This is a genomic window from Agrobacterium sp. 22-214-1, assembly GCF_053522465.1.
On the sequence record NZ_JBNWCK010000001.1, the window covers coordinates 331,327 to 425,956 of the forward strand.

At 60.3% G+C, this 94,630-nt stretch carries 84 protein-coding genes, 2 tRNA genes and 1 riboswitch (1 of these 87 cut by a window edge); of the genes, 50 read left to right on the forward strand and 36 right to left on the reverse strand.

Translation table 11 applies throughout. The features are described from left to right. The 3 genes from queA to ACQZ5G_RS01745 all read left to right on the forward strand — a co-directional run. Positions 1–1,082: the 3' portion of a tRNA preQ1(34) S-adenosylmethionine ribosyltransferase-isomerase QueA gene (gene queA, locus ACQZ5G_RS01735; protein WP_448736796.1), read on the forward strand. It extends 1 nt beyond the left edge of the window; 1,082 of the gene's 1,083 nt are visible here — the last part of the coding sequence; the start codon is cut by the window's left edge — 2 of its three bases fall inside, at positions 1–2; its stop codon occupies positions 1,080–1,082. Then, entirely contained in the window at positions 1,082–2,212 is a 1,131-nt protein-coding gene (gene tgt, locus ACQZ5G_RS01740; RefSeq protein ID WP_003525145.1) for a tRNA guanosine(34) transglycosylase Tgt, read from the forward strand. Before queA ends, tgt begins: the two co-directional genes overlap by 1 nt. A gap of 171 nt (positions 2,213–2,383) precedes the next feature. After that, entirely contained in the window at positions 2,384–3,541 is a 1,158-nt protein-coding gene (locus ACQZ5G_RS01745; protein ID WP_448736797.1) for an aminodeoxychorismate synthase component I, read from the forward strand. On the opposite strand, the gene ACQZ5G_RS01750 is transcribed toward ACQZ5G_RS01745, so the two are convergent. The 5 genes from ACQZ5G_RS01750 to ACQZ5G_RS01770 all read right to left on the reverse strand — a co-directional run bounded on the left by ACQZ5G_RS01750 (position 3,542) and on the right by ACQZ5G_RS01770 (position 8,856). Continuing rightward, positions 3,542–4,819, reverse strand: a complete 1,278-nt coding sequence (locus ACQZ5G_RS01750; RefSeq protein WP_448735039.1) for a type III PLP-dependent enzyme — start codon at positions 4,817–4,819, stop codon at positions 3,542–3,544. Next, positions 4,803–6,335 (reverse strand): AMP-binding protein, encoded by a 1,533-nt coding sequence (locus ACQZ5G_RS01755; RefSeq protein WP_448736798.1) that lies wholly within the window; start codon positions 6,333–6,335, stop codon positions 4,803–4,805. Before ACQZ5G_RS01755 ends, ACQZ5G_RS01750 begins: the two co-directional genes overlap by 17 nt. Further along, positions 6,332–6,595: an acyl carrier protein gene (locus ACQZ5G_RS01760; protein WP_448736799.1), complete on the reverse strand. Its 264-nt coding sequence runs from the start codon at positions 6,593–6,595 to the stop codon at positions 6,332–6,334. The genes ACQZ5G_RS01755 and ACQZ5G_RS01760 overlap by 4 nt, the downstream gene beginning before the upstream one ends. A gap of 105 nt (positions 6,596–6,700) precedes the next feature. Next, a complete protein-coding gene (locus tag ACQZ5G_RS01765; RefSeq protein ID WP_448736800.1) occupies positions 6,701–7,441 on the reverse strand; it encodes a hypothetical protein in 741 nt (246 codons plus the stop codon). Between the two features lie 287 nt (positions 7,442–7,728). Further along, positions 7,729–8,856: an S-(hydroxymethyl)glutathione dehydrogenase/class III alcohol dehydrogenase gene (locus ACQZ5G_RS01770; RefSeq protein WP_003525152.1), complete on the reverse strand. Its 1,128-nt coding sequence runs from the start codon at positions 8,854–8,856 to the stop codon at positions 7,729–7,731. A 271-nt stretch (positions 8,857–9,127) separates the two neighbouring features. On the opposite strand from ACQZ5G_RS01770, the gene ACQZ5G_RS01775 reads away from it, so the two are divergent. The 4 genes from ACQZ5G_RS01775 to ACQZ5G_RS01790 are packed head-to-tail and all read left to right on the forward strand — an operon-like array spanning position 9,128 to position 11,681. Next, positions 9,128–9,346, forward strand: a complete 219-nt coding sequence (locus ACQZ5G_RS01775; RefSeq protein ID WP_448736801.1) for a hypothetical protein — start codon at positions 9,128–9,130, stop codon at positions 9,344–9,346. Then, complete coding sequence (locus ACQZ5G_RS01780; RefSeq protein WP_448736802.1) at positions 9,300–10,499, forward strand: TadE/TadG family type IV pilus assembly protein; 1,200 nt, start codon at positions 9,300–9,302, stop codon at positions 10,497–10,499. The genes ACQZ5G_RS01775 and ACQZ5G_RS01780 overlap by 47 nt, the downstream gene beginning before the upstream one ends. Before the next feature lies 1 nt (position 10,500). Further along, a complete protein-coding gene (locus ACQZ5G_RS01785; protein ID WP_448737068.1) occupies positions 10,501–11,067 on the forward strand; it encodes a TadE/TadG family type IV pilus assembly protein in 567 nt (188 codons plus the stop codon). After that, entirely contained in the window at positions 11,064–11,681 is a 618-nt protein-coding gene (locus tag ACQZ5G_RS01790) for a TadE/TadG family type IV pilus assembly protein (protein WP_448736803.1), read from the forward strand. The genes ACQZ5G_RS01785 and ACQZ5G_RS01790 overlap by 4 nt, the downstream gene beginning before the upstream one ends. 6 nt (positions 11,682–11,687) lie before the next feature. On the opposite strand, the gene trmFO is transcribed toward ACQZ5G_RS01790, so the two are convergent. The 3 genes from trmFO to ACQZ5G_RS01805 all read right to left on the reverse strand — a co-directional run bounded on the left by trmFO (position 11,688) and on the right by ACQZ5G_RS01805 (position 14,339). Further along, on the reverse strand, positions 11,688–13,130 hold the full coding sequence (trmFO, locus tag ACQZ5G_RS01795; protein WP_448736804.1) for a methylenetetrahydrofolate--tRNA-(uracil(54)-C(5))-methyltransferase (FADH(2)-oxidizing) TrmFO: 1,443 nt from the start codon (positions 13,128–13,130) through the stop codon (positions 11,688–11,690). Positions 13,131–13,579: 449 nt separating this feature from the next. Continuing rightward, positions 13,580–13,723: a DUF1127 domain-containing protein gene (locus tag ACQZ5G_RS01800; protein WP_003495735.1), complete on the reverse strand. Its 144-nt coding sequence runs from the start codon at positions 13,721–13,723 to the stop codon at positions 13,580–13,582. 469 nt (positions 13,724–14,192) lie between these two features. Then, complete coding sequence (locus ACQZ5G_RS01805) at positions 14,193–14,339, reverse strand: DUF1127 domain-containing protein (protein WP_004433052.1); 147 nt, start codon at positions 14,337–14,339, stop codon at positions 14,193–14,195. Between the two features lie 664 nt (positions 14,340–15,003). On the opposite strand from ACQZ5G_RS01805, the gene ACQZ5G_RS01810 reads away from it, so the two are divergent. Next, positions 15,004–15,086, forward strand: a tRNA-Leu gene (locus tag ACQZ5G_RS01810). Between the two features lie 239 nt (positions 15,087–15,325). Continuing rightward, entirely contained in the window at positions 15,326–16,804 is a 1,479-nt protein-coding gene (gene tig / locus ACQZ5G_RS01815) for a trigger factor (protein WP_448736805.1), read from the forward strand. Positions 16,805–16,936: 132 nt separating this feature from the next. Here tig and ACQZ5G_RS01820 read toward each other — a convergent pair whose 3' ends face one another. After that, positions 16,937–17,926, reverse strand: coding sequence for a carbon-nitrogen hydrolase family protein (locus ACQZ5G_RS01820; protein ID WP_448736806.1), 990 nt, complete (start codon positions 17,924–17,926; stop codon positions 16,937–16,939). A gap of 438 nt (positions 17,927–18,364) precedes the next feature. Here ACQZ5G_RS01820 and ACQZ5G_RS01825 point away from each other — a divergent pair, with 438 nt between their 5' ends. Next, complete coding sequence (locus tag ACQZ5G_RS01825) at positions 18,365–19,015, forward strand: hypothetical protein (RefSeq protein WP_142779286.1); 651 nt, start codon at positions 18,365–18,367, stop codon at positions 19,013–19,015. A 199-nt stretch (positions 19,016–19,214) separates the two neighbouring features. On the opposite strand, the gene sthA is transcribed toward ACQZ5G_RS01825, so the two are convergent. The 3 genes from sthA to ACQZ5G_RS01840 all read right to left on the reverse strand — a co-directional run bounded on the left by sthA (position 19,215) and on the right by ACQZ5G_RS01840 (position 23,966). Further along, on the reverse strand, positions 19,215–20,618 hold the full coding sequence (gene sthA / locus ACQZ5G_RS01830; protein WP_448736807.1) for a Si-specific NAD(P)(+) transhydrogenase: 1,404 nt from the start codon (positions 20,616–20,618) through the stop codon (positions 19,215–19,217). A 756-nt stretch (positions 20,619–21,374) separates the two neighbouring features. Next, positions 21,375–21,908: a DUF1003 domain-containing protein gene (locus ACQZ5G_RS01835; protein WP_448736808.1), complete on the reverse strand. Its 534-nt coding sequence runs from the start codon at positions 21,906–21,908 to the stop codon at positions 21,375–21,377. 117 nt (positions 21,909–22,025) lie between these two features. Beyond that, positions 22,026–23,966 (reverse strand): LTA synthase family protein, encoded by a 1,941-nt coding sequence (locus ACQZ5G_RS01840; protein ID WP_448736809.1) that lies wholly within the window; start codon positions 23,964–23,966, stop codon positions 22,026–22,028. A gap of 222 nt (positions 23,967–24,188) precedes the next feature. Here ACQZ5G_RS01840 and ACQZ5G_RS01845 point away from each other — a divergent pair, with 222 nt between their 5' ends. After that, positions 24,189–25,868, forward strand: coding sequence for an NAD+ synthase (locus ACQZ5G_RS01845; protein WP_448736810.1), 1,680 nt, complete (start codon positions 24,189–24,191; stop codon positions 25,866–25,868). 156 nt (positions 25,869–26,024) lie between these two features. Here ACQZ5G_RS01845 and ACQZ5G_RS01850 read toward each other — a convergent pair whose 3' ends face one another. Beyond that, positions 26,025–26,402: a glyoxalase superfamily protein gene (locus ACQZ5G_RS01850; protein WP_448736811.1), complete on the reverse strand. Its 378-nt coding sequence runs from the start codon at positions 26,400–26,402 to the stop codon at positions 26,025–26,027. Positions 26,403–26,593: 191 nt separating this feature from the next. Here ACQZ5G_RS01850 and ACQZ5G_RS01855 point away from each other — a divergent pair, with 191 nt between their 5' ends. Continuing rightward, entirely contained in the window at positions 26,594–27,424 is an 831-nt protein-coding gene (locus ACQZ5G_RS01855) for a TolB family protein (RefSeq protein ID WP_448736812.1), read from the forward strand. A gap of 64 nt (positions 27,425–27,488) precedes the next feature. Then, positions 27,489–27,671: riboswitch (cobalamin riboswitch) on the forward strand. A gap of 77 nt (positions 27,672–27,748) precedes the next feature. Further along, positions 27,749–28,465 (forward strand): 5,6-dimethylbenzimidazole synthase, encoded by a 717-nt coding sequence (bluB, locus tag ACQZ5G_RS01860; protein ID WP_448736813.1) that lies wholly within the window; start codon positions 27,749–27,751, stop codon positions 28,463–28,465. Between the two features lie 181 nt (positions 28,466–28,646). On the opposite strand, the gene ACQZ5G_RS01865 is transcribed toward bluB, so the two are convergent. Further along, positions 28,647–29,765 (reverse strand): DUF2865 domain-containing protein, encoded by a 1,119-nt coding sequence (locus ACQZ5G_RS01865; RefSeq protein ID WP_448736814.1) that lies wholly within the window; start codon positions 29,763–29,765, stop codon positions 28,647–28,649. 136 nt (positions 29,766–29,901) lie between these two features. Further along, positions 29,902–32,217 (reverse strand): NADP-dependent malic enzyme, encoded by a 2,316-nt coding sequence (locus ACQZ5G_RS01870; protein WP_065656135.1) that lies wholly within the window; start codon positions 32,215–32,217, stop codon positions 29,902–29,904. A 228-nt stretch (positions 32,218–32,445) separates the two neighbouring features. Here ACQZ5G_RS01870 and ACQZ5G_RS01875 point away from each other — a divergent pair, with 228 nt between their 5' ends. After that, entirely contained in the window at positions 32,446–33,285 is an 840-nt protein-coding gene (locus ACQZ5G_RS01875) for a UDP-2,3-diacylglucosamine diphosphatase (RefSeq protein WP_059760137.1), read from the forward strand. A 370-nt stretch (positions 33,286–33,655) separates the two neighbouring features. On the opposite strand, the gene dgcA is transcribed toward ACQZ5G_RS01875, so the two are convergent. Further along, a complete protein-coding gene (gene dgcA, locus ACQZ5G_RS01880; RefSeq protein WP_448736815.1) occupies positions 33,656–34,639 on the reverse strand; it encodes an N-acetyl-D-Glu racemase DgcA in 984 nt (327 codons plus the stop codon). 143 nt (positions 34,640–34,782) lie between these two features. Between dgcA and ACQZ5G_RS01885 the strand changes: the two genes are divergently transcribed. The 5 genes from ACQZ5G_RS01885 to ACQZ5G_RS01905 all read left to right on the forward strand — a co-directional run bounded on the left by ACQZ5G_RS01885 (position 34,783) and on the right by ACQZ5G_RS01905 (position 39,858). Beyond that, entirely contained in the window at positions 34,783–35,943 is a 1,161-nt protein-coding gene (locus ACQZ5G_RS01885) for an MlaE family lipid ABC transporter permease subunit (protein ID WP_448736816.1), read from the forward strand. A gap of 10 nt (positions 35,944–35,953) precedes the next feature. Continuing rightward, a complete protein-coding gene (locus ACQZ5G_RS01890) occupies positions 35,954–36,790 on the forward strand; it encodes an ABC transporter ATP-binding protein (protein ID WP_448736817.1) in 837 nt (278 codons plus the stop codon). An 8-nt stretch (positions 36,791–36,798) separates the two neighbouring features. Next, entirely contained in the window at positions 36,799–38,169 is a 1,371-nt protein-coding gene (locus ACQZ5G_RS01895) for an MlaD family protein (RefSeq protein WP_020810470.1), read from the forward strand. A gap of 15 nt (positions 38,170–38,184) precedes the next feature. Beyond that, complete coding sequence (locus ACQZ5G_RS01900) at positions 38,185–38,790, forward strand: ABC-type transport auxiliary lipoprotein family protein (protein ID WP_448736818.1); 606 nt, start codon at positions 38,185–38,187, stop codon at positions 38,788–38,790. A 102-nt stretch (positions 38,791–38,892) separates the two neighbouring features. Next, positions 38,893–39,858 carry an alpha/beta hydrolase family protein gene (locus ACQZ5G_RS01905; protein WP_448736819.1) on the forward strand — a complete coding sequence of 322 codons (966 nt, stop codon included), beginning with the start codon at positions 38,893–38,895 and terminating at the stop codon, positions 39,856–39,858. Positions 39,859–39,879: 21 nt separating this feature from the next. Here ACQZ5G_RS01905 and ACQZ5G_RS01910 read toward each other — a convergent pair whose 3' ends face one another. Then, a complete protein-coding gene (locus tag ACQZ5G_RS01910; protein ID WP_448736820.1) occupies positions 39,880–40,317 on the reverse strand; it encodes a PACE efflux transporter in 438 nt (145 codons plus the stop codon). A 685-nt stretch (positions 40,318–41,002) separates the two neighbouring features. On the opposite strand from ACQZ5G_RS01910, the gene ACQZ5G_RS01915 reads away from it, so the two are divergent. Further along, positions 41,003–41,251 (forward strand): hypothetical protein, encoded by a 249-nt coding sequence (locus ACQZ5G_RS01915; RefSeq protein ID WP_003524756.1) that lies wholly within the window; start codon positions 41,003–41,005, stop codon positions 41,249–41,251. 237 nt (positions 41,252–41,488) lie between these two features. Here ACQZ5G_RS01915 and ACQZ5G_RS01920 read toward each other — a convergent pair whose 3' ends face one another. From ACQZ5G_RS01920 to ACQZ5G_RS01940, 5 genes are all read right to left on the reverse strand, one after another. Further along, complete coding sequence (locus tag ACQZ5G_RS01920; protein ID WP_003524758.1) at positions 41,489–41,677, reverse strand: hypothetical protein; 189 nt, start codon at positions 41,675–41,677, stop codon at positions 41,489–41,491. A gap of 284 nt (positions 41,678–41,961) precedes the next feature. Beyond that, positions 41,962–42,192, reverse strand: a complete 231-nt coding sequence (locus tag ACQZ5G_RS01925; protein ID WP_003524760.1) for a hypothetical protein — start codon at positions 42,190–42,192, stop codon at positions 41,962–41,964. A 201-nt stretch (positions 42,193–42,393) separates the two neighbouring features. Continuing rightward, positions 42,394–42,645, reverse strand: a complete 252-nt coding sequence (locus tag ACQZ5G_RS01930; protein WP_020810465.1) for a hypothetical protein — start codon at positions 42,643–42,645, stop codon at positions 42,394–42,396. A 178-nt stretch (positions 42,646–42,823) separates the two neighbouring features. Further along, a tRNA-Lys gene (locus ACQZ5G_RS01935) sits at positions 42,824–42,899 on the reverse strand. 155 nt (positions 42,900–43,054) lie between these two features. Then, complete coding sequence (locus ACQZ5G_RS01940) at positions 43,055–43,309, reverse strand: GlsB/YeaQ/YmgE family stress response membrane protein (protein WP_003524764.1); 255 nt, start codon at positions 43,307–43,309, stop codon at positions 43,055–43,057. Between the two features lie 122 nt (positions 43,310–43,431). Here ACQZ5G_RS01940 and ACQZ5G_RS01945 point away from each other — a divergent pair, with 122 nt between their 5' ends. The 3 genes from ACQZ5G_RS01945 to ACQZ5G_RS01955 all read left to right on the forward strand — a co-directional run bounded on the left by ACQZ5G_RS01945 (position 43,432) and on the right by ACQZ5G_RS01955 (position 49,877). After that, complete coding sequence (locus tag ACQZ5G_RS01945; protein ID WP_448742655.1) at positions 43,432–46,068, forward strand: mechanosensitive ion channel domain-containing protein; 2,637 nt, start codon at positions 43,432–43,434, stop codon at positions 46,066–46,068. Positions 46,069–46,367: 299 nt separating this feature from the next. Beyond that, positions 46,368–48,881, forward strand: coding sequence for a GcvT family protein (locus tag ACQZ5G_RS01950; protein ID WP_448736822.1), 2,514 nt, complete (start codon positions 46,368–46,370; stop codon positions 48,879–48,881). A gap of 162 nt (positions 48,882–49,043) precedes the next feature. Then, a complete protein-coding gene (locus ACQZ5G_RS01955; RefSeq protein ID WP_448736823.1) occupies positions 49,044–49,877 on the forward strand; it encodes a response regulator in 834 nt (277 codons plus the stop codon). 15 nt (positions 49,878–49,892) lie between these two features. Here the strand turns inward: ACQZ5G_RS01955 and ACQZ5G_RS01960 are convergent, their stop codons facing one another. Further along, positions 49,893–51,449: a phospholipase D family protein gene (locus tag ACQZ5G_RS01960; RefSeq protein ID WP_448736824.1), complete on the reverse strand. Its 1,557-nt coding sequence runs from the start codon at positions 51,447–51,449 to the stop codon at positions 49,893–49,895. Between the two features lie 159 nt (positions 51,450–51,608). On the opposite strand from ACQZ5G_RS01960, the gene ACQZ5G_RS01965 reads away from it, so the two are divergent. The 3 genes from ACQZ5G_RS01965 to ACQZ5G_RS01975 are packed head-to-tail and all read left to right on the forward strand — an operon-like array spanning position 51,609 to position 52,926. Then, positions 51,609–51,923 (forward strand): ArsR/SmtB family transcription factor, encoded by a 315-nt coding sequence (locus ACQZ5G_RS01965; protein WP_003524773.1) that lies wholly within the window; start codon positions 51,609–51,611, stop codon positions 51,921–51,923. Then, complete coding sequence (locus ACQZ5G_RS01970; protein ID WP_003524775.1) at positions 51,920–52,276, forward strand: SRPBCC family protein; 357 nt, start codon at positions 51,920–51,922, stop codon at positions 52,274–52,276. The genes ACQZ5G_RS01965 and ACQZ5G_RS01970 overlap by 4 nt, the downstream gene beginning before the upstream one ends. 41 nt (positions 52,277–52,317) lie before the next feature. Beyond that, the gene (locus tag ACQZ5G_RS01975; RefSeq protein WP_059760116.1) at positions 52,318–52,926 is read left to right on the forward strand and encodes an ATP-dependent Clp protease proteolytic subunit; all 609 of its coding nucleotides are present in this window, start codon (positions 52,318–52,320) and stop codon (positions 52,924–52,926) included. Between the two features lie 10 nt (positions 52,927–52,936). Here ACQZ5G_RS01975 and ACQZ5G_RS01980 read toward each other — a convergent pair whose 3' ends face one another. Together ACQZ5G_RS01980 and parE are read right to left on the reverse strand one after the other, a co-directional pair. Then, positions 52,937–53,827: an NAD-dependent epimerase/dehydratase family protein gene (locus ACQZ5G_RS01980; protein WP_448736825.1), complete on the reverse strand. Its 891-nt coding sequence runs from the start codon at positions 53,825–53,827 to the stop codon at positions 52,937–52,939. Positions 53,828–54,060: 233 nt separating this feature from the next. Further along, positions 54,061–56,175, reverse strand: coding sequence for a DNA topoisomerase IV subunit B (parE, locus tag ACQZ5G_RS01985; RefSeq protein ID WP_448736826.1), 2,115 nt, complete (start codon positions 56,173–56,175; stop codon positions 54,061–54,063). 225 nt (positions 56,176–56,400) lie between these two features. Between parE and ACQZ5G_RS01990 the strand changes: the two genes are divergently transcribed. The 4 genes from ACQZ5G_RS01990 to ACQZ5G_RS02005 all read left to right on the forward strand — a co-directional run bounded on the left by ACQZ5G_RS01990 (position 56,401) and on the right by ACQZ5G_RS02005 (position 60,625). Beyond that, positions 56,401–57,282, forward strand: a complete 882-nt coding sequence (locus ACQZ5G_RS01990) for an alpha/beta fold hydrolase (RefSeq protein WP_448736827.1) — start codon at positions 56,401–56,403, stop codon at positions 57,280–57,282. A gap of 212 nt (positions 57,283–57,494) precedes the next feature. Beyond that, the gene (tpiA, locus tag ACQZ5G_RS01995) at positions 57,495–58,265 is read left to right on the forward strand and encodes a triose-phosphate isomerase (protein WP_003524801.1); all 771 of its coding nucleotides are present in this window, start codon (positions 57,495–57,497) and stop codon (positions 58,263–58,265) included. 116 nt (positions 58,266–58,381) lie between these two features. Then, positions 58,382–58,837, forward strand: a complete 456-nt coding sequence (gene secG / locus ACQZ5G_RS02000) for a preprotein translocase subunit SecG (RefSeq protein WP_003524802.1) — start codon at positions 58,382–58,384, stop codon at positions 58,835–58,837. Positions 58,838–58,996: 159 nt separating this feature from the next. After that, a complete protein-coding gene (locus tag ACQZ5G_RS02005; protein WP_003524803.1) occupies positions 58,997–60,625 on the forward strand; it encodes a CTP synthase in 1,629 nt (542 codons plus the stop codon). Positions 60,626–60,743: 118 nt separating this feature from the next. On the opposite strand, the gene ACQZ5G_RS02010 is transcribed toward ACQZ5G_RS02005, so the two are convergent. Next, positions 60,744–61,076, reverse strand: coding sequence for a hypothetical protein (locus tag ACQZ5G_RS02010; protein ID WP_155246281.1), 333 nt, complete (start codon positions 61,074–61,076; stop codon positions 60,744–60,746). 118 nt (positions 61,077–61,194) lie between these two features. Continuing rightward, the gene (gene fumC / locus ACQZ5G_RS02015) at positions 61,195–62,586 is read right to left on the reverse strand and encodes a class II fumarate hydratase (RefSeq protein ID WP_448736828.1); all 1,392 of its coding nucleotides are present in this window, start codon (positions 62,584–62,586) and stop codon (positions 61,195–61,197) included. Between the two features lie 412 nt (positions 62,587–62,998). On the opposite strand from fumC, the gene ACQZ5G_RS02020 reads away from it, so the two are divergent. Then, positions 62,999–64,948, forward strand: a complete 1,950-nt coding sequence (locus ACQZ5G_RS02020; RefSeq protein ID WP_458575390.1) for a L,D-transpeptidase family protein — start codon at positions 62,999–63,001, stop codon at positions 64,946–64,948. A gap of 67 nt (positions 64,949–65,015) precedes the next feature. Here ACQZ5G_RS02020 and ACQZ5G_RS02025 read toward each other — a convergent pair whose 3' ends face one another. Continuing rightward, positions 65,016–65,717, reverse strand: a complete 702-nt coding sequence (locus tag ACQZ5G_RS02025; protein ID WP_448736829.1) for a phosphoglycolate phosphatase — start codon at positions 65,715–65,717, stop codon at positions 65,016–65,018. Positions 65,718–65,907: 190 nt separating this feature from the next. On the opposite strand from ACQZ5G_RS02025, the gene rpiA reads away from it, so the two are divergent. The 4 genes from rpiA (at position 65,908) to ACQZ5G_RS02045 (ending at position 70,350) form a co-directional block, all read left to right on the forward strand. Next, positions 65,908–66,603, forward strand: coding sequence for a ribose-5-phosphate isomerase RpiA (rpiA, locus tag ACQZ5G_RS02030; RefSeq protein ID WP_448736830.1), 696 nt, complete (start codon positions 65,908–65,910; stop codon positions 66,601–66,603). A gap of 16 nt (positions 66,604–66,619) precedes the next feature. Then, positions 66,620–67,189 (forward strand): DUF2059 domain-containing protein, encoded by a 570-nt coding sequence (locus tag ACQZ5G_RS02035; RefSeq protein WP_003524811.1) that lies wholly within the window; start codon positions 66,620–66,622, stop codon positions 67,187–67,189. A 147-nt stretch (positions 67,190–67,336) separates the two neighbouring features. Next, positions 67,337–68,725, forward strand: a complete 1,389-nt coding sequence (gor, locus tag ACQZ5G_RS02040) for a glutathione-disulfide reductase (RefSeq protein WP_448736831.1) — start codon at positions 67,337–67,339, stop codon at positions 68,723–68,725. 248 nt (positions 68,726–68,973) lie between these two features. Next, positions 68,974–70,350, forward strand: a complete 1,377-nt coding sequence (locus ACQZ5G_RS02045) for a class II 3-deoxy-7-phosphoheptulonate synthase (RefSeq protein WP_448736832.1) — start codon at positions 68,974–68,976, stop codon at positions 70,348–70,350. 66 nt (positions 70,351–70,416) lie between these two features. Here the strand turns inward: ACQZ5G_RS02045 and ACQZ5G_RS02050 are convergent, their stop codons facing one another. From ACQZ5G_RS02050 to ACQZ5G_RS02075, 6 genes are all read right to left on the reverse strand, one after another. After that, the gene (locus ACQZ5G_RS02050; protein WP_448736833.1) at positions 70,417–72,156 is read right to left on the reverse strand and encodes a TadG family pilus assembly protein; all 1,740 of its coding nucleotides are present in this window, start codon (positions 72,154–72,156) and stop codon (positions 70,417–70,419) included. 1 nt (position 72,157) lies between these two features. Beyond that, complete coding sequence (locus ACQZ5G_RS02055) at positions 72,158–72,580, reverse strand: TadE/TadG family type IV pilus assembly protein (protein ID WP_003524819.1); 423 nt, start codon at positions 72,578–72,580, stop codon at positions 72,158–72,160. Between the two features lie 137 nt (positions 72,581–72,717). Beyond that, the gene (gene radC, locus ACQZ5G_RS02060) at positions 72,718–73,551 is read right to left on the reverse strand and encodes a RadC family protein (protein ID WP_448736834.1); all 834 of its coding nucleotides are present in this window, start codon (positions 73,549–73,551) and stop codon (positions 72,718–72,720) included. Positions 73,552–73,565: 14 nt separating this feature from the next. Next, positions 73,566–74,405, reverse strand: a complete 840-nt coding sequence (gene map / locus ACQZ5G_RS02065) for a type I methionyl aminopeptidase (protein ID WP_065115772.1) — start codon at positions 74,403–74,405, stop codon at positions 73,566–73,568. A 31-nt stretch (positions 74,406–74,436) separates the two neighbouring features. After that, positions 74,437–75,156 (reverse strand): DNA/RNA nuclease SfsA, encoded by a 720-nt coding sequence (gene sfsA, locus ACQZ5G_RS02070; RefSeq protein ID WP_448736835.1) that lies wholly within the window; start codon positions 75,154–75,156, stop codon positions 74,437–74,439. Between the two features lie 32 nt (positions 75,157–75,188). Further along, positions 75,189–77,048, reverse strand: a complete 1,860-nt coding sequence (locus tag ACQZ5G_RS02075) for a PHA/PHB synthase family protein (protein ID WP_448736836.1) — start codon at positions 77,046–77,048, stop codon at positions 75,189–75,191. Between the two features lie 25 nt (positions 77,049–77,073). On the opposite strand from ACQZ5G_RS02075, the gene ACQZ5G_RS02080 reads away from it, so the two are divergent. Both ACQZ5G_RS02080 and ACQZ5G_RS02085 read left to right on the forward strand, forming a co-directional pair. After that, positions 77,074–77,613, forward strand: coding sequence for a hypothetical protein (locus ACQZ5G_RS02080; RefSeq protein ID WP_003524833.1), 540 nt, complete (start codon positions 77,074–77,076; stop codon positions 77,611–77,613). 33 nt (positions 77,614–77,646) lie between these two features. Next, a complete protein-coding gene (locus ACQZ5G_RS02085) occupies positions 77,647–77,955 on the forward strand; it encodes a hypothetical protein (RefSeq protein WP_448736837.1) in 309 nt (102 codons plus the stop codon). Positions 77,956–78,249: 294 nt separating this feature from the next. Here the strand turns inward: ACQZ5G_RS02085 and fnrN are convergent, their stop codons facing one another. Beyond that, positions 78,250–78,975 (reverse strand): transcriptional regulator FnrN, encoded by a 726-nt coding sequence (gene fnrN / locus ACQZ5G_RS02090; protein WP_338810378.1) that lies wholly within the window; start codon positions 78,973–78,975, stop codon positions 78,250–78,252. 213 nt (positions 78,976–79,188) lie between these two features. Between fnrN and hemN the strand changes: the two genes are divergently transcribed. From hemN to ACQZ5G_RS02130, 8 genes are all read left to right on the forward strand, one after another. Continuing rightward, positions 79,189–80,538, forward strand: a complete 1,350-nt coding sequence (gene hemN, locus ACQZ5G_RS02095) for an oxygen-independent coproporphyrinogen III oxidase (protein ID WP_448736838.1) — start codon at positions 79,189–79,191, stop codon at positions 80,536–80,538. A gap of 114 nt (positions 80,539–80,652) precedes the next feature. Further along, positions 80,653–80,937: an acyl carrier protein gene (locus ACQZ5G_RS02100; protein WP_003495848.1), complete on the forward strand. Its 285-nt coding sequence runs from the start codon at positions 80,653–80,655 to the stop codon at positions 80,935–80,937. An 88-nt stretch (positions 80,938–81,025) separates the two neighbouring features. Next, positions 81,026–81,505 carry a beta-hydroxyacyl-ACP dehydratase gene (locus ACQZ5G_RS02105; RefSeq protein ID WP_448736839.1) on the forward strand — a complete coding sequence of 160 codons (480 nt, stop codon included), beginning with the start codon at positions 81,026–81,028 and terminating at the stop codon, positions 81,503–81,505. Positions 81,506–81,714: 209 nt separating this feature from the next. After that, the gene (locus ACQZ5G_RS02110) at positions 81,715–82,911 is read left to right on the forward strand and encodes a beta-ketoacyl-ACP synthase (protein ID WP_003524843.1); all 1,197 of its coding nucleotides are present in this window, start codon (positions 81,715–81,717) and stop codon (positions 82,909–82,911) included. An 11-nt stretch (positions 82,912–82,922) separates the two neighbouring features. Further along, entirely contained in the window at positions 82,923–84,206 is a 1,284-nt protein-coding gene (locus ACQZ5G_RS02115) for a beta-ketoacyl-ACP synthase (RefSeq protein WP_003524844.1), read from the forward strand. 143 nt (positions 84,207–84,349) lie between these two features. Then, positions 84,350–85,378 (forward strand): zinc-binding dehydrogenase, encoded by a 1,029-nt coding sequence (locus ACQZ5G_RS02120; RefSeq protein ID WP_003524845.1) that lies wholly within the window; start codon positions 84,350–84,352, stop codon positions 85,376–85,378. A 5-nt stretch (positions 85,379–85,383) separates the two neighbouring features. Beyond that, the gene (locus ACQZ5G_RS02125) at positions 85,384–86,313 is read left to right on the forward strand and encodes a lipid A biosynthesis lauroyl acyltransferase (RefSeq protein ID WP_448736840.1); all 930 of its coding nucleotides are present in this window, start codon (positions 85,384–85,386) and stop codon (positions 86,311–86,313) included. 279 nt (positions 86,314–86,592) lie between these two features. Continuing rightward, a complete protein-coding gene (locus ACQZ5G_RS02130; RefSeq protein ID WP_035240634.1) occupies positions 86,593–87,288 on the forward strand; it encodes a hypothetical protein in 696 nt (231 codons plus the stop codon). Positions 87,289–87,320: 32 nt separating this feature from the next. On the opposite strand, the gene ACQZ5G_RS02135 is transcribed toward ACQZ5G_RS02130, so the two are convergent. Continuing rightward, the gene (locus ACQZ5G_RS02135) at positions 87,321–88,124 is read right to left on the reverse strand and encodes a TSUP family transporter (protein WP_448736841.1); all 804 of its coding nucleotides are present in this window, start codon (positions 88,122–88,124) and stop codon (positions 87,321–87,323) included. 181 nt (positions 88,125–88,305) lie between these two features. On the opposite strand from ACQZ5G_RS02135, the gene ACQZ5G_RS02140 reads away from it, so the two are divergent. The 5 genes from ACQZ5G_RS02140 to recJ all read left to right on the forward strand — a co-directional run bounded on the left by ACQZ5G_RS02140 (position 88,306) and on the right by recJ (position 94,475). After that, a complete protein-coding gene (locus ACQZ5G_RS02140; protein WP_003524850.1) occupies positions 88,306–89,265 on the forward strand; it encodes a nucleoside hydrolase in 960 nt (319 codons plus the stop codon). 301 nt (positions 89,266–89,566) lie between these two features. Beyond that, on the forward strand, positions 89,567–90,787 hold the full coding sequence (locus ACQZ5G_RS02145; protein ID WP_003524851.1) for an LL-diaminopimelate aminotransferase: 1,221 nt from the start codon (positions 89,567–89,569) through the stop codon (positions 90,785–90,787). Between the two features lie 61 nt (positions 90,788–90,848). Beyond that, the gene (locus ACQZ5G_RS02150; RefSeq protein ID WP_003524852.1) at positions 90,849–92,159 is read left to right on the forward strand and encodes a homoserine dehydrogenase; all 1,311 of its coding nucleotides are present in this window, start codon (positions 90,849–90,851) and stop codon (positions 92,157–92,159) included. Positions 92,160–92,347: 188 nt separating this feature from the next. Continuing rightward, entirely contained in the window at positions 92,348–92,572 is a 225-nt protein-coding gene (locus tag ACQZ5G_RS02155) for a hypothetical protein (RefSeq protein WP_003524853.1), read from the forward strand. A gap of 94 nt (positions 92,573–92,666) precedes the next feature. After that, on the forward strand, positions 92,667–94,475 hold the full coding sequence (recJ, locus tag ACQZ5G_RS02160; protein ID WP_448737070.1) for a single-stranded-DNA-specific exonuclease RecJ: 1,809 nt from the start codon (positions 92,667–92,669) through the stop codon (positions 94,473–94,475). Positions 94,476–94,630: the final 155 nt, after the last annotated feature.

Genomic DNA, 94,630 nt, shown 5'->3' on the forward strand with positions numbered 1-94,630 from the left:
TGCGTGTAGACCTGTTCGATTTCGATCTGCCCGAGGAGAATATCGCCCTGCGCCCGGCGAACCCGCGCGACAGCGCGCGCCTGCTGGTGGTCGATCCGAATGAGAACCGCATGGAAGACCATCGCGTCTTCGACCTGCCGTCCTTCCTGAGGCCTGGCGATGCGCTGGTGTTCAACGACACCCGCGTCATTCCCGCCCAGCTTGAAGGTGTCAGGCTGCGCGAAGGCGCGCCGGAGACGGCGATTTCGGCCACGCTGCACATGCGTACCGATCAATCCCGCTGGAAAGCCTTCGCGCGTCCCGGCAAGCGCATCAAGCAGGGCGACCGCATCCGTTTCGGTTACGAGCGCGACAATGCCTGCGGCCTTGCCCATCTGGAAGCCACCGTCGAGGAGAAGGGCGAGGAGGGCGAGATCACGCTGCTGTTCGACGTCTCCGGCCCGGTACTGGACGAGGCGATTACCTCCGTCGGCCATATTCCCCTGCCGCCCTATATCGCCGCCAAGCGCCCGGAAGATGCGCAGGACCAGACCGATTACCAGACCATCTACGCCCGCGAAAAGGGAGCCGTTGCCGCCCCCACCGCCGGGCTGCATTTCACGCCCGATCTGTTTGCCGCGCTGGACAAGGCGGGCATCGAGCGGAATTTCGTGACGCTTCACGTTGGGGCAGGCACCTTCCTTCCGGTTAAGTCCGACGATACCGACGATCACAAGATGCATTTCGAGATCGGCCATGTGTCGCAGGAAACCGCCGACCGGCTGAATGCCGTCAAGGCGCGCGGCGGACGGATCGTTTGCGTGGGCACGACATCGCTGCGCCTGATCGAAAGTGCGGCCGATGAGAATGGCGTTATCCACCCATGGTCCGACGCCACCGGCATTTTCATCACGCCGGGATACCGCTTCCGTGCGGTCGATATTCTGATGACGAATTTCCACCTGCCGAAATCGACGCTGTTCATGCTCGTTTCGGCTTTCTGCGGTCTCGAAACGATGCGTGACGCTTACAGGCACGCCATCGAAACCGGATACCGCTTCTATTCTTATGGCGATTCCAGCCTGTTGTTCCGGAAAAACTGATGCACGACAAATTCACCTTCACCCTGAAAGCCACGAGCGGCGGCGCACGCCTCGGCGAAGTCGCCATGCCGCGCGGTGTCATCCGCACGCCCGCCTTCATGCCGGTCGGCACGGTCGGCACCGTCAAGGCCATGTATCTCGATCAGGTGCGGGAGCTTGGGGCCGATATCATTCTCGGCAATACCTATCACCTGATGCTGCGGCCGGGTCCTGAGCGTGTTGCCCGCCTTGGCGGTCTGCATGAGCTGATCCGCTGGCCGCATCCGATCCTCACCGATAGCGGCGGTTTTCAGGTGATGTCGCTTTCCGGCCTGCGCAAGCTTGACGAGCAGGGCGTGACCTTCAAGAGCCATGTGGATGGTTCGCTGCATCACATGTCGCCGGAACGGTCGATTGAAATTCAGGGCATGCTCGATTCCGATATCCAGATGCAGCTCGATGAATGCATCGCGCTGCCGGCCGAGCGCAAGGAAATCGAGCGCGCCATGGAAATGTCGCTGCGCTGGGCCGAGCGCTGCCGCGTCGCCTTTGGCGAGCAACCCGGCAAGGCCATGTTCGGCATCGTGCAGGGCGGCGACCAGCCGGATCTGCGCATCCGTTCCGCAGAGGGACTGAAGCAGCTCGATCTCAAGGGTTATGCGGTCGGCGGCCTTGCCGTCGGAGAGCCGCAGGATGTGATGCTCGGCATGCTCGATATCACCCTGCCGGTGCTGCCCACCGAAAAACCGCGTTACCTGATGGGCGTCGGCACGCCCGATGATATCCTGAAATCGGTGGCGCGCGGTATCGACATGTTCGACTGCGTGATGCCGACCCGCTCCGGCCGCCACGGGCTTGCCTTTACCCGTCGCGGCAAGGTCAATATCCGCAATGCCCGCCATGCCGAGGATATGCGCCCGCTCGACGAGCAGTCCAACTGCCCGGCCTCGCGCGATTATTCCCGCGCCTATCTGCACCATCTCACCCGCGCCAACGAGGCGCTGGGCGGCATGCTGCTCTCCTGGCACAATCTTGCCTATTATCAGGAGCTGATGCAGGGTATCCGCAAGTCTATCGAGGAAGGCCGTTTCGCCGATTTTTATGCGGAAACCATCGAAATGTGGGCGCGGGGCGATATAGACCCGGTTTAGGTTGCAGAGCTTCCCCCACACTCGACGTCATCCTCGGGCTTGTCCCGAGGATCTACCAATGTAGCACAAATCAACGAGCGGCAGATCCTCGGGACAAGCCCGAGGATGACGGAGGCGAGGTTTCTATCCGCCGCTTTGAACACCCCAAACCTTCCTTCTACGGATTTTTCCTTGGCACACGCGCCTTATGTTCTTTTCCGGGATGATACGACCGGCACGGTGACAGCCTTCACCGAGCCGGAAGAGATCATCGTCGCGGACGAGCCGGCGTCGTTTTTTGCTGCGCTCAAGCGCATGGAAGCTTTGCGCCGGGCCGGGAAATACCTCGCCGGCTATATGTCCTACGAAGCGGGTTTCCTGTTCGAGCCGAAGCTTGCGCCTTTCGCGGACGAGCCTCGCAACGTGCCGTTTCTCAATTTCGGCGTCTTTTCCGGCCCGCAGCCGGATGAGGGACCGTTCGCGCGCCCGGCAAATCTGCCGGATGCGGATGCGTTTCTGTCCGATCCCGTGCCCGCATGGAGCCTTCAAGACTATTGCCAGCGTTTCGCGCGGCTGCACGACCATCTGCGTCGCGGCGACTGTTACCAGGGCAATCTGACCATGCCGGTCCATGCCCGCTGGAGCGGCGATCCGCTGACGGCCTTCTGGTCGCTGATCGAACGGCAGCCAGTGAAATATGGCGCGCTTGTCGATCTCGGCGGCCCGGTCATCCTGTCGCGCTCACCGGAACTGTTCTTCTCGGTCGACGGGGAAGGTTTCATCGAAACCCATCCGATGAAGGGAACGACGCCGCGCGGGGCCGATGCGGAAGAAGACCGGGCGATTGTCGCGGCAATGCTGGCGGACGAAAAGACGCTCGCCGAAAACCGCATGATCGTCGATCTGCTGCGCAACGATATTTCCCGCATTACCGAAGTCGGCAGCCTTGATGTGCCGCGGCTGTTCGATATCGAGACCTATCCGACCGTGCACCAGATGGTGAGCCATGTGCGGGCGAAACTTCTGCCTGACGTGACGGTGGGAGATGTCTTCGCCGCCCTGTTTCCCTGCGGCTCCGTTACCGGCGCGCCGAAAATGTGGGCGATGAAAATCCTGCGCGAGCTGGAAGCGACGCCGCGCGACGCCTATTGCGGCGCAATCGGCTTCATGTCCCCAAATGGTGAGATGCGGTTCTCCGTGGCGATCCGCACGCTCAGCCTGTTTGACGACGGCCGCGCCGTCTTCAATGTCGGCGGCGGTATCGTGTTCGATTCCGTTGCCGAGGCGGAATATGACGAGTGTCTGCTGAAATCGAAATTCGCGGTGGGGGACAGGTTGCTTCGGGGGTGATTATCGCCCGATCACCTCAAACACCCCATTCTCCACCAGCACTTCCTTCGCCGCCGCATGGCTCAGAAAACCCGCTGGGCTGGCGCTGGCGCCATAGGCGCCCGATTGCAGGATGGCGAGGAGATCACCGGCCTTGAGCTTCGGCAGCGCCGCATTACGGGCAAGCGTATCGAGCGGCGTACAGAGCGGGCCGACGATGGTTGCCGTTTCTTCATGCTCCGCCAGCATCATGGCGGGTGCGACGATGGGATAGTTGCGCTTGACGATCTGGCCGAGATTGCCGGAGGCGGCCAGGTGATGGTGCATGCCGCCATCCATCACCATGAAGGTAGTGCCGCGCGAGGTCTTTACCGAATTCACCTCCGCCACATAGACGCCGCCGGGACCGGCGAGGAAACGGCCGGGTTCGACGATGACATGGGCGTCGGTTATCAGCGGATGCGCCTTCAGAAGCGCCTTGAGGTCGGCAATGGCGGCGCTGACTTTTTCAAGATCGAGCGGCGTTTCGCCCGCGAAATAGGGGATGCCGAGACCGCCGCCGAGATCGATGGTTTCGAGCGGCTTGCCGAGCATTTCGGCCATGCGCGCGGCAAGGGAAATGCCGTGTCTCCATTGGGAGACAAGCATGTCGGCATCGAGGATCTGCGTGCCGCCGTAAATATGGACGCCGACGAGATCGATATATCGGGCGTCCTTGAAGAGCGGCAGGACATTTTCCAGCTCTTCCTCATCGAAACCGAAGGCGGTGGCCTTGCCGCCCATGCGCATCGCGCCGGCCTGTGCATCCGGCACCGGATTGATGCGGATCGAGGCTTTGACCGGCTTGCCGATCGCCTCGATGCGGGTGATTTCCTCGGCGCTTTCGATGTGGATTTCGCCGATGCCGCCCTCGATCACTTCGCGCAACTCGGCCATGCCTTTTCCGGGGCCAGCGAAGATGATGTTTTGCGCTGCGACACCGGCCTTGATCGCGGCGCGGTATTCACCGACGGACGCGATTTCCGCACCCGCACCTTCCTGCCGGAAAAGCGAGATGATGGCGGGCAGGGGGTTCGCCTTCACCGAATAATAGATATCGGCAAAACCGCCGAGCGCGGTTTCGAGATCGCGATAGGCGCGGCGCATGGCGGCGGCGTCATAGAGGAAGCAAGGCGTTCCAGTCCCGGCGACAATCTCGCGCACGGGAAGTCCGCCGATCATCAGATCGTTCTCGCCTATGTCGAACAACCCGGCTGCAAAAGCCGGGCCGTGGCTCTGGGGTTTATCCGTTGGCGCCATTGTCCGTCCGTTCGCGCACCAGCGCGCGGTAATCCACCTTGCCATTGGCCGTGACCGGCAGCCGTTCGACCAGTTCGATGGCGCGCGGGATCATGAAGGGGGCGAGCATTTCGGCCGCCTTCTTCAGCGCCGCCGTCACATCGATATTCTGGTTGGCGGCAGTCGCCACGGCATGGACCTTTTCACCCGCGAAGGGGTCGGGCAGGCCGATGACGGCGACCTGCTGGAAAAGGCCTGTCGACATCAGGCTTTCCTCTACCTCGGTCGGGCTGATGCGATAGCCCGACGATTTGATCATCGCATCGTTGCGGGCGACGAAACTGAAGAAACCATCCTCGTCCTCCACCGCCAGATCGCCGGAATAACACACGGTCTCGCCGCCCATCGCCGCCGGAATGAAGGGGTGAGGGCGCAGCACCTTTGCCGTATCCTCGGGCCGGTTCCAGTAACCCAGCGAGACGGTCGGGCCGCGATGCACGAGAATGCCGGGCTCACCCGGCTTCGCCCTCTGTCCCTCGGCGGTGACGATGAAGATTTCGCATTCGGGAATGGCCTTGCCGATGGAGGTTGGGCGGCGGTCGATTTCTTCAGGCGGCAGGAAGGTGGAGCGGAAGGCTTCCGTGAGGCCATACATCAGGTAAATTTTCGTATCTGGCAGCTTCTCGCGCAGCGCTTTTACGGTTTCCTGCGGCACGCGTCCGCCGGAATTGGTGATGTAGCGCAGATGCGGCAGAGGCGTCTTTGTGAGCGACGGGGCCGCCTTCGTCAGGATCGCCCAGATCGTCGGCACACCGGCGAGACCCGTGATGGCATGGTCGCGCAGATCGCGGACGATCTCATCGCCCAGCCGGAAGGTGGAGATAACAGTGGCCGCGCCCTGTTCCACCGCCGTCAGCAACTGGTTCAGGCCATAATCGAAGCTGAAGGGCAGGAGGGAAAGAATGCGGTCCCTGCCGGTGATGTTCAGATAGGTGCGCACGATGCGCGCGCCGGCCAGAAGATTGCGGTGCGACAGCATCACGCCCTTCGGCGAGCCGGTGGAGCCGGAGGTATAAAGAATGGCAGCCAGGTCTTCCCCTATTGCCGCTGAAGGCCGGGCGGGTGTGTCGGCGCGGGCCTCTATCTCTTCCGCCAGCAGGATTTTGACCTCGGGAAGGTCTTCCAGTGCCGCTTTCAGCTCTTCCATCATCGCGGCGTCGCTGATGACGATTTTTGCGCCGCAATCCCTGACGATATGGCGGATCTGCTGCGCCTTCAGCAATGCGTTCACCGGCACGAAGACGCCGGACGCCATGCTCACGCCAAAGATCGACCAGCATTCCTCGATGCCGCGCGGCAGATAGATGACGACGCGGTCTCCGCGTTGCGCTCCGGCTTCCTGCAATGCCGCCGCGCAACGGGCCGCCGCTGCGGAAAATTCGCGATAATTCAGCGATCGGTCCTTGTGGACGAGGGCCTGATCGTCGCTCGCCGCCCCGGTGGTAAGCAGGTGGTGCAGCAGGAAATGGGGTGTCATCTCCTCCGTTCCCTGAGGACGAAGGCGATGAGATCGGCCGGCGTGCCGAGATTTTCAGGCATGAAATGTTCGTCATCGAGAATGATGCCGAAACTTTCACCGAGGAAGATCATCAGCTCCAGAAAGCCGAGCGAATCGATTACGCCGCCTTCGAGAAGCAGCGTATCGGCGGAAAAGGGGGCATAGGCGGGAAAACGGTTGGAGAGATAGGAAGAGATGGTATCGGCAACGTCGATTTCACTCTTTTTCGCTGCAAGCATGCTCGTTCTCCGATTTCCCGCGTCTTTCCCAATGACCTGCCCGGAACGGCGCTTTTTCTGCAAAGGCCAAGATTCCGTCAAGTCGCGCACGACTCACTAGAATACCTACGGTGGCAATAACACCAACTCTGAGTATGCTTCGTTAATAAATCGTGGGTTCCATGCGCCTTTTACTTGTATCGGTGCAGATTTATGTGCGGCAAGCCCGCCGGCCTTTCGCTCTGCGCCCATTGCCGCCATGGTCAGCGCAAGTCGGCCATGGCCAAGAAGGTGGCGGGCAATCGCGGATATGTGCCTTTGCGCGACCTGCCGGTCTTCGCAATGGATGAGGCGCGCGGATGGCAATCTTTTGGTCGTGGTTTTCAGGAAGACCAGCGGGTAATGGCGGTTCTCCGCCTCCATAACCGCCACGATGCATCCGAGACGGGCATGGTCTTCCAGCATGTCGCGCGTTTCGGCGGAGAGTATTTCCGGTTTTATCTCGCCTGGCGGCCGCAGCCGTGCGCTTGCCGGGCGAAGCGCTGCAAAGGGCAGCGGATAAAAAAGCGTGCAATCGGTCACCGTCGTAAAGCCCAGCCTCTCATTCAGCTTGCAGGCTTCGGGAGAGGGGGTGAGATCGGTGAAGATTTCGTCCTCATTGGAGGATGCCATCTGCAACATGCGCGGGGCGAACCAGCGGCAGGAAGGCTCCACATACCAGCTCGACAGGTTGACGACGATCCTGCCGGTCTCCGGCAGACGGCTTTTGATCGTCAGCAGCACACCTGCGGCATCGTCGCCCTTCATCAGCAATTGCCCGATAGCGCCGAGTTCGCGCCGCTCGTGATGTTCGCTGACGAGCGACAAACCGCGCGACCAGAAAGCCTCGCTTTTTTCCGGGAAGCCTTTCGCCAGGAGAGCGACGGCGGCGACGCGGTTTCCGTTGTCGATCGGTACGATTTTCAGGGTCGCTCTCCGCAGGTCTGGCGTCGTTCTGGGCGGGGAGGGATTTTCAACTCCGCCGCGTAGTATCGGCTTACGACGATAGATTTACCGTCCCGTTAATCGCAATGGCTGCAGCGGGTTGGAGGCGATCACATTTGCATGAATGGCGGGCGCGCGCGGTTACGCGCGTCCGCCTGCGTCTTGTTCAATCAATAAACCACGACGCCGCGAATGCTTTCGCCCTTGTGCATCAGGTCGAAGCCCTTGTTGATGTCTTCGAGCGGCATGGTGTGGGTGATCATCGGGTCGATCTGGATCTTGCCTTCCATGTACCAGTCGACGATCTTCGGCACATCCGTGCGGCCGCGTGCGCCGCCAAAGGCGGTGCCCATCCAGTTGCGGCCGGTGACGAGCTGGAACGGGCGCGTGGAGATTTCCTGGCCCGCGCCGGCAACGCCGATGATGACCGACTTGCCCCAGCCGCGATGCGAGGCTTCCAGCGCCTGACGCATGACTTTGGTATTGCCGGTGCAATCGAATGTGTAATCGGCGCCGCCGATCAGGTCGCCGTTGCGCTTCGTCATGTTGACGAGATAGGGCACGATGTCGTCGCCGACTTCCTTGGGGTTGACGAAGTGGGTCATGCCGAACTTCTCGCCCCAGGCCTTGCGGTCCGGATTGATATCCACGCCGATGATCATGTCCGCACCGGCAAGGCGCAGACCCTGCAGCACGTTGAGGCCGATGCCGCCGAGACCGAAGACGATCGCCGTGGAGCCGATCTCGACCTTGGCGGTGTTGATGACCGCACCGATGCCGGTCGTCACGCCGCAGCCGATGTAGCAGACCTTGTCGAAGGGCGCGTCGGGATTGATCTTGGCGAGCGCGATCTCCGGCAGGACCGTATAGTTCGAGAAGGTCGAGCAGCCCATATAATGATGGATCTTGTCCTTGCCGATGGAGAAGCGCGAGGTACCGTCCGGCATCACGCCCTGGCCCTGTGTGGCGCGGATGGAGGTGCACAGATTGGTCTTGCGCGAGGTGCAGGAATAGCATTCGCGGCATTCCGGCGTGTAGAGCGGAATGACATGGTCGCCCTTCTTGACCGAGGTGACGCCGGGTCCGACATCGACGACGACGCCCGCGCCCTCATGGCCGAGAATGGCCGGGAACAGGCCCTCCGGATCGGCGCCCGACAGGGTGAAATCGTCCGTGTGGCAGATGCCGGTCGCCTTGACCTCAACCAGCACTTCGCCGGCGCGCGGGCCTTCGAGTTGAACGGTCATGACCTCAAGCGGCTTTCCGGCCTGAATGGCAACTGCGGCGCGAACGTCCATATCTTATCTCCTGGCATTGTCTTGTGATTGAACAGGGCTGTTTTGCCCGAGCTTGGCTGGAGGGACAAGGGGCGAGCCCAAGTTTGTGTTTTCGGAAGCGGCCGTGAATTGAAACCCCGCACGGCCGTCAAGCGGTCATATGCTCTTATAGGTACTCGCTAATTTATTAATTAATAAATTAAGCATATGAATTTGCTTCATATTTTTTAGTTCCGATTGAGTTTTGATTTACGGTTTGCGTGTTAATTGACCCCTGTATTTCAGTGGTCAGGTGAAGTTGCTCGAAAAGCAGCGCCGCCGGCGACCAACGAACAATTTTCGAGCGACCGGCGTGAGCCGGACATTTTTTAGCGTCGCAGAAAGCAAGGCCCGTCGCTTTTCACAGCGCGCCTTTCCCATGGCGATGAGCGACATGAAACGGTGTTTTGATGACGAGCAGGCGGATGAAAAAAGCGGCATGGAAAAGGGGCCTGTTCTCATCGCTCCTTAGGGACCGCGCGGGCACCTTCGCCATCATGACCGCGCTGCTGCTGCCGGTCTTCATCATTTTGCTGGGGCTGCTTTTTGAGGGCGGCAGGGCGCTGGCCTATTACAACCAGTCAAAGCGGGTCATGGCGATGGCATGCGAAAGAGCCACCAAGCCGACACGCACCTACACGTTGCTTGACACTGTCCGGCGCGACAATGTGACCGCGGCCTTCGATGCGATGATTCAATCCACCAAGCAGAAGGTCCTCTCGCGCGACGTGCAAGTGAAATGGACTGAGACAAAAATCAATGCCGAGTTCAGTTACGGGCTGATTTTCTCGGAGATGTTCAATCTCGAGAAGCTGAAATATCGCCTTGCCTACTCTTGCGAGGGCATCCCACCCTATCCCGAGGACGATGCGGTCATCATTGACAATATGTTCGAGAGCAACGCTCTCGGCGTCGAGCGGGTTCTGAAAAACGGCGTTACCAAGGAAACTCCCGGCGGTTGCTGGGGTGTCTATCCCTATTCGGAGATCGGATGGGATGGCGGGACCGGCCCGGGCGTCGAGTTGCAGGACTGGAGCAGCCCCTGCTGCCGCCGCAACCACAATTGGGAGGGCTATCCGGCGGGAATGCAGAGCAAGAAACTCAACGAGGCCCCTACCGCCAACGACAAAGCCTGCACTTTAAAGGAGGTCGATAAGGCAAAGACCACCGACAAGATCGAAATCGACAAGAAGGCGGGCACCGAGCTCTCATTGCCAACCCGTTATGTCATGGAGCTCGACAGTGACTGGGGGCCGCCTGAGCCCGGCAAGAAAAAAAATATCGAAGCCAATAGCTCGATCTACAAGGATGTCGAGCTTCATCCCGGAATATATAAGATTCTTGTTTGGTACAATGGGCGCCGGGCCGTCGAGGACGTGGAAAAAACAAACGGAATCAAGATCTCGCTCCAACAGCTCCTTCCTGACCTGAAACCTCAGCAGCGGGTGTGGGAGTTGACCCAGGATAAAAACAGTATTGCCTGGACACCGAGGGAGCACATTTTAAGGGTCAAGGCCTACTCGATCTATCGGGTGACGATCGAGGCAACCGGCCTGAGCGACAGCTTCGGTGGCATCATCACAGGTTTCCAGCTGATTTATGTGGATCGAATGGAAGAGGGCTGAGATGAAATCTTTCCTTCTTTCGCGCCAGGATCATAGCCGCGGCGTCGGGCTGAGATACCGGTTCGTGCATCGCTTATGCTCCCGGCTGCTCGGCGACCGAAAGGCAGCAACGGCGGTTGAGACGGCTCTGCTGTTGCCGCTGTTTTTTGCGCTGATTTTCGGCACGCTCGAAATCGGCCTGCTGATGCTCTATTATCTTTATCTCTCGTTCGCATCGAATGCGGGTATCGAATATCTCCGTAAGGCGGCGGCCGATGGTAAACCGGCAACCGAGATTGCGTTGCGCAAGGCAATTTCCTCTCGCTTCATTGGCGGGACGGATGAGACCACTCTCAAGATTGCTCTTTTGCCGATTCCCGACGACGATATTGCCGAAGCCAAAGTGCCCATACCGATCGTCAACAGTTTCCGCCCGCCCGCCGATACCGCCGGGCAGTACATTCTGGCTGTCGGTTACAAGTGGAATTTTTTGATGCCGACGACGCGGCTCCTCGTGCCGGACACGGGTGGCATTCATCAGTTGCGCAACATTTCCCTGGCCATCACTGCCGTACGGGTGACCGAATGAAAAAGACGAGATGGTTTTTTCGTCTTGGCAGTTTCGGCCGTTGTCGTTCTGGCGCTGCGGCGGTGGAAATGGGGCTCCTGGCGCCGCTGCTCGTCCTTATGCTTGCCGTGGTCATTGAGGTAGGGCGCGGCTGGCTTAGCTATGACCGGTTCATGACGGTCGTCGACAATTCGGCACGCTGGGCGGCAAGGTTTCCTGAATTCGAGGAACGGGTGCGCACGGGGGTTCCGAGTTTCGTCGTCCTTTCCGGCAGCGGCATTCTCCAGACGGGTAAACTTGACCTGACGTTGAGAAGCGTCAAACTGGTGGATAAGGTACCCCGGCTGCAATTTCCTGCCCATAATTTCATGGGTTCGGCCGAAGATGTGCCATGGGAGCAAACCGTGATTGCCAACGGTTTCGTTGCCCAGGAAGCTATCATCGTCGTTTCCGGGCGATATAGCTACAAGCCGCTGATCTCCGTCCTTACCGATATCACGCTCAAATTCGAGTATGTTGCAGCTGTCAACCCGTTCTTTTCCCAGCGATATCCATACCAGAGCGGCAAATCGGATTTCGCAAAATGGAACCTCAGGCGCACGCCCAAACCCAAAACCATACCCAAGCCAGACTGAGCAGCCTCATTGCGCTTCTGTCGCTGTCTGGCCTTCGCCGAGCCACGCCGCACAATCCCGCAACGCCCGCGCCGCAATGAGCTGGCGTTTCATGATCGTCTTGTCTTTGCCGCGAAAACGCTTCACGCCTTCCGGCTTGACGATGGAGCCCGGCGCCAGTTCCGGGAACAGGCCGAAATTGATGTTCATCGGCTGGAAGGAGCGTTTGCCCGGCTCATCATCGGAGGACAGGTGGCCGCCGGTGATGTGGTTGAGCAGCGAGCCGAGCGCGGTGGTGGCCGGCGGCAGGCTCGGGGTCTCGCCCTTTTGCTCGGCGGCGGCGAAGCGGCCGGCGAGAAGGCCGACGGAGGCGCTTTCCACATAACCCTCGCAGCCGGTGATCTGGCCGGCGAAACGCAGGTCCGGCCGGGATTTCAGCTTCAGCGAGCGGTCGAGCAGGATCGGGGAATCGATATAGGTGTTGCGGTGCAGGCCGCCGAGACGCGCGAATTCCGCATTTTCGAGGCCCGGTATCATGCGGAATACATCCGCCTGAACGCCGTATTTCAGCTTGGTCTGGAAACCGACCATGTTGTAGAGCGTGCCGAGCGCATTGTCCTGTCGCAGCTGCACGACGGCATAGGCCTTGACGGTGGGGTTATGGGCGTTGGTCAGTCCCATCGGCTTCATCGGGCCGTGGCGCAGCGTTTCGCGGCCGCGCTCGGCCATGATCTCGATAGGCAGGCAGCCGTCGAAATAGGGCGTGCCTTCCCATTCCTTGAAACCCACCGTGTCACCGGCAATCAGCGCGTCGATGAAGGCGTTGTACTGCTCCTCGTTCAGCGGGCAGTTGATGTAATCCTTGCCCGTGCCGCCGGGGCCGACCTTGTCGTAACGCGACTGGTACCAGCAGATATCCATATTGATGCTGTCGCGGTGGACGATGGGGGCGATAGCGTCGAAGAAGGCGAGCGCATCCTCACCCGTCTCGGCCTGAATGGCGGCGGCGAGATCCGGCGAGGTGAGCGGGCCGGTGGCGATGATCGAGTTGCCCCATTCCTTCGGCGGCAGGCCGTTCACCTCTTCGCGCATGATCGTCACCAGAGGGTGACTTTCCAGCTCTTTCGTCACAGCCTCGGAGAACCCGTCACGGTCAACGGCGAGCGCGCCGCCGGCCGGCACCTGGTGCCTGTCGGCGCAGGCCATGATGAGAGAACCGGCAAGCCGCATTTCGGCGTGGATGACGCCGACCGCATTGGCTGTCGCATCGTCGGAGCGGAAGGAGTTGGAACAGACCAGTTCCGCCAGCGTATCGCCCTTATGCGCATCCGTGCCGCGCACGCCGCGCATTTCATGCAGGATGACGGGCACACCGCGTTGCGCGATCTGCCACGCGGCTTCCGAACCGGCCAGTCCGCCGCCCACGACGTGAATGGGAGAAGTGGTCTTGTCTTGCATGCTGGCGTCCATGGGCGGCCGCGGGGCAAAGGCTCCCGTCCGGCGGCTGTCTTTCGAGTGATTGTTCCGCGCGGGTCCCGAAGGACGCGGCATTGTTTGCGGATGCACTAGCATGCATGGCCGGGGCAGCCAAATGTTTTTGAGGGTGGGGAATGTGAGGGAGGGGATGTGGATCGGGCGCGTGCCGCTTGTTTCTTCTCCCCGCCGGGGAGAAGGTCGCGGCAGCGGGATGAGGGGGCGAGGGTGCGGTCAATCGCTGGCGTTGCCCCCCTCATCCGACCCTTCGGGCCACCTTCTCCCCGGCGGGGAGAAGAAATATACCGCGGTGCCGGGCGCCTTTCTGAAGGCTGGTTCCTCCAGTCAAACCCGAGAATCAAAAACGGCGCCAGAGGCGCCGCTTTTTTACCTGTCGCTCGATCGTCGCGCCCTGGAGGTCGGGCAGCGGGACGATCGTTTACGCCTTAGCGGAACGAACGGGCTGCTACGTTACGGATGTCGTAACGGGTCAGGCCGATGTCGCTCAGAGCCTGGTTGGAAAGGCTGCCAAGTTCGTTGATCGTGCGGCGGTAGGAGATCCAGTTCTTTGCGATGCGGATGGGGTTCATGGTCGTTTCCTCAATCTATCTCTGTTGATTTCGTCTGCCGGCTCAGTGTTTCTCTGTGCTCTCGGCTGTTGAGGTTTATATATAGACATTGAGCCATGTTGTGCAGTGCAGAATTTAGGCTACTGCCATGCATTTGTGCAATATGTCGGCTAAATTTGCGGCTTTGAATATCATCTGAGCAAAATATGAGCGGAAATGCCTGTGTTTCAGGCGATTTTGACGGGTTTGGCAGCCTTTGGCGGCGCTAAAGGCGTTTTCCGGTGTAAAAAGGCGCCTCGGACGCTATCCGGGCGCTGCGCAAATGGTCGGCCATCGATGCATTTTTCATCGGCTGACACTGCGGGCGGCTGTGGCAGTGCCGCTTCGACCCGGAGAACCGCCCAAAACGAAAAAAGGCCGGAGGCGGGAGCCTCAGGCCTTTTTGGGTAGGTCGTCTCGCATCCGCCGCAAGAAGCGGCAGGGCGTATAATCAGAAGCCGACGGCGGTCTTGGCGACGCGGCGGATGTCCTGACGGCCAATGCCGAGGTCACTCAGTTCGCGGTCGGTCATGCGGCCGAGTTCGGTTACGGTCTGACGATACTTGCGCCAGTTGGTGAGCGAGCGTGCAATGTTCATTTTCATCTTCCTCTTCGTGCTGTTCAGTCTCTGCGGCCAGTCTTGGGAGGCTTTGGTCCGGGGCTGAACTCGATCTCTGTATGACCATGAATATAATCGGTTTAATCAAAACAAAAACAGACAAAGCAAGATGTCACCTATGCGCGTATTGCAATGCAAGCCGGTAAAACAGGCCGATTGCGGCGATTCATGCATAATTTGTGACCAATTTGTGTGCTTTTGGTGATCTCCAGGGGTTCGGCAGTGCGAAGGTGTGAGGGATGACCGGATAAGGGGCGGGGCGGGGTGCGAAAGCCCCTCAATCGCTGGCCTGGAGCAGGGGGCCGGCAATCCGGTAACTGGGCTGCGGGGCGCGCTATATATAATGTCAATGTAGCCGCATAAATATTGCCTGTTTTCTCCGCCTGCCTGCATGCGATGCGCCGGGCGAGGTGGATCGGGAAGGCGATGAGAGGCGGATGCGGTGCGGCTTGCCGTTTTCCGCGCCAAATCGCCACTGTCCGGCTGTTGCGCCCTGTTCCCCGGCGCGGGTGGCGAATAAGTGGAGAGGGCGGCCGCCTCCTGCCACCGGCGCGGGGGATGAGAAAAGTCCGGAGGAAACGAAAGGCGGCGATAAGGCGTGCTTGACCCTTTCTGAACATTGTGACATACCGCCGCCCAACGTGCGGGTATGGCGGAATTGGTAGACGCATTGGTTTTAGGTACCAACGCTTCGGCGTGGGAGTTCGAGTCTCTCTACCCGCACCACAAGCAAGGCATGGCTGCGCCACGCTTGCGCCAGAGTGCATCTTTATAAGATGCGGGGAGCTTCGGGGTTCATTTCTCCCCTTTGGTCTTTTCTCCGGTGCAGGCTAAATGGTGTCCGGCAGGCGCTTGTGTAAAGAAATAAGGGAAGCCACGGCCGGGGAACGATGTTTCCAGCGCAGTGCTCGAAAGTAAACCAACGGCTGTCTGAGCACCGCCGCCATGATGTGAAGGTTAGGAAAATGCAGGTTATCGAAACGCTCGCTGAAGGGCTGAAGCGCGAACTCAAGGTCGTTATTCCGGCCGCCGACATGAAGGCCCGTCTGGACGAGCGCCTGGTTGACGCCAAGGACAAGGTTCGCATCAACGGTTTCCGTCCCGGCAAGGTGCCGATGGGCCACCTGAAGAAGATGTACGGCAAGTCCATCATGGCCGACCTCGTCAACGAGCTGGTTCGTGAAAAGCCGACCGAAATCCTCTCCAGCCGCGGCGAAAAGTCTGCGACGCAGCCGGCCATCTCCATGACCGAAGACGAGCAGGAAGCCGAAAAGATCCTTTCGGCCGAATCCGATTTCGAATTCACCGTTGCCTACGAAATCATTCCGGCCATCGAACTGAAGGCCAATGACGGCATCAAGGTTACCCGCGAAGTCGTTGAAGTCTCCGAAGACGAAATCAACGAGCAGATCCTCAAGATCGCTGAAAGCGCCCGCACCTACGAGACCAAGAAGGGCAAGGCCGCTGACGGCGACCGCGTCACCATGAACTATCTCGGCAAGGTTGACGGCGTTGCCTTCGACGGCGGCGCTGCCGAAGATGCCGAACTGGTTCTCGGTTCGGGCCGCTTCATCCCCGGCTTCGAAGACCAGCTGGTCGGCGTCAAGGCCGGCGATGAAAAGACCATCACCGTGACCTTCCCGGCCGATTACCCGGCTGCGAACCTCGCTGGCAAGGAAGCCAACTTCGAGATCACCGTCAAGGAAGTCGCTGCCGCTGCTGCCGTTGAAATCAACGACGAACTGGCCACCAAGCTCGGTCTCGAATCGGCTGAAAAGCTGAAGGAAATCGTCAAGGGCCAGATCGAAAGCCAGTACGGCAACATCACCCGCCAGAAGGTCAAGCGTCAGATCCTCGACCAGCTGGACGAAATGTACAAGTTCGACACGCCGGCCGGCCTCGTCGACGCCGAGTTCGACAACATCTGGCGCCAGATCAACACCGATCTCGCACAGTCGGGCAAGACCTTCGCTGACGAAGACACGACCGAAGAAGAAGCCCGCGAAGAATATCGCAAGCTTGCTGAACGCCGCGTCCGTCTCGGCCTCGTTCTCTCCGAAATCGGCGAAAAGGCCGGCGTTGAAGTGACCGAAGAAGAAATGCAGCGCGCGCTGTTCCAGCAGCTGCAGCAGTTCCCGGGCCAGCAGAAGGAAATCCTCGATTTCTTCCGCAACACCCCCGGCGCTTCCGCTTCGCTGCGCGCTCCGATCTTCGAAGAAAAGGTCATCGACAAGCTGCTTTCCGAAATCTCGGTAACGGACAAGACCGTTTCCAAGGAAGAGCTTCTGGCTGACGACGGCGAAGAAGCAACGGAAACCAAGAAGAAGGCGCCTGCCAAGAAAAAGGCCGCTGCCAAGGCTGACGACGCCGCTGAAGGCGAAGAAGCCGCTCCGAAGAAGAAGGCTCCGGCCAAGAAGAAGGCCGCTGAAGGCGACGCCGAATAATCTTCTTCGGCGAAAGCTGATTGAACAAGGGGCCGTGGCGAAAGCTGCGGCCTTTTTGTTTGATTCAGGGTGCGATGTGGTCGGCCTTGAATCGGTTGGCCAGCGGCATAATCATCGCCACTGGCCGCTATGCTAGAACTCCTTCCGGCCGTCGCTTCTCGGATCGTTATCCACCTGATGAGGGGTGTAGAGATCGGTGCGAGCTTTTCTGCGCCATGGTCGCGCCGGATGTTCGCGATCTATGATGACATCTACGAGCGCGATAGCTGGTAAACCGTTCATCGGGCATTGCGCCACCCATTGACCATCCGGTGCTGCGATTCCGGAAGGCGCGCCGGGGCTCTGGGCGGCAAGGGTTGAATAGCTGCCCCAATAGGTGTTGCTCGCTGCATGTCCCAATATCTCGGCGGCAAACGCAGGGGCATTGGAAGCATCTTCGCCTGCGGTCGAAAACAGCATGCAATCGACATTAAGCTTCTCATATTCCATGAATATTTCCGGATAGTGCGCTTCCATGCCAAGCGCGCAACCGAAACGGAAGCCATCGACTTCAAATGTCACCGGGACATTTCCCGGCGAGTACATGAACGAGATTTTGGTGTTCGACAACAAACGTTCGTCGTAGCGCGTGACGAGCTTCCCACGATCGGAGACGACATACAGGCTATTATATGGCCGGTGCGGCGGTGTCAGTCGATGGACCGCACCCAGAACTGTCCAAAGCTTCAGCTTGCGCGCCAGTTTTCTGATCGCCTCCAGTTCTTCGCGCAGAGTTTCCCATTCAAAGCGTGTCCAGTCGGATGGCCCGATTTGCCCCGGACCAGTCTCTGACATGATCCGTTTATGAGGCCAGCACGTCGCCCCTTCAGGGAAATGTATGAGACGAGCGCCAGCCTTATGGGCATCGTCCATGAGAAGGCGTATTTCCTGTCCGCAGGTTTTTAGGGCGGAGACGTCACGAGGGTCGTTGAACAAGGATGTTTGCGCGACCGCCACTCGTATTGAGTTGCTCAAAGGAGCGTCCGGTACTCTGCGAATATGCTGGAGAGCAGCTGTATAGGATTCGCCGGTTTTGGCTGCGCGCGCTCTTACACGCCGTTTTAGATTGCTATTTTGCGTCATTGTCAGGCCTTTCACGTCCCGGACGCAGTTCCCCAGCAACCCGCCCGAAACGATCGGACCAAGACAATTGCCTGAGACAATGGTCCCTTTGCCTCCATTGAAGACCCCGCTGGGGAAGGTCGTGGAGGTTAGGCGCAGGCTACGCGGGGCAAATATCCGTTGGAAAAAGCCGATTCGTCAAGCGGTCGGCGCACCGCTCATGGGAAGCTTCCCGATCACAATGCAGTGCAGCATGTTTTTTTGCTGCATCTGCTCTTGTTCATCTCCCGTTCATCTGGCACCCTGCGCAGCATGATTTGCCCCGGCCGCTGCATGCGGTCGTTCGGGCATTGTGTGTCGCTCTCGTGCGGCCTTATCGCTGCCAAACCATTGGCCTTAAGCTTTTACCGTGCCTGCCGGGTTCTCCCGGTGCGCCCTTAATTTGCCAGGGGACAAGATATGTCGCCACGAATGGGTTTTACCCTTCTATTGTCTCTTTTCACCGCCACTGGTACCGCGGCGCATGCCGATGAGGCCGGGTTGATCTGGAAGCCGGTGAAGAATTCCGACCGTTCCTATACGGCGCGCATCGGCGCGAAACTGCCGGTCGATACGCCCATTCGCGCGGGGCTGGAAATGGGCATGAGCGCTTCCAAAACGGGGCAGGTGGTGGATACACCGGTGCGGGTATGGGGTAATGTCACGCTGCTGGCCGAACAGTTGCCCGGCGTTTCCCTGGCCCGTGATGTCGGCGTCATCTTCAATGCGCTGACGGGGTCGAGCAGCGTTTCCGTGACCTCGCAGCAGAAGCGCATCGTCACACCGGAACTGGATATCGAGGCGAACCGCAATTTCACCGTGCGTTATGACGGCACGGCGCAGCAATGGAACGGGCTGGATGTGTCGCAGTCGCTGCGCCTTTCCCGCTCCGAGACCGGCACGGCCTTTGTGCTGACGGGGGCGAGCCGTAACAGTTTCAACGAGTTCAGCAGCGGCGTGGCGGTGGAGCAGAAACTGGGCGATCACCTGACTGTGCGGGGGACGCTCGATCAGGGCTATGCGGATCATTTCCGGCCGGGGGTGAGTGCGCGGTATAGTATTCGGTGGTGAGGGTATGCGTGACCTGTCGTCTAAGCAATGTGTACGACCGGCATTCTCGCTCGATACGCGGCGTCATCCTTGGGCTTGTCCCAAGGATCTAATCACGTCTCATAAATCGAGACGTTGCAGATGCTCGGGACAGGCCCGAGCATGACGGCAGGAGAAGTTTTCGAACATTGCAGATTATCTCCTTACCCGCGACAAAGCCTCAATCCTTCTTGATCTCACCCATGCGGTTCCACGCATCGAGCCCCGCAATCTTGTAGGCTTCGGCAAGCGTCGGATAGTTGAACGTATTCTCGACGAAATATTCCACAGTGCCCTTCAGGTTCAGCACCGCCTGGCCGATATGCACCAGTTCGGTCGCACCTTCGCCGACGATGTGGACGCCGAGCAGGCGGCGGGTTTTGAGCGAGAAGATCATCTTCAAGAGGCCGCTGTCGAGACCCATAATGTGGCCGCGGGACGTCTCGCGGAAATGGGCGATGCCGCATTCGTAGGGAATGTTGCGTTCGATCACTTCTTCTTCCGTCAGCCCGCAGGTGGAAATTTCCGGTACGGCATAGATGCCGTAAGGGAAGAATTGCGGCGGTTCGCCGGCCGGTGCGCCGACGGCATGGCGGGCGGCGATGCGGCCCTGTTCCATGGAGGTGGAGGCAAGGCTCGGGAAACCGATGATGTCGCCGGCGGCATAGATGTTCGGCACCGAGGTCTGGAAGGTTTCGGGATCGACCTTCAGGCGACCACGGCTGTCGGCCTCCAGCCCGCAGGCCGAAAGATTGAGCGTATCGGTGGCGCCGACGCGGCCAGCGGCAAACAGCACCGTCTCGGCCTTCAGCACGCGGCCATTGCCAAGCGAGACGAGGCATTTGCCGCTTTCGTCGCGCTCCACCTTTTCCGCCTTCTGGCCGAAGATCAGCTTCATGTTGCGGTCGCGCAGCTGATAGGTGAAGTCCTCGACGATTTCCTTGTCGATGAATTCCAGCATCGTTTCGCGCGGCTCCACCACCGTCACCTGCGTGTCGAGCGCGCTGAAGATGGTGGCATATTCGATGCCGATGACGCCGGCGCCGACGACGACCATGGAGCGCGGCAGTTCCTTGATCTCGAGAATCTCGTCCGAATCGAGCACCGCTTCGCCATCGAAGGGAATATGCGGCGGCCGGTAGGGGCGGGTGCCGATGGTCAGCAGGATGGAGGTGCCCGTCACGGTCATGATCTCGCCGTCGCTTTTCACCACCTTCATGGTGTTGGCGTCGATGAAGCTCGCCGTGCCGCGAATGTGCTGCACGCGGTTGCGGGCGAACTGGTGTTCCAGCACTTCCACTTCGTGATCCAGCGTGATGAGCAGGCGGCGGCGCAGGTCTTCCGCGTCGATCTCCTGCTTGACGCGATAGGCGCGGCCGTAAAAACCGCGCTCGCGCCAGCCGGTGAGGTTGAGCGCCGTCTCGCGCAGCGTCTTCGATGGAATGGTGCCGGTGTGCACGGAAACGCCGCCGACGCGGCTGCCCTTCTCAATGACCAGAACCCTCTTTTCGAGCTTGGCGGCCTGAATGGCGGCCCGTCTTCCCGCCGGACCGCTGCCGACAACAATCAGATCGAACTGGTGCATGAAAAACCCCGGAACAGAATTATTGCGATGACCGGATGTCGCATCCGGCATGGCGTCGCCGCGAAATGGTCGTGATGCCATTTTGACGATGGGGAGTGATTCCCCTTCAGCCTTGCCCGCAAGAGTGCAATGCAACAAACGCCTGCGTCAATCTGTAGCGTAAGAATCTGACGGATTCGTAACTGGGGGTGACGTTTCAGGAGGTTGTGCGATTCATGCAGGGGCGAGGGAGCGTGGGGCTTACCCCCCTCTGCCCTGCCGGGCATCTCCCCCTCAAGGGGGGAGATCGATCTGCGGGCAGGTTTCGCCCATCTCTACATTTGCGAATGAAGTGGTGGTCGCGCCTCCTGCCGATCTCCCCCCTTGAGGGGGAGATGCCCGGCAGGGCAGAGGGGGGTAAGCCCCGCGCACTTCGGTCGACTTTTCCAGAAAACGCCCTAAACCCCCAACAGCTTCATCCCGCCCAGCGTTGCCGGTCGGGGATACTCAGCGTGCGTCGGGCGATTGCCCGGCTGCGCTTCGGTTGAGGTCGGTGTGGGTCGGATGCGTTGCGCAGCCGGGTCTTTCACCATGCCGTATTTCGCAAGCGGCGGTGCACCGCCTTTTGCGAAATGGTCCTTTCCACGAACGTTGCCAGCGTTCCACCACCAGGACCGTCCCTCGGTTTCCGCCACGTCTGGCGTCCACCCGGCGGGACTGCGTTTAATCTAACAGCGCATAGCGGGGTGGGGAAAAGCGGGGATGAATTTTCCGGCGTCAGTCTTCCTTGCGGGCGACATGTTGGTGAAGTGCTGCAAGGTCCTGCCGGAGCGCGGCCAGTTCGGCCAGCACCTTCACATCGATCTTTTCATGCAGGGAAAGAACCTCAAGCTCGGCCTTCAGGTTCACCTCGTAGTCCTTGGCGGCCTCGAAACGGTCGCGGGCGGCCTGGCGGTTCTGCGACATCATGATGATCGGCGCCTGAATGGCCGCCAGCATGGAAAGCAGCAGGTTGAGGAAGATGAAGGGGTAGGGATCGAAGGCGCCGGTCGTCAGGATGATGGTGTTGATGACAGCCCAGAAGATCAGGAAAAAGCAGAAACCGAGGATAAAACCCCAGGAACCGCCGACCTTGGCGATATTGTCGGCCAACCTGTCGCCGAGACTGGCGCCGGCGGAAAATTCGGCATTGGTGTCGCGCGAAATCAGTTTTTTCTGGTGCGACAGTTCCAGAATGCGCCGCTCCACTTCGCCGATTTCGCGGGAGGAACGCTTGAAATGCGAAACGATATAGTCGGAGATATCTGACACGGTGTGTCTCCGGTTCTGATGGGGCGATGCGGATGTTATCCCGAGATAAACCCGCATGGCGGTGGAATTCAAACGATTTCCACCGCCATGCGGTTCAGGCGTCCCCGCCGAAAAACATCAGACCGATGGCGCGCCCTCGTGCAGCCAGTTGAAACCGGGGAAGAAGCGTTCGCGGCCATATTGCTGGCCGAACATCATGTCGAACTGTAGCAGGCGGTAGTCACGCACCACGTCGGGAACGGCATTGGGCGCGATCGACCAGTCGGGCAGGGCCTTGCCGTCGGTCGTCACCAGCATATGCCGGTCGATGACGGAGAAGGCCTGCTGCACTTCGCCCAGCGTGCCGGTGTAGAAGGGATCGGAGAAGCCCGCCGTCTTCAGGACGTGATAAGGCAAAAGCGCCGGGCTGATTGTGCCGATATTCTTGCGCACGCCCTTCTTTGAAGACCAGACGACGAGCGGCGTCTCGTGTTCCTTCTTCATCACCTCCAGCGGCGCGCGGCGGCTGGCCACCATGCCCGGCATGTAGCCGCTTTCCACGAAGGTCTGGCCGAGCGGCGGCAGGTGATCGCCGAACAGGACGATGATGGTTTCACGGTCGCGCTTCTTTGCCCAGCGCATCAGTTTCAGCAGCGCTTCGTCAGCCTCCGCCACCCCTTGAGAATAGGTGGCCAGCGCCTGCGAGGCCGAGGCGGAGAGATCGCCTTCGACGCCGATGGTGTTCTCGGCGTAACGGGTCGCCTCGTAGGGACCGTGTCCCTGAAGGGTGACGGCGAAGAGGAAGAGCGGGTTCTGCGCCTTCTCGGCCGTCGCCATGATCTCGTCCATCAGCGCATCGTCGGAGGCGAAGTTGCCGCGTTTTTGCATGGCCGGCAGCGTCTCTTCGGAGCGGAATTCCTCGAAGCCGAAATTCCTGTAGACCTGCTTGCGGTTCCAGAACCATTCCTGGAACGGATGCATGGCGATGGCGGAATAACCTTCGCCCCGGAAGAAACTGGCGAGCGAGGGAACCGGGCGGCGGATATATTGCTGATAGGGAATGCTGCCATAGGGCAGGAAGGCGTTGGAAAAGCCGGTCAGCGCCTCGAATTCTACATTCGCCGTCATGCCGCCGAATTCCGGGGAAAATACATTGCCGGACTGTTTGGCGCGGATCGTCGGCATGGGGTCGGCGGAGAGCTTCACATTTTCCAGCCGCGTCGGATCCCACAGCGATTCGCTCATCAGCATGATGACATCGGGGTAATCGCCCTTGTTGGCGGCGAAGGCGGCGGGCTCGGAGGTCAGGTCGGCAATGGTGTTTTCGCCATAACCCTGCGGCGCCGAGACATTGGCCATCGGAATATTGAAGGCGAAGGCCATCAGGAAGCCGTTATGGCGGTAATTTTCCTGCTGATCCCACATCATGGGAATGATGTTGAGGCGATCGCGCACCCAGGAATAATGCGAATAGTCCATAAGCGAGGCAAGGCCGGCAAGAAGCGGCAGCGCCAGCGCGAGACCAGCGGCGCGTTCGCGCCAGCTCAAGCCCGGTGAATGGCGGCGCGCCAGCAGCCACAGCGCCGTAAGTGCCGCAATCGCGGCGCAGATACCGAGAGCGACGAGTGCTGCCGTCATCGGCTGGGCCTTCAGCATGGTCGGCAGAAGCTCAAGAATCTGGCGGCCGAACAGCAGGTCGGAGGGGTAAAGCGGATCGGAAAGATAGGTCTGTTTCTGTGCCGAAATCAGCCCCGTCAGCGCGCAGAGCGGCGCAAGCGCGATCAGCGACAGGTAACGCCTGCCAAGAAGTGCATCCAGCGCCACGAGAAGGGCGAGCACGGCGGCAATGGTGGTCATGCCGGGGCGGGCGGAGGAGGTGAGGAAAGCGCCGACATCCGTGAGCGAGCCGCGGGCGATCCACTCCAGCGCCACGACCAGCACGACGGACGCGATCGTCAGATTGGCAAGCGGATAGGCGATGCCCGAAAGCTTGGAAAGGCTCCTTGTCCATGCAGGCGAAAAGACGAAACCAGCCTTTTCGGAAGCCGTTGTTTTTGGCGCCGAATCTCTCAAACCCATACTCCGGTATTGCAGGCGGCACGGCCGATCCGGGGAGGTGAATCGGGTGTCGCAAAAGTGTCATGTAACTGTCACATAAGCGCGATGAACGCGACATGAACTTTGAAGAGTCTGGCCGGCGCGGCGATAACCTTAGCGTGAACGCGCGCGGACGAAGCGTAACGGACGCCGCCATGCAATTGCCGCGTTGCGGAGCGGCCACGGGCGCGGTATTGAAAAGCCATGAGCGACAGACACGATATCCAGAACCATCTCCGGATTGCCGTCGGGCAGTTCAATCCCACCGTTGGCGACGTGGCGGGCAATCTCGCCAAGGCGCGCGAGGCAAGGGCCGATGCGGCGACGCAGGGTGCCGATCTTCTGCTTTTGACCGAGCTTTTCATATCCGGCTATCCGCCGGAAGATCTGGTGCTGAAACCGGCTTTCCTGAAAGCATGCCTGAAGGCCGTGGAAGAGCTGGCGGCGGAAACCGCCGATGGCGGGCCGGGCATCGTCATCGGTTTTCCGCGACAGGGTGAGACGGGCCGGCACAATTCCGTGGCGCTTCTGGATGGCGGCAAGATCATCGCGCTGCGCGACAAGATCGACCTGCCGAATTACGGCGAGTTCGACGAAAAGCGTGTTTTCTCGGAGGGCTCAATTTCCGGTCCCTATAATTTCCGTGGGGTCAGGATCGGCATTCCGATCTGCGAGGAAATCTGGAACGATATGGGTGTCTGCGAGACGCTCGCCGAAAGCGGGGCGGAAATCCTGCTGGTGCCGAACGGTTCGCCCTATTATCGCGGCAAGCTGGATGTGCGCCATCAGGTGGCGCTGCGGCAGGTTATCGAAAGCGGCCTGCCGCTCGTCTTCGCCAACCAGTTGGGCGGGCAGGATGAGCTGGTGTTCGACGGCGCAAGCTTCGGCTTCAATGCCGATAAGACGCTTGCCTTCCAGATGAGCCAGTTCGAGGCCACACTTGCCGTCACCGACTGGAAACGCACGGCGGACGGCTGGCATTGCGATAGTGGGCCTTTCTCGAAGATTCCCGAAGGCGAGGAAGCGGATTACCGCGCCTGCATGCTGGGCTTCCGCGATTACGTCAATAAAAACGGTTTCAAGAGCGTGGTTCTCGGCCTTTCCGGCGGCATCGATTCGGCCATCTGTGCCGCCCTTGCCGTCGATGCGCTGGGAGAGGAGCGGGTGCGCTGCATCATGCTGCCTTACCGCTATACATCGGAAGAATCGCTGAAGGACGCGGCCGATTGCGCCAAGGCGCTGGGCTGCCGTTACGACATCGTGCCGATTTCAGAGCCGGTGGAAGGTTTCCTCTCGACGCTCTCCGATCTCTTCGAGGGCACGGAAGAGGGCATTACCGAGGAAAACCTGCAGAGCCGCACGCGCGGCACCATTTTGATGGCCGTCTCGAACAAGTTCGGCTCAATGGTGGTGACGACGGGCAACAAGTCGGAAATGTCGGTGGGTTATGCCACGCTTTACGGTGACATGAATGGCGGTTTCAACCCCATCAAGGACCTCTACAAGATGCAGGTCTATGCCATTTCCAGCTGGCGCAACGCCCATGTACCGCCGGGCGCGCTCGGCCCTTCCGGCGAGGTGATCCCCGCCAATATCATTTCCAAGGCGCCCTCGGCCGAATTGCGCCCCAACCAGACCGACCAGGATTCGCTGCCGCCCTATCCGGTGCTGGACGATATTCTGGAATGCCTCGTCGAGAAGGAAATGTCGGTTGAGGAAATTCTGGCTCGCGGCCATGATGTGGCGACGGTGCACCGGGTGGAGCATCTGCTCTATCTCGCCGAATACAAGCGCCGGCAATCGGCCCCGGGCGTGAAGATCACCAAGAAGAACTTTGGGCGTGACCGGCGTTATCCGATTACCAACCGGTTCCGGGATCGGTGATTGAAGGAAGACGCTGGTAGCGGATGTTTTGCCCGGCGTTGCCGTGCGTTTCTTCTCCCCGCCGGGGAGAAGAAACAAGGGGCATGCGCTCGTTCCACAAAAAGCCTTCGTGTTTAAGCAAGCGGCGCGGAGAAAACCCCGCGCCGTTCGCTCATCTCAAATAACCTGCCCCACATCGATGCGGTTGCCATCGGGGTCTTCAAACACAAAGGCGCGCAGGCCGTAATCCTTGTCCTGCAGGCCCTTGATGATGCGCAAGCCCTGGCTCTTGCAAAGTGCGTGAAGCGCGTCCACATCGCTCACCATCATATGCGCCACATTGAAAGGCGCTGCCTTGTGGGTGGGCTGCAATGTCAGGTGCAGCTCGGCATTGCCCTGTCTGAGGATCATGAAGCCGACAGGGTTGCCGTTTTCGAAGGTCTTTTCGAAGCCCAACACGCCAACGTAAAAATCATGGGCCTTTTCGATGTTTTTGACAGGAAGCATTGCGGCGATCCGGCCGAAGCGGATGCCGTGATCGGCGATGGTATTCATCGCGGAACCTCGGTTTTGGGAGAAACGGCAAGGGTCACGGACGGTGCCGGAGCGCTGGCGTTTTTTCCGGTTTGAATTTGCAGGACGGTGCCTGCCGCCCTAGGATCATAATCATGGCGATGGCGGATGCAAACGGAATGTCTGCATTGCCGGGCGCTTTGAACGAGACACGGACACGCCCGGGAGGCAGAATGCGCAGCTCCATCGAAATCTTCAACATCCGCACCCGGCAGATGCGGGTGGTGTGGCAGACGCCTGATCTTTTTGAAGCGCCGAACTGGTCGCCGGATGGAAAATATCTGCTGCTGAACAGCGAAGGGCTGCTTTACCGCCTGTCTCTTGCCGGTGATATCGCGCCGGAGAAGGTCGATACCGGCTTTGCCACGCTCTGCAACAACGATCACGGTATTTCGCCGGATGGATCGCTTTACGCCATTTCCGACAAGGTGGAATTTGGCAAGAGCGCCATCTACCTCATGCCCTCGACGGGCGACGCGCCACGGCTGATGACGAAAAATCTTCCTTCTTACTGGCACGGATGGGCTCCGGATGGGAAAGGTTTTGCCTATTGCGGCATTCGCGATCAGGTCTTCGATATCTATTCGATGGATATAACAAGCGGCGTCGAGACGCGTCTCACCCACGGCGAGGGCCGCAATGACGGGCCGGATTATTCGCCAGACGGTGAGTGGATCTATTTCAATTCCAGCCGCACCGGGCGAATGCAGATCTGGCGCGTGCGGGTGGACGGCTCCGCCGTCGAGCGCATCACCGACAGCCCTTATGGCGACTGGTTTCCGCACCCGTCTCCCAAGGGAGGCAAGGTGGTGTTCGTTTCCTATGACGGAGACGTTTTCGACCATCCGCGCGATCTCGATGTGCGGGTGCGGCTGATGGACATGGATGGCGGCAATGCCGAGACGCTGTTCGAACTTTTCGGCGGGCAGGGAACGATGAATTCGCCCAACTGGTCACCGGATGGGGACGAGTTCGCTTATGTCAGGTATTTCCCGGTGGAATGATGGGGGTGAGGCAGGCCACATTGCCGCACCGCCGGCAGGATGCTTGCATCCGCAAATTTTTTTGCCCATAGCTTGCCCGTCAGGTGCCTGCCGTTGCGGCGGGAGAATCGGGAATCCGGTGAAAGACCGGAACGTGCCCAGCGCTGTGAGGCGGACGTTCTTTTTTTTAAGCCACTGAAGCAATTCGGGAAGGCGAAAAGGGCGGATGAAGCCAAGTCAGAAGACCGGCCTGATAGGATAGACCGAACCGCGCGGACGGCGGCAGGTTGTTGTCGAGGCGGGGTGCGCATTTGCGCCCGGCCTTCGCATTGTTGGGGATAAACGATGCCAGCCGATCCGTCCGTAAGCAATCCGCCCGGCGCCAGTTCGTTCGATCATGCGCTCTCGCCCGCCCGCCCGTTTTCCGGTGAGGAACGCGAGGCGATTTACCGCGCCATCGAGACCCGTCGTGACGTGCGCGACCAGTTCCTGCCGGACCCGCTGCCGGACGATCTGGTGGAGCGTCTTTTGAAGGCGGCCCATTCCGCGCCCTCGGTCGGTTTCATGCAGCCGTGGAATTTCACCCTCGTCACCGATGGCGCGATCCGTCAGGCGGCCTTCGTGGCCTTCAGCCGCGCCAATGAGGAGGCGGCGGCGATGTTCACGGGCGAGCAGCAGGCGCTTTATCGCAGTCTCAAGCTCGAAGGCATCCGCAAGGCGCCGCTCAGCATCTGCGTCACCTGCGATCCGACGCGCGGCGGCAAGGTGGTGCTGGGCCGCACCCATAATCCGCGCACGGATGTCTATTCCACCGTCTGCGCCATCCAGAATCTCTGGCTCGCGGCGCGCGCCGAAGGCATCGGCGTCGGCTGGGTCAGCATTTTCCACGATAGCGACATTCGCACCATTCTCGATATTCCCGATCATATCGAAATCGTTGCCTGGCTTTGCCTCGGCCGTGTCGATGCGCTCTATAACGAGCCGGAACTTGCGGTGAAGGGCTGGCGACAGCGCGTGCCGTTGGAGGAGCTTGTGTTCCGCAACCGCTGGGGCGGGGTGTAAGACAGATAAAAGTTCTGCGAGGGAAGCGGGGCGTTGCTGCTTGTTCTTCTCCCCGGCGGGGAGAAGATGGCCCGAAGGGTCAGATGAGGGGGCAAGCTCTCAGCATATCTCTACCGTAGCCCTCTCATCCCGCTGCCGCGGACTGAAGAAACGAGCGGCGTCCGCTCGCTCCACGACGGCTTCACTGCTGCGGCTGTATACCCTTCAATGCCGGGTTCTTCAGGTCGATCCGGCCTGTCTGGTCCGGCAGAAATTTGGGGCCAATGATGCGCACTTTCGTATCGTTCGGGTCATAGTCGCGTTCGGGAACGGGTTGTTCCGGCGGCTTGGCGGCCTGCTGCTGCTCGGCGGGTTTGGGGGCGGCCTTGTCACCTTGCGGTGAGGGGATTTTCGTGATGCCGGAATAGGGTGTTTCGGATTCCGGCCGGGCGGCTTCTTCCTGCTTCTGCATTTCTTCGTGATAGGCGGCCATGTTGCAGGCGCAGCCCGGCGCTTTTGCCGTGGCGTTCCTGTAAGCGAAGGCGGTTGGCAGGTCCCTGTAGGGCTTGCCTGTTTCCGCAGACACCATGTCTGCGGTTTCCTGATCCGTCATGGAGTGGAAATAAAGCTCCGTCTCGGTGCCCGGACACATTTTCTCGCACTGCTCCGCCTGGGCGCGGAAATCGAGCGGCGAGGCATTGGAAGCGATGGGGAAAAACGAGCCGTCGCAGGTCCGCACGCAGAGTGTGCGAAGCCCGCCCTCGGCGGCGGCGTTGGGGTAGGGCGAAAGCCCCGCCTGTCCCGGCTCCTCGCCATTCTGCTGGCCATTCTGCTGGAAAGCGTCGGGATAACGCGTCGCATCCGGAGGCGGCGGCAATTGCGTTTCCGTTTGCGGCAGGGTGTTGCAGCCATTGGCATCGAGGGCGGCAAGAATGCGCTGACGCCTGATGTCGCCGTCGTCGCTACGCGCGGCCGCCATGGCGTCGTCGCGGTCACGGATGATGGCGTTGCGTTCGCTTTCCGCTTCCGCCAGCGCATCGCCGATTTCGGCGCAGATACCGGCATTGGGATTGCCGTAGACGATGACGCTGCCCGAGGAGCAGCCATAGCCGCGCAGGTCATTCCTGATCTTGCGGATGACGATGTTCTGGCGGGCGAGCGCATTGGCGTAACGCCGCACCTCGGCCGTATTGCCGATGACGCGGGGCGGCTCGCGCAATTGCGCATAAAGCGTATCGCAGACCTGATCCGCGAAAGCGGCGGCCGGGGCGATGAAAACAAGGGGAAGCAGGAGGCCGATGATGCGGCTGCGGCGGGTCAATTGTTCGATCCGTTCGATGTCCCCGGCCGGTGGCAGGGGCGTTATACTTCACGAAATCCGTGTTTCAGGAAGATAACATAAGCTGTTGCCGCAATGCGGCAACAGCTTGTTCAAAATTGCGTTAATGCGGCCTCTATCACACCGAAGGATGTGAGGCCTGCACCACGGCAAACGCCGCCATGTTGACCACGCCGCGCGAGGTGACGCTGGGCGACAGGATATGGGCGGGCAGGGCCGTGCCGAGCAGGATCGGGCCGACATGCAGGCCTTCCGTCAAGGTGCGGGTGACACCGAGGGTGATGTTGGCGGCATCGAGGTTCGGGAAGACCAGCAGGTTCGCTTCGCCCGTCAGCACGCTGTTTGGCATGGCGCGCTTGCGCAGCGCTTCCGAAAGGGCCGAACCGCCCTGCATTTCGCCATCGACTTCCAGTTCCGGTGCGGCTTCCTGCACGATCTTCAGGGCGCGGCGCATCTTGCGGGCGCTTTCGGAATCGCGCGAGCCGAAATTGGAATGGCTGGCGAGGGCGATCTTCGGCGTGATGCCGAAGCGGCGGATTTCCTTGGCCGCGAGAATGGCCATTTCCGCCACTTCCTCGGAGGTCGGATCGTAATTCACGAAAGTATCGGTGAGGAACAGCGCACCCTGCTGGGTGATGAGCAGGCTGAGGCCGGCGAAGGAACGCACGCCTTCCTGCTTGCCGATGATCTGGTTCACGTCGCGCAAGTGGCGGTCGTAACGGCCTTCGAGACCGCAGATCAGCGCATCCGCTTCGCCGCGCTTCACCGACAGCGCGCCGATGACGGTCGTGTTGGTGCGCACGATGGTGCGGGCTGCTTCCGGGTTGATGCCGACGCGGCCGACAAGGGCGAAATAGTCATCGACATAATCGCGGTAGCGCGGATCGTCTTCCGGGTTGACCACGGCGAAATCCGTATGCGGGCGGATGCGCAGGCCGAAGCGCTTCAGGCGCGTTTCGATGATCTGCGGGCGGCCGATGAGGATCGGGATGCCGGTGCCTTCTTCCAGCAGCACCTGGGCGGCGCGCAGCACGCGCTCGTCTTCGCCTTCGGCAAAGATGATGCGCTTCTTTTCGGCGGCTTTCGCGGCATTGAAGACCGGCTTCATGATGAAGCCCGAGCGCCAGACGAAACGGTTCAGCTGATCGAGATAGGCTTCGAAATCGGTGATCGGCCGGGCGGCGACGCCGCTTGCGGCGGCAGCGCGGGCAACCGCCGGCGCAATGCGCAGGATGAGGCGCGGATCGAAGGGCGATGGGATGAGATAGTTCGGGCCGAAGACCGGCGTTTCGCCGCTATAGGCCTTTGCGGCCACCTCGGAGACTTCCTCACGCGCGAGTTCGGCGATGGCCTGCACGGCGGCCATCTTCATTTCCTCGTTGATGGTGGTTGCGCCGCAATCCAGCGCGCCGCGGAAGATATAGGGGAAGCAGAGAACGTTGTTGACCTGGTTCGGGAAATCCGAACGGCCGGTGCAGATCATCGCATCCGGACGGGCCGCACGCGCCGCCTCCGGCATGATTTCCGGATTGGGGTTGGCAAGTGCGAGGATCAGCGGGTTTTCCGCCATGCGCTCCAGCAGTTCCGGCTTCAGCACGCCAGCGGCCGAAAGGCCGAGAAAGACATCCGCGCCGTCGATGGTTTCGGAGAGAACGCGTTTGTCGGTCTTTTGGGCGTAAACTTCCTTCCACTCGTCCATCAGCGTGTTACGGCCGTCATAAACGAGGCCTTCGATGTCGTGGACCCAGATGTTTTCTTTCTTCGCGCCCATGGCGACGAGGAGGTTGAGGCAGGCAAGGGCTGCCGCACCTGCACCCGAGGCGACGATCTTGACGCTCGAGAGCGATTTTCCGGCGAGTTCCAGCGCATTGGTGACGGCGGCGGCGACGATGATCGCGGTGCCGTGCTGGTCATCGTGGAAGACCGGGATGTTCATCTTTTCGCGCAGCTGGCGTTCCACCTCGAAACATTCCGGCGCCTTGATGTCCTCAAGGTTGATGCCGCCGAAGGTGGGCTCCAGCGCTGCGATGGTGGAGACCATGTCGTTGATGCCGGGCGCATCGATTTCGATATCGAAAACGTCGATGCCGGCGAATTTCTTGAAGAGGACGGCCTTGCCTTCCATCACCGGCTTGGAAGCGAGCGGGCCGATATTGCCGAGGCCGAGCACCGCCGTGCCGTTGGAAATGACGGCGACGAGGTTGGCGCGGGCGGTATATTCCGCCGCCGTTTCCGGATTTTCATGGATGGCGAGGCAGGGGGCGGCAACACCCGGCGAATAGGCCAGCGCCAGATCGCGCTGGTTGCCGAGCGGCTTGGTGGCCTGGATTTCCAGCTTGCCGGGGCGCGGATAGCGGTGGAAAAAGAGCGCCTGTTCCTCGATGTCGGCCTTTGCCGTGTTGGCGGGCGTGTTGTTCTTATCGTGAGAGGTCATTCTTCCACCGTCATGTCTGGTTCAATTCCGGACCCCTGAATACAACAAACTTCCCTGTGGTACAGCCGTTATTTGACCGCACCTTATGCAAATGCGGCCATGGCTTATTCGCGTTTTCGTGAAGGCTTTCGTCATATTCCCTATAAAAACCGGCGTCTGTCATGTTGCTGAAACACGAGTCTGGTTCTGAGAGGTAAGAAAGCCGCAGGGACGCAACCGAACAGGGGGATGAAATCCGTGGCCGGTCAAATCGAAACCAGACAGTTCAGAACGCTTTTCATTTCGGATGTTCATCTTGGCTCCAAGGCGGCCAAGACGGATTATCTGCTCGACTTCCTGAAATATCACGAGGCCGAGACGATCATTCTCGTCGGTGACATCGTCGACGGCTGGCGCCTGCGCCGCAGCTGGTACTGGCCGCAGGGCTGCAACGACGTGGTGCAGAAGCTTTTGCGCAAGGCCCGCAAGGGAACGCGCATCGTCTACATTCCCGGCAATCACGATGAATTCCTGCGGGAGTTTCCCGGCATGCATTTCGGCGGCATCGAAGTGGCCGAGCGCATGATCCATGAGGCCGCCGACGGCAAGAAGTACCTCATCATCCATGGCGACGAGTTCGACGTGGTGGTGCGCAACGCCCGTCTGCTCGCCTATCTCGGCGACTGGGCCTATGACGCGGCGATTGCGCTCAACATCGCCATTGCCGCCGTGCGCCGCCGCATCGGCCTGCCTTACTGGTCGTTTTCGGCCTGGGCCAAGCTGCAGGTCAAGCACGCGGTCAACTTCATCGGCGAATTCCAGCGCGTGGTGGCCGAAGAGGCGCGCCGCAACAATGTCGACGGCGTCATCTGCGGCCACATTCACCATGCTGTCATGGAAGACATGGACGGCATCCGCTACATCAACACCGGTGACTGGGTGGAAAGCTGCACGGCGATTGCCGAAAACGCCGATGGCAGCTTCGAGCTGATCACCTGGATGCAGACGAGCGACGTTACCGCCGAACAGGCATCGGACGAGATGGAGCCGGTGGATATTCCGGGGCTGATTGGGAAGCACGCGGCCTGAGTTGGGTGCTGCTTGATGGCGGCGGCAAAGCTGGTGGTCGTCTTCATGCGATGTTGCAAGAGCCATTTTGACGGTCGGCGCGGTGCATTCGCGCGAAACTCGAACGTCAATCGCTATCCTCAAAATTTCGTTAGGACTGCGTTCTTCATAGACGAGCCTCGACTAGCTCATATGGAGCAAGCGGATGCCGCTTGTTTCTTCTCCCCGCCGGGGAGAAGTCCGCGGCAGCGGGATGAGGGGGCGAGCTCTCCGTATACCGCTAGCGTTGCCCCCTCATCCGACCCTTCGGGCCACCTTCTCCCCGGCGGGGAGAAGAAACAAGCGGCGAGGTTGCGCCTTATCGTATTTCTCTGCCTTCAATATCCACGACTTAACCCCACAGTTCCGGCCGTGCCGGATAAACCAGCGAACCCTCATAAACCAGCCCCGGCTCACGATCCTGCGCCAGCAGCAGCGGTCCGTCGAGATCGGCAAAGGCCGTGCCCTGCGCCGCCAGCACGGCGGGCGCCATGCCGAGCGAGGTGCCGAGCATGCAGCCGACCATGATGGTGAAGCCGAGCCTTTCGGCCTCGGCCTTCATGACGAGCGCTTCGGTCAGGCCGCCGGTCTTGTCGAGCTTGATGTTGATCGCATCGTAACGGTCGCGCAGGGCGGCGAGGTCGCGGGTGGAATGCACGCTTTCATCGGCGCAGATCAGCACCGGATGGTCGATGCGGGCGAGGATGTCATCCTTGCCGGCGGGTAGCGGCTGCTCGATCAGCGATATCTTCAGCTCTGCCGCAAGCCGCAGATAATATTCGATATTATAATCGTTCCAGCCCTCATTGGCGTCGATGATGATGCGCGCTTCGGGTGCGGCGGCGCGCACGGCCCTTAGACGCGCTTCGTCATCCGCCGTGCCGGTCTTGATCTTCAGCAGCGGGCGGCCTGCGTTTTCCGCCGTTTTCGCGGCCATGGTCTCGGGGTCGGCAAGTGAGATGGTGTAGGCGGTGACGAGCGGCTTTGCCGCCTGTCCAAGGATGCGCTCGGCAACGGTTTTGCCGCTGATCTTGGCTTCGAGGTCCCACAGCGCGCAATCGACCGCATTGCGGGCGGCACCGGGTTGCATCGCCTGCTGTAGTTCCTGCCGTGTCACGCCGCCGGCGATCCGCTCCGCCATCGCCTCGATATCGGCGATGACGCCGTCGATGCTTTCGCCATAACGCGGATAGGGCACACATTCGCCAATGCCAACGAAGGAACCATCGCGGATGGTGCACGTTACGACATCCGCATGCGTGCGGGTGCCGCGTGAAATGGTGAAGCTGCCGGCGACGGGAAAACGTTCCGTTGTGGCTTGAAGGTAACGGGGCATGTTTTTTCACTTCCGATTGGGCGGCAAAAGACACATGACGCCAAATTTATCACGAATTGTCGGCCGTCACTGTGGCCTGCCGGAGGCCAAAACGTTATGAAACCTTTAAGAATCTCGTGACGGCTGCACTCGCTCGGAGCATTATGCAAGAACAGGACACACGGCAACAGGCGAACCGGGCCGCAATCACCGAAGACGACAGCGTCTCCGGCGGCGGCTTGCGTTTTGTCATGAGCGGTTCCTGGCGTAACAGCAATCTCGCCGGTGTTTTCCCCAGTCTTGAAAAGATCGAAAAGAACAAATCCGCCGGCCCGGTGGAAATCGATCTTTCTTCCGTCGAGGCCATCGATACGACGGGCGCATGGATCATCCAGCGCCTGCGCAAGGACCTCGAGGCAAATGGCGCCACCGTCACGGTGACGGGCAATGACCGTATCGAAGAGGTCATCGGCCAGCTGCCCGAAAAGGTGGAGATGGAGGGCGAAGCCGCTGCGAAGGTGGGGCTCGCCGAGCGTATTTTTGCGCCCATCGGCAAGGCCGTCATTCAGAACGGCGCGGATTTCCTGGCGGGCATGTATATTCTCGGCTCGGCCGTGCGCGGCGCGCAGATGAAGCTCGGGCGCGGGCGCGGCGTCTCGCCGGCGGCGATCGTCAACCAGATCGACCATATGGGCGTGCGCGCCGTCCCGATCATCATGCTGATGTCGTTCCTGATCGGTGCGATCATCGCCCAGCAGGGCGCGTTCCAGCTCCGTTATTTTGGTGCGGAAGTCTTTGTTGTCGATCTGGTCGGCATTCTGCAATTGCGCGAAATCGGTGTGCTTCTGACCGCGATCATGATCGCCGGCCGTTCCGGCAGTGCGATCACGGCGGAAATCGGCTCGATGAAGATGCGCGAGGAGATCGACGCGCTGAAGGTGATCGGTCTCAACCCGGTCGGCGTGCTGGTGTTTCCGCGGCTGGTGGCGCTCACCATCGCGTTGCCGCTTTTGACCATTCTTGCCAACTTCGCAGCGCTTTTCGGTGCGGCCATCGTGGCGCTGCTTTATTCCGGCATCACGTTTGAGGTGTTCCTGTCGCGCCTGCATGGCGCGGTCGAGGAATCGACCATTGCGGCGGGCATGATCAAGGCGCCGTTCATGGCGCTCATCATCGGCATCGTAGCGGCCGTTGAAGGCATGAAGGTGGGCGGTTCGGCCGAATCGCTCGGCCAGCACGTCACCTCCTCGGTGGTGAAGTCGATCTTCGTTGTCATTCTGGTGGATGGTCTTTTCGCCATCTTCTATGCAGCCATCGATTTCTAGGGAGGGCGCGTTGGAGAAACTGGACCAGAAACCGCAGGAGACCAGAACCGGGAAAGACGGGCGCGAGGTGGTGCTTTCCGTCGAGGGCGTGACGGTCGGCTTCAATGGCCGCAACGTGCTCGAAAATCTCGACCTCGATGTCTTTCGCGGTGAAATCCTCGGCTTCATCGGCCCCTCCGGTGCCGGCAAATCCGTGTTGATGCGCGCGATCTTGCGGCTTCTGCCACGGCAGGCGGGTGCGATCCGCATTCTCGGCACCGATTACGACAAGGCGAGCGAAGACGACCGCATGATGCTCGACCAGCGGCTCGGTGTGCTGTTCCAGCAGGGCGCGCTGTTTTCCGGCCTGACGGTGAAGGAAAACATCCAGTTGCCGATGCGCGAATATCTCGACCTGCCGAAGAAGCTTATGGACGAGCTTGCCTATCTCAAGATCGAGATGGTGGGGCTGAAGCCCGATGCGGGCGACAAGTATCCATCCGAGCTTTCCGGCGGCATGATCAAGCGCGCAGCCCTTGCCCGGGCGCTGTCGCTCGATCCCGACCTCGTTTTCCTCGATGAGCCGACGTCTGGCCTCGATCCCATCGGGGCGGCGGAATTTGATATGCTGATTGCGCGCTTGCGCGATTCGCTCGGCCTGACCGTCTATATGGTGACGCACGACCTCGACAGTCTCTTCTCCGTCTGTGACCGCATTGCGGTGCTGGGCCAGAAGAAAGTGCTGGTGGAAGGGACATTGCAGGACATGTTCGCCTGCGACGACCCGTGGGTGCAGTCCTATTTCCGCGGCAAACGGGCGCGCTCTGTCGTTCTTCCGGACGGCAGACACGAAAATCCGGTGGAGTAACAGGAAGCATGGAAACCAAGGCGAACTACACCATAGTCGGAATTTTCACGCTGATCGTGATCGCCGCCGCATTCGGCTTCGTTTACTGGATGGCGGAATTCGGTCGTGGCGGCCCGACGGCCCAGCTTGTCGTGCGTATTCCTGGCTCCGCAAACGGTCTTTCCGTCGGTTCTCCCGTGCGCTTCAACGGTATTCCTGTCGGTACGGTGCGCGGCCTTGCCATCGATCGCGACGACCCGGCCTATTCCATAGCCTTTACCGAAGTGCAGGCCGATGCCCCGGTTTTCCCGTCGACGCGCGCCGTGCTTGAAATCCAGGGCCTGACGGGCGCTGCCTATATCGAGCTTTCCGGCGGCAACAAGGATGGCGAGCGCATTCTGCAGAAAGCCGTGGAAAGCGGCGTTCCCGCCGAGTTGACGGCCGATCTTTCCAGCGTCACCAACCTGCTTGCCACCGCAGACAAGATCCTGAAGCGTGCGGACGGCGCAATCGGCGAATTGCAGGGCTTCGTACAGGACGCGCGTGGCCCGCTGACGCAGACGGTTCGCAATGCTGAGAAATTTTCCGATGCGCTGGCGGCCAATTCCGACGGCATCAAGAATTTCATTGCGAGCCTCAGTTCGCTTTCCACCACCGTGCAGTCGGTCTCGGTGCGTCTCGACGGCACGCTGACGGCCATCGAGGATCTGGTGAAGGCGGTGGATGCCGGCAAGATCGATTCCATCCTGTCGAATGTCGACAAGGTGACGAAGGATGTCGCTTCCGCTTCCAGCGATATTCAGGGCATCATGGAAACCGTGCAGAGCACGGCGCGCAATTTCGAGGCGGCGAGCACGGAAGTGCAGACCGTGGTGAAGCGCGCGGATGAGCTTCTGGCTTCCGTCGATCCGGCCAAGGTTGGCACCGTGGTTGATGACGTTTCCTCTGCGACCGCCGATGCGCGCGATGCTGTGGCGAACTTCAAACGGATTGCCGATGATGTCGGCGCTCGTCGCGCCGATATCGACCAGGCGGTTTCCGATTTCACCGAAATGGGCCGCAAGCTGAACCTCGCCTCCAGCCGTGTCGATGGCATTCTGGCCAAGGTGGACGGGATGCTCGGCACCGATGACGCCAATTCGCTGTTTGCCAAGGCACGCGAAACGCTGACCTCCTTCAAGGCGGTGGCGGACAATCTCAATGCCCGCATCGGGCCGATTGCCGACAATCTGACCCGTTTCTCCAGCTCGGGCCTGAAGGATTTCCAGGCGCTGATCGGCAGCACGCGGGTCACGGTCGACAATCTCAACAATGCCATCACCAATATCGACCGCGATCCGCAGCGGTTGATTTTCGGCGGCGAAACCGTGAAACAATATGATGGCAGAACAAGGCGCTAAGAGGGGTATGGGCCAATGACACGATCGATGAACGGCCGTCAGCGCCGCGCCCTCATTCTGGCTCCGCTGTTTGCCGCCTTGATGGCGGGCTGCGCGGGTGCGCCGAAGAACGATACTTTCGATCTCTCCGTTTCTTCGGCGGCGGTGGTGCAGGGACCTTCGCTGAAAAGCCGGCAATTGCTGATCGCCGATCCGACCGCCCTGAAGGCGCTCGACAGCGAAAACATCGTGGTGCGCCTTTCCGGCTCGGAGGTGCAATATCTCGGCAACTCGCAATGGAGCGACCGCCTGCCGCGCATGGTGCAATCCAAGCTCGTGGAAGCCTTCGAGGATACCGGCAAGCTCGGCGGCGTCGGTCGGCCGGGGCAGGGGCTGGCAATCGACTATCAGGTCGTGACCGATATTCGCGCTTTCGAAATCGATACGGCGAAGAATATCGCCAATATCGAAATATCGGTGAAGCTGCTGAACGACCGCAACGGCACGGTGAAGGCGCAGGAAGTGTTCCGCGCCAGCGCCCGTGTCAGCGGTTCCGGCAACGCCAATTTCGTGAAGGCGCTGGATCAGGCCTTTGCCGCCGCCACGCGCGACATCGTGGCCTGGACGCTGAAATCGCTTTAAGCGTTCGGTGTCATTGCCGTCACAGGAAACCGCTTTATGTTCGCGTAGCGCCGGTCACCGATCGGCCTATTATGCATAATGGTCTCGATCCGTGAGTTGGTGATGCGATTTCTGCTGCTGCTTTGCCTTATGTTTTCCGCCCTGTCTGGAACGGGCGCCGCCATGGCGGCCGGTCTCCGGCTGATCGACATTCCAGCCGCGAACGGCAAAGCCGCCATGAAGGCTGCGGTATGGTCGCCCTGCGCGGCCGCGCCGGAAGAGGTCAGGATCGGTCCCTTCATTTTGCCCGCCGTGCGCGATTGCCCTGTTCCTGAAGGGAAATATCCGCTCATCGTCATCTCCCATGGCTTTGGCGGCACCTATTTCAGCCATCGGGACACGGCGGCGGCGCTGGCGGATGCCGGCTTCATTGTTGCGGCTATCAATCACCCCGGAGACAATGCGCTTGAAATGAAAAAGGCCGGCGAGCTTTCCGCGCTGACGGGCCGGCCGGCGGATATTGCCCGGTTGCTCGATCATCTGCTTGAAGGTTTTAGCGAAGCCGGTTCCATCGATGCCGGGCGGATCGGCGTCTTCGGATTTTCGCGCGGCGGTTATACCGCGCTGGTGCTTGCTGGCGGCACGCCTGATTTTGCCAATGCCGGGCTGCCCTGTCCCGACCCGCAGGCGCCGATTTGCACGCAGATGCGGCAGAAGACGACGTTGCCGCAGCATGGCGGTCAGGATGCGAGGATAAGGGCTGTGGTTGCCGCCGACCCGTTGAATGCCTTTCCCGGCGCGGGCGACCTGAAGAATATCACGATCCCCATCCAGCTCTGGAGTTCGGAACGCGGCGGCGATGGTGTCGCGCCGCGGGATGTTGCGAGGCTGCGCGACGATCTGCCGGTGAAGCCGGACTATCGGATGGTAAAAGGGGCGGGGCACTTTTCCTTTATCGCCCCTTGCCCCGCCGAGATGGAAAAGGCCGTGCCCCAGATTTGCAGCGATGCGGCGGGTTTCGACCGGGCGGGGTTTCACCGCAGCTTCAACGCCGAGGTGGTCAGCTTCTTCAAGGCGTCGCTGCGCTGACGTTATTCCTTTCCGCGCCGGTCAGGCGGCATCCTGCTGCGACTTCCATTCCGGCAGGGGGAAAACCCGGTCGTAGCTCCAGTTGAAGACAAAAGCATAGACCACGTAAAACAGAGCAAACGAGATATCCATCACCAGCGCGTGGGCAAGGCTGATATTCAGATACCAGGCGATGAAGGGCATCAGCACGATCAGGAGGCCCAGTTCGAACAGCACGGCATGGGCGACCCGAAGGGCGGGCGTCTTCAGCGTCGTGCCTTTCAGCCGCTGCATGACGTGGTCGAAACCGAGATTGTAGACATAGTTCCAGACCGTCGCCAGCGTGGCGCTGACAATGCCGACAATGCCGATATCTTCCATCGGTATGCCAAACAGCAGCGCACCCAGCGGAATGATGAGCAGCAGGCCGATGATTTCGAAGCTGAGAGCGTGGCGGATACGATCTTGCAGGGAACGCATTTCATTCTCCGGTATGTGACCGGGCCGTCCCGCATGCTGTCGCCAAAGTGGCCGAGGTCGTCCTCGCGCTGAGGCATATAGAGGTTTTGGGCGAATTTTTCAAGCACTGCGCATTTGGGGCCTCGGATATGGCTGGAAGGTCGCCGCTTGTTTCTTCTCCCCGCCGGGGAGAAGTCCGCGGCAGCGGGATGAGGGGGCAAGGGTCGTGAGATACGGCAGCCTTGCCCCCTCATCCGACCCTTCGGGCCACCTTCTCCCCGGCGGGGAGAAGAAACACGCGGCAGCACCTTGTCTTCTCGCTTGACCGTTGTTTCGCGTGAGCGCGGAACAAGACCGGCGCATTTTCGTTATTGCTTATGGAAGGAGGCGTGCCATGCAGCAGAATTCCTGTGAGGGGAGAACGATAAAGGCCGCCAACACGGCGAAGGTTTCGACTTACACGCCAAGCCTCATTTCCCTTAAGGGAAGTTATGTGGCGATGATATTTCGCAGACCGCTTTGCCGAAATCCGCTGGATGTGCGGAAGAAATAAGGGCAACGGCATTTGCCTGTTGCCTGCCCCCGCACATTGATGACGACGACTGCCGAAATGATGATGAGCTTTAGATGTCTCTAAAGTGTGATTTTCAATCCGGCCCGTCTCCACCTAGACTGGAGATCGCCACCAGAGCGAAGGGAGAATGACATGAAATCAGTTCTCATTATCGCCGCTGTCTTTGGTTTTTCCGCCAGTGCAGCGCTTGCGGAATGCGCAGGTCATCAACAGATCAACGCTTCCGTTCCTGCCGTAGATCGTGAATTCAAAACCGCAAGCATCGTTCCGCCGACAGATCCGGTGGAAAAGCCAGTCGTCATCCTGAAAAAGACCGACCGCCTTCCTGCGACGGTTGCGACGACCGGTGAACCAGAAGCCGCAATGCAACGCATGCAATAAACAGGAACAATAACCTCTTCATTCTAAAAATCCCGTGCGTGAGGTGATCCGCACGGGATTTTGCTTTCAGGAGGAAAGGCGGGGCAGCCTTCGCTTTGACAGCGCCTCGCTTGCCAGTTCTTTGCATCGGCGACTAGAGCATTTCCAGTAAAAGTGCGAAGCGGTTTTACGTCCGGAAAATGCGTAAAAACAAAGAGGTAGAGCACGTCCACCGATTCCGTTTAAACCGGGCGTGCTCTAGCTATCGAGTTTCAGCGACAGCTGTTTTGGCCCTTCGTTCTTTTTGAGCACGTAAAGCGGCCGGGTGATGATGACTTCCGTTCGCCGTTGCAGTTCGCGCCGCCGCTCGAGCGCGCGTTCGCGCATATCGCGGGAGCGGGCGACAACGGAGAGGGCATTTTCTATGGCTGCGTCTGCTGTGTTCATCGCTGACCTCCATAATGTTCACTTTATGTTCTCATTATTGGTGGCTTGTGTCAACACTATGGCAGGGTTGCCGGCAGGCGGTTTGGCGCCCGGCGCGATGAATGGACGGGCGCGCGACAGGCTGCGTCGGCGTGCCGCGCGGGATCGGCTTTGCCCACACGTCGACCTTCACAGCACGAACCTGTTCCGGCAGTGTCGACAGGGACACTCCGGACCTGCTGTGTTGATTTTTGCGATGATGTTTCGATGACGCCGGCGCTGATCCGTCCGGCTCAGGGAGGGTATCAGGAGAGGGGGCGTTGATCCGGCGCGGGAACGCCGCCGGCGGACAATAGATCGGTGAGATGCTCGCTGGCGAGCGCGACGATGGCAAGGGCGGCCTGCTGGCGGTTCCAGCCGGCATGTTCCGCTTTTTCGATCAGCCCGTGAATGGAAGGTTCCAGCGCGAACTGGCACTCGGCCTGATAGTCCATGGTGTCGATCGAAAGCGACGGGGAATTGATTGCGGCCCGCATCCTTTGGTCTCCCTGTTTTCCGTCATGTCCACATACGCGAGACGCAAATCGGAACATGCACATTCAGAGGCCGGTGATATCGGGTATGCTCATGAGGCCCGCATATCACTGGCAGCGAATCCCCCAGCAGGCGGACGTTAGCGGCAAGTCTTGATCGCTGTCAACGCGTGCGCGGCGGCGATGACGTCGCCATCTCCGTTTTCAGAGCCTTCCGTTCCGGAAAGGCTTTCGCCGCCAGATCAGCAGCGCCATCACATAAAGCGCAAAAAGCACGAACCATGTGACGGGCAGCACCATGAAAAGCGCCGCATAAGCGCAATTTCCCTCAAAACAGGAGCCGAGAAATCCGGAATCGGCAAGCGCTGCCGATAATAAAAACGCACATATCCCGCTCCCGACCGCGCCGAGAATGAAAAGCAATATGTTGATGAGCAATCTCATGGTCCCGATCATAAGGACGATTGAGACAGCTTTGGGGAAACGGGCGGTGCCGCAACGAGATTCCTGTCTCTTGAGGATATCGTTGCCGGCGGCAGGGATGGCAATGCGAAAGTGAGGGGCCGCATCGGCACAAGCGATCATGCGATGCTTTAATTTAGCACCGCAACGTCTTGTCATTTCAGGAAGAATTTGGTGGGTGATGTAGGGCTCGAACCTACGACCCGCTGATTAAGAGTCAGCTGCTCTACCAACTGAGCTAATCACCCGACCGGCACCGTGTGGCGGTGTGAGGGGGCGTATAAAGGGGAAGTTTGGGCTTGTCCAGCGCGGAAATGAAATTTCTTCGATTTTTGTGACGAAAAAATTTCAGTCGCGCTGGAAAAGTCTGGAAATCCGGGGTTTTACGGATTTTTCCTTTTATTCATCCGCGCCTGAAAGCCCGGCCGATAAGGATGAGGATGCAGGCGCCGATGAAGCCGGCGATGAGATAACCGAGCCAACCCGTCAAAACGATTCCAAATACCGAAAGGATGGCGTTGGCGACGATCGCGCCGACGATTCCAAGAAGGATGTTCATGAAAACACCCATATTGCTTTTCATGAATTGTTCGGCGAGCCACCCGGCGACACCACCGATGATGATGGCTGCGATCCAGCCAATGCCAGCAGATTCCATGATTTCCTCCCATGTTGCTGCATCATCAAAGGTGATGATTCTTGTGGTGAAAAGCAAGGCAAACTCCTGAAAACCTCGCTTTATGCGGGTGGTTTTCCGCGCTGCAGGCGCTAAAAAGCCTGATGCGGCGCAAAGAGACGAAAGGCATGGATGTGCGGTTGATGTTCGGCGGATTGATGGACGGCAGAAGGGTGTTCGACGGCCTGGCGCCGGATCGGCGGCAAAGGAGCGCCATGGCGGCGATAATGGCCATGGTGCTTTTTCTGGCTGGCGGTCTCTTGTCGGCAATGCCGGCGGCGGCGCAGGGGGAAACAACATCGCCCGCCCCGGTGGCGATCCAGGCCTCGACCGTCGAACAGGCGAGGGCGGAGCTGGAGAAATGGAAGGCCGATGTCGCGGCGATCGCCAAACAGGTGGAAGCGGGCGGCAGCGACGATGTGCAGCTTGTGGACCTGAAGGGCCGCGCCGACACAATCGCCGCCGATGCCGCCGCCGCCAACACCAAGCTGCGCACCCGTCTCGACCAGATCAAGACCCGGCTGGATGCGCTGGGTGCGGCGCCTGCGGACGACCAGCCGCCGGAAGCCAGCATGGTGACGGAGGAGCGAAACCGGCTGACGGCGGAACGGGCCGAGGTGAATGCGATTGCCGGCGAGGTGGAGAGCACGGCCACCAATGCCGCGCAGATTTCCAATAACATCACCGCCGTTCGCCGGGCGCTTTTCGCCGCCACCCTGTTCAAGCGCACGGAAGTTTCGGCGCAGACGCTGGGTGATGCCTCCTCCGCCTTTCTGACCGAATTGACCAACCTCAACAACGCTTTCAGCAGTTGGGCGAGTTTCGTCTGGAATTACAAGCGCCTGCCGATGTTCGGGGCGGTGACGCTGTCGATCATGGCCGCCCTGCTGTTTCTCGTGGGCGGTTACCGCTTTTTCGGCAGCCGCATGGATCGGCGGGCCTTTACGGGCGAGCCTTCTTATCTGAGACGGCTTTCGGTGGCCTTCTGGTCGACCATGGTGCAGTCGCTGTCGCTTTTCCTGTTTCTCGTCACCTCCGCCTTCTTCCTCGATAATTTCAACGTGCTGCGGTCAGACATCGCGCCGATCCTGTTCGGGGCGATGGCGATCACCGGTTTCGTTTATTTCGTCTCGCGGCTGAGCTATGCGATCTTTGCGCCGACGCAGCCGGAATGGCGCCTTCTGAAGGTGTCCAACAAGGGCGCGCACACGCTGTCCTCGGCGGTGCTGCTGATGGCGCTCGTCAACGGGCTCGACTACCTGCTCGGCACGATCAGCGAGACGCTTTATTCACCGCTGATCGTCACGGTTGCCAAGAGTTTCCTCGCCTCGATCATCATCGGCCTCATTCTGCTGACCGTATCGTTCCTGCGGCCGGTGATCGGCGAGGGGCAGGATTATGAGACCGGCAACCAGCGCCTGCCGCGCTGGCTCGTCATCCTGCTGCGGGTGGGCGGCCTCGTTCTCATCGGCGCCTGCCTGACGGGTTATGTCGGGCTTGCACGCTTCCTCGCCACGCAGATCGTCGCCACCGGCGCGGTGCTGGCGACGATGTATATCGGCATTCTTTCGGGCAAGGCGATTTCGCGACAGGGCGCCTTTGCGGAATCGCTTGCCGGCCGTTATCTCGCGCGGTGTTTCGGTCTCGGCGTGGTGGCGCTCGATCAGGCCGGTCTTGCCGCGGGGCTTGGCATCTATGCCGTCGCGCTTGCCTTCGGCGTGCCGCTCATCCTGTTTTCCTGGGGCTTCCAGCCGGGCGATATCGAAAGCTGGGCCTATCGCCTGTTGACCGGCATCACCGTCGGCAATGCCTCCATTTCGCTGATCGGCCTCTTCGGCGGCGTCCTCGTTTTCGCCATCGGTTACATCATCACCCGCTGGTTCCAGAAGTGGCTGGACAATAACGTCATGGCGCGCGGCCAGGTGGATGCCGGGGTGCGCAACTCGGTCAAGACCGGTATCGGTTATCTCGGTATCGCGGTGGCGGCCATCTTCGGCGTGTCTTCGGCCGGTCTCAACCTCTCCAGCCTAGCGCTGGTGGCGTCGGCCCTTTCGGTCGGTATCGGTTTCGGCCTGCAGAACATCGTCTCCAACTTCGTCTCCGGCCTCATCCTGCTGGTCGAACGCCCCTTCAAGGTGGGAGACTGGGTGGTGACAGGCACGACGGAAGGCACCGTCAAGCGGCTTTCCGTGCGCGCCACCGAAATCGAAACCTTCCGCGGCCAGTCGATCATCGTGCCGAATTCGGAGTTCATCAATTCCTCGGTCGGCAACTGGACACACCGCAACCGCATCATGCGCGCGGAAATTCCCGTTTCCGTCTCTTACGATTCCGATCCGCAGAAAGTAATGGATATTCTGCTGGAACTCGTGCGCGCCCAGCCGCCGGTGCTGCGCAATCCCGAGCCGCATGTGGAGTTCCTGCGCTTCGGCGATTTTTCGCTGGATTTCGAACTGCGTTTCCACCTTGCCGATCTCTCCAACGGGCTTGGCGTGAAAAACGCGCTCCGTATCGCAATCCTCCAGCGCTTCCGGGAGGAGGGGATCGACATCCCGTTCCCGCAGCGCAACCTCAACATCCACGTGGAAGGCGACGCCAACCCGCAGATGCTGGCGGCGCTGCTTTCGGAGGAGGGCGACAAGGCGGTGGTGGCCCATACGGGCGCGGCAACGGCAGAGAAAGAGGCATCGAAGAGCGAGAAGCCGACCGAGCCGAAGGATCAACCCGGCGCGAAAGCGTAGATCGCTGTTGCTTGTGGACGTCGAGTTCCGGGCAGCGGGACGAGGGGGCTAGGGTAGACGTATTTGGAGAGCTTGTCCCCTCATCCGACCCTTCGGGCCACCTTCTTCCCGGCGGGGAGAAGAAACGAGCGGCAAAGCTGTGCTGCATTCATCCGGCGTGCTCCGCAATTTCTTCCCTGTCGCAGCACCCTATGGCCATGTCGCAATCAGGCGGCTGAACAACCCGCAAGCGCTTCATATTCCTCCCATCCAATGTCGGCGGAATAAGGCAAGGCCGGCGCTTTTCAGGGGTTCTGTAAATGAAGACACATGCACGGGCGGTGGTGATCGGTGGCGGCGTCGTTGGCGTTTCGACGCTTTATCATCTTGCCAAGAAGGGCTGGAGCGACAGCGTTCTCATCGAGCGCAAGGAGCTGACCTCGGGTTCCACCTGGCATGCGGCCGGGCTTCTGCCGCTGTTCAACATGAGCTATTCGGTTGGCCAGATCCACAAATATTCCGTGAAGTTCTATGAGGAACTTCAGGAAGAGACCGGCATGAATGTCGGCTTCTCCAAGGTTTCGAATATCCGTCTCGCCCGCACCAAGGATCGCTGGGACGAATATATGTATTATGCCGGCATCGCCGAGACCATCGGCGTGCGCGTCAACATGCTGACGCCGGAGCAGGTGAAGGAAATCTGGCCGCTGTGCGAGACGGACGGTCTGCTCGGCGCCATCCAGCATCCCGATGACGGTTATATCCAGCCTGCCGATCTGACGCAGGCGCTCGCCAAGGGCGCGCGTGATCGTGGCGCCACGATCTATCGCAACACCACCGTCACCGCCATCGAGCAGCTGGAAGACGGTCACTGGAAGGTGACGACGGACAAGGGCGAGATCATCGCCGAGCATATCATCTCCTGCACGGGCTCCTTTGCCCGAAAGACCGGCGAGATGGTCGGCATCAACATTCCGGTCATTCCGGTCGAGCATCAATATATCGTCACCGAGCCGCACCCGGCCATTCAGGAGCGCCGCCGCCAGGGCCTGCCGGAAATGGGCGTGCTGCGCGAATCCGACTCCGCCTGGTACATGCGTGAGGAAGCGGGCGGCCTGATCCTCGGCCCGTATGAAGTCGGCGCGCCGGTCTGTTATGTCGACGGTCCCTCCGATGACAGCGAATATGAGCTGTTCCAGGAAGAACTCGACCGCCTGATGCCGCATATCGAGACCGCCATGGTGCGCGTTCCGGCCTTTGGCGAAGTGGGCATCAAGAAAGTCTATAACGGCGCTATCGCTTATACGCCTGACGGCAACCCGATTGTCGGCCCGGCACCGGGCCTGAAGAATTTCTGGCTGAACGAAGGCCATTCCTTCGGCATCACCGCTGCCGGCGGTGCTGGCTGGCAGCTGGCCGAATGGATCGTCGATGGCGAGCCGACGCTCGACCTGATGGGTGTCGACCCGCGCCGCTTCGGGCCTTACGCAACGGAAGGTTACCTCATCGCCAAGAACGAGGAAGCCTATGCCAACGTCTTTACCATGCATTATCCGGATGAGGAGCGCTCCGCCGCCCGCCCGCTGAAGACGACGCCGGTTTATGACCGCCTGAAGAAGCTCGGCGGCGTGTTCGGCTCCGTTTATGGCTGGGAGCGCGCCAACTGGTATGCGCCGGAAGGTTATGCGCTGCGCGAGGAAGATCTCGGCGTCGGTGCGGATGTCATCACCAGCCACAACCATGCGCCGGCTTTGGATGACGGCCGTATCGTCGAGAAATGGTCGTTCCGCCGCTCGAACTATTTCGAACATGTCGGCAACGAGGTGAAGAATGTTCACCAGAATGTCGGCGTGCTCGATATGTCGGCCTTCGCCAAGATGGAGGTCTCCGGCCCCGGTGCGCGGGCATGGCTGGACAGCATTCTCGCCAATGCGGTGCCGAAGAAGCGTGGCCGTATCGCGCTCACCCATCTTCTGACGCCGAACGGCGGTGTGAAGGCGGAATTCACGGTCTATGAATGGGCGCCGGGCCGCTTCTACATGGTTTCGGCCGGTGGTCTCGAAGCGCATGACCATGACGTGCTGCGCCGCCTGGCGCCGACCGATGGCTCGGTTGTGCTGCAGCCGATCACCCAGAAATACGGCGTTCTGGTTCTGGCCGGTCCGAAATCACGCGATCTGTTGAAGAAGCTGACCCGCACCAGCCTTGAGAACAAGGATTTCCCCTGGCTCACCGGCAGGCAGATTTCCGTCGGCGTTGCGACGGCGCATGCGCTGCGCGTCAACTTCGTGGGCGAACTTGGCTGGGAACTGCACCACCCGATCGAGATGCAGAACTATATCTTCGACCGGCTGATGGAAGCGGGCGCCGAATTCGGCATCAAGCCCTTCGGTATCCGCGCCATGGTGTCGATGTCGCTCGAAAAATCCTACCGCAACATGGGACGCGAGCTTTCGGTCGAATATAACGCCTATGAATCCGGTCTCGACCGCTTCCTGCGCCCGGAGAAAAGCTTCATCGGCCGCGATGCGCTTGTGGCCTATAAAGAGGCTGGGGTGAAGTGGGTGTTCTCGACGCTCACCGTGTCAGGCAATACGGATGTCGATGCGCGCGGTTCGGAGGCAATCGTCGATGAAAGCGGCGCGCTTGCGGGCCGCGTGACGAGCGGCGGCTTCGGCTGGCGTCTCGGCAAATCCATCGCGCTCGCCATGCTCAAACCGGAATATGCGGCCGTGGGCACCAAGCTGAAGATCCGCATTCTCGGTACGTCCTATGATGCCGAAGTGGTGGAAGAAAGCCCGTTCGACACGGACAATGCGCTTCTGCGCGCCTGAGACAGAATATCCCCTCCCAAAGTCGGAATACGGCCCCTCGTGGGCCGTATTTCCGTTTAGGTAAGCATGTGCTCAACTGGCTTTCCGGCAAAAGTGTTATTAATCATTCTGAAAAATGAGCCTGCTATCTTTCCCTGACATACGATGGGGGATCGGGGCAGAATGAATTTTCTAGGCATTACGGGCATGCAATATTCTGGCGTGCCTTTTACCAACAGCCGCATCTTGCTGGCGGAAGATACCAATGTGTTCACCCAGATGGTGAGCCTGCGCCTGAAGGAACTGCTGGGCGTTACCGTGGAAGTGTGCCGCAATTTCGAGGAATTGCAGGCCTGTTACGAGCATTCTCCCGAACCGGTGACGCTGGCGATTTCCAACATTAACCTGCCGGGGGCGGAAAAGGGCGAGGCGCTGGAATATCTGATCGACCTTTCGATCCCGACCATCGTTTTCACCAGCACTTTTCATGAGGCGACGCGCGAAACGCTGATCGCCAAGGATGTGGTCGATTATATTCTGAAGGATAATATTTTCGCCGTGGATATGCTGACGGAATCCGTCTGTCGCTTCCTCACCAATCATCGCCATCACGTGCTGATCGTCGATGACAGCCCGACGGCGCGGGCGCTGCTTTCGAGCCGCCTCAAGCGTTATAATTTTCGCGTCAGCCTGGCGGATAGCGGTGCGAAGGCGCTCGATATTCTGAAGGCCAATCCCGATATCGGTCTCGTGGTGACCGATTACAACATGCCCGATATTGACGGCTTCGAACTGACGCGGCGCATCCGCACCGTGCGCGGGTCGCATGAGCTGCGCATCATCGGGGTGTCTTCCTCCACCAACCGGCTGCTTTCGGCGCGGTTCCTGAAGGCGGGCGGCAATGATTTCATGCTGCGCCCCTTCATCGACGAGGAGTTTTATTGCCGGGTCAACCAGAACCTCGATACGCTGGTGCAGATACAGCTGGCGAAAGCGGGAGTAAGGCCGGCGGCCTGAGCCCAGGCTTTCTCGCTAAAGCTGCGATTCCAACGGCAGGAAGCGCATGATACCGGCGACGATGCGGCGGCTGATGGTGGCGTCGGGTTCGCGCCGGTATGTCCTTGTCCGCCCCTGTTCTTCCGTCATCCAGACGATGTGCCTGCCTTTGTCGATTTCCAGCTCGAAACTCATGCTGCGACGGATTTCGCCCGCGAATATCTCGTCCATGCGGGCAACCAGCGGGGCCGAGGTGAACACGACGCCCATTTCCGTATTGAGCGAGGCGGAACGCGGATCGAAATTGAGCGAACCGATATAGCCGGTCCTGCCATCGCGGGTGAAAGCCTTGGTGTGCAGGCTCGCCTGTCCCGAGCCGCGCAGGGTGAAGTTCGACTGATCCGCCTGCGCGCGCAGTTCATGCAGGCGCACCCCGCCGGAGAGAAGCGGTTTTCGATAGCGGGCATAACCGGCATGGACGGCGGCCACATCCGTCGCGGCCAGCGAATTGGTGAGGATGGCGACCGACACGCCGTTCTCGGCGAGCTGCAGAAAGATCCCCACACCCTGTTTGCCGGGAATGAAATAGGGGGAGGTGATGTGCAGGCTGTCGCTTGCCGCCTGCATCAGCGGCAGCAGGCTTTCCATCAGGAAGTTATGACCCTTGCGGCGTTTGCCCGCCGCCTTTTCCGGCGGGTCGGCGAGGATATCCGCCGCCTCGACCCAGTGCAGACGGTCCGACATCAGGAAATGGTCGCGGCCATACTGGCTTTCGACCCGCTCAAGATAGGGTTTTGCCGCTTCGCTTTTCGGCAGGGCGTCCAGCTCGCGCCGCAGCCTTGCGAGTTTGCTCGGTCTGCGCGCCAATAGCGAGCGCACGGGCACGGAAACGGCGCTGTTCCAGTAATCGTCGAAGATCTCGGTGGCGTCGGCGACGATCCTGCCGAAACCGAGAATATCGAAATCGTGGAAATTCGCCCGCTCGGCGGCGTCGAAATAGGCGTCGCCAATGTTGCGCCCGCCGACGATCACGGCCCGCCCATCTGCAATCCAGGCCTTGTTGTGCATACGCCGGTTGACGCTGCGAAAGCGCAGCACCAGTTCGATGCTTCGATGCAGAATGTTTTCCCGCGCGCGGGTGGGGTTGAACAGTCGCAACTCGATATTCGGATGGCTGTCGATGGCGTGGAAGATGCGGTCGGAGATGGAGACGCCGAGATCGTCGAGAAGCAGGCGAACGCGCACGCCGCGATCGGCGGCGGCGATGACTTCGCGCATCATCAGCCGCCCGGTCAGGTCGGCATTCCACATGTAATACATCAGATCGAGGCTGCGCCCGGCGGCACGCGCCGCCGCCACGCGCACCGCAAAGGCATCGAGGTTGGAATGCAGCAGGCAGAGCGCATTTTTCTCGTTCCAGCCGTTTCTTATCGATTGCCAGTGCCGGTCCAGCGTTGTTACGTCTTCGGCAAGGGGCAGGGCGGTGGAGGGGCGCTTGGGAATGGCCTTTTCCCGCTGTTTGCCGATGACGACAAACAGGCTCGGCCCGATGACCATGAGAAGAATGATGATGAAGACCGTAAATGCAGTCACTTGTTTTGATCGCTCCCGGCCCGAAGAGTATCAGGCGGGATGAAAACGCGCGAGGGGATAAAGCGTTCACGGCACCTCGTGCCATCAGCGTGAAAAAGGCGCATTTTCCACGTGCCGAAAGGGCTTGTGAATCACATAAGTGTGTGCTTATGTGTTTTCATGACAGAGAACGATATTTTCCGGGCGCTGGCCGATCCGACGCGCCGCGCCATTTTCGAAAAGCTGGCGGATGGCGCCATGAACGCTTCCGCCCTGCGTGAGGGGATCGAGATCAGCCAGCCGGCCATGTCGCAGCATCTTTCGGTGTTGCGCGGGGCAGGGCTGGTGGTCGAGAAGCGGCAGGGCCGTTTCGTCAATTATGAAGTGGATCCGGACGGGCTGACGCGCATTGCGGCCTGGCTCGGCAAATATCGCGCCTACTGGCCGCAGCGCATTGAGGCTCTCAAACTCCTGCTGAAGGATATGGACCAATGAACAGGCAGACACCGGAAGCGCCGAAAAACGGCATCGAGCTTGAATATGATCTGGACGAGCCGCCGCAAAAGGTCTGGCGCGCCATCAGCATTCCGGCGTTTCGTGAAAACTGGCTGCCGAAGGAGGCTTTGGCGGAGCCCGATGCGATCGATATCAAGCCCGGCGAAGAGGTTCGCTACCGGCTGCGCGAGGATAATCCGCCATTTCTGGAAAGCACCGTCACCTTCAGGATCGCGGCGAATGCCCATGGCGGCACCAGCCTGCGCATCATTCATGATCTGCCCGTCAATACCGGCCGGATGATAAAAGCCGCTGCAAACCATAACGGTTCGCCGATCAAGCTCGCCGCCTGATCCGGAACGTTCCCCGACATTTCAACGACAGGAGTTCGCCGATGCGCGAAGCGATGCAACTCGTCCCTATGGTAGTCGAACAATCGTCAAGGGGAGAAAGGTCTTTCGATATCTATTCCCGGCTGTTGCGGGAAAGGATCATCTTCCTCAACGGTGAGGTGAACGATGCGGTTTCGGCGCTGGTCTGCGCGCAATTGCTGTTTCTCGAGGCGGAAAACCCGAAGAAGCCGATCCATCTCTATATCAATTCGCCGGGCGGTGTGGTGACCAGCGGTCTCGCCATGTATGACACCATGCATTATATCCGCGCGCCGGTTCATACGCTCTGCATGGGAACGGCCCGCTCCATGGGATCGTTTCTGCTGATGGCGGGTGAACCGGGCGAGCGGAGCGCTCTTCCCAATGCCAGCATCCACATTCATCAACCGCTGGGCGGTTTTCAAGGGCAGGCTTCGGACATGCTGATCCATGCCGAAGAGATGAAGCAGACGAAGCACCGCATGACGCGGCTTTATTCCGAACATTGCAAACACAGCTATGAAAAATTCGAAGCGGCCATGGACCGGGATTTTTTCATGACGGCGGAGCAAGCTCTGGAATGGGGCCTGATCGATCGCATTCTGGGCATTCGTGAGGATGTCGCGGCATAAGGCCGGACGCTTATTCGGATTTCCTGCTGATATTGGCGCCCACAGGCAGGGCCTCCAGACTGCGCCGGTCCAATTGTGCAAGTACCTCGCCGAAACCGAAGCGGGATGTCCAGCCCAGACCCTCTGCGGCGCGGGCGGGCGAATAGATCCGGTCAATCGTTGCCGGCAGCGCCCATTCCCTTTGCGTGAAAGCGTCGGCGAGGGCCGGGGTCCGCTGCCGGAGAACGGAAGCGGCATCCTTGGCGAGGCTGTCGCAGTCATCGGCGGAAAACGGGGTGGTTGCCGATATGATATAGCGCTGGAAATCGTCTCCCGCATTGGTCAGCGCCAGCACATGGGCATCGGCGACATCGCGGATATCGACGCCGCGATGCAGCCGGTAAGCCGCCATCACGTCGGCGGGCTCCGGGAAACTTCTGGACATGCGAAGCACGCGCACGGCGAGATGTGGGCCTGCCATTCCCTCCAGCATCTGCTCGGCTTCGAGTTTGGTGCGGTGATAGATGCTTTTCGGCCGGGGCGGCGTTTCTTCATCGATGAAGGTGCAGGTTCCTTCAGAAACCGCATGTCCGTAAAGCGCCGTGGTGCTGGTGAAGACCAGCCTCGGCACGCCCGCCGCCATCGCCGCTTCCGCCACCATGCGGGTTCCCTCGACATTGATGCGCTGGAATTCCGTTTCCGGGACGATGCCGACATGCGGAGCGTGGAGCGCTGCCGTATGGATTACCGCATCCGCCTGTTCGAAAGCGGAACGTAACAGTGCTTCGTCCGCAAAATCGCCGACGATATGGGTGGTGGAGAAGGGTGAGCGATCCATGCCGGTGACATCGTGCCTGCTGGCCACCGCACTGAAAATCGCGCGGCCGACCCGACCGGAACTGCCCGTCAGCACTATCCGCATGATGTTCCGCTCCCCATCGACATATCTAATACGAGGCCCATTGAGGGGGATCGTAACCTGCCCTCATACGCGACGTCATCCTTGGGTTTGTCCCAAGGATCTAATCACGTCCAGTAAAATCGAGACGTTGCAGATGCTCGGGACAGGCCCGAGCATGACGGAAGAGAGCGTTGGGTACTTTCTCCGCAATCTGACGGCAGCTGGGCGAGCCGTCCCAAAACCCATCCGGACGATCAGATATCCAGATTATCCGCGAATGCCGCCCGTTCCTGAATGAAACGGAAGCGGGCATCGGCCTTGGTGCCCATCAGATTGTCGACGGCCTCGCGGGTGCCTTCGAAATCCACATCGTCGATCTCGACGCGTAGCAGGGTGCGCTTTTCGGGATCCATGGTGGTTTCCTTCAGCTGCTGGGCCATCATCTCGCCGAGGCCTTTGAAGCGGCCGATTTCGACCTTCTTGCCCTTGAAGACGGTTTCCATCAGCTCGGCACGGTGGGCGTCGTCGCGGGCATAGGCGCTCTTGGCACCCTGACGGATGACGTAGAGCGGTGGCACGGCAAGGTACAGGTGATTGCCACGAATGAGTTCCGGCATTTCCTGATAGAAGAAGGTGATGAGCAGCGAGGCGATATGGGCGCCGTCGACATCGGCATCGGTCATGATGATGATGCGCTCATAGCGCAAATCCTCTTCGCGATATTTTGTGCGCGTGCCGCAGCCGAGTGCCTGGATGAGATCGGCGATCTGCTGGTTGGCGGAGAGCTTTTCGCGGCTGGCGCTGCCGACGTTCAAAATCTTGCCGCGCAGCGGCAGGATGGCCTGATTGGCGCGGTTGCGAGCCTGTTTGGCCGAGCCGCCTGCCGAGTCACCCTCGACGATGAAAAGTTCGGCATTCTCCGCCGTGTTCTGGGCGCAGTCCGCGAGCTTGCCGGGCAGGCGCAGCTTGCGCACAGCGGTTTTGCGGTTGACTTCCTTTTCCTTGCGGCGGCGCAGGCGCTCTTCGGCGCGCTCGATCACCCAGTCGAGCAGCTTTGCCGCTTCGCCCGGATTGCCGGCGAGATAATGGTCGAAGGGATCGCGCAGCGCGTTCTCGACGATGCGCTGAGCCTCGACGGTTGCGAGCTTGTCCTTGGTCTGGCCGACGAATTCCGGCTCACGGATGAAAACGGAGAGCATGCCGGCGGCGGAGATCATCACGTCATCGGTGGTGATGTCCTTGGCGCGCTTGTTCTGCGTCAGATCCGCGTAATTCTTCAGGCCCTTGGTGAGCGCAATGCGGAAACCGGCCTCATGCGTGCCGCCTTCGGGCGTCGGAATGGTGTTGCAATAGGAATGGATCTGCGTGTCGCCGCCATACCACGTGACGGCCCATTCCAGCGCGCCATGGCCGCCGGTCTTTTCGGTGCGGCCGGAGAAAATCTCGCGGGTGACGGTGAATTCCTTGCCGAGCGTGGCGGCAAGATAATCCTTCAGACCGCCGGGGAAATGGAATACGGCCTTTTCGGGGATTTCGCCGCCGGCCGGCACCATGCCGGGATCGCAGCTCCAGCGGATTTCGACGCCGCCGAAGAGATAGGCTTTGGAGCGGGCCATGCGGAAAATGCGGGCCGGTTCGAACTTGGCGTGATCGCCGAAGATCTGCGGATCGGGATGGAAACGCACGCGGGTGCCGCGACGGTTGTGCACGTCGCCCAGCTCTTCCAGCGGACCGATCGGCAGGCCGCGCGAGAAACGCTGGCGGTAAAGCTTGCGGTTACGGGCCACTTCCACTTCGAGAAGATCGGACAGCGCATTGACCACGGAAACACCGACGCCGTGCAGGCCGCCCGATGTCTCATAGGCCTTGCCGTCGAATTTGCCGCCGGCATGCAGCTTGGTCATGATGACTTCGAGCGTCGACTTGCCGGGCACCTGCGGGTGGTTTTCCACCGGAATGCCGCGGCCATTGTCGGTGACCGTCAGGAAACCTTCGGCGTCGAGATGGACCTCGATGAAATTGGCGTGGCCGGCGACGGCCTCGTCCATGGAGTTGTCGATGACTTCGGCGAAGAGATGGTGCAGTGCCTTCTCATCGGTGCCGCCAATATACATGCCGGGGCGCATGCGCACCGGCTCCAGCCCTTCGAGCACGCGGATCGAGGACGCGCCGTAGTCGTCACCGGATGGTGATACGGGGGCGGGCGGCGTCACGGCCGCAACGGCTGCGGGTTTCGGCTGCACATTCGCGTTGGCGGGCACGTTGGCGGCCGCGGCCACCGGCGTCTTTGCGGCGTCCTCGTTCGTTTCCGTATCGCTGTTTCGTGCTGCCGGAAGACCGGAGAAGAGATCGTTGCTGTCGTCCATCATGTCCAAAGTTCAAAAGCGTGTGTCAGAATTTCGCCATGCGAATCATTATGCCAGTAGTGTCAATCATAACGCCAAACGCGGTTCCCGTCCGATTTGAAGTGGGTCCGTCTGGCAAACGCGGCGCATCCTATGCCACGATTGTGTCAGGGTTTCGCAACAGGAGGATTGCGCTGGCGAGGTTGCAATGGCAAGTCTCGCAGCCACGAATGAACGGTTAGCCAAGGCATGTCCACAGCTCATTTCACGTTTTGTACTCTTTTCAGCCTGACTGTTGCGGCCATGCCGGTTGCAGCCTTCGCCTCCGATGGGCCGTTGCGTCCCTTCAAGGATGAGCTGTTTTCCGTCCAGACGGTGCTTTCCACCGGCGATGGCGGCGCGTCCGAGGTGATCGATTATCAGGAAATGCGCGATATCAACGGCCGCGACGAGGTGCCGGAGCGGCGGGTGAAACGGCAATATGTCGATATGACGCCGAAGAAGGCGCAGGCGCTCGAAACCGTTTCCGTTGAGGGCAGGGCGCTTGAGGTCGGCCGCGTCGGGCCGGCGAACGGGCAGGCCTTCACGGTCATCTTCATCCATGGACGCGGCGGCGACCGGCGGCTCGGCATGAACGACTACACCTTCGGCGGCAATTTCAACCGGCTGAAAAATCTGGCCGTCGCCAATGGCGGCACCTATTATGCGCCGAGCGTGCGCTCCTTCGATGAGAACGGCGTTGCCGATATCGCGGCACTGATTGCCGATGCGGCCAAAAAATCGGGCGGCAAGCCTGTCATTTTGACCTGTGCGTCGATGGGCAGTTTCATCTGCTACGGCATCAGCCGCGACAAGGCAGCTGTCGCCAATCTCAAGGGCATGGCGATCCTCGGCGGTGCGGTCGATCCGGATTTTCCGAAAAGCGTCTTTGCCAGGACGAAGAAGCCTGTCTGGTTCACCCATGGCAGCGCCGACAAGGTCTATTCGGCGGATCAGCAGGCAAGCATCTTCCGCTCTTTGCTGAAGGCCGGCGAGCCGGCGCGGTTCACGCGGTATGAGACCGGCAGCCACGGCACACCCGTGCGCATGACCGACTGGCGGGCGGTTTTGAACTGGATTTTGAGCCGTTGAGGCGTCGATTTGGGTCAGTAACGGCAAATTTTTAGAAATTGCCCGTCGTTTTGAACCTTTCGGCCGCTTTTTTGTACCATTTGTTTCCGGCTGAGGTTAAAGGAATATCCCGGGATTTCCGGCAGTGTTTCTGTCGCGATTATGGGCCGTGATACGGCTGAGGGAAGGGGCGCCGCCACAGGCGGCCCCAAGACAAAGGGAATGGGATACGCATGACGCCGAATGTTCGACCGCTTGTTGCCGGAAACTGGAAGATGAACGGCACCCGTGCCTCGCTCGATCAGATCAAGGCCATGGCAGAGGGCGTCAAGGGCGCGCTGTCCGAAAAGGTGGACGCGCTGATCTGCCCGCCCTCGACATTGCTCTACGTGGCAACGGCGCTGTGCGATGACAGCCCGCTGATGATCGGCGGACAAGATTGCCACCAGAACGCCTCCGGCGCGCATACCGGCGATATTTCCGCCGAGATGATCGCCGACTGCTTCGGCACCCATGTCATCGTCGGTCATTCCGAGCGCCGCACCGACCATGCCGAGACCGATCATCTGGTGCGCGCCAAGGCCGTTGCCGCCCATCAGGCCGATCTTATCGCCATCGTCTGCATCGGCGAGACGGCGGATGAGCGCAAGGCGGGCCAGACGCTCGATATCCTCAAGCGCCAGCTCGCCGGCTCCCTGCCGGACGAGGCGACCGCCGAAAATACCGTCATCGCCTATGAGCCCGTCTGGGCGATCGGCACGGGTCTGACGCCCACCGTGGACGATGTGCGCGAGGCCCACGCCTTCATGCGCGACGAACTCGTCAAGCGCTTCGGCGACGCCGGCAAGACCATGCGCATCCTCTATGGCGGCTCTGTGAAGCCCGCCAATGCGCTGGAACTGATGGGCGTCGAGAACGTGGATGGCGCGCTGATCGGCGGCGCGAGCTTGAAAGCTTCAGACTTCCTGTCCATCTATGCGGCATACGAGCAACTGACGGCCTGAGACAGGTTTTCCTGTTACAGATGGCGGGAAAGGGGCTTGGAATAAGCCTTCGCCTCATGTAAAGAGCCGCGAAACCTTCTTTGTAGTGCTCCGCGCGGGGCATGGAATGGATTGTCATGCAGACCGTTTTGATTGTTATTCACCTCATGATCGTGCTGGCGCTTGTCGGCGTGGTCCTGATCCAGCGCTCCGAAGGCGGCGGCCTCGGTATCGGCGGCGGTTCGGGCTTCATGTCCGCGCGCGGAACGGCCAATGCGCTCACGCGCACCACGGCGATCCTTGCCGCGCTGTTCTTCGCGACCTCGCTCGGCCTCGGTCTCCTGACGCGCTACGAATCGCGCCCGACCGATATTCTGAACCGTATTCCGGCCACGCAGGGCCAGGGTAACGGCATTCTCGATACGCTCGGCCCGGCGACGACGCCGTCGACGCCCGCTCCGGCTGAGAATGGCGTTCCGACCAATGGTGCAGCCGCACCGGCTCAGACGACCCCGGCTCCGGCCGCTTCCGGCACGGCCGCTCCGGCCCCGGCGCAGCCCGCCGATCCGAACGCAGTTCCGACCGGTCAATAAGCCCGGTTTTGATTTAACGCTCCGGCAGGCCAAAAGCCTGCCGGTTTTCTTTTGTTCGCATTCCGGCCTGACCCATCGCAAATTCGTCAACAGCGAATTTTCGAAAGCATGAAATTTGGGCTGGCGGAATCAGAGGTAAAAAGGTATCCGGTGAATCCCATGGCGCGATATGTATTCATCACAGGCGGCGTGGTCTCCTCTCTAGGCAAGGGCATCGCCGCGGCAGCACTCGGAGCTTTGTTGCAATCCCGTGGTTATCGGGTGCGGCTTCGTAAACTCGACCCCTATCTGAACGTCGATCCCGGCACCATGAGCCCGACACAGCACGGCGAAGTGTTCGTGACGGATGACGGTGCCGAGACGGACCTCGACCTTGGCCACTACGAGCGCTTTACCGGGCGTTCGGCCACCAAGACCGACAACATCACCACCGGTCGCATCTACAAGAACATCATCGACAAGGAACGGCGCGGCGATTATCTCGGCGCAACGGTTCAGGTCATTCCGCATGTCACCAACGAGATCAAGGATTTCGTGATCGAAGGCAATGACGATTACGACTTCGTCATCTGCGAGATCGGCGGCACGGTGGGTGACATCGAGGCGATGCCGTTCATGGAAGCGATCCGTCAGCTCGGCAACGACCTGCCGCGCGGCACGGCGATCTATCTTCACCTGACGCTGATGCCCTATATTCCGGCAGCCGGCGAATTGAAGACCAAGCCGACCCAGCATTCCGTGAAGGAACTGCAGGCGCTCGGCATTCATCCCGACATTCTTCTGGTGCGTGCCGACCGGGAAATCCCGGAAGCGGAACGCCGCAAGCTTTCGCTGTTCTGCAATGTGCGTCCTTCCGCTGTCATCCAGGCGCTGGATGTGGCGAATATCTATGACGTTCCGATTGCCTACCACAAGGAAGGTCTCGATTCGGAAGTGCTGGCCGCTTTCGGCATCGAGCCTGCGCCGAAGCCGCGTCTGGAGCCATGGGAAGAGGTCTGCAACCGTATCCGTACGCCGGAAGGTGAAGTGACCATTGCGATCGTCGGCAAATATACCGGCCTCAAGGATGCCTATAAGTCGCTGATCGAAGCGCTGCATCACGGTGGTTTCGCTAACCGCGTCAAGGTCAAGCTGGAATGGATCGAGTCGGAAGTCTTCGAAAAGGAAGACCCGACGCCCTATCTCGAAAAGGTCAACGGCATTCTGGTGCCCGGCGGCTTCGGCGAGCGCGGTTCGGAAGGCAAGATCATGGCGGCGCAGTTCGCGCGTGAGCGCAACGTGCCCTATTTCGGCATCTGCTTCGGCATGCAGATGGCGGTCGTGGAAGCGGCCCGTCATCTCGCCGGCATCGAAAATGCCTCTTCGACTGAATTCGGCCCGACGTCCGAGCCGGTCGTCGGTCTGATGACCGAATGGGTGAAGGGCAACGAGCTGGAGAAGCGCTCCTCCAAGGGCGATCTCGGCGGCACGATGCGTCTCGGCGCCTACAAGGCGGCGCTGAAGAAAGACACCAAGATTGCCGAAATCTACGGCACCACGGATATTTCCGAGCGCCACCGCCACCGCTATGAGGTGAATGTGGATTACAAGGACCGGCTGGAAGAATGCGGCCTGGTCTTCTCGGGCATGTCTCCGGATGGTGTCCTGCCGGAAACGGTGGAATATCCCGATCACCCGTGGTTCATTGGCGTGCAATACCACCCGGAACTGAAGAGCCGTCCGCTCGACCCGCATCCGCTGTTCGCCAGCTTCGTGGAAGCAGCGGTGGAGCAGAGCCGGCTGGTTTGACGGTTTGCAGAATACGAAGAGGGTCGCGAAAGCGGCCCTTTTTATTGTGCATTAAAGATTGCCGCCATGAGTTTCAGATACTGACCTCTTTACACAGAGGTTTTTGGTTGTGGTCCGCTTATTCTTGAATCCACTGTGCATTGTGCGCCCAATATAATGAGACTTCGTGTCGCCCTTTTCCATAATCGAAATAGCTCACCGGCAAACCTGCCGCACGCTTGGCATCCAACGCTGCCTTTCGTTCCGACATGCATGCGTTATCAAGCATTGAAGCGACTTTTTGCGGATTTTTGTTTGAAACAAGAAACGACTTTGCGGTCCGCTGCAAGCATTTGCCTAATGCGCTCCCGGTTGACGCGACGCGGCGTATCTCTGGGGTGTTGTAGGGTCCAAGTGTATTGCACGACGCTAGAGCCATTACGGCAATCAGGATAATGCCCGTATATTTCAATGTTATCCCCGCTCAGATTGAAGTTCTGTGGAGTCTGAGCGCCATCGTCGCACCCCTCATGCCCCCCAAAAAAACAGGCCCGAAGGCCTGTTTTCATTTCAGCACGATTCAAACAGGCTTACTTCGGCCCGATCATGTTCTCCGGGCGCACATACTGGTCGAACTCCTCGTTGGTGAGGTATCCACCGCCGACGGCCTCGTCGCGCAGCGTCGTGCCGTTCTTGTGCGCGGTCTTGGCGATCTTGGCGCAGATGTCGTAGCCGAGCTTGCTGTTCAGCGCAGTGACGAGCATCAGCGAGTTTTCGACGCCCTTCCGGATGTTGTCTTCGCGGGCTTCGATGCCGACGACGCAATTGTCGGTGAAGGAGACGGCGGCGTCGCCCAGAAGCTGGACCGACTGCAGGAAGTTGTAGGCCATCATCGGATTATAGACGTTGAGCTCGAAGTGGCCCTGCGAACCGGCGAAGGAAAGCGCTGCATTGTTGCCGAAGATGTGGGCGCAGACCTGCGTCAGCGCTTCCGACTGGGTGGGGTTGACCTTGCCGGGCATGATCGACGAGCCGGGTTCGTTTTCCGGCAGCGACAATTCGCCGAGACCGGCGCGCGGGCCGGAGCCGAGGAAGCGGATGTCGTTGGCGATCTTGAAGAGCGCAGCCGCAGCCGCATTGATCGCACCGTGCGAGAAGACCATGGAATCGTGCGAGGCGAGCGCCTCGAACTTGTTCGGCGCGGTCACGAAGGGCAGGCCGGTAATCTTGGAGATTTCCTCGGCGACCTTTTCGGCGAAGCCGATGGGGGCGTTGAGGCCCGTGCCGACGGCGGTGCCGCCCTGGGCGAGCTTGGAGAGCGCGGGCAGGGTGGTTTCGATATTGGCGATGGCGGATGCGACCTGCGCGGCATAACCGGAGAATTCCTGGCCGAGCGTCAGCGGCGTTGCATCCTGCGTGTGGGTGCGGCCGATCTTGATGATCTTCTCGAACTGCTTGACCTTGGCTTCCAGCGCCTTGTGCAGGTGCTTGAGGCTCGGCAGCAGGTGATGAACGATCTCTTCCACGCAGGCGATGTGCATCGCGGTGGGGTAGGTGTCGTTCGAGGACTGGCTCATATTGACGTGGTCGTTCGGATGAACCGGCTTCTTGGCGCCCATTTCGCCGCCGAGCATCTCGATTGCGCGGTTGGAAATAACCTCATTGGCGTTCATGTTGGACTGGGTGCCGGAGCCGGTCTGCCAGACGACGAGCGGGAAATGCTCGGTCAGCTTGCCGTCGATGACTTCCTGCGCGGCGGCGATGATGGCGTCACCGACCTTGGGGTCGAGGCCTGCGAGCGCCATGTTGGCGCGGGCTGCGGCCTGCTTGACGATGCCGAGCGCGCGAACGACAGAGGCGGGCTGCTTTTCCCAGCCGATCTTGAAGTTGCCGAGCGAGCGCTGCGCCTGCGCGCCCCAATAGCGATCGGCCTGAACTTCAATGGGTCCAAATGTATCGGTTTCCGTCCGTGTGGCTGTCATCAATCTTGCCTTTTTACTCGTTTTCCTCCGCCAAAACGGCGCCTTCGCCCGCCTTGCGCGGCCGATATATAGAATCATCGCGCCGGCAATGAAAGCGCTGCAATGCAGCGGAGGCAGATATTTCCCGCCGCGCAAAAGCGATTTCGCCGTATGGCGCGGCGCGGGATGAAAAAGGCGCCGGCGTGTCATTTTTACTACGACGCGAAATGGCCGGAAAACCGGGCTTTCCGGGGTGCCCGGAAGGTCTGGCGGGGCAGGGCAAAGTAAATGAAATAAATGGAAATTTAACCATTCTCGCCAATTCTGGAAATTACGTTTTTACGGTTTTGGCTGTATCATAAGGTTCATTTCGGCACGGTTGTGGGCCTTTTCGCGTTTTCTTTTCAACGGGCCGTCGATCGGCTAGACAGGCATGAAACTGATGCCCGCCCTTTCGCTGGCGGTGCTGGGTGCTACGAGGATCAAATTGCAAGTCACATCTGGAAAAACATCGGCAGCATTGGTGCTGGCTCTCGGTCTTTCCGTTTCCACCGCTCTTCCCGGCAGCGCCGGTGCGGTAACGCTGATGGACCTCCTGCGCGGCGGCCCTGGCAAGATCGCGCGTGATCGCGGTGAGTTGCCGCCGGCCGGCATCGTCACCTCGCCCCCCGGATCGAGCGCAGGTCAAAGCGCGGATGCTTCCGATCCCGAGCCGCTGCCGCGTGTTTCCGGCCCGCGCTATTACGACTACAAGGCGGATACGGCCCGTGCGGTGAACACGGCGAATTTCGGTGAAGGCCTTGCCAATCTGAAATTCAGCGCCACCCCCGAGATCGCCAAGGCGCTGGAAGCCTATTACGGCGCCGGCGGCAAGACGCTCTGGATTTCGGAAGGCGAGCTGACCGCGCGCGCCAATGCTGTCATCGCCTTTCTCGAGACGGTCGGAGAAAGCGGTCTCGATCCGGCCGATTACAGCATTTCGCCACCGGCAAAGGATGTGACGGCCAGCATCAGTAACGCTTCCAGTGCGGCTGCGACCGGTACGCCGGTGGAGACGGCCTCGGCGCCCGTGTCCGACGCCTATCAGCGGGCGCAGATGCAGTTCGAGCTGGCGCTTTCCGCCAAGGTTCTCGCCTATGTGCAGGATACGGCCCGTGGCCGTGTCGATCCGAACCGGCTTTCCGGCTATCACGATTTCAAGCGCAAGACGGTGAACCTCGCACCCGTGCTGAAGCTTGCGGGCCTGAGCCCCGATGTCGCCGCCTATCTGCGCAGCCGCGAACCGTCGAGCGCCGAATATCTGGCGCTGAAGGCGGAGCTTGCCCGCCTGCGCGGTGAGGGCGATGCGGCGCATGTCGTCCGCGTTCCTGCCGATCTGGTGCTGAAGCCCGGCAACAGCAGCGCGGATATGGCCAATGTCGTCAAGGCCATCGAACATCGCGCTTCGCCCGCCTTCAAGGCCGAGCATGCCGCGACCATTTCCGCTTACCAGCAGACGCCGGATTATACGCCCGATCTCGTCGATCTGGTGAAGGCGTTCCAGAGCGAGAACGGTCTGAAGCCCGATGGCGTCATCGGCCGCGCCACCGTGCGCGCCTTGGTCGGCGAAAGCAATGACGCGAAGATCGCCAAGGTGCAGGTGGCGATGGAGCAGGTCCGCTGGCTGCCGGCCGATCTCGGCCAGCGTTATGTCTTTATCAACCAGCCCGCCTTCATGGCCTATTACCACAATGATGGCGTGGAACAGTTCGGCATGAAGGTGGTCGTCGGCTCCAAGGCCAACCAGACCTATTTCTTCCAGGACGAAATCCAGACCGTCGAGTTCAACCCCTATTGGGGCGTGCCGCAGTCGATCATCGTCAACGAGATGCTGCCGAAGCTGCGCCGCGATCCGTCCTATCTCGACCGGCTGGGTTACGAAGTGCAGGTGGGCGGTCGTGCCGTCTCCTCCACCAGCGTCAACTGGTACGGCTCCACCAACGCCGTTTCCGTGCGTCAGCCGCCGAGCAGCGACAATGCGCTGGGCGACCTGAAAATCCTGTTCCCCAATGCGCATGCCATCTACATGCATGACACGCCTGCCAAGAGCTTCTTCAACCGCGACATGCGGGCGCTGAGCCATGGCTGTATCCGTCTGGTCGATCCGCGCCGCATGGCCGCCGCCGTTCTCGGCACCAGCGTCGACAAGGTCGGCGAGCAGATCGCGTCCGGCAAGAACCGCGCCGTGCAGGTGCCGGAGAAGGTTCCGGTCTATGTGGCCTATTTCACCGCCTGGCCGGACAAGGACGGCAAGGTGCAGTTCTTCGACGATGTCTATGACCGCGACAGCTATGTGCAGAAGGCGTTCGCCGTGACGACGAAGGCGCGGGCCGCATCGATCTGATTAGGACAGCATCAAGAAAAAAGCGCCGGAGACGGCGCTTTTTTGTTTTGGAGACCGGCCTCCCATTTCAGGCCGCAGCGGCGCCCTTGCTAATCAGCTTCTCGAAGAGTGCCGGCGTCAGCGCAGTGAAATCGTCAATCACGACATCCGGTTCGAGTTCAACCATCGGCACATCCGAATAACCGAAAGTGACGCCAATCGACGGCACGGCGGCGTTCTTTGCCGCGAGAATGTCGTTGATGCTGTCACCCACCATGATGGAGCGCTGGACGTCGCCGCCGGCCTTTTCGATGGTGCCGAGAATATGGCGGGCATCCGGCTTGCGGAAGGAGAAGGTGTCGCCGCAGGTGATGGCGGCGAAATAGCGTGTCAGCCCGAGTTCTTCGAGCAGCGGCAGAGCGAGGATTTCAGTCTTGTTGGTGCAGACGGCAAGCGTGATGCCTGCTTCCGAAAGCGCCTCCAGAGTATCGACAATACCGGGATAGGGGCGGCTTTCTCCGGGCATTTCGGCGCGGTAATGGGTGATGAAGCGCTCATAGAGCGGCTCGATTTCGGCTTCCGGCAGTTCCGTCTCGCGAAGCGCGAAGGCGCGCTTGATCATGACCCGCGCGCCCTGGCCGACGAGGTGGGTCAGGTCGTCATAGGTGACGGGAGCAAGCCCGGCTGCGGCGATAGTGTGGTTGAGGCTCGAGACCAGATCGGCGGCGGTATCGACCAGCGTGCCGTCGAGATCGAAAATGGCGAGCGGGGAGAGCGGGCGGGATGTCACGGGAACTGGCCTCTCGGGAATGCGTGTAACTGATGTATCGGTGCTTTCATTCCCGCCAAGCCTAGGCAAACGGGCCTGTCTTTGCAACCGCGTCACAACGTTCTGTTCGTTGGCTTGAAAAAGGCTTTCGTTTGGCTTTCGACCCGTGTAAACAGCACGGCGACGACAAAGTTACCGGAGTTTCAGGCACATGGATGCCCGCCAGATGAAGATCAAGGCCGCCGAGGCCGCATTGTCCCATGTACAGGATGGGATGCGGCTTGGTATCGGCACGGGTTCGACGGCCGAGGAATTCGTCAGGCTTCTGGCCGAAAAGGTCGCCGCCGGTCTGAAAGTCGAGGGCGTGCCGACATCCGAGCGCACCGCGCGTCTCTGCGTCGAGCTTGGCGTGCCGCTGAAATCTCTCGATGAATTGCCGGAACTGGATCTGACCATTGACGGCGCGGATGAGGTCGATCATGCGCTGCGTCTCGTCAAGGGCGGCGGCGGCGCGCTGCTGCGCGAGAAGATCGTTGCGGCGGCATCCGCCCGCGTGATCGTGATTGCCGACCAGAGCAAGGTGGTGGAGACGCTGGGCGCCTTTCCGCTGCCCATCGAAATCAACCCGTTCGGCCAGGTGGCGACGCGTATCGCCATCGAAAAACTGGCGTCGCGTTCCGGGCTTTCCGGCACGCTGGCGATGCGTTCGTCGGGCGACGGCGCCTTCATGACTGATGGCGGACACCTTATCCTCGACGCATCTTTTGGCCGTATTCCTGATGCAGAAGCGCTAGCACGCGAGCTGAACACGATTCCCGGTGTCGTCGAGCACGGACTTTTCATAAATTTGGCATCGCTTGCCATTATCGCGGGTCCTGAAGGCGCCCGCGTGATGCAGGCAGTATAACAGGAGCGAGATTTTCATGGTCAAACTAGCGGGACTGGGCAAAGCTGCCGCTGCTTCGATCCTCATTTCCGGCATCGTGTTCGGTACTGCCGCACGCGCTCAGGAAATTTCGGAAGCGCATATCGCTGCCGCACGGCAGGCGATCACCTCTCTTGGCGTTACCGACCGTTTCGACGACATTCTGCCGGGTCTGGCGGAGCGTCTGAAGGCCGAGCTCATTCAGGCTTCGCCGAACGTTCAGGATGCGATCACCGAGACCGTCGATGCGAAGGCTCTCGAGCTTGCGCCGCGCCGCGCCGATCTGGAGCGCGAAGCAGCGCTCACCTATGCGCGAGCCTTCACCGTCGAAGAGCTGAACGCCATTTCCACCTTTTACAGCAGCGAAGCCGGCAAGAAGCTTCTGAAGGACGGCCCGATCGCCACGCGCGAGCTGATGAAGGCCGCCGATATCTGGGCAGCCGGCATCAACCGCGACCTCAACGCTTCCAGCATGTCGGAACTGCAGAAGGTTGCCGGCGCCGATCTGAAGCCGCTTCCGGCCGATCAGAACGCCACCGGTGGCGCTCCCGCGGCTCCCAAGCCCTGATGGGGTGAACGGACAATTCAGAAATATTCAAAGCCCGGCCGCAAGACCGGGCTTTTCATTTGTGCGTCGCAGCACCTATATGTGCCGTGAATGCGCCGCCGCCCGTCTCGAGGCTGAGGACGGCGGTTTTGATCAGGGGTTTTGACTATGACAGCTTATGACTACGATCTTTTCGTCATCGGTGGCGGTTCCGGCGGCGTGCGCAGCGGCCGCGTGGCGGCCTCGCTCGGCAAGCGCGTCGCAATCGCCGAGGAATACCGCTATGGCGGCACCTGCGTCATCCGCGGTTGCGTGCCGAAGAAGCTGTTCGTCTACGCCTCGCAATTCCCTGAGCATTTCGAGGATTCGGAAGGATTCGGCTGGAGCGTCGGCGAGCGCAGCTTCGAGTGGAAGAAGCTCATCGCGGCCAAGGACAAGGAAATCACCCGTCTCGAAGGGCTCTATCGCAAGGGTCTGGAAAACGTCAAGGCCGATATTTTCGATAGCCGGGCGGAACTGGTCGATGCCCATACCGTGAAGCTGACGAAAACCGGCAAGACCTTCACGGCCGAGCGTATCGTGATTGCCGTTGGCGGCACGCCGAACGAGCACAAGGCGCTGCCCGGCCATGAGCTGACGATCTCGTCCAACGAGGCTTTCGACCTGGAAGAGCTGCCGAAATCGATCCTGATCGCCGGCGGCGGTTATATCGCGGTGGAATTCGCCAATATCTTCCATGGGCTCGGCGTCGAAACGACCCTGATCTATCGCGGCAAGGAAATCCTGTCGCGCTTCGATCAGGACATGCGCAAGGGCCTGCATGAAGCGATGGAGGCCAAGGGCATTCGCATCCTTCTGGAAGATATCATCGAGGAAGTCAGCAAGGATGGCGCCGGCGGTTTCGTGGCACGCACCAAGCAGGGCGCCTCGCTGCATGTCGGCCTGGTCATGCTGGCGCTGGGCCGCGATCCGAACACCAAGGGTCTGGGTCTGGAAAATGCCGGTGTGAAGGTGGATGCGCGCGGTGCGATCGTCGTCGACGATTATTCGCGCACGAATGTGCCGAACATCTTCGCGCTGGGCGACGTCACCGACCGGGTACAGCTGACGCCGGTGGCAATCCATGAGGCCATGTGCTTCATCGAAACCGAATACAAGAACAACCCGACCAAGCCGGATCACGAACTGATCGCAACGGCGGTGTTCTCGCAGCCTGAAATCGGCACTGTCGGTCTTTCGGAAGAGGAGGCCGGTAAGAAATATCCGGAACTGGAAGTCTATCGCGCCCAGTTCCGGCCGATGAAGGCGACGCTTTCCGGCCGTCAGGAAAAGACGATCATGAAGCTGATCGTCAATGCCGCCGACCGCAAGGTCGTCGGCGCGCATATTCTCGGCCATGAGGCGGGCGAGATGGCGCAGCTTCTCGGCATCACGCTGAAAGCAGGCTGCACCAAGGATGATTTCGACCGCACCATGGCGGTTCATCCCACAGCCGCCGAAGAGCTGGTGACGATGTATTCGCCGAGCTATCGCGTCGTGAATGGCGAGCGTGTGTAACGCCGGTACAGGCGTGATATAATCGCCGCCCGCATCAGCCTGCCGCCCTTTGAAAGCGAAGTTTTCGAATGGCGGCGGGGTTGTTAAATCGTTTGAATTGACTTTTGTGCGTCTGGAGCGCGCAAAACGGGCAGAATGAGCCGGATGGCTCGGGGATCGGCTATGCAAAGCCGATGCTTGGAGCTATAAGCCGCTCAATTTTTCGAGGCGGCCGCGCGACGTCGCGCGGGCGAGAAAAGGGTGAGAACATGGCACAGAATTGGACCCCCGGCAGCTGGCGGCAGAAACCGATCCAGCAGGTTCCCGAATATCCGGATGCGGCAGCGCTTGCGGCAACGGAAGCCACGCTTGCGACCTATCCGCCCCTGGTCTTTGCCGGTGAAGCACGCCGCCTGAAGAAGCAGCTTGCCAATGTGGCGGAAGGCAACGCCTTCCTGCTGCAGGGTGGCGATTGCGCCGAAAGCTTCGCCGAACATGGCGCGGACAATATCCGCGACTTCTTCCGCGCCTTCCTGCAGATGGCCGTCGTGCTGACCTATGGCGCGCAGCTGCCCGTCGTGAAGGTCGGCCGCATTGCCGGTCAGTTCGCCAAGCCGCGTTCTTCCAACGTGGAAGCGCAGGATGGCGTGACGCTGCCGTCTTACCGCGGCGACATCATCAACGGCATCGAATTCAACGAGTCTTCGCGCATTCCGAACCCGGAGCGCCAGCTTGACGCTTACCGCCAGTCGGCGGCGACGCTGAACCTGCTCCGCGCTTTCGCAATGGGCGGTTACGCCAACCTTGAAAACGTTCACCAGTGGATGCTCGGTTTCATCAAGGACAGCCCGCAGGCGGACCGTTACCGCAAGCTGGCCGACCGGATTTCCGAGACCATGGATTTCATGAAGGCGATCGGGATCACGGCGGAGAGCAATCCGAGCCTGCGCGAGACCGACTTCTTCACCAGTCATGAGGCGCTGCTTCTCGGTTACGAAGAGGCGCTTACCCGCGTCGATTCCACCTCCGGCGACTGGTACGCCACCTCGGGCCACATGATCTGGATCGGCGACCGCACGCGCCAGCTCGACCATGCGCATGTGGAATATTTCCGTGGCATCAAGAACCCGATCGGCCTGAAATGCGGCCCGTCGCTGACGCCTGACAATCTGATCGAGCTGATCGATGCGCTGAACCCGGCGAACGAGGCCGGCCGCCTGACGCTGATTTGCCGTTTCGGCCACGACAAGGTGGCGGACAGCCTGCCGAAGCTCATCCGCGCCGTCGAGAAGGAAGGCCGCAAGGTCGTCTGGTCCTGCGACCCGATGCATGGCAACACGATCACGCTCAACCACTACAAGACGCGTCCGTTCGAGCGCATCCTGTCGGAAGTCGAAAGCTTCTTCCAGATCCACCGCGCCGAAGGCACGCATCCGGGCGGCATCCATATCGAGATGACCGGCAAGGACGTGACGGAATGCACGGGCGGCGCGCGCGCCGTGACGGCGGATTCGCTGTCCGACCGTTACCACACCCATTGCGATCCGCGCCTCAATGCCGATCAGGCTCTGGAACTGGCCTTCCTGCTGTCCGAGCGCATGAAAAGCGGCCGCGACGAGAAGCGTCTGGCAATCGCCAACGCCTGATCTGACACCATAAACAAAAAAGCCGCCGGGAGACCTTCCGGCGGCTTTTTCATGCGCGGCGCTGAATTATTGCACCAGCGCCGGCTGCTGGCAGCGAACATCCGTGACACGCACATCGGCTTCGCCGATCTTGACGCCGAGAACCAGAAGCACGTTGTAGAGCAGCTGATCGACCGGAGCGGTGACTGCCGCGAGCGTGTTGGCAAGCGCCGACTGAATGCCCGCCAGGCCTCCCAAATCCAGGTTGAGGAAGAGAAGCCTGATATCCAGGTTGAGGTTTTTCAGCAGTGAACTGACAAGAGTGGTGACGGTGTCCTTGGTGGAGACACTCTTGATCTTGGCCTGGGTAATATCGGACTGCGTGAAGGTCAGCTTGGTCTTGGTCATATTGGTGGCGTTGATGAGGGCGCTGCCATTGATGGCGAGCAGCGCCGAATCCACGATTGCGGCCTTGGTGACGCGCGGGTCCCTGCCGAAATTGGCAAAGGCCGTGGTATCGACATTGCCAAGGGCGATTTCGACGACGCCGGGAACGACCTCGACATCGACGGTGCCCTGTCCGCCGCCCGTGCAGCGAATATCGGCAAGCCGCGCTTCGGCATGGGCGACTTCCACATAAAGCGGGAGATTGACCTTGAGGCCGGCAATGGCCTGAAGCCCGTCCACCACGACACTGACCGCAAGACGGGTCTGTGCGGTGCGCACCACGGTGCCCTGACCGCCGACGGCAAGCGACGGCGTTTCGACCGGCGGTTCACCGATGGCGAGTGTCGCTTTGACCGAGGCGAGACCGAGAAGATTGGCGTTGATATTAAGCCCCAGCTGGTTGCCGCCATTGCCCGCCACGGCGGCGGCATTGATGAGATCGAAGACGCCGGCGGTGACCTTGAGGTTTTCGCCCGTACCGATCAGCTTGTCCGAGAACGGGCCGAGATTGAGTATCTCCTCGAGCTTGATCTTGACGTTGCTCTTGTTGACGGTTTTTTGCAGCGTATTCAAAATGTTGACGACCGCTGGCTGCAAGCCTGTGGTTTTCGTCAGCACGTCGAGGAATTTGCCGTAGCTGATTTCCGTCTTCAGAACATCCTTATAGGTGCCGGCGGTGAGGTTGAGATCGATGGCCAGCGCCTCGACGATCTTCAGCGCATTGACATCGGCGGCGAGAAGCGCCTGATAATCCATGAGTTTCAATGAAACCGTGGTGCCGAGCAGACCGCCGAGCAGGCTGTTGAGAATTCCCTCATCGAGGCTGGCGAGGCGCGATCCCACCGAAAATGCCGCGATCCTTTGGGACGAGGCCGTTCCGACCGCCGAGACCTTTGGCGGCTTGGTGAAGGCGGAAGCGAAGAATATCTGGCCCTGTTCGACGATGTTCACCTTTATCGCATTGGTGGGCAGGGCGTTATCGACGAAACGCTGGCCGACCGGGACTGTCGCATCCGGCTCGTAATGACCCTTGATGACCTCGGCATAACCCTTGCTGTTGGCGAATTCATTCAGCGGGTCGAAGGGTTGCAGGCCCTTTTCGGTCAAAAGTCCCTGGGCCGTCCTGACACCGAGATCCATGCCATTGAGGGCGAAATATTGCTGAACCGCCTTTTCGGCGTCCGTGGCGTTTGCTGCCGCCGATATGGCTGCGAGATCGGCGGTTTGCTGCAATTGCCGTTTCTGCAATGTCAGATAACCGTAGTCGACGCCGAGCGCCAATATGCCGATAAAGAGCGGTGCGGTGAGCCCCGCCGAAATGGCGATGTTGCCCGTTCTATCCTTGAGGAAGCGGGGAAGCAGGGAATGAATATCTCGCATGTCATGCTCCTCCGATCCGGATGGTGGAAAAACGCCGGATGACCGGCTCGGGCAGGGTGTAGCTGTAGAGGCTCCAGATCGGCAGATCGCGGGCGTCATATTCGACCTTCACCGTGAACTGGTTGGCATTGGCGGGATCCGTCGCGACATCGACGGTGAAGCGGCTCTTGTCCATGAAGGCGTAGCTGAGGTCGCTTTTGGTGACGAAATCCCGGGCAAGCTGCTGGCGTTCGGTCGTGTTGAGGCCGGCAACCGCCGTCCGCGCCGCGTCGGCGGCAATCTGCTGCACCGAATAGGCCGCCATCAGATAAATGCCGTAGGCGATCATGGTGAGCAGGACGAGAAAGAATATCGGTGCGACGATGGCGAACTCGACAGCAGACGAGCCAGATCTATCGCGAAAGAAACGCACTCCATTAAACATAAAGCACCCCCGTTCCTTCAGGCATCAAGGTTCGATGCCTTGATTTATTATTTTCGGAAATGCTAATTTATAGGTGTTAATTTTGTGTTGATGCCGCTCCTATGGGTTGCAGCTCTTCTTAAACTTTCGCGTCTACTTCAGATCAGCCGAAGGCCTTTGAAACTGGCGTGGCCGTCCTTGCCGATGATGATGTGGTCGTGGACGGCGATGCCGAGCGGCTTTGCCGTGTCGATGATGGTCTTGGTCATCTCGATATCGGCGCGCGAAGGGGTTGGGTCTCCACTTGGATGATTGTGTATTAAAATCAAAGCGGTAGATGAAAGTTCAAGGGCGCGGCGCACGACCTCGCGCGGGTAGACCGGCGTGTGGTCCACGGTTCCCTGACCCTGCACCTCATCGGCGATCAGGACGTTGCGCTTGTCGAGGAACAGGACGCGGAACTGTTCGCGCGTTTCATGGGCCATGGCGGCGTGGCAATAATCGATGACCGAGGACCAGGAGCCGAGCACCTGTTTGTTGCGGATTTCGCTTTTCAGCATGCGCTGGGAAACGGAGGCGACGAGCTTCAGATCGAGCGCCACGGTTTCGCCCACGCCCTTCACTTCCTGCAACAGCGGCAAGGGCGCGCCGAGCACGCTGCCAAGCGTTCCGAAGCGGGCGATCAGGGCCTTGGCGATGGGTTTGGTATCGCGCCTCGGGATCAGCCGGAAGAGAAGAAGCTCCAGCAATTCGTAATCGGCGAGCGCCGCGTCGCCGCCATCGCGATAACGCGCCCGCAGCCGGTCGCGATGTCCGTGATAATGGGCGGCATCCGCTTCCTGTTCGACGATGGCTGCCGGCTTTTTTGCGCCGCTTCGCGATTCGGCAAAAAAGCCGCGCTCATCCGCTCCGTTGAACAGATCGCCTTCGCCCGCCTGAAAGCCGGGAGTTTTGGAAAGATCGGCGGAAGGCGGGGTGGGGCGTTTTGCCATAGGCGGGTCTGGCCTTATGCGGGGGGAAGCGGCGGCAGGCCCGGACGGTCGAAGCCGCCGGGCGACAGTGTGAAGATCTCGCAGCCCGTGGCCGTGACGCCGACGGCATGTTCATATTGTGCGGAGAGCGACCGGTCGCGTGTTACCGCCGTCCAGCCGTCGGAAAGCACCTTCACATGCGGTTTGCCGAGATTGATCATCGGCTCGATGGTGAAGATCATGCCTTCGCGGATTTCCGGCCCTTCGTCCGGGCGGCCGTAATGCAGGATGTTCGGCGTGTCGTGGAACAGACGTCCGACGCCATGGCCGCAGAAATCGCGCACGACAGAGCAGCGCTCCGCTTCCGCATAGGCCTGGATCGCCGCGCCGATTGCGCCGGTGCGCACGCCGGGCTTCACCGCCGCGATGCCGCGCAGCAGGCATTCATAGGTCACTTCCATCAGCCGCTCGGCGGCGCGCTTGATCTGGCCGACCGGATACATGCGGCTCGAATCGCCATGCCATCCGTCAAGCACATAGGTCACGTCGATATTGACGATATCGCCTTCGCGCAGCGGCTTTTCATCCGGAATGCCGTGGCAGACGACGTGGTTGATCGAGGTGCAAACGGATTTGGTATAACCGCGATAATTCAGCGTCGCCGGCAGCGCGCCGTGGTCGGCGCCGAATTCGAAGACGAAACGGTCGATGGCGTCGGTCGTCACGCCCGGCTTGACGATTGCGGCGAGTTCATCGAGGCAGCGCGCCGTCAGCTGGCACGCCTTGCGCATCCCGTCGAAGTCCTCAGGGGTATAGAGGCGGATGACGCCGGTATTCTTGAGGGGGGCGGAGGCTGCGTCGATATAGGTGACCATCTTGGTGCTTTCTGTCTCTTTACGTCCCTGTTCATAAAACAGCCGGACGCCATTCGTCCATCTTAACCGTTCCGCTGACCGAAATTTGTGCCGGGGAGACCGTGCATTTCACCGCATAGGCCTCCACGCCGCGCGCCATCGCCCGCTGAAACGCCAGCGCATAGACGGGATCGAGATCGTCGCAGATGCGCATCCGGTCGCAATCGTCGCGCTGGATAAGATAGAGCATCACCGAACGGTAACCTGCTTCCGCGGCGTCACCCAGTTCCTCCAGATGTTTCGCGCCGCGTTTGGTGGCGGTATCGGGAAATTCGGCGAGGCCTTGCTCGCGCATGAAATGCACGTTCTTGACTTCCACATAGGCGTCCGGCCGGCCGGGCTCGGACAGCAGGAAATCGATGCGGGAATTGCGGCCGTATTTCTGTTCGCGCCGGATCGTCGAATAGCCGCCAAGTTCGGGGATTTGGCCGTTCAGGATCGCTTCTTCCGCCAGCCGGTTCGGCATGCCGGTATTGATGCCGACCGTGGTGCCGTCGGCCTCGACCATTTCCAGCATGTGCCGGTACTTGCGGGTCGGGCTGTCATGTTCCGACAGCCATATGCGGGAGCCCGGAGCCGTGAGCCCGCGCATGGAGCCGGTATTGGGGCAGGAACCGGTGATCGCGGTGCCGTCTTCCAGAATGGCGTCGAACAGGAAGCGCTTGTAGCGGGAAATCAGCGTGGCGGGAGTAAGCGGGGGTGTGAAGAGCATGTGGCCTGAAAGATGTTAGATGATGGAACTGGTCAGGAGAGGACGTAGGTTCCCGGCGCATCGCCGAGCACGGGGCGCTTGCCGTCCTCCGGTTTTCGCGCCTTTACCTTCTCGCCATCCTGGCTTTCGATCCAGTTCTGCCAGTGCACCCACCAGGAGCCCTTGTGCGGGGTGGCGGCGGCCTGCCAGCCGTCGAAGTCGCCGGCCGGTGACGGGCCTGTCCAATATTGGTATTTTTCAAGCTGCGGCGGATTGATGACGCCGGCTATGTGGCCGGATGCGCCGAGCACGAATTCCACCGGCCCGCCGAACAGCGCAGCACCCGTGAAGACCGATTTCGCCGGCGCGATATGATCGTCGCGGGTGGCGAGATCATAGACCGGGATTTTGATATCGCCGAGATTGATCCGCTTGCCGGCGACCCGCATCAGCCCGCGGGCGAGATTGTTCTCAAGGTAACAATTGCGCAGATAAAAAGAGTGGCTGGCGGCCGTCACTCGCGTCGAATCGGAGTTCCAGTAGAGCAGGTCGAAGGGCAGGGGCTCGGCGCCGCGCAGGTAGTTATCGACCACATAGGGCCAGATGAGATCGGAGGCGCGCAGCATGTTGAAGACGGTCGCCATGATCGAGCCGTCGAGATAACCGACCGCCTGCATATGTTTGTCGAGCGCCGCCAGCTGGCCTTCATCGATGAAGACCTTGAGATCGCCGGCATGGATGAAATCGGTCTGGGCGGCCAGCAGCGTGGCGCTGCGGATGCGCTCATCGCCTTGCTGCGCATGCAGCGCCAGCGCCGAGGATAAAAGTGTGCCGCCGACGCAATAACCGATGGCGTTGATCTCCTTTTCGCCGGTCTGCTCCTCGATGGTATCAAGCGCAAAATCGATGCCTTCGCGGACGTAATCATCCCAGCCCTTGTCGGCGAGGCGGGCATCCGGGTTGATCCAGGAGACCATGAAGACGCTGTGGCCCTGCTCGAGGCACCAGCCGACGAAGGATTTCTGCGGGTTGAGATCGAGGATGTAGAATTTGTTGATCCATGGCGGCACGATCAGCAAAGGCCGCTTGAAGGCCTTCTGCGTCGTCGGCGCGTAATGGATGATTTCGCAGAGCGGGCTTTTCGCCACCACCTTGCCCGGCGTGACGGCGATATTCTGGCCGATGACGAATTTGCTGTAATCGGTCTGGCGCAGTTTCAGGTGGCCGTTGCCGGCCGCGACATCCTCCGCCAGCTGCGCCATGCCCTTGACGAGATTGGCGCCGCTGGAGGCGACCGTCTCGCGGAAGACCTGCGGATTGGTGAAGACGAAATTGGCCGGCGAAAGGGCCTCCGTCACCTGGCGCATGTAAAACAGCGCCTTGGTGCGGGTATGTTCGTCCAGCCCGTCTGCCTCCGTCACCATCCGGTCGGCGAAACCGACGGTGGTCTGGTAGGCTTTCAGGAGAAAATCGAAGAACGGATTGGTCTGCCAGTCGGCATCGGCAAAGCGCCTGCTCCTGCGTTCCGCAGGGCCGCTTTCGGCGGGTTTTTCCGGGGCCGAATCGGCATCGTCGGAAAACTGCGCCACCGATTTCGCCCAGAGATCGTAATAGCTGGAAAGCAGATGGGTCTGCGCCTCGAGCGAGCGCTTCGGTTCGGCCATCCAGTATTCGGCGACATCGGAAAGCGTCTTGACGAGATCGGTTACCGGATCGGCGCTGGTCTGGGGAATCTCACCGCGTTCGCGCGGCGCCAGCCACTCGGATGCGGCCTTGCCGAGATTTTCGAGCGCACGGGCGATGTTGATCGCGAAGGTTTCCGGGTCTCGGATCAGGTAGGCCTCGGCGGAGCTGGCGTCGAAGCCGGGCGTTTTGCCGCCCTTTTTCTCACCGCCGCGGTCAACACCTGCCATGCACCATCCTCCACCAAATTTGTGTTTGCACATTCTGCATGAAAACGAATACAAGTTCCACCAGCAAGGGGAGGCCGCAAAGGGCCGAACCGTGGTCGAATTCGATATCGGCAGATATCCTTACAGGCGGAACATGACGATGGGCAAGCACATGGGCACATGGGGAACATATGCGGAAAATGCGGCAAGAATCGCTGTGCTTTCGCTCTCCGGCGCAATGCTCGCCGCCACACTTGCCGCCTGCAAGGCTCCGGAGCCGATCGTCGCGCCCGCCCATATGCGCCGCCCGACGGCCGAAATCGTCGGCCCGCGCCCGGTCAGCGACACTGCGGTGAGCCAGAAGCGCGACACCGGCACCTATCCGACCTTTTCGCAACCGCTGACGGCCGCTGGCACCCAGATGGGCGAGGATGAGGCCTCCACCATGGAATCGAGCCTGTCGCGGCTCGGTGCGGCAAGGCGCAACGGCCAGATTTCGGAAGCCGAATACAAGCGCCGCGTGGCCGAGCTGCGGGCGCTTGCCGAAAACCAGAAGCCGGTTGCGACGCCTGCCGCCTCGCAATAAATCCCAAATCAATACATGCTATGGCCATCGCGTATGGCAGCTTTGGCGCTATATTTTGCGAAACCGGTTTTGATCGAAATGCGCAATCCAAAAGTGCTTTTAGTTTTTGTAGTTTTGTTGGGCGTTCTGCCTCTTGTCCTGCGCTTACTCGATGTGGGGCCGTCGATGTTTCTCGGTATATCGATCTTTGTTCTGAATATTTTAGTTTGCTTGTGGGGTGCGGCCACGCGATATCGTTTAGGGTGGCTAAGTTACGGGGTCGCCTGCGTATTCGCTTTTGTACTGGCCGGCATGTCCAGCCCTCTTTCCCTCGTCCTGTTGCTGCTTGCATCGAAAGCCTGATTTGCTTCGACGGCTCTCTCTTGCGGGAGGAGTGGCAATCATAACCCCTTCTTTACCCTGCCTCTGAACCTTCCGCTTACCCAAGATGTTAAGCGGATGGATGCGGTTTGCCGCTTATGATGCGGCCATAACAAACAGGCCGCTGAAAAAGCGGGGCACGGGGTGAAATATCATGAAATGCATCGCCGCTTTGCTGGTTCTTGCCGGTTTTGCGCTCGCACCCGCTCAGGCGCGGGCGCCGCACATCAATTTCGGGACACCTGCACTTCAGGGGCAGTGAGAGGGCGAATTCCGTCAGTCGTTGCCGGCGGCGTCACTCAGCACGTCGAGATCGGGCACGGTGATGTGGCGATTGTTCTCGATGCGGATAATGCCTTCCTTGCGCAGCTTGGTCATTTGCCGGCTAACCGTTTCGATGGTGAGCCCGAGGAAATCGGCGATATCGGCGCGTGAAAGCGGCAGGTCGAAGCAGGATTTGTCGTCGTTTTCCGGGTCGATATGGGTGGCGATCATGTAAAGGAAGCTGGCAACCTTTTCCTGAGCCGATTTGCGCCCCAGCGTCAGCATCCAGTCGCGGGCCTCGTCCAGTTCCTTCAGGGACTGGCTGTGGAGCTTTCGTTCCATATCGGGTACTTCGGAAACCATCCGGTCGACGACGCGGCGCGGGAAGAGACAAATTTCCACATCGGTTGCGGCTTCCGCCGTCATCTTGCTTTCCGCCATGAACGGGCGGCCGAGAAAGTCCGGTGCGAATTGCAGGCCGACGATCTGCTGGCGGCCGTCCGACATCATTTTCGACAGCTTCACCACGCCGTTCAGGATATTGCCGTAGGAGGTGACGAGTTCGCCCTGGCCAAGAAGCTCATTGCCCGCTTCCAGTTTCTTGCGGCTGGAATGGCGGTTCAGCTCGCAAAGCTGCTGCGGCGTCAGGCTGCTGCAAAGCCCGCCATGGCGCGCCTCGCAGGAGCGACAAACGACGGGTTCTTCCGAATTGTGGATGGTCTTCTGCAGCGTGTCCATAAGCCTTTTCCAATGCTGGCTTTTTCAGGACGATTGCGACCGTGGGTGTCAAATCCGGTCTCATGCAAGGCTTTCGCCACGTAGCCGTCGCCCCTGCGTCTACTTTAGCAAGAACTTACGGTGCAATTTGATTGAAGTCAAAGTTGCAAACTGTCGCAGCCGTTACTGAAAGAGAGGAAATCGACATTTTCTTGATAAAAGGCAAATCGGGCGATGAATACCGAACTTCTTCACAAATATTCGGGTGCAGTACCGCGTTACACGAGCTATCCGACCGCGCCGCATTTCCACGAGGGAATCGATAATGGCACCTATTGCCGCTGGCTCGGCGCGCTCGGTCACAGGAATCGCCTGTCGCTTTACCTGCATATTCCCTATTGCGACCGGCTTTGCTGGTTCTGCGCCTGCCACACCAAGCACACGCTGAAATACGAGCCGATTGCCGTTTATCTTGAAGCACTTAAGCAGGAGATCGAAGCCGTCGGCGCACTTGTTTCGCCGGATGCGGTGGTGAGTGCGGTGCATTTCGGCGGCGGCTCGCCCACCATGTTGAAGCCGGAGGACATGCAGAGCCTGATGGACTGTCTGCGGCGTCATTTCACCTTCGGCCTCGCAACCGAGATCAGCGTCGAGATGGACCCCAACGATCTGGATGACAGCCGCTACGATGCGCTTGCCGCCATCGGCATGTCGCGGGCGAGCCTCGGGGTTCAGGACTTCGATGACAAAGTGCAAAAAACCATCAACCGCATCCAGTCCTTCGAACAGACGAAATCCGTGGTGGATGCGGTGCGGGCGAGGGGCGTTCACTCGGTCAATTGCGACATTCTTTATGGGTTGCCGTTCCAGACCTGCGGGACATTGGAAAAGACGGTGAACCAGATCGTGTCGCTCGACCCCGATCGCATCGCGCTTTTCGGTTATGCGCATGTTCCGTGGATGAAAAAACACCAGTCGCTGATCCCGGAGCACGCCCTGCCGGATATTGCCGAGCGCTACCGCCAGATGACGATGGCGGCGGAGATGCTGAAACAGGCGGGTTACGAGGCCATCGGTATCGATCATTTCGCCAAGCCGACCGATACATTATGTCAGGCCGCCGAAGCGGGCGCCCTGCGGCGGAATTTTCAGGGCTATACGACCGACACGGCCGATGCGCTGATCGGGCTTGGCGCATCGTCCATCGGCAGGCTGCCGCAGGGCTACGTGCAGAACATGGTGGCGACGGGGGAATATCAGCGGATGGTGGGCGAGGGCGGTCTTGCCGCCGTCAAGGGCATAGAGTTGTCGCAGGACGATCATCTGCGCTCGCATGTCATCGAAAGGCTGATGTGCGATTTCGCTATCGATCTTTCGCATTTGCAGCACCGTTTCGGCAAGGCGAGCCATTCCGTGAGAGCCCAGGCGCAGCATTTTGCCGCAAGCGACAGGGATGGCGTGGTGCGGATGGACGCCGATATTTTTGCGGTGACCGAGGCTGGAAAGCCCTTCGTGCGTAACATCGCGGCAATCTTCGACGCCTATCTCGGCAATGGACGGGGTCGTCATTCGGTTGCTGTTTAGGCAACAGTTTTGGGGCAAATTTCAAAGTTACGTCACGAAACCATTGGCTTTTTTGTGCGACTTGCCTATGTGGTGCGTCAGACAGAATAATTCATACGAACGACAATAAGGATTATGGGCGTGACAGCTACATTCGACAAGGTTGCCGACATTATCGCCGAGACCAGCGAAATCGACCGCGAAACCATTACGCCGGAGAGCCACACGATCGACGATCTGGGCATCGACAGCCTCGACTTTCTTGATATCGTTTTCGCGATCGACAAGGAATTCGGCATCAAGATTCCGCTCGAGCAGTGGACGCAGGAAGTCAACGAAGGCAAGGTTTCCACCGAAGAATATTTCGTGTTGAAGAACCTTTGCGCCAAGATCGACGAATTGCGCGCAGCCAAGGGCTGATCTGACAGTGCCCGCTTCAGGCGGGCATTTTCTTTTGATGCCGCCTGCGGGCAAACCATGACTAACCGACCAGAGACGGGCCGGACGGATGCTGCTTGAATATTTTCAGATGATCGACAAGGTCGAGGCCGTGGACATGACGACGCGCACGTTGAAGGCGCAGTCTGTCGTTCCCGACAAAAGCCCGGTTTTCGAAGGCCACTTTCCCGGCATGCCGCTGGTTCCGGGCGTGCTTCTGATCGAGACCATGGCGCAGGCGTCCGGCATGCTGGTTCTGGCGTTTTCCGATTTTGCGTCCATGCCGTTCCTGATGTCGGTCGATGGCGCCAAGATGCGCACCTTCGTGGAGCCCGGCGCTGTTCTCGACATCAAGGCCGTGCTGGAACATGATGGTTCGGGCTTTGCCGTCACCAAGGCGAAAATTACCAGCGGTGGCAAGAAGGTCTGCGACGCGCAGCTGAAACTGCGCACCATGCCCTTCAGCGAAATCCCGCTTGGGCCTATCGTCAAGAAGCGGGCCGAGGAAGTCGGCCTGATGGCGGCGATTGCCGCGGATGCGCAGAAATAAGCGTTTCCGTCCGTTTCGAAGGAGAGCGTTTTTCCCGCCGGCCCGGTTTTTGAGCACGAAAATCGTGGGCTCGCGACGGCGGATCAGGCCTTCACCATTGCCAATCCGCATCGCGCGCTTTATTCCGCAACGCATGAAGTGGTTGTTCGCGACCGCTGTTGGATAGCCGTGACCGTTTCGACGGGGCCGGCTGCAAAGGATGACAGACGATGAAATCTGACAATGATGTGGTGATAACAGGGGTCGGCATCGTGACCTGTCACGGCGTCGGCAGCCAGGCGCATGTGGCGCTTCTTTCCGGAACCGCCGTGCCGGAGCCGGTGGTCGAGACCGAAAAGTTCAAGCCCTATCCGGTCCATCCCATGCCGGAGATCGACTGGTCCGCGCAGATCGCCAAGCGCGGCGACCAGCGCCAGATGGAAAACTGGCAGCGTCTCGGCGTTTTTGCCGCCGGTCTTGCACTTGATGATGCCGGCTTGAAGGAAAATGCCGAAGCCTGCGCCACCATGGACATGATCGTTGCCGCCGGCGGCGGTGAGCGCGACATCAATGTCGATACGCTGATCGTTGACGAGGCTTTGAAGCGCAACGACCGCGAAAAGCTGCTCAATGAGAAGCTGACGACGGAGCTGCGCCCGACGCTGTTTCTCGCACAGCTTTCCAACCTTATGGCCGGCAATATCTCCATCGTGCACAAGGTCACCGGCTCTTCCCGCACCTTCATGGGCGAGGAAGCGGCCGGCATTTCCGCCGTCGAAACCGCATTTCACCGCATCCGCTCCGGCGAATCGAGCCATGCGCTGGTGGGCGGCGCCTTCTCGGCGGAACGTCCCGACATGATCCTGCTGTTTGAGGCCATCGGCGCGCATGCGCAGGGCGGCTGGCAGCCGCTGTGGTCGCGCGAAGGCCAGGAAGGCGGCGGCATGGTTTCCGGTTCGCTCGGAGCCTTCCTGGTGCTGGAATCGCGCAAGCACGCCAGCGAGCGCGGCGCGCGCATTTATGCCCGCATCGACGCCATCGAGGGCGACCGCGGCAGCCGTGACGAAGGCAAGATGGAAAAGCGCATGGAGCGGCTGCTTGCTCCCGCCAAGGACAGCGCGGCGACCGTCGTGTTTTCCGGCGCGAGCGGTTATGACGATGTGACGGCCCGCGAGAAGGATATTCTCGAAAAGGCCCTGCCGAATGCCGTTATTCGCGGTTTTGGCGGCGTCACCGGTCATGGGCTGGAAGCACAGTTTCCGCTCGGGCTGGCGCTTGCCGCGCTGACGCTTGAAAGCGGCGCAAAGGTGCCTACCTTCGATGCGACTGAGGAAAAGCCCATGGGCGAGGCGGCCAGCGAAGCCGTCGTCACCACCGTCGGCCATGTGCGCGGCGAAGGTGTCGCCGTTCTGTCCCGCGACGTTTGAGGAGAAAGACCATGACTTCCAATTTCAGGGATCATCTCGGTCGTCCCATCGTCGCCGTCACCGGCATGGGCATCATCACCTCGCTCGGGCAGGGGCTTGCCGATAACTGGGCGGCGCTGACATCGGGCAAATCGGGCATCCACAAGATCACCCGTTTCCCGACCGAGGGGCTTTCGACCCGCATCAGCGGCACGGTGGATTTCATCGATATCCCGGTTCCGAATTCCGTCGAGCGTTCCTATGCCTTCGCGCGCGAAACCACCATCGAGGCGCTGGCGCAGGCCGGTATCTCCGGCGATTTCGATGGCCCGCTGTTTCTCGCAGCGCCGCCTATCGAGCCGGAATGGAGCGCCCGTTTCGAGCTTGCCGACCGGTCTCCGCCGGCCGCCCAGCCGGGCGATGCCTATGAGCGGTTCCTGACGGCCTTCCGCCAGCGTCCCGACCCGGCGTTCCAGGAAGCGGCCCTGTTCGGCGCGATTTCCGAGCGCCTTTCCGATCGTTTCGGTACTCGTGGCCTGCCCGTCACGCTGTCTACGGCCTGTGCATCGGGCGCGACCGCGATCCAGCTCGGCGTCGAGGCGATCCGCCAGGGCCGTACAGAGCGGGCGCTGACGGTCGCCACCGACGGTTCGGTCAGCGCCGAGGCGCTCATTCGCTTCTCGCTTCTCTCCGCGCTGTCGACCCAGAACGACCCGCCGGAAAAGGCCTCCAAGCCGTTCAGCAAGGACCGCGACGGTTTCGTGATCGCCGAGGGTGCAGCTACATTGGTGCTGGAATCGCTGGAAGCCGCCGTTGCACGCGGTGCCAAGGTGCTCGGTATCATCAAGGGTGCGGGCGAGAAGGCCGACAGCTTCCACCGCACGCGGTCTTCGCCCGATGGCGGCCCGGCGATTGCGACGATCCGTGCGGCACTGGCCGATGCGGGCGTGGCAGAAAGCGATATCGGTTACATCAACGCCCACGGCACTTCGACGCCTGAGAACGACAAGATGGAATATGGCTCCATGCTCGCCGTCTTCGGCGAGGGCCTGAAGGATATTCCGCTGTCGTCCAACAAGTCGATGATCGGCCATACCTTGACCGCCGCAGGCGCCGTGGAAGCGGTGTTCTCGCTGCAGACCATGCTGACCGGCACGCTGCCGCCGACGATCAACTACAACAATCCCGATCCGACCATCACGCTCGACGTGGTGCCGAATGTGAAGCGGGATGCTCAGGTGAGCGCGGTTCTGTCCAACTCCTTTGGGTTCGGCGGGCAGAATGCAAGCCTTGTCATGACGCGGGAACCGGCTTAACCGGTTTCGCCATCAACAGGAGCGTTTCCGGGGCAATTGCGGAAACGCTCTCGCTTCTTTGATTACGCATTCCGGCCGCAAAACGGTTACAGAGTTTTGCGGGAATAGCTTTTAGATAACGCCCTCGGGCGAAGGACTGATATATGCGCGCTCTTCAACTCGTGGACGACCGGAAGCTCGAAAAAGTGGACCTGCCCGAACCGGATGCGCCGGCGCCGGGCGAGGTGACGCTTCGCGTCAAGGCCGTGGCGCTCAACCACATCGACGTATGGGGCTGGCGGGGCATGGCTTTCGCCAAGCGCAAGATGCCGCTCACCATCGGTGCCGAGGCTTCGGGTGTGGTGGAAGCCATCGGTCCGGGCGTTTCGAATGTGCTGCCCGGCCAGCTCGTTTCGATCTACGGTGCGCGCACCTGCGGGCTGTGCAAGCCGTGTCGCGAAGGCCGTGACAATCTGTGCGAACATGTTCAGGGCGTGCACGGTTTCCACCTTGACGGTTTCGCTCAGGAAAAGATCAATATTCCCGCCCGCCAGCTGGTGCCCGCGCCGCATGGCATTGACGCCGTTGCTGCGGCTCTCGCACCGGTGACCTTCGGCACGGTCGAACACATGCTGTTCGACAATGCCAAGCTTGAGCCGGGCGAAACGATCCTCATCCATGCCGGCGGTTCCGGTATCGGCACGGCGGCGATCCAGCTTGCCAAGAAGATGGGCTGTACCGTCATTACCACTGTCGGTTCCGACGACAAGATCGAACGGGCGAAGGCGCTGGGCGCCGATCACGTCATCAACTACCGCACCGACCGTTTCGAAGGCGTCGTGCGCAAGCTGACGAAAAAGAAGGGTGTCGACGTGGTGTTCGAACATGTCGGCAAGGACACCTTCGTCGCCTCGATGTTCTCGCTGAAGCGTGGCGGCCGTCTCGTCACCTGCGGTTCCACGTCGGGCGTTTCCACCGAAATCAACCTGATGATGCTGTTCCAGCAGCAGCTGAAGCTGCTCGGCTCCTTCGGCTGCCGCATGGAAAACATGGCCAACGCCATGCAGAAGATGGCGCGCGGCATCGTTCATCCCGTCATCGACACCGAAGTGACCTTCGACGATATCGACCGGGCGCTGGAGCGCATGGAGACGCGCCAGGTGTTCGGCAAGATCGTTCTGCGAATGGACTGAGCATCTTGAAGCTGTTCCTGACACGGATTGTCCTGAAACTGGACCACTTCCGGCAGTGGCTGATTGCGACATTCGCCTTCGGCCTTCTCAACCTGCTGAAGCTTTTTCCCGCCGATGCGGGCATTCGCGCCGCCGACCGGCTGGCGCGCTGGGTGGGGCCGAAAACCGGCCGCCACAAGCTGATGCTCCATAATCTGGCGCGCGCCTTTCCGGAGAAATCCGAGGAGGAGCGGCTTGAGATCGCCATGGATAGCTGGGCCAATATGGGCCGGCTTGCCGCGGAATATGTGTTTCTCGACCGGCTGTTCGATTTCGACCCGGAAAAGAACGAAACGGGCCGCATCGAGGTCGAGGGCATTCCGACCTTCCTTGAGCTGCGCGACAATCCGCGGCCCTTCATCGTCTTTACCGCCCATAGCGGCAATTTCGAATTGCTGCCGGTGGCCGGCTCGGCTTTCGGTCTCGATGTAACGGTGCTGTTCCGTCCGCCGAACAATCCTTTCGTGGCCGACAAGGTGTTCAACTTTCGCAAGGAGCGCATGGGCAATCTGGTGCCGTCGCACGCCGGTTCCTCTTTCGCGCTTGCGCGGCAGCTTGAAAAGGGCGGCGGTGTCGGCGTGCTCGTCGACCAGAAGTTCGGCAAGGGTCTGACGACGAAGTTCTTCGGCCTTGAGGTTCGCACCAACCCGCTGCTTGCCAAGCTGGTGCGGCAGTTCAACTGCGATGTCTATCCGGCCCGTTGCGTGCGTCTTCCCGACAATCGCTACAGGCTGGAAATAGAGCCCAAGGTTGAAATTCCGCGCGATGAGAAGGGCAATGTCGACATTCAGGCGACGGCGCAGCTTCTGAACGACAAGGTGGAAAGCTGGGTGCGCGAATACCCCGGACAATGGCTGTGGTATCACGACCGCTGGGACGTGAAGCACCGGATTTGAGGTGACTGCCGTGCGGCCGGATTCTCCGCGATTTTCGCGAAATTCAGCCGGGAAACCGTGCGTTTCGGTGTTTTTCCATATTAGCGGAACCTCATTTTTCGTTCATGGATTATCGAAATTGAAAAATTGGCGGCTGCTGTGATATTTTGGACAACAATCCTCGCGGCGTTCCTGCGTTTCGTTACGTCATTTTTAAGCGCAAAGACGCTATAATCAGGGGGCAAAGGGTTAATCCGTTCGCATTGGGAACCGGGTTATGCCCGTTCAGGGAGAGTTGGGTTGAAAGATTTGATTGAGTTGTTCTGGCTGCGTTATACGGAACTGCAATCTGCCGTTGGTAAAAACGAAGCCGACAAGATCGCAGTGCTGGAGCGTGAACTGGAGCAGCTTCTCGAGCGGGTCGTCGGACGCAAGACAGAAAATTCCGAAGATATTCGCGAGCAGTTTCGTTTTGCCATCGACCTCCTCAACCACGAGGCGGAAGATCTGGGCTGCGTCCAGCGCAACTCCGAGCTTCTGCGGACGCTCGTTGATCGTTACGTCGGCATGCCTTCGAAGGCCAAAGTCGTTGGTGACGAGGACGAGGACACGCTGGAGTGGCACCATCGCCACCTGATCCTCGATGAAGACATGCTGAACGATCTGGACGATCCCGTCGTGATCGTTACACCCGGTTATCGCGTTTCGTTCGCCAATTCTCTCGACGCATTTCAGCGCAATGCGCCTGAAGGGCTTGTGGGTTGCCATATTGCGGAGCTTGTCGGCGTCCACCGATTCCAGAACGACCTCAGGGACAAGCTGGATAATTGTTTCAAGGGCGATACGTCGAAGTATACCTACGCGGAAGACCAGAACGGCCGCACGATCGTGAAATCGTTGGAAATGTCGCCGTGTTATTCATCTGCCTACAAGCTTGTCGGTGCGATGGTCGTCATCCGCGAAATCGAGGACCGCAGACGCCGCGCGACGGCATGATGTTATACGCGCGTCTGTGACGGCAATCCCGTTTATTTCGGGAATATCGTTTCCCATATCGTCGCGATGGACCACGCGGATGAAGCGTCGATAAGAAGCTTCGTCGCCATGGCCAAGCAGGAAAGCACCAGCAGCGGGCGGATGATTTTCGCGCCGTTTTTCATGGCGAAGCGGGAGCCGATCTGTGCGCCGATGAACTGGCCGACGCCCATGGCGAGGCCGAGCTTCCACAAAACCGCACCCCCTGTAGCAAATACAACGAAACCGCCGAAGTTCGAGCCGAGGTTCAGAAGCTTGGTATGGGCGGTTGCCTTCAGCATGCCGAAGCCGGCGAGCGCCACGAAGGCGAGCATGTAGAAGGAACCCGCGCCGGGGCCGAAAACGCCGTCGTAAAAGCCCACCAGCGGCGCGACGGTGAGGCCGAACACGAAGGGGGTGAAACGGCGGTGGCTGTCGATATCGCTCAGCTGCGGCTTGAAGGCGAAATAAAGCGCAATCGCTATCAGCAGGAACGGCATTATGGTGCGCAGCACGCTCGAAGGCACGAAGCCGGCGGCGACCGCTCCGAGCCCGCCGCCAAGCATGGCCATGACGGCCATGGGCAATTGTTCCCTCAGATTGACATGCCCGCGCCGGGCATAAGCGATGGTGGCGGAAGCCGAGCCGAATTGCGATTGCAGCTTGTTGGTGCCGAGCGTATCGAGCGGTGCAATGCCCATGATCAGCATCGCCGGAATGGTGATAAGACCGCCGCCGCCGGCAATGGAATCGATAAAGCCGGCAAAGATGGCGACGCAGAAGAGGACGATAAATACGTTGAGGGCGATGTCTTGCACTTGATATGTCCGGGCGGGCGGAAGGAGAGGGCTTCTTCTTTCACCGAAAGGGCCATGGCGCAATCTCTTTCTCTGCGTCCGGCAACGGGCAGGGGATTGCGGTGCGGCCGCTTATCGCTATGTTTCCGTGGCGCGTCGCCGGAAGGACGGATGACGCCTGATACAGATGGATGAGGGCATTATGCATAAAGTGATATTCGATACGGACCCAGGTGTGGATGATGCGATGGCGCTTCTTTTTCTGCACCGTCACCCCGATATCGATCTGATCGGCGTCACCACCGTTTTCGGCAATGCGCCTATCGACATCACCACCCGCAATGCGCTTTTCCTCAAGCGGGAATGGCAGATGACCGCGCCGGTCGCAAAAGGCGCGGGCGTGACCTTTGATCCCGCCCGCAAGGAAGGCCATTGGCCGACATTCATCCATGGTGAAAACGGCCTCGGTGACATCGATATCCCCGACACCATCGACCTGCCGCTCGATCCGCGTCCGGCGCATCGCTTCATCATCGAGACGGTAAAGGCCCATCCCGGCGAGGTGACGCTGATCGCCGTCGGCCGCATGACCAATCTGGCGCTGGCACTGCGTGAGGAACCGGATTTTGCGGCGCTGGTGAAGGAAGTGATCGTCATGGGCGGCGCCTTCGATATGAACGGCAATGTCTCGCCAGCGGCCGAGGCCAATATTCACGGCGATCCGGAAGCGGCCGATCTCGTCTTTACCGCGCCCTGGCGCGTGGTCGTCGTCGGACTGGACGTGACGACGAAAACCGTGATGACCAGCGCCTTCATGGCGGAGATGGCAGAGGCCGGCGGCAAGCCCGTGCAGCTGCTTTCCGACCTGTCGCAGTTCTATATCGATTTCTACAAGACCCGCACCGGCGACGGCATGGTGGTGCATGACAGCTGCGCCTGCGTTTATCTCGTCGCGCCGGAACTGTTTACCACCCGCAGCGGCCCGGTGCGTGTCGTCTGTGGCGGTCTTGCCGATGGCCAGACGATCCAGAAGCCGGATGGCCGCGCCTTTCCGCCGGGCGACTGGGACGGGCATCCGAGCCAGCTCATCTGCACGGATATCGAGCCGGAGCGCGTGCTTTCGGTCATCCGCGCGGCAATTGTGAAGGGTGAACGCGGCTGAAGGGCAGGAATGGCCGTTCTTGAGCATGGCTTGCCTTGCATTTTCCAAGAATCTGGCGTTATGCAAGTTCCCTGATCATAGTGCGCGATCCGCCTTGCCGGCGGGGCTGAGAAGGCCGTGCCGGAAGGACGGGCGGATCACCGCTATGCGGCGTGAGCCGAGAAAAGCCTTGTAGGTTTTCCCGTGCTTTGCGCTACAATGAATAACGCCTGCCGGGTCGGTTCGTGTCGGCGGCGTTTAACAACAAAAACGAACCTTCGTTATGGGCCGGCAGCACCGGTCCATTCCCATGAGGAAAGTGATGGAAGAGTTTCACAAGGTCCGGCGTCTGCCGCAATACGTCTTCGAACAGGTCAACCGTTTGAAAGCGAGCGCGCGAGCGGCCGGGGCCGACATTATCGACCTCGGCATGGGCAATCCGGACCTTCCGACCCCCAAGGCGATCGTCGACAAGCTTTGCGAGGTCGTTCAGGACCCTCGCACCCATCGTTATTCCTCGTCCAAAGGCATTCCCGGCCTTCGCCGCGCGCAAGCCGCCTATTATGCCCGCCGTTTCGGCGTGAAGCTCAACCCCGATACCCAGGTCGTCGCCACCCTCGGCTCCAAGGAAGGCTTCGCCAATATGGCGCAGGCCATCACCGCGCCGGGTGACGTGATCCTCTGCCCGAACCCGACCTATCCGATCCACGCCTTCGGCTTCCTGATGGCGGGCGGCGTTATCCGTTCGATGAATGTGGAGCCGGATGAGAGCTTCTTCGGTCCGCTGGAGCGCGCCGTGCGCCACTCCATTCCGAAGCCGCTGGCACTGATCGTCAACTATCCGTCGAACCCGACGGCGCACGTCGCTTCGCTGGATTTCTACAAGGACGTCATCGCCTTTGCGAAGAAGCACGAGATCATCGTGCTCTCCGACCTTGCCTATTCGGAAATCTACTTCGACGACAACAATCCGCCGCCATCGGTTCTCGAAGTTCCCGGCGCAATCGACGTTGCGGTGGAATTCACTTCCATGTCGAAGACCTTCTCCATGCCCGGCTGGCGCATGGGCTTTGCCGTTGGCAATGAGCGGCTGATCGCGGCTCTGACCCGCGTGAAGTCCTATCTCGACTATGGCGCCTTCACGCCGATCCAGGTTGCGGCGACCCATGCGCTGAACGGTGACGGTTCCGACATCGCCGAAGTGCGCAGCGTTTATCGCCGCCGCCGCGATGTGATGGTCGACACGTTTGGCAAGGCCGGTTTCGAGGTTCCGCCGCCGGCGGCGACGATGTTCGCCTGGGCGAAGATCCCGGAAAAGTTCCGCCATCTCGGCAGCCTGGAATTCTCCAAGCTTCTGGTCGAGAAGGCAGATATTGCCGTTGCTCCCGGCATCGGCTTTGGCGAAATGGGCGATGATTACGTCCGTCTCGCGCTCGTGGAAAACGAGCATCGAATTCGTCAGGCAGCGCGCAATCTGAAGCGTTTCCTGTCGAGCGCAGACGAAACGATGCATAACGTCGTTTCGCTCAACGCCCACAGATAAGGGCAACCGAAGGCGGCCGGGCCTCGGCCGCCACCATCATCAGCAAATCAGGAACATACCCATGGCAGATTCATTGAGAATCGGCATAGCGGGGCTCGGCACTGTCGGCGCTTCGCTCGTGCGCATCCTCCAGCAGAGAAGCAACGAACTTGCGATTACCTGCGGACGCGCGATTGAGATTATTGCGGTGAGCGCGCGCGACCGTTCGCGTGACCGCGGCATCGATCTCAAGGGTATTACCTGGTTCGACACGCCGGAGCAGCTGGCGAGCGAAGCCGAGATCGACGTCTTCGTCGAACTGGTCGGCGGTGCTTCCGGTCAGGCGGAAAATGCGGTGCGCGCGGCACTTGCACGCGGTCTCCATGTGGTGACAGCCAACAAGGCGCTGCTGGCCAAGCATGGCGTCGAACTGGCGACCATTGCCGAAGACAAGGGCGCGCTTCTCAATTTCGAAGCGGCGGTGGCCGGCGGTATCCCCGTCATCAAGGCGCTGCGTGAGTCTCTCACCGGCAACCATGTGTCGCGCATCTATGGCATCATGAACGGTACCTGCAACTACATCCTGACCAAGATGGAGAAGGAAGGGCTGTCCTTCGAGGCCTGTCTGAAGGAAGCGCAGCGGCTGGGTTATGCCGAAGCCGATCCTGCCTTCGATATCGAGGGCAACGATACCGCCCACAAGCTGGCCATCCTGACGACGCTTGCCTTCGGCAACAAGATTTCGGCCGATGACATCTATCTGGAAGGCATCACCAATATCTCCAGCGAGGACATTCAGGCGGCCGCCGAGCTCGGTTATCGCATCAAGCTTCTCGGCGTGGCGCAGGTGACCGAATCCGGCATCGAGCAGCGCGTGCATCCGACCATGGTGCCGCTCGATTCCGTTATCGCCCAGGTGGATGGCGTGACCAATGCGGTGGCGATCGAATCCGACATCCTCGGCGAATTGTTGATGGTTGGCCCAGGTGCGGGCGGCAACGCCACGGCGTCTGCCGTGCTCGGCGACATTGCCGATATCGCCAAGAGCCGTCCGGGCGCCCAGCAGGTGCCGGTGCTCGGCCGTCCGGCGAAATCGCTGACGGAATACCGCCGCGCCAAGATGAAGAGCCATGAGGGGGGGTATTTCATTCGCCTCACGGTGAAGGATCAGGCCGGCGTCTTCGCCTCCATCGCCACCCGCATGGCGGATAACAACATCTCGCTGGAATCCATCGTGCAGCGTCAGCGCGTGCATGTGGAAGGCGCGCCGCAGACCATCATTCTCGTTACCCACGCGACGATGGAAGATGCGATCCGCAAGGCCGTGAAGGCGATCAAGAACGAGAAATATCTCGTCAGCGAGCCGCAGGTCATCCGCATCGAGCGCACCTGAGACGCTTCGTCATCTTGATGTTATCGAGGGCCGCGCTTCCGGATGGAGGCGCGGTTTTTTCGTTCTATGGCTGCCTGCATCGTGCCGGTAGTCTCGCGCCCATAAAATTTGGGGGGACGGCGTCGGAAGCGCTGGAAAACAAGGCGATTCGGCACTATGGTTAATTCTGTTCACCAAGCGAGGGAGGCGTGGCCGTGACATCGATCATCCTGTTCAAGGACAATAAGCGCGCAGGCGTTGCGGCCGCCCATCACCGGGCGCGGCCTCACAATGCCAATGACAATATTCGCAGCATGGAATTCGATATGGGGGAACATGAGCGCAACTGGTGTTCGCTTGCCGTGTTCTCGCTGCTGCTGCTTGTTGGCGCGGTCTCGATCGTCAGCCCGTTTTTCTCGATTTTTTCGGTGTGAATCCTCATAAGCGCGTTTTTGCTTGAAAAACACGCCATCGCCATTTAGCCCGTTTTAAAGCGCGATTGGGCGCGTGACAGGATGAATGGACAGGATGGCAATGATGGAGCCGGCCGATACCGTGGCCCGCGCGTTTCTAAGCGTGGAGCGGTCGGCGACAGAACAGCGCTGGGTGTCGCGGCTGGATCAGGCCGGGCAGAACCGCGCGCTGGCCATGTCCCAGATCCACGCCATTCCGGAACTGATCGCACGGGTGCTTGCCGGGCGCGGTGTGGGTGTCGATGACGCCCTGGCGTTCCTCGATCCGACCATTCGTTCCCTGATGCCCGATCCGCATGTGCTGACCGATTGCGAAAAGGCCGCCGAGCGGCTGGTGCGGGCCATCGCGATCGGCGAGAAGGTGGCGATCTTTGGCGACTACGACGTCGACGGCGCTGCTTCCTCCGCTTTGACGTACCGGTTTCTCGCGCATTTCGGTCTGACACCGGAAATCTATATTCCCGACCGTATTTTCGAGGGCTACGGGCCGAACCCGGCGGCGATGCAGCAGCTTGCCGCCAATGGTGCGACGCTGATCGTGACGGTCGATTGCGGCTCCACCAGCCATGAATCGCTGAAGGCCGCCAGGGATGCGGGAACGGATGTGGTGGTGATCGACCATCATCAGGTCGGCACGGAGCTGCCGCCGGCCGTGGCGCTGGTCAATCCCAACCGCGAGGACGATCTTTCAGGGCAGGGGCATCTCTGTGCCGCCGGCGTCGTGTTTCTCGTGCTGGTGGCCACCCTGCGGCTGTTGAAAGAGAGGCGGCACAGGCAGGCTTTCACGCTCGATCTGCTATCGCTTCTCGATATCGTCGCGCTTGCCACCGTGTGCGATGTGGTGCCGCTGAAGGGGCTCAACCGCGCCTATGTGGTGAAGGGGCTGATTGCCGCGCGCCATATGAACAATGCCGGGCTCGCTGCTCTCTTCAAGAAGGCGGGGCTGGGCGGACCTGTGACGCCCTATCATTTCGGTTTCCTGATCGGGCCGCGCATCAATGCCGGCGGCCGCATCGGCGACGCTGCGCTCGGCAGCCGTCTCCTGACCATCGATGATGCTTCGCAGGCCGAGGTCATTGCCGAGAGGCTGGATGAGCTGAACCGCGAGCGGCGGGCCATGGAAGCCGCCATGCTGGCGGAAGCAGAGGCGGAGGCGCTGTTCGAATATGGCGACGGCTCGGGTGCGGGCGTCATCGTGACTGCGCGTGAAAACTGGCATCCCGGCATTGTCGGTCTGCTTGCCTCGCGTCTGAAGGATCGCTTCCGTCGTCCCGCCTTCGCCATTGCCTTCGATCCCTCCGGCAAGGGCACCGGTTCCGGCCGTTCGATCAACGGCTTCGATATGGGGCGCATGGTGCGCGCCGCCGTGGAGGCCGGCTTGCTGGTCAAGGGCGGTGGGCATGCCATGGCGGCCGGCCTGACGGTGGAGCGCGCCAATCTCGGCAAGCTCAGGACTTTCTTCGAGGAAGCGGCGGCAAAGACCGTGAACGAGCTGGTAGAAAGCAGCGTGCTGAAGATCGATGGCGCCATCGGCGCGTCGGGTGCCACATTGCAGCTTGTCGACCAGCTGGAGCAGGCCGGTCCATATGGCTCCGGTCATTCGCAACCCATCTTTGCCGTGCCGGCGCATCGTCTGCGCGATGTGCGGCTTGTGGGTACAGCTCACGTCAAGATCACGCTGGAGGCCATGGACGGCTCGCGACTGGACGGCATCGCGTTCCGCGCCGCAGAAGCGCCTCTGGGGCAGATGCTGCTGAATGCGCGCGGCCGGAACATTCACGTCGCCGGCACCGTGGGCGCCGATCTCTGGCAGGGCCAGAGGCGCGTTCAACTGCGCGTTCTGGACGCGGCTTTCGCGCCCTGACTTTGCGCACTGACAGGGCCTTCCAGCTATCCTGGAATTTCACCGGACACCGGCCCAGGCGAGTGGATGAGACACAACGAGACTTCTTTACGCGACGCGTGAAGATTTTTGTGCAGGCAGCTGATTTTACAGGAGAAGCAAGTGGCACGCCCTAG

Coding starts and splice junctions, on each gene's coding strand:
- tgt (WP_003525145.1), top strand. CDS start 1,082: ATGCACGACAAATTCACCTTCACCCTGAAAGCCACGAGCGGCGGCGCA.
- ACQZ5G_RS01750 (WP_448735039.1), bottom strand. CDS start 4,819: ATGGCGCCAACGGATAAACCCCAGAGCCACGGCCCGGCTTTTGCAGCC.
- ACQZ5G_RS01755 (WP_448736798.1), bottom strand. CDS start 6,335: ATGACACCCCATTTCCTGCTGCACCACCTGCTTACCACCGGGGCGGCG.
- ACQZ5G_RS01760 (WP_448736799.1), bottom strand. CDS start 6,595: ATGCTTGCAGCGAAAAAGAGTGAAATCGACGTTGCCGATACCATCTCT.
- ACQZ5G_RS01770 (WP_003525152.1), bottom strand. CDS start 8,856: ATGGACGTTCGCGCCGCAGTTGCCATTCAGGCCGGAAAGCCGCTTGAG.
- ACQZ5G_RS01780 (WP_448736802.1), top strand. CDS start 9,300: ATGAAAAAAGCGGCATGGAAAAGGGGCCTGTTCTCATCGCTCCTTAGG.
- ACQZ5G_RS01785 (WP_448737068.1), top strand. CDS start 10,501: ATGAAATCTTTCCTTCTTTCGCGCCAGGATCATAGCCGCGGCGTCGGG.
- ACQZ5G_RS01790 (WP_448736803.1), top strand. CDS start 11,064: ATGAAAAAGACGAGATGGTTTTTTCGTCTTGGCAGTTTCGGCCGTTGT.
- trmFO (WP_448736804.1), bottom strand. CDS start 13,130: ATGGACGCCAGCATGCAAGACAAGACCACTTCTCCCATTCACGTCGTG.
- ACQZ5G_RS01800 (WP_003495735.1), bottom strand. CDS start 13,723: ATGAACCCCATCCGCATCGCAAAGAACTGGATCTCCTACCGCCGCACG.
- ACQZ5G_RS01805 (WP_004433052.1), bottom strand. CDS start 14,339: ATGAACATTGCACGCTCGCTCACCAACTGGCGCAAGTATCGTCAGACC.
- tig (WP_448736805.1), top strand. CDS start 15,326: ATGCAGGTTATCGAAACGCTCGCTGAAGGGCTGAAGCGCGAACTCAAG.
- ACQZ5G_RS01820 (WP_448736806.1), bottom strand. CDS start 17,926: ATGACGCAAAATAGCAATCTAAAACGGCGTGTAAGAGCGCGCGCAGCC.
- ACQZ5G_RS01825 (WP_142779286.1), top strand. CDS start 18,365: ATGTCGCCACGAATGGGTTTTACCCTTCTATTGTCTCTTTTCACCGCC.
- sthA (WP_448736807.1), bottom strand. CDS start 20,618: ATGCACCAGTTCGATCTGATTGTTGTCGGCAGCGGTCCGGCGGGAAGA.
- ACQZ5G_RS01840 (WP_448736809.1), bottom strand. CDS start 23,966: ATGGGTTTGAGAGATTCGGCGCCAAAAACAACGGCTTCCGAAAAGGCT.
- ACQZ5G_RS01845 (WP_448736810.1), top strand. CDS start 24,189: ATGAGCGACAGACACGATATCCAGAACCATCTCCGGATTGCCGTCGGG.
- ACQZ5G_RS01850 (WP_448736811.1), bottom strand. CDS start 26,402: ATGAATACCATCGCCGATCACGGCATCCGCTTCGGCCGGATCGCCGCA.
- ACQZ5G_RS01855 (WP_448736812.1), top strand. CDS start 26,594: ATGCGCAGCTCCATCGAAATCTTCAACATCCGCACCCGGCAGATGCGG.
- bluB (WP_448736813.1), top strand. CDS start 27,749: ATGCCAGCCGATCCGTCCGTAAGCAATCCGCCCGGCGCCAGTTCGTTC.
- ACQZ5G_RS01870 (WP_065656135.1), bottom strand. CDS start 32,217: ATGACCTCTCACGATAAGAACAACACGCCCGCCAACACGGCAAAGGCC.
- ACQZ5G_RS01875 (WP_059760137.1), top strand. CDS start 32,446: ATGAAATCCGTGGCCGGTCAAATCGAAACCAGACAGTTCAGAACGCTT.
- dgcA (WP_448736815.1), bottom strand. CDS start 34,639: ATGCCCCGTTACCTTCAAGCCACAACGGAACGTTTTCCCGTCGCCGGC.
- ACQZ5G_RS01885 (WP_448736816.1), top strand. CDS start 34,783: ATGCAAGAACAGGACACACGGCAACAGGCGAACCGGGCCGCAATCACC.
- ACQZ5G_RS01895 (WP_020810470.1), top strand. CDS start 36,799: ATGGAAACCAAGGCGAACTACACCATAGTCGGAATTTTCACGCTGATC.
- ACQZ5G_RS01900 (WP_448736818.1), top strand. CDS start 38,185: ATGACACGATCGATGAACGGCCGTCAGCGCCGCGCCCTCATTCTGGCT.
- ACQZ5G_RS01905 (WP_448736819.1), top strand. CDS start 38,893: ATGCGATTTCTGCTGCTGCTTTGCCTTATGTTTTCCGCCCTGTCTGGA.
- ACQZ5G_RS01910 (WP_448736820.1), bottom strand. CDS start 40,317: ATGCGTTCCCTGCAAGATCGTATCCGCCACGCTCTCAGCTTCGAAATC.
- ACQZ5G_RS01915 (WP_003524756.1), top strand. CDS start 41,003: ATGAAATCAGTTCTCATTATCGCCGCTGTCTTTGGTTTTTCCGCCAGT.
- ACQZ5G_RS01920 (WP_003524758.1), bottom strand. CDS start 41,677: ATGAACACAGCAGACGCAGCCATAGAAAATGCCCTCTCCGTTGTCGCC.
- ACQZ5G_RS01925 (WP_003524760.1), bottom strand. CDS start 42,192: ATGCGGGCCGCAATCAATTCCCCGTCGCTTTCGATCGACACCATGGAC.
- ACQZ5G_RS01930 (WP_020810465.1), bottom strand. CDS start 42,645: ATGATCGGGACCATGAGATTGCTCATCAACATATTGCTTTTCATTCTC.
- ACQZ5G_RS01940 (WP_003524764.1), bottom strand. CDS start 43,309: ATGGAATCTGCTGGCATTGGCTGGATCGCAGCCATCATCATCGGTGGT.
- ACQZ5G_RS01945 (WP_448742655.1), top strand. CDS start 43,432: ATGCGGCGCAAAGAGACGAAAGGCATGGATGTGCGGTTGATGTTCGGC.
- ACQZ5G_RS01950 (WP_448736822.1), top strand. CDS start 46,368: ATGAAGACACATGCACGGGCGGTGGTGATCGGTGGCGGCGTCGTTGGC.
- ACQZ5G_RS01955 (WP_448736823.1), top strand. CDS start 49,044: ATGAATTTTCTAGGCATTACGGGCATGCAATATTCTGGCGTGCCTTTT.
- ACQZ5G_RS01965 (WP_003524773.1), top strand. CDS start 51,609: ATGACAGAGAACGATATTTTCCGGGCGCTGGCCGATCCGACGCGCCGC.
- ACQZ5G_RS01970 (WP_003524775.1), top strand. CDS start 51,920: ATGAACAGGCAGACACCGGAAGCGCCGAAAAACGGCATCGAGCTTGAA.
- ACQZ5G_RS01975 (WP_059760116.1), top strand. CDS start 52,318: ATGCGCGAAGCGATGCAACTCGTCCCTATGGTAGTCGAACAATCGTCA.
- ACQZ5G_RS01980 (WP_448736825.1), bottom strand. CDS start 53,827: ATGCGGATAGTGCTGACGGGCAGTTCCGGTCGGGTCGGCCGCGCGATT.
- parE (WP_448736826.1), bottom strand. CDS start 56,175: ATGATGGACGACAGCAACGATCTCTTCTCCGGTCTTCCGGCAGCACGA.
- ACQZ5G_RS01990 (WP_448736827.1), top strand. CDS start 56,401: ATGTCCACAGCTCATTTCACGTTTTGTACTCTTTTCAGCCTGACTGTT.
- tpiA (WP_003524801.1), top strand. CDS start 57,495: ATGACGCCGAATGTTCGACCGCTTGTTGCCGGAAACTGGAAGATGAAC.
- secG (WP_003524802.1), top strand. CDS start 58,382: ATGCAGACCGTTTTGATTGTTATTCACCTCATGATCGTGCTGGCGCTT.
- ACQZ5G_RS02005 (WP_003524803.1), top strand. CDS start 58,997: ATGGCGCGATATGTATTCATCACAGGCGGCGTGGTCTCCTCTCTAGGC.
- fumC (WP_448736828.1), bottom strand. CDS start 62,586: ATGACAGCCACACGGACGGAAACCGATACATTTGGACCCATTGAAGTT.
- ACQZ5G_RS02020 (WP_458575390.1), top strand. CDS start 62,999: ATGAAACTGATGCCCGCCCTTTCGCTGGCGGTGCTGGGTGCTACGAGG.
- rpiA (WP_448736830.1), top strand. CDS start 65,908: ATGGATGCCCGCCAGATGAAGATCAAGGCCGCCGAGGCCGCATTGTCC.
- ACQZ5G_RS02035 (WP_003524811.1), top strand. CDS start 66,620: ATGGTCAAACTAGCGGGACTGGGCAAAGCTGCCGCTGCTTCGATCCTC.
- gor (WP_448736831.1), top strand. CDS start 67,337: ATGACAGCTTATGACTACGATCTTTTCGTCATCGGTGGCGGTTCCGGC.
- ACQZ5G_RS02045 (WP_448736832.1), top strand. CDS start 68,974: ATGGCACAGAATTGGACCCCCGGCAGCTGGCGGCAGAAACCGATCCAG.
- ACQZ5G_RS02050 (WP_448736833.1), bottom strand. CDS start 72,156: ATGCGAGATATTCATTCCCTGCTTCCCCGCTTCCTCAAGGATAGAACG.
- ACQZ5G_RS02055 (WP_003524819.1), bottom strand. CDS start 72,580: ATGTTTAATGGAGTGCGTTTCTTTCGCGATAGATCTGGCTCGTCTGCT.
- radC (WP_448736834.1), bottom strand. CDS start 73,551: ATGGCAAAACGCCCCACCCCGCCTTCCGCCGATCTTTCCAAAACTCCC.
- map (WP_065115772.1), bottom strand. CDS start 74,405: ATGGTCACCTATATCGACGCAGCCTCCGCCCCCCTCAAGAATACCGGC.
- sfsA (WP_448736835.1), bottom strand. CDS start 75,156: ATGCTCTTCACACCCCCGCTTACTCCCGCCACGCTGATTTCCCGCTAC.
- ACQZ5G_RS02075 (WP_448736836.1), bottom strand. CDS start 77,048: ATGGCAGGTGTTGACCGCGGCGGTGAGAAAAAGGGCGGCAAAACGCCC.
- ACQZ5G_RS02085 (WP_448736837.1), top strand. CDS start 77,647: ATGGCAGCTTTGGCGCTATATTTTGCGAAACCGGTTTTGATCGAAATG.
- fnrN (WP_338810378.1), bottom strand. CDS start 78,975: ATGGACACGCTGCAGAAGACCATCCACAATTCGGAAGAACCCGTCGTT.
- hemN (WP_448736838.1), top strand. CDS start 79,189: ATGAATACCGAACTTCTTCACAAATATTCGGGTGCAGTACCGCGTTAC.
- ACQZ5G_RS02100 (WP_003495848.1), top strand. CDS start 80,653: ATGGGCGTGACAGCTACATTCGACAAGGTTGCCGACATTATCGCCGAG.
- ACQZ5G_RS02105 (WP_448736839.1), top strand. CDS start 81,026: ATGCTGCTTGAATATTTTCAGATGATCGACAAGGTCGAGGCCGTGGAC.
- ACQZ5G_RS02110 (WP_003524843.1), top strand. CDS start 81,715: ATGAAATCTGACAATGATGTGGTGATAACAGGGGTCGGCATCGTGACC.
- ACQZ5G_RS02115 (WP_003524844.1), top strand. CDS start 82,923: ATGACTTCCAATTTCAGGGATCATCTCGGTCGTCCCATCGTCGCCGTC.
- ACQZ5G_RS02120 (WP_003524845.1), top strand. CDS start 84,350: ATGCGCGCTCTTCAACTCGTGGACGACCGGAAGCTCGAAAAAGTGGAC.
- ACQZ5G_RS02140 (WP_003524850.1), top strand. CDS start 88,306: ATGCATAAAGTGATATTCGATACGGACCCAGGTGTGGATGATGCGATG.
- ACQZ5G_RS02145 (WP_003524851.1), top strand. CDS start 89,567: ATGGAAGAGTTTCACAAGGTCCGGCGTCTGCCGCAATACGTCTTCGAA.
- ACQZ5G_RS02150 (WP_003524852.1), top strand. CDS start 90,849: ATGGCAGATTCATTGAGAATCGGCATAGCGGGGCTCGGCACTGTCGGC.
- recJ (WP_448737070.1), top strand. CDS start 92,667: ATGGCAATGATGGAGCCGGCCGATACCGTGGCCCGCGCGTTTCTAAGC.